107 protein-coding genes, 3 pseudogenes and 2 riboswitches (1 of these 112 running past the window's edge) are annotated in these 112,141 nt (G+C 72.7%); of the genes and pseudogenes, 44 read left to right on the top strand and 66 right to left on the bottom strand.

What is annotated here, in order from left to right:
• From ACFPM7_RS13210 to rpe, 13 genes are all read right to left on the bottom strand, one after another.
• Positions 1-116, bottom strand: the 5' end (the start) of a protein-coding gene (locus ACFPM7_RS13210) for a phosphoglycerate kinase (protein ID WP_378247543.1). Its footprint begins 1,072 nt before the window's first position; only the first 116 of its 1,188 coding nucleotides appear in the window; it begins with the start codon at positions 114-116; its stop codon lies beyond the left edge, outside the window.
• Entirely contained in the window at positions 116-1,120 is a 1,005-nt protein-coding gene (gap, locus tag ACFPM7_RS13205; protein ID WP_378247541.1) for a type I glyceraldehyde-3-phosphate dehydrogenase, read from the bottom strand. Before gap ends, ACFPM7_RS13210 begins: the two co-directional genes overlap by 1 nt.
• Before the next feature lie 507 nt (positions 1,121-1,627).
• The gene (gene whiA / locus ACFPM7_RS13200) at positions 1,628-2,614 is read right to left on the bottom strand and encodes a DNA-binding protein WhiA (RefSeq protein WP_378247539.1); all 987 of its coding nucleotides are present in this window, start codon (positions 2,612-2,614) and stop codon (positions 1,628-1,630) included.
• A gap of 75 nt (positions 2,615-2,689) precedes the next feature.
• Positions 2,690-3,634: a gluconeogenesis factor YvcK family protein gene (locus ACFPM7_RS13195; protein ID WP_378247996.1), complete on the bottom strand. Its 945-nt coding sequence runs from the start codon at positions 3,632-3,634 to the stop codon at positions 2,690-2,692.
• A gap of 5 nt (positions 3,635-3,639) precedes the next feature.
• A complete protein-coding gene (gene rapZ / locus ACFPM7_RS13190) occupies positions 3,640-4,542 on the bottom strand; it encodes an RNase adapter RapZ (protein ID WP_378247537.1) in 903 nt (300 codons plus the stop codon).
• A 2-nt stretch (positions 4,543-4,544) separates the two neighbouring features.
• Complete coding sequence (uvrC, locus tag ACFPM7_RS13185; protein ID WP_378247535.1) at positions 4,545-6,527, bottom strand: excinuclease ABC subunit UvrC; 1,983 nt, start codon at positions 6,525-6,527, stop codon at positions 4,545-4,547.
• Between the two features lie 78 nt (positions 6,528-6,605).
• Complete coding sequence (locus tag ACFPM7_RS13180) at positions 6,606-7,079, bottom strand: Rieske (2Fe-2S) protein (protein ID WP_378247533.1); 474 nt, start codon at positions 7,077-7,079, stop codon at positions 6,606-6,608.
• 93 nt (positions 7,080-7,172) lie between these two features.
• A complete protein-coding gene (locus ACFPM7_RS13175; protein ID WP_378247531.1) occupies positions 7,173-7,601 on the bottom strand; it encodes a PH domain-containing protein in 429 nt (142 codons plus the stop codon).
• A complete protein-coding gene (gene ribH, locus ACFPM7_RS13170; protein WP_378247529.1) occupies positions 7,598-8,095 on the bottom strand; it encodes a 6,7-dimethyl-8-ribityllumazine synthase in 498 nt (165 codons plus the stop codon). The genes ACFPM7_RS13175 and ribH overlap by 4 nt, the downstream gene beginning before the upstream one ends.
• A complete protein-coding gene (locus ACFPM7_RS13165) occupies positions 8,092-9,339 on the bottom strand; it encodes a bifunctional 3,4-dihydroxy-2-butanone-4-phosphate synthase/GTP cyclohydrolase II (protein ID WP_378247527.1) in 1,248 nt (415 codons plus the stop codon). Before ACFPM7_RS13165 ends, ribH begins: the two co-directional genes overlap by 4 nt.
• On the bottom strand, positions 9,332-9,955 hold the full coding sequence (locus tag ACFPM7_RS13160) for a riboflavin synthase (protein WP_378247525.1): 624 nt from the start codon (positions 9,953-9,955) through the stop codon (positions 9,332-9,334). Before ACFPM7_RS13160 ends, ACFPM7_RS13165 begins: the two co-directional genes overlap by 8 nt.
• Positions 9,956-9,967: 12 nt before the next feature.
• Positions 9,968-10,963, bottom strand: a complete 996-nt coding sequence (gene ribD / locus ACFPM7_RS13155; RefSeq protein WP_378247994.1) for a bifunctional diaminohydroxyphosphoribosylaminopyrimidine deaminase/5-amino-6-(5-phosphoribosylamino)uracil reductase RibD — start codon at positions 10,961-10,963, stop codon at positions 9,968-9,970.
• Positions 10,964-11,530: 567 nt separating this feature from the next.
• Positions 11,531-12,202, bottom strand: coding sequence for a ribulose-phosphate 3-epimerase (gene rpe / locus ACFPM7_RS13150; protein WP_378247523.1), 672 nt, complete (start codon positions 12,200-12,202; stop codon positions 11,531-11,533).
• A 104-nt stretch (positions 12,203-12,306) separates the two neighbouring features.
• Here rpe and ACFPM7_RS13145 point away from each other — a divergent pair, with 104 nt between their 5' ends.
• The 3 genes from ACFPM7_RS13145 to ACFPM7_RS13135 are packed head-to-tail and all read left to right on the top strand — an operon-like array spanning position 12,307 to position 14,050.
• Entirely contained in the window at positions 12,307-12,954 is a 648-nt protein-coding gene (locus ACFPM7_RS13145; protein WP_378247521.1) for an MOSC domain-containing protein, read from the top strand.
• Entirely contained in the window at positions 12,951-13,379 is a 429-nt protein-coding gene (locus tag ACFPM7_RS13140; RefSeq protein ID WP_378247519.1) for an NUDIX hydrolase, read from the top strand. Before ACFPM7_RS13145 ends, ACFPM7_RS13140 begins: the two co-directional genes overlap by 4 nt.
• Positions 13,376-14,050 carry a DNA alkylation repair protein gene (locus ACFPM7_RS13135; RefSeq protein WP_378247517.1) on the top strand — a complete coding sequence of 225 codons (675 nt, stop codon included), beginning with the start codon at positions 13,376-13,378 and terminating at the stop codon, positions 14,048-14,050. Before ACFPM7_RS13140 ends, ACFPM7_RS13135 begins: the two co-directional genes overlap by 4 nt.
• On the opposite strand, the gene ACFPM7_RS13130 is transcribed toward ACFPM7_RS13135, so the two are convergent.
• From ACFPM7_RS13130 to infC, 7 genes are all read right to left on the bottom strand, one after another.
• Positions 14,037-14,576: a hypothetical protein gene (locus ACFPM7_RS13130; RefSeq protein WP_378247515.1), complete on the bottom strand. Its 540-nt coding sequence runs from the start codon at positions 14,574-14,576 to the stop codon at positions 14,037-14,039. The genes ACFPM7_RS13135 and ACFPM7_RS13130 overlap by 14 nt on opposite strands.
• Before the next feature lie 117 nt (positions 14,577-14,693).
• A complete protein-coding gene (gene pheT, locus ACFPM7_RS13125; RefSeq protein WP_378247513.1) occupies positions 14,694-17,234 on the bottom strand; it encodes a phenylalanine--tRNA ligase subunit beta in 2,541 nt (846 codons plus the stop codon).
• The gene (pheS, locus tag ACFPM7_RS13120; protein WP_378247511.1) at positions 17,235-18,302 is read right to left on the bottom strand and encodes a phenylalanine--tRNA ligase subunit alpha; all 1,068 of its coding nucleotides are present in this window, start codon (positions 18,300-18,302) and stop codon (positions 17,235-17,237) included. It abuts the gene before it with no gap.
• 104 nt (positions 18,303-18,406) lie between these two features.
• Positions 18,407-19,207: a TrmH family RNA methyltransferase gene (locus ACFPM7_RS13115; RefSeq protein ID WP_378247509.1), complete on the bottom strand. Its 801-nt coding sequence runs from the start codon at positions 19,205-19,207 to the stop codon at positions 18,407-18,409.
• A gap of 23 nt (positions 19,208-19,230) precedes the next feature.
• Positions 19,231-19,608 (bottom strand): 50S ribosomal protein L20, encoded by a 378-nt coding sequence (rplT, locus tag ACFPM7_RS13110; RefSeq protein ID WP_378247507.1) that lies wholly within the window; start codon positions 19,606-19,608, stop codon positions 19,231-19,233.
• A 65-nt stretch (positions 19,609-19,673) separates the two neighbouring features.
• The gene (rpmI, locus tag ACFPM7_RS13105) at positions 19,674-19,868 is read right to left on the bottom strand and encodes a 50S ribosomal protein L35 (RefSeq protein WP_378247505.1); all 195 of its coding nucleotides are present in this window, start codon (positions 19,866-19,868) and stop codon (positions 19,674-19,676) included.
• Positions 19,869-19,953: 85 nt separating this feature from the next.
• A complete protein-coding gene (infC, locus tag ACFPM7_RS13100; RefSeq protein ID WP_378247992.1) occupies positions 19,954-20,646 on the bottom strand; it encodes a translation initiation factor IF-3 in 693 nt (230 codons plus the stop codon).
• Positions 20,647-20,818: 172 nt separating this feature from the next.
• Here infC and ACFPM7_RS13095 point away from each other — a divergent pair, with 172 nt between their 5' ends.
• A complete protein-coding gene (locus ACFPM7_RS13095; protein ID WP_378247503.1) occupies positions 20,819-21,181 on the top strand; it encodes a DUF1844 domain-containing protein in 363 nt (120 codons plus the stop codon).
• Here the strand turns inward: ACFPM7_RS13095 and ACFPM7_RS13090 are convergent.
• Together ACFPM7_RS13090 and ACFPM7_RS13085 are read right to left on the bottom strand one after the other, a co-directional pair.
• The gene (locus tag ACFPM7_RS13090; RefSeq protein WP_378247501.1) at positions 21,162-21,839 is read right to left on the bottom strand and encodes a response regulator; all 678 of its coding nucleotides are present in this window, start codon (positions 21,837-21,839) and stop codon (positions 21,162-21,164) included. The two genes, ACFPM7_RS13095 and ACFPM7_RS13090, sit on opposite strands and share 20 nt — an antisense overlap.
• Complete coding sequence (locus ACFPM7_RS13085) at positions 21,836-23,449, bottom strand: ATP-binding protein (RefSeq protein WP_378247499.1); 1,614 nt, start codon at positions 23,447-23,449, stop codon at positions 21,836-21,838. Before ACFPM7_RS13085 ends, ACFPM7_RS13090 begins: the two co-directional genes overlap by 4 nt.
• Before the next feature lie 137 nt (positions 23,450-23,586).
• On the opposite strand from ACFPM7_RS13085, the gene ACFPM7_RS13080 reads away from it, so the two are divergent.
• Entirely contained in the window at positions 23,587-24,945 is a 1,359-nt protein-coding gene (locus tag ACFPM7_RS13080; protein WP_378247990.1) for a cation:dicarboxylate symporter family transporter, read from the top strand.
• A gap of 186 nt (positions 24,946-25,131) precedes the next feature.
• On the opposite strand, the gene ACFPM7_RS13075 is transcribed toward ACFPM7_RS13080, so the two are convergent.
• The 3 genes from ACFPM7_RS13075 to uvrA all read right to left on the bottom strand — a co-directional run bounded on the left by ACFPM7_RS13075 (position 25,132) and on the right by uvrA (position 30,282).
• Entirely contained in the window at positions 25,132-27,153 is a 2,022-nt protein-coding gene (locus tag ACFPM7_RS13075) for a YcaO-like family protein (protein ID WP_378247497.1), read from the bottom strand.
• Positions 27,143-27,331: a hypothetical protein gene (locus tag ACFPM7_RS13070; RefSeq protein ID WP_378247495.1), complete on the bottom strand. Its 189-nt coding sequence runs from the start codon at positions 27,329-27,331 to the stop codon at positions 27,143-27,145. The genes ACFPM7_RS13075 and ACFPM7_RS13070 overlap by 11 nt, the downstream gene beginning before the upstream one ends.
• 98 nt (positions 27,332-27,429) lie before the next feature.
• A complete protein-coding gene (gene uvrA / locus ACFPM7_RS13065) occupies positions 27,430-30,282 on the bottom strand; it encodes an excinuclease ABC subunit UvrA (protein ID WP_378247493.1) in 2,853 nt (950 codons plus the stop codon).
• Positions 30,283-30,520: 238 nt separating this feature from the next.
• Between uvrA and ACFPM7_RS13060 the strand changes: the two are divergent.
• Positions 30,521-31,114, top strand: a pseudogene (locus ACFPM7_RS13060) (maleylpyruvate isomerase N-terminal domain-containing protein); the annotation flags it as partial.
• Here the strand turns inward: ACFPM7_RS13060 and ACFPM7_RS13055 are convergent.
• Positions 31,099-32,292 carry an acyltransferase family protein gene (locus ACFPM7_RS13055; protein WP_378247491.1) on the bottom strand — a complete coding sequence of 398 codons (1,194 nt, stop codon included), beginning with the start codon at positions 32,290-32,292 and terminating at the stop codon, positions 31,099-31,101. The pseudogene ACFPM7_RS13060 and the gene ACFPM7_RS13055 sit on opposite strands and share 16 nt — an antisense overlap.
• A 114-nt stretch (positions 32,293-32,406) precedes the next feature.
• Here ACFPM7_RS13055 and ACFPM7_RS13050 point away from each other — a divergent pair, with 114 nt between their 5' ends.
• The 3 genes from ACFPM7_RS13050 to rnhA are packed head-to-tail and all read left to right on the top strand — an operon-like array spanning position 32,407 to position 34,057.
• Positions 32,407-33,084 (top strand): MBL fold metallo-hydrolase, encoded by a 678-nt coding sequence (locus ACFPM7_RS13050; protein ID WP_378247489.1) that lies wholly within the window; start codon positions 32,407-32,409, stop codon positions 33,082-33,084.
• Between the two features lie 25 nt (positions 33,085-33,109).
• On the top strand, positions 33,110-33,583 hold the full coding sequence (locus ACFPM7_RS13045) for a 2'-5' RNA ligase family protein (protein ID WP_378247487.1): 474 nt from the start codon (positions 33,110-33,112) through the stop codon (positions 33,581-33,583).
• A 24-nt stretch (positions 33,584-33,607) separates the two neighbouring features.
• Entirely contained in the window at positions 33,608-34,057 is a 450-nt protein-coding gene (rnhA, locus tag ACFPM7_RS13040; RefSeq protein WP_378247485.1) for a ribonuclease HI, read from the top strand.
• Positions 34,058-34,066: 9 nt separating this feature from the next.
• Here rnhA and ACFPM7_RS13035 read toward each other — a convergent pair whose 3' ends face one another.
• Positions 34,067-34,633 (bottom strand): DUF7711 family protein, encoded by a 567-nt coding sequence (locus ACFPM7_RS13035; RefSeq protein WP_378247483.1) that lies wholly within the window; start codon positions 34,631-34,633, stop codon positions 34,067-34,069.
• A gap of 15 nt (positions 34,634-34,648) precedes the next feature.
• On the bottom strand, positions 34,649-35,563 hold the full coding sequence (locus tag ACFPM7_RS13030) for an HIRAN domain-containing protein (RefSeq protein ID WP_378247481.1): 915 nt from the start codon (positions 35,561-35,563) through the stop codon (positions 34,649-34,651).
• Between the two features lie 264 nt (positions 35,564-35,827).
• Here ACFPM7_RS13030 and ACFPM7_RS13025 point away from each other — a divergent pair, with 264 nt between their 5' ends.
• Positions 35,828-36,199: an FKBP-type peptidyl-prolyl cis-trans isomerase gene (locus ACFPM7_RS13025; RefSeq protein WP_378247479.1), complete on the top strand. Its 372-nt coding sequence runs from the start codon at positions 35,828-35,830 to the stop codon at positions 36,197-36,199.
• A gap of 147 nt (positions 36,200-36,346) precedes the next feature.
• Here the strand turns inward: ACFPM7_RS13025 and ACFPM7_RS13020 are convergent, their stop codons facing one another.
• The gene (locus tag ACFPM7_RS13020) at positions 36,347-37,063 is read right to left on the bottom strand and encodes an alpha/beta fold hydrolase (RefSeq protein WP_378247477.1); all 717 of its coding nucleotides are present in this window, start codon (positions 37,061-37,063) and stop codon (positions 36,347-36,349) included.
• A 9-nt stretch (positions 37,064-37,072) separates the two neighbouring features.
• On the opposite strand from ACFPM7_RS13020, the gene ACFPM7_RS13015 reads away from it, so the two are divergent.
• Positions 37,073-38,326 carry a cytochrome P450 gene (locus tag ACFPM7_RS13015; protein ID WP_378247988.1) on the top strand — a complete coding sequence of 418 codons (1,254 nt, stop codon included), beginning with the start codon at positions 37,073-37,075 and terminating at the stop codon, positions 38,324-38,326.
• A gap of 35 nt (positions 38,327-38,361) precedes the next feature.
• Positions 38,362-39,417, top strand: a complete 1,056-nt coding sequence (locus ACFPM7_RS13010) for an ATP-grasp domain-containing protein (protein WP_378247475.1) — start codon at positions 38,362-38,364, stop codon at positions 39,415-39,417.
• Between the two features lie 82 nt (positions 39,418-39,499).
• Here the strand turns inward: ACFPM7_RS13010 and ACFPM7_RS13005 are convergent, their stop codons facing one another.
• Together ACFPM7_RS13005 and ACFPM7_RS13000 are read right to left on the bottom strand one after the other, a co-directional pair.
• A complete protein-coding gene (locus ACFPM7_RS13005; protein ID WP_378247473.1) occupies positions 39,500-40,012 on the bottom strand; it encodes a hypothetical protein in 513 nt (170 codons plus the stop codon).
• Positions 40,013-40,111: 99 nt separating this feature from the next.
• Positions 40,112-41,101, bottom strand: coding sequence for a Gfo/Idh/MocA family protein (locus ACFPM7_RS13000; RefSeq protein ID WP_378247471.1), 990 nt, complete (start codon positions 41,099-41,101; stop codon positions 40,112-40,114).
• 182 nt (positions 41,102-41,283) lie between these two features.
• Here ACFPM7_RS13000 and ACFPM7_RS12995 point away from each other — a divergent pair, with 182 nt between their 5' ends.
• Together ACFPM7_RS12995 and ACFPM7_RS12990 are read left to right on the top strand one after the other, a co-directional pair.
• A complete protein-coding gene (locus tag ACFPM7_RS12995; protein ID WP_378247469.1) occupies positions 41,284-41,676 on the top strand; it encodes an SSI family serine proteinase inhibitor in 393 nt (130 codons plus the stop codon).
• A 157-nt stretch (positions 41,677-41,833) separates the two neighbouring features.
• On the top strand, positions 41,834-43,078 hold the full coding sequence (locus ACFPM7_RS12990) for a nitric oxide synthase oxygenase (protein ID WP_378247467.1): 1,245 nt from the start codon (positions 41,834-41,836) through the stop codon (positions 43,076-43,078).
• 475 nt (positions 43,079-43,553) lie between these two features.
• Here ACFPM7_RS12990 and ACFPM7_RS12985 read toward each other — a convergent pair whose 3' ends face one another.
• Complete coding sequence (locus ACFPM7_RS12985; protein WP_378247465.1) at positions 43,554-45,437, bottom strand: beta-propeller domain-containing protein; 1,884 nt, start codon at positions 45,435-45,437, stop codon at positions 43,554-43,556.
• A 155-nt stretch (positions 45,438-45,592) separates the two neighbouring features.
• Here ACFPM7_RS12985 and ACFPM7_RS12980 point away from each other — a divergent pair, with 155 nt between their 5' ends.
• Both ACFPM7_RS12980 and ACFPM7_RS12975 read left to right on the top strand, forming a co-directional pair.
• Entirely contained in the window at positions 45,593-46,177 is a 585-nt protein-coding gene (locus ACFPM7_RS12980) for a DNA-binding protein (RefSeq protein WP_378247463.1), read from the top strand.
• 38 nt (positions 46,178-46,215) lie between these two features.
• Complete coding sequence (locus tag ACFPM7_RS12975; protein ID WP_378247461.1) at positions 46,216-46,869, top strand: RES family NAD+ phosphorylase; 654 nt, start codon at positions 46,216-46,218, stop codon at positions 46,867-46,869.
• Between the two features lie 44 nt (positions 46,870-46,913).
• On the opposite strand, the gene ACFPM7_RS12970 is transcribed toward ACFPM7_RS12975, so the two are convergent.
• Both ACFPM7_RS12970 and ACFPM7_RS12965 read right to left on the bottom strand, forming a co-directional pair.
• Positions 46,914-48,830, bottom strand: coding sequence for a S9 family peptidase (locus ACFPM7_RS12970; protein ID WP_378247459.1), 1,917 nt, complete (start codon positions 48,828-48,830; stop codon positions 46,914-46,916).
• 81 nt (positions 48,831-48,911) lie between these two features.
• Positions 48,912-49,922 carry a TerC family protein gene (locus ACFPM7_RS12965; protein ID WP_378247457.1) on the bottom strand — a complete coding sequence of 337 codons (1,011 nt, stop codon included), beginning with the start codon at positions 49,920-49,922 and terminating at the stop codon, positions 48,912-48,914.
• A 345-nt stretch (positions 49,923-50,267) separates the two neighbouring features.
• Between ACFPM7_RS12965 and ACFPM7_RS12960 the strand changes: the two genes are divergently transcribed.
• Genes ACFPM7_RS12960 through ACFPM7_RS12945 form a run of 4 tightly spaced genes read left to right on the top strand, consistent with a single transcriptional unit; the run spans position 50,268 to position 56,039 of the window.
• On the top strand, positions 50,268-53,123 hold the full coding sequence (locus ACFPM7_RS12960) for an alpha/beta fold hydrolase (protein ID WP_378247455.1): 2,856 nt from the start codon (positions 50,268-50,270) through the stop codon (positions 53,121-53,123).
• Positions 53,120-54,124, top strand: a complete 1,005-nt coding sequence (locus ACFPM7_RS12955; RefSeq protein WP_378247453.1) for an ABC transporter permease — start codon at positions 53,120-53,122, stop codon at positions 54,122-54,124. The genes ACFPM7_RS12960 and ACFPM7_RS12955 overlap by 4 nt, the downstream gene beginning before the upstream one ends.
• Positions 54,125-54,143: 19 nt before the next feature.
• Positions 54,144-55,217 (top strand): J domain-containing protein, encoded by a 1,074-nt coding sequence (locus tag ACFPM7_RS12950; RefSeq protein ID WP_378247451.1) that lies wholly within the window; start codon positions 54,144-54,146, stop codon positions 55,215-55,217.
• Between the two features lie 24 nt (positions 55,218-55,241).
• A complete protein-coding gene (locus tag ACFPM7_RS12945; RefSeq protein ID WP_378247449.1) occupies positions 55,242-56,039 on the top strand; it encodes a TIR domain-containing protein in 798 nt (265 codons plus the stop codon).
• Between the two features lie 6 nt (positions 56,040-56,045).
• Here the strand turns inward: ACFPM7_RS12945 and ACFPM7_RS12940 are convergent, their stop codons facing one another.
• From ACFPM7_RS12940 to ACFPM7_RS12930, 3 genes are read right to left on the bottom strand one after another with little or no spacing between them, the layout of a single operon-like run.
• Positions 56,046-56,810, bottom strand: a complete 765-nt coding sequence (locus ACFPM7_RS12940) for a hypothetical protein (protein WP_378247447.1) — start codon at positions 56,808-56,810, stop codon at positions 56,046-56,048.
• Positions 56,807-57,040, bottom strand: coding sequence for a hypothetical protein (locus ACFPM7_RS12935; RefSeq protein WP_378247445.1), 234 nt, complete (start codon positions 57,038-57,040; stop codon positions 56,807-56,809). The genes ACFPM7_RS12940 and ACFPM7_RS12935 overlap by 4 nt, the downstream gene beginning before the upstream one ends.
• 4 nt (positions 57,041-57,044) lie before the next feature.
• Positions 57,045-57,470, bottom strand: coding sequence for a VOC family protein (locus ACFPM7_RS12930; RefSeq protein WP_378247443.1), 426 nt, complete (start codon positions 57,468-57,470; stop codon positions 57,045-57,047).
• Positions 57,471-57,619: 149 nt separating this feature from the next.
• On the opposite strand from ACFPM7_RS12930, the gene ACFPM7_RS12925 reads away from it, so the two are divergent.
• Both ACFPM7_RS12925 and ACFPM7_RS12920 read left to right on the top strand, forming a co-directional pair.
• The gene (locus ACFPM7_RS12925) at positions 57,620-58,855 is read left to right on the top strand and encodes an Rv0361 family membrane protein (RefSeq protein WP_378247441.1); all 1,236 of its coding nucleotides are present in this window, start codon (positions 57,620-57,622) and stop codon (positions 58,853-58,855) included.
• On the top strand, positions 58,822-60,057 hold the full coding sequence (locus ACFPM7_RS12920) for a toll/interleukin-1 receptor domain-containing protein (protein WP_378247439.1): 1,236 nt from the start codon (positions 58,822-58,824) through the stop codon (positions 60,055-60,057). Before ACFPM7_RS12925 ends, ACFPM7_RS12920 begins: the two co-directional genes overlap by 34 nt.
• Positions 60,058-60,126: 69 nt before the next feature.
• Here the strand turns inward: ACFPM7_RS12920 and ACFPM7_RS12915 are convergent, their stop codons facing one another.
• Genes ACFPM7_RS12915 through ACFPM7_RS12905 form a run of 3 tightly spaced genes read right to left on the bottom strand, consistent with a single transcriptional unit; the run spans position 60,127 to position 64,723 of the window.
• The gene (locus ACFPM7_RS12915; RefSeq protein ID WP_378247437.1) at positions 60,127-62,067 is read right to left on the bottom strand and encodes a vWA domain-containing protein; all 1,941 of its coding nucleotides are present in this window, start codon (positions 62,065-62,067) and stop codon (positions 60,127-60,129) included.
• Positions 62,064-63,458 carry an ATP-binding protein gene (locus tag ACFPM7_RS12910; protein WP_378247435.1) on the bottom strand — a complete coding sequence of 465 codons (1,395 nt, stop codon included), beginning with the start codon at positions 63,456-63,458 and terminating at the stop codon, positions 62,064-62,066. The genes ACFPM7_RS12915 and ACFPM7_RS12910 overlap by 4 nt, the downstream gene beginning before the upstream one ends.
• A 47-nt stretch (positions 63,459-63,505) precedes the next feature.
• A complete protein-coding gene (locus ACFPM7_RS12905) occupies positions 63,506-64,723 on the bottom strand; it encodes a low temperature requirement protein A (protein WP_378247433.1) in 1,218 nt (405 codons plus the stop codon).
• A gap of 18 nt (positions 64,724-64,741) precedes the next feature.
• On the opposite strand from ACFPM7_RS12905, the gene ACFPM7_RS12900 reads away from it, so the two are divergent.
• The 8 genes from ACFPM7_RS12900 (at position 64,742) to ACFPM7_RS12865 (ending at position 70,915) form a co-directional block, all read left to right on the top strand.
• Positions 64,742-65,212, top strand: coding sequence for a YcxB family protein (locus ACFPM7_RS12900; RefSeq protein WP_378247431.1), 471 nt, complete (start codon positions 64,742-64,744; stop codon positions 65,210-65,212).
• 11 nt (positions 65,213-65,223) lie between these two features.
• Positions 65,224-66,018 (top strand): hypothetical protein, encoded by a 795-nt coding sequence (locus ACFPM7_RS12895; RefSeq protein WP_378247429.1) that lies wholly within the window; start codon positions 65,224-65,226, stop codon positions 66,016-66,018.
• A gap of 91 nt (positions 66,019-66,109) precedes the next feature.
• On the top strand, positions 66,110-67,897 hold the full coding sequence (locus ACFPM7_RS12890; protein ID WP_378247427.1) for a vWA domain-containing protein: 1,788 nt from the start codon (positions 66,110-66,112) through the stop codon (positions 67,895-67,897).
• A complete protein-coding gene (locus ACFPM7_RS12885) occupies positions 67,897-68,403 on the top strand; it encodes a hypothetical protein (RefSeq protein ID WP_378247425.1) in 507 nt (168 codons plus the stop codon). The genes ACFPM7_RS12890 and ACFPM7_RS12885 overlap by 1 nt, the downstream gene beginning before the upstream one ends.
• Position 68,404: 1 nt before the next feature.
• Positions 68,405-68,977, top strand: a complete 573-nt coding sequence (locus ACFPM7_RS12880) for an ASCH domain-containing protein (protein WP_378247423.1) — start codon at positions 68,405-68,407, stop codon at positions 68,975-68,977.
• A 167-nt stretch (positions 68,978-69,144) separates the two neighbouring features.
• Positions 69,145-69,714, top strand: coding sequence for a hypothetical protein (locus ACFPM7_RS12875; protein WP_378247421.1), 570 nt, complete (start codon positions 69,145-69,147; stop codon positions 69,712-69,714).
• Between the two features lie 380 nt (positions 69,715-70,094).
• Positions 70,095-70,445, top strand: coding sequence for a metalloregulator ArsR/SmtB family transcription factor (locus ACFPM7_RS12870; protein WP_378247419.1), 351 nt, complete (start codon positions 70,095-70,097; stop codon positions 70,443-70,445).
• A complete protein-coding gene (locus ACFPM7_RS12865) occupies positions 70,442-70,915 on the top strand; it encodes an SRPBCC family protein (protein ID WP_378247417.1) in 474 nt (157 codons plus the stop codon). Before ACFPM7_RS12870 ends, ACFPM7_RS12865 begins: the two co-directional genes overlap by 4 nt.
• Positions 70,916-70,970: 55 nt before the next feature.
• Here the strand turns inward: ACFPM7_RS12865 and ACFPM7_RS12860 are convergent, their stop codons facing one another.
• From ACFPM7_RS12860 to ACFPM7_RS12810, 11 genes are all read right to left on the bottom strand, one after another.
• Entirely contained in the window at positions 70,971-71,999 is a 1,029-nt protein-coding gene (locus ACFPM7_RS12860) for a ferrochelatase (RefSeq protein WP_378247415.1), read from the bottom strand.
• Positions 71,996-72,763, bottom strand: coding sequence for an enoyl-ACP reductase FabI (fabI, locus tag ACFPM7_RS12855; RefSeq protein WP_378247413.1), 768 nt, complete (start codon positions 72,761-72,763; stop codon positions 71,996-71,998). Before fabI ends, ACFPM7_RS12860 begins: the two co-directional genes overlap by 4 nt.
• A gap of 23 nt (positions 72,764-72,786) precedes the next feature.
• Positions 72,787-73,491, bottom strand: coding sequence for a 3-oxoacyl-ACP reductase FabG (gene fabG, locus ACFPM7_RS12850; RefSeq protein WP_378247411.1), 705 nt, complete (start codon positions 73,489-73,491; stop codon positions 72,787-72,789).
• Between the two features lie 119 nt (positions 73,492-73,610).
• Positions 73,611-75,491 (bottom strand): UvrD-helicase domain-containing protein, encoded by a 1,881-nt coding sequence (locus ACFPM7_RS12845; RefSeq protein ID WP_378247409.1) that lies wholly within the window; start codon positions 75,489-75,491, stop codon positions 73,611-73,613.
• A gap of 64 nt (positions 75,492-75,555) precedes the next feature.
• On the bottom strand, positions 75,556-76,182 hold the full coding sequence (locus ACFPM7_RS12840; RefSeq protein ID WP_378247407.1) for a hypothetical protein: 627 nt from the start codon (positions 76,180-76,182) through the stop codon (positions 75,556-75,558).
• An 83-nt stretch (positions 76,183-76,265) separates the two neighbouring features.
• Positions 76,266-77,255 carry a VWA domain-containing protein gene (locus tag ACFPM7_RS12835; protein WP_378247405.1) on the bottom strand — a complete coding sequence of 330 codons (990 nt, stop codon included), beginning with the start codon at positions 77,253-77,255 and terminating at the stop codon, positions 76,266-76,268.
• The gene (locus ACFPM7_RS12830; RefSeq protein WP_378247986.1) at positions 77,252-78,133 is read right to left on the bottom strand and encodes a DUF58 domain-containing protein; all 882 of its coding nucleotides are present in this window, start codon (positions 78,131-78,133) and stop codon (positions 77,252-77,254) included. The genes ACFPM7_RS12835 and ACFPM7_RS12830 overlap by 4 nt, the downstream gene beginning before the upstream one ends.
• Positions 78,134-78,198: 65 nt before the next feature.
• Entirely contained in the window at positions 78,199-79,218 is a 1,020-nt protein-coding gene (locus ACFPM7_RS12825; RefSeq protein WP_378247403.1) for an AAA family ATPase, read from the bottom strand.
• Between the two features lie 70 nt (positions 79,219-79,288).
• Positions 79,289-79,825, bottom strand: a complete 537-nt coding sequence (locus ACFPM7_RS12820) for an NTP transferase domain-containing protein (protein ID WP_378247401.1) — start codon at positions 79,823-79,825, stop codon at positions 79,289-79,291.
• 10 nt (positions 79,826-79,835) lie between these two features.
• A complete protein-coding gene (locus ACFPM7_RS12815; protein ID WP_378247399.1) occupies positions 79,836-80,816 on the bottom strand; it encodes an LCP family protein in 981 nt (326 codons plus the stop codon).
• Entirely contained in the window at positions 80,813-81,349 is a 537-nt protein-coding gene (locus ACFPM7_RS12810) for a sigma-70 family RNA polymerase sigma factor (RefSeq protein WP_378247397.1), read from the bottom strand. Before ACFPM7_RS12810 ends, ACFPM7_RS12815 begins: the two co-directional genes overlap by 4 nt.
• A gap of 202 nt (positions 81,350-81,551) precedes the next feature.
• Between ACFPM7_RS12810 and ACFPM7_RS12805 the strand changes: the two genes are divergently transcribed.
• Positions 81,552-82,421 (top strand): alpha/beta hydrolase family protein, encoded by an 870-nt coding sequence (locus tag ACFPM7_RS12805; protein ID WP_378247395.1) that lies wholly within the window; start codon positions 81,552-81,554, stop codon positions 82,419-82,421.
• 19 nt (positions 82,422-82,440) lie between these two features.
• Here ACFPM7_RS12805 and ACFPM7_RS12800 read toward each other — a convergent pair whose 3' ends face one another.
• From ACFPM7_RS12800 to ACFPM7_RS12790, 3 genes and pseudogenes are all read right to left on the bottom strand, one after another.
• Entirely contained in the window at positions 82,441-83,346 is a 906-nt protein-coding gene (locus ACFPM7_RS12800) for a PEP-utilizing enzyme (protein WP_378247984.1), read from the bottom strand.
• Positions 83,347-83,994: 648 nt separating this feature from the next.
• Positions 83,995-84,497, bottom strand: a pseudogene (locus tag ACFPM7_RS12795) (PEP/pyruvate-binding domain-containing protein); the annotation flags it as partial.
• A 229-nt stretch (positions 84,498-84,726) separates the two neighbouring features.
• Positions 84,727-85,485, bottom strand: coding sequence for a pentapeptide repeat-containing protein (locus tag ACFPM7_RS12790; RefSeq protein ID WP_378247393.1), 759 nt, complete (start codon positions 85,483-85,485; stop codon positions 84,727-84,729).
• A gap of 58 nt (positions 85,486-85,543) precedes the next feature.
• Between ACFPM7_RS12790 and ACFPM7_RS12785 the strand changes: the two genes are divergently transcribed.
• Complete coding sequence (locus tag ACFPM7_RS12785; protein WP_378247982.1) at positions 85,544-85,876, top strand: MmcQ/YjbR family DNA-binding protein; 333 nt, start codon at positions 85,544-85,546, stop codon at positions 85,874-85,876.
• Between the two features lie 4 nt (positions 85,877-85,880).
• Here ACFPM7_RS12785 and ACFPM7_RS12780 read toward each other — a convergent pair whose 3' ends face one another.
• Positions 85,881-87,140: an NlpC/P60 family protein gene (locus ACFPM7_RS12780; protein WP_378247391.1), complete on the bottom strand. Its 1,260-nt coding sequence runs from the start codon at positions 87,138-87,140 to the stop codon at positions 85,881-85,883.
• A gap of 222 nt (positions 87,141-87,362) precedes the next feature.
• On the opposite strand from ACFPM7_RS12780, the gene ACFPM7_RS12775 reads away from it, so the two are divergent.
• The 3 genes from ACFPM7_RS12775 (at position 87,363) to ACFPM7_RS12765 (ending at position 92,299) form a co-directional block, all read left to right on the top strand.
• A complete protein-coding gene (locus ACFPM7_RS12775; RefSeq protein WP_378247390.1) occupies positions 87,363-87,824 on the top strand; it encodes a hypothetical protein in 462 nt (153 codons plus the stop codon).
• The gene (locus ACFPM7_RS12770) at positions 87,821-89,299 is read left to right on the top strand and encodes a flagellar basal body protein FliL (RefSeq protein WP_378247388.1); all 1,479 of its coding nucleotides are present in this window, start codon (positions 87,821-87,823) and stop codon (positions 89,297-89,299) included. The genes ACFPM7_RS12775 and ACFPM7_RS12770 overlap by 4 nt, the downstream gene beginning before the upstream one ends.
• A gap of 207 nt (positions 89,300-89,506) precedes the next feature.
• Entirely contained in the window at positions 89,507-92,299 is a 2,793-nt protein-coding gene (locus tag ACFPM7_RS12765; protein WP_378247386.1) for an aconitate hydratase, read from the top strand.
• Positions 92,300-92,354: 55 nt separating this feature from the next.
• Here the strand turns inward: ACFPM7_RS12765 and ACFPM7_RS12760 are convergent, their stop codons facing one another.
• Positions 92,355-93,146 (bottom strand): NAD(P)H-binding protein, encoded by a 792-nt coding sequence (locus tag ACFPM7_RS12760; RefSeq protein WP_378247384.1) that lies wholly within the window; start codon positions 93,144-93,146, stop codon positions 92,355-92,357.
• Between the two features lie 107 nt (positions 93,147-93,253).
• Between ACFPM7_RS12760 and ACFPM7_RS12755 the strand changes: the two genes are divergently transcribed.
• The gene (locus tag ACFPM7_RS12755) at positions 93,254-93,970 is read left to right on the top strand and encodes a sulfite exporter TauE/SafE family protein (protein ID WP_378247382.1); all 717 of its coding nucleotides are present in this window, start codon (positions 93,254-93,256) and stop codon (positions 93,968-93,970) included.
• A gap of 122 nt (positions 93,971-94,092) precedes the next feature.
• Positions 94,093-95,439 carry a glycoside hydrolase family 10 protein gene (locus ACFPM7_RS12750; RefSeq protein WP_378247380.1) on the top strand — a complete coding sequence of 449 codons (1,347 nt, stop codon included), beginning with the start codon at positions 94,093-94,095 and terminating at the stop codon, positions 95,437-95,439.
• A 49-nt stretch (positions 95,440-95,488) separates the two neighbouring features.
• Here the strand turns inward: ACFPM7_RS12750 and egtD are convergent, their stop codons facing one another.
• The 4 genes and pseudogenes from egtD to ACFPM7_RS12730 all read right to left on the bottom strand — a co-directional run bounded on the left by egtD (position 95,489) and on the right by ACFPM7_RS12730 (position 99,783).
• Entirely contained in the window at positions 95,489-96,457 is a 969-nt protein-coding gene (gene egtD, locus ACFPM7_RS12745) for an L-histidine N(alpha)-methyltransferase (RefSeq protein WP_378247980.1), read from the bottom strand.
• A 51-nt stretch (positions 96,458-96,508) separates the two neighbouring features.
• Positions 96,509-97,216, bottom strand: a pseudogene (gene egtC / locus ACFPM7_RS12740) (ergothioneine biosynthesis protein EgtC); the annotation flags it as partial.
• A 3-nt stretch (positions 97,217-97,219) separates the two neighbouring features.
• Complete coding sequence (gene egtB, locus ACFPM7_RS12735; RefSeq protein WP_378247378.1) at positions 97,220-98,554, bottom strand: ergothioneine biosynthesis protein EgtB; 1,335 nt, start codon at positions 98,552-98,554, stop codon at positions 97,220-97,222.
• Positions 98,551-99,783: a glutamate-cysteine ligase family protein gene (locus tag ACFPM7_RS12730; protein WP_378247376.1), complete on the bottom strand. Its 1,233-nt coding sequence runs from the start codon at positions 99,781-99,783 to the stop codon at positions 98,551-98,553. The genes egtB and ACFPM7_RS12730 overlap by 4 nt, the downstream gene beginning before the upstream one ends.
• A 152-nt stretch (positions 99,784-99,935) precedes the next feature.
• Between ACFPM7_RS12730 and ACFPM7_RS12725 the strand changes: the two genes are divergently transcribed.
• Complete coding sequence (locus ACFPM7_RS12725) at positions 99,936-100,526, top strand: TetR/AcrR family transcriptional regulator (protein ID WP_378247374.1); 591 nt, start codon at positions 99,936-99,938, stop codon at positions 100,524-100,526.
• On the top strand, positions 100,526-101,677 hold the full coding sequence (locus tag ACFPM7_RS12720; protein ID WP_378247372.1) for an MFS transporter: 1,152 nt from the start codon (positions 100,526-100,528) through the stop codon (positions 101,675-101,677). Before ACFPM7_RS12725 ends, ACFPM7_RS12720 begins: the two co-directional genes overlap by 1 nt.
• Here ACFPM7_RS12720 and ACFPM7_RS12715 read toward each other — a convergent pair.
• Both ACFPM7_RS12715 and ACFPM7_RS12710 read right to left on the bottom strand, forming a co-directional pair.
• On the bottom strand, positions 101,668-101,853 hold the full coding sequence (locus tag ACFPM7_RS12715; protein WP_378247370.1) for a phosphotransferase-like protein: 186 nt from the start codon (positions 101,851-101,853) through the stop codon (positions 101,668-101,670). The two genes, ACFPM7_RS12720 and ACFPM7_RS12715, sit on opposite strands and share 10 nt — an antisense overlap.
• Before the next feature lie 15 nt (positions 101,854-101,868).
• Entirely contained in the window at positions 101,869-102,306 is a 438-nt protein-coding gene (locus tag ACFPM7_RS12710) for a hypothetical protein (protein ID WP_378247368.1), read from the bottom strand.
• Between the two features lie 201 nt (positions 102,307-102,507).
• Here ACFPM7_RS12710 and ACFPM7_RS12705 point away from each other — a divergent pair, with 201 nt between their 5' ends.
• Genes ACFPM7_RS12705 through ACFPM7_RS12690 form a run of 4 tightly spaced genes read left to right on the top strand, consistent with a single transcriptional unit; the run spans position 102,508 to position 106,194 of the window.
• The gene (locus tag ACFPM7_RS12705) at positions 102,508-103,824 is read left to right on the top strand and encodes a hemolysin family protein (RefSeq protein ID WP_378247366.1); all 1,317 of its coding nucleotides are present in this window, start codon (positions 102,508-102,510) and stop codon (positions 103,822-103,824) included.
• The gene (locus ACFPM7_RS12700) at positions 103,821-104,855 is read left to right on the top strand and encodes a hemolysin family protein (protein ID WP_378247364.1); all 1,035 of its coding nucleotides are present in this window, start codon (positions 103,821-103,823) and stop codon (positions 104,853-104,855) included. The genes ACFPM7_RS12705 and ACFPM7_RS12700 overlap by 4 nt, the downstream gene beginning before the upstream one ends.
• A complete protein-coding gene (locus ACFPM7_RS12695; protein WP_378247362.1) occupies positions 104,839-105,711 on the top strand; it encodes a 3-methyladenine DNA glycosylase in 873 nt (290 codons plus the stop codon). The genes ACFPM7_RS12700 and ACFPM7_RS12695 overlap by 17 nt, the downstream gene beginning before the upstream one ends.
• A 9-nt stretch (positions 105,712-105,720) precedes the next feature.
• Complete coding sequence (locus tag ACFPM7_RS12690) at positions 105,721-106,194, top strand: SecDF P1 head subdomain-containing protein (protein ID WP_378247360.1); 474 nt, start codon at positions 105,721-105,723, stop codon at positions 106,192-106,194.
• A 54-nt stretch (positions 106,195-106,248) separates the two neighbouring features.
• Here ACFPM7_RS12690 and ACFPM7_RS12685 read toward each other — a convergent pair whose 3' ends face one another.
• Positions 106,249-107,070: an aldo/keto reductase gene (locus ACFPM7_RS12685; RefSeq protein ID WP_378247358.1), complete on the bottom strand. Its 822-nt coding sequence runs from the start codon at positions 107,068-107,070 to the stop codon at positions 106,249-106,251.
• A gap of 242 nt (positions 107,071-107,312) precedes the next feature.
• Here ACFPM7_RS12685 and ACFPM7_RS12680 point away from each other — a divergent pair, with 242 nt between their 5' ends.
• On the top strand, positions 107,313-107,504 hold the full coding sequence (locus ACFPM7_RS12680; RefSeq protein ID WP_378247356.1) for a S1 RNA-binding domain-containing protein: 192 nt from the start codon (positions 107,313-107,315) through the stop codon (positions 107,502-107,504).
• Between the two features lie 78 nt (positions 107,505-107,582).
• Here the strand turns inward: ACFPM7_RS12680 and ACFPM7_RS12675 are convergent, their stop codons facing one another.
• From ACFPM7_RS12675 to ACFPM7_RS12665, 3 genes are all read right to left on the bottom strand, one after another.
• Positions 107,583-107,951 carry a hypothetical protein gene (locus ACFPM7_RS12675; protein ID WP_378247354.1) on the bottom strand — a complete coding sequence of 123 codons (369 nt, stop codon included), beginning with the start codon at positions 107,949-107,951 and terminating at the stop codon, positions 107,583-107,585.
• 129 nt (positions 107,952-108,080) lie between these two features.
• Positions 108,081-110,960 (bottom strand): aminomethyl-transferring glycine dehydrogenase, encoded by a 2,880-nt coding sequence (gene gcvP, locus ACFPM7_RS12670; RefSeq protein ID WP_378247352.1) that lies wholly within the window; start codon positions 110,958-110,960, stop codon positions 108,081-108,083.
• Positions 110,961-111,020: 60 nt separating this feature from the next.
• A riboswitch (glycine riboswitch) is annotated at positions 111,021-111,135 on the bottom strand.
• A riboswitch (glycine riboswitch) is annotated at positions 111,136-111,239 on the bottom strand.
• Positions 111,240-111,360: 121 nt separating this feature from the next.
• Positions 111,361-111,924, bottom strand: a complete 564-nt coding sequence (locus tag ACFPM7_RS12665; RefSeq protein ID WP_378247978.1) for a MerR family transcriptional regulator — start codon at positions 111,922-111,924, stop codon at positions 111,361-111,363.
• Positions 111,925-112,141: the final 217 nt, after the last annotated feature.

Here is a 112,141-nt window from a genome sequence, read left to right as displayed (position 1 = left end):
CGGACGCGGCCGTCGTCGGTGATCGCCGTCCCGTCGATGGGGACGTTCAGGTCGGCGCGCACCAGCACGCGCCGACCGGCGACCCCCTCGGCGAGCAGGTCGTCGAGCGTCCGCATCAGAGCTTGGACGCCACGAGCGCGGTCAGGTCGACCAGGCGGTTGGAGTAGCCCCACTCGTTGTCGTACCAGCCGACGACCTTGACCTGGTTGCCGTTGACCTTGGTCAGCGGCGCGTCGTAGATGCAGGACGCCGGGTCGGTGACGATGTCGGAGGACACGATCGGCTCGTCGCTGTAGCGCAGGATGCCCGCCAGCGGGCCGTCGGAGGCGGCCTTGTAGGCGGCCTGGACCTCGTCCAGGGTGACGTCGCGGCCCAGGGTCACCGTCAGGTCGGTGGCCGAGCCGGTCGGCACCGGGACGCGCAGGGCGTAGCCGTCGAGCTTGCCGTTGAGCTCGGGCAGCACCAGGCCGATCGCCTTGGCGGCGCCGGTCGAGGTGGGCACGATGTTCAGCGCGGCGGCGCGGGCGCGGCGCAGGTCGCCGTGCGGGGCGTCCTGCAGGTTCTGGTCCTGGGTGTAGGCGTGGATCGTGGTCATCAGGCCGCGCTCGATGGTGAAGCTGTCGTGCAGGACCTTGGCCAGCGGCGCGAGGCAGTTGGTGGTGCAGGAGGCGTTGGAGATGACGGTCTGCGAGCCGTCGTACTTCTCCTCGTTGGCGCCGAGGACGATGGTCAGGTCCTCGCCCTTGGCGGGCGCGGAGATGATGACCTTCTTGGCGCCGCCCTCGTCGACGTGCTTGCGGGCGTCGGCGGCCTTGGTGAAGAAGCCGGTCGACTCGACCACGACGTCGACGCCGAGGTCCTTCCAGGGCAGCTTGCCCGGGTCGCGCTCGGCGAGGGCCTTGATGGTCTTGTCGCCGACCTTGATGCCGTCGGCGACCACCGACACGTCCTGCGGCAGGCGGCCGAGGATGCTGTCGTACTTGAGGAGGTGCGCCATCGTGGCCACGTCGCCGAGGTCGTTGAAGGCCACGATCTCGATGTCGTGGTCACCGGCCGCCACGGCCCGGAAGAAGTTGCGACCGATACGACCGAAACCGTTGACGCCTACTCGAACCGTCACCGTCTTGTCTCCTCAAAACTGGGGCTCTTTACCAACTCTGAACCCTAGCGGCCGCACGAGGGCGCCACAGGGTCCGGTCGGCAGTGTCTCTTTATCGAATCAGACTTGGGCGCTGATCGCCACACCCCCGCCCGAATCGTGGACACCGGGCCCGCTGTCACGATCGCGGCCCGCCGGGCGATGCGGGGCCGCTGGCCCCGACGCGGCGCCTGCCGACAACGGCGAGGCGTTCTGGGTGACGGGCGGGATGCTCGGCGTCGTGGCGCTCGACGGGATCGTCCTGAATGTCAGGGCCCGGCTCCCCGAGCCCGAGGCCTGGAAACGGGAACGAAGCGGAGTCCGCCTGCCCCCACGCCGGGCGGACTCCGCTTCGTTCATCCCCCCGCGGGTGCTCCTCCCCCAAGCAGCACCCGCGCTCCCGGCAGACAAGAGGACGGTCGACCGCCGGGAGATACCGACTGTAACCCAGATCACATCTCAGGTGATCGCCGGGAGGTCCAGACCAGCTCAGGCGTCCACTTCGAGCATCTCGGCGGTCACGACCGACTCGGTGTCGGGGATGCTCATGTCCTTGGCGCGCTTGTCGGCCATCGCCAGCAGCCGGCGGATGCGGCCCGCGACCGCGTCCTTGGTCATCGGCGGGTCGGCGAGCTGGCCCAGCTCCTCCAGGGACGCCTGCTTGTTCTTCAGCCGCAGCTCCCCCGCGGCGGCCAGGTGGTCGGGGGCGTCCGCGCCGAGGATCTCGATCGCCCGCTGCACGCGCGCGGCCGCGGCGACCGCGGCCCGCGCCGAGCGGCGGAGGTTGGCGTCGTCGAAGTTGGCCAGGCGGTTGGCCGTGGCGCGCACCTCGCGGCGCATCCGGCGCTCCTCCCAGGCCAGCACGCTGGAGTGCGCGCCGAGGCGGGTCAGCATCGCGCCGATGGCGTCGCCGTCGCGCACGACCACCCGGTCGGCGCCGCGCACCTCGCGGGACTTGGCCTGGATGCCCAGGCGCCGGGCCGCGCCGACGATGGCCAGCGCCGCCTCGGGGCCGGGGCAGGTGATCTCCAGCGACGAGGAGCGGCCGGGCTCGGTCAGCGAGCCGTGCGCCAGGAACGCCCCGCGCCACGCCGCCTCCGCGTCGCACATCCCGCCCGCGACCACCGGCGCGGGCAGCCCGCGCACCGGCCTGCCGCGCGGGTCGAGCAGCCCGGTCTGCCGGGCGAGGCCGTCGCCGTCCTTGACCACGCGCACCACGTACCTGGTGCCCTTGCGCAGACCGCCGGAGGTGATGACGTGGATGTCGGCCTGGTGGCCGTAGAGGTCGTGGATCTCCTTGCGCAGCCGCCTGGCCGCCGAGCCGGTGTCCAGCTCGGCCTCCACCACGACCCGGCCCGCGACGATGTGCAGCCCGCCCGCGAACCGCAGCAGCGCCGACACCTCGGCCCGCCTGCAACAGGTCTTCGACACCGCGAGCCTGCTCAGCTCGTCCTTCACGGCAGCGGTCATCGCCACGGCCGGTCTCCTTCCCACGCGCTCCCCGGCGTACATCCCACCACGGCGTGTCGGGCCCGGCGTGTCGGGTCCCGCTCAGCCGCCGCGGACCGCCGCGATCGCCCTGGCCAGCGTCGCACCGAGGGCGACCGGGTCGTGGCGCTCCGGCGCGGAGTCGGCGGTCACCGAGTCCAGCCAGGCCCGCGCGCCCATCGCCGCCGCGGAGCGCCGCAGCCGGTCGGGGGTGGTGACGGCGTCGGCGTCGGCGACCACCGCGTCCACGCGCAGCCCGGGGGCGTGCGCGCTGAGCACCTCCAAGTGCTGCTCCGGGGAGAAGCCCGCGGTCTCCCCCGCCTGGGGGACGAGGTTGAGCACGACGACCCGGGTGGCGCTGGTCCGCACGAGCGCGTCGTGCAGCTCGGGCACCAGCAGGTGCGGCAGGACGCTGGTGAACCACGAGCCGGGGCCCAGCAGCACCACGTCGGCGCCGAGAACGGCGGCGACCGCGTCCGGGCAGGCCGTCGGCGGCTCGCCGCGGCGGGTGGCGCTGCGCAGCCGGATGCGGTGCACCCGGCCCGGCGTGGTGGCGACGGCGACCTGGCCGCGGATGCGCCGCACCGTCGAGGGGTCCTCGTCCAGGCCGGTCACGTCGGCCTCGATGTCCAGCGGCTCGGTGGACATCGGCAGCACCCGGCCGGTGACGCCGAGCAGCCGCGCGGCCGCCGCGAGCGCCTCGACCGGGTCGCCGACGACCTCGATCAGCCCGGCGATCAGCAGGTTGCCGACGGCGTGCCCGGCGAGCGCGCCGGTGCCGCCGAAGCGGTGCTCGAACACCTCGCGCCACGCGTCGGGCCCGGCCAACGCGGTCAGCGCCTTGCGCAGGTCGCCCGGCGGGAGCAGGCCCAGCTCACGGCGCAGCCGCCCGGACGAGCCGCCGTCGTCGGCCACGGTGACGACGGCGGTCACGTCCTCGGTGATCGCGCGCAGGGCGCCGAGGGTGGCCTGCAGGCCGCGCCCGCCGCCCAGGGCGACCACCCGCAGAGCCGTCACTCGCGCCCCAGGTCCCGGTGGACCACCTTGACGGCCATGCCGTCCTCGTCGCTGAGCCTGCGCGCCAGCTCCTCGGAGATCGCGACGCTGCGGTGCTTGCCGCCGGTGCAGCCGACCGCCAGCGTCAGGTAGCGCTTGCCCTCGCGGCGGAAACCGGCGCCGATCAGGCGCAGCAGCTCGTGGTAGCGGTCGAGGAACTCCTCGGCGCCCTCCTGGCTGAGCACGTAGTTGCGGACGTCGCCGTCGCGGCCGGTCTGCTCCTTGAGCTCGGGAATCCAGAACGGGTTCGGCAGGAAGCGCACGTCCATCACCAGGTCGGCGTCCATCGGCAGGCCGTACTTGTAGCCGAAGCTGAGCACGGTGACCCGGGTGCCGACGTCGGAATCGGCGCCGAAGGCGTCCTCGATCTTGGCGCGCAGCTGGTGCACCGAGAGGGTGGAGGTGTCGAGGATGAGGTCGGCGTCGGTGCGCAGCGGCATCAGCACCTCGCGCTCGGCGGCGATGCCGTCGATCAGCCTGCCCTCGCCCTGCATCGGGTGGCCGCGGCGCACCTGCTCGAAGCGGCGCACCAGCACGTCGTCGGTGGCCTCCAGGAACAGCACCCGGGGCTTGTAGCCGCGGGCGTCGAGGTCCTTGATGATGGCGTCGAGGTCGTGGGTGAAGGCGCGGCTGCGCACGTCCATCACCACGGCGATGCGGGTGATGGCCCCGCGCGCCTGCGAGCCCAGCTCGACCATCGTGGAGATCAGCTCGGGCGGCAGGTTGTCCACCACGAACCAGCCGAGGTCCTCCAGGCACTTGGCCGCGGTGCTGCGGCCCGCGCCGGAGAGCCCGGTCACGACGGCGACGGCCATGCCCGCCCCACCGGGGTTGCCGCCGCCAGAAGTCGGGTCGCTCATGTCTACCCCTCGTCCACTGTGGTCTCAGCCGGTTCGACCGCCCGCTGCGTCGAGGGCGCACCGCGATTGTGCGCCAACGCCGCACGCACCGCTTCGGCGGTGGTCTTGCCGATGCCGGGCACGCCGCTGATCTCCTCGACGCTGGCCTCGCGCAGGCGCTTCACCGAGCCGAAGTGCTTGATGAGGACCTTGCGCCGGTGCTGGCCGAGGCCCGGGATGTCGTCCAGTGCGGACACCGTCATCCGCTTGGCGCGCTTCTGCCGGTGGTAGGCGACGGCGAAGCGGTGGGCCTCGTCGCGCACGCGCTGCAGCAGGTACAGCGCCTCGCTGGTGCGCGGCAGGATCGCCGGGTCGGGGTCGGCGGGCAGCCACACCTCTTCCAGGCGCTTGGCCAGGCCGATCACCGCGACGTCGGTGACGCCGAGGTCGGCGAGCACGTCGGCGGCGGCGTTGGCCTGCGGGCCCGCGCCGTCGACCACGAGCAGGTTGGGCGGGTAGGCGAAGCGGCGCGGGCGGCCGGTCTCCGGATCGATGCCCGGCGTCGAGTCCGGCCCGCCGCTGTCCCCCGCGTACTTGGCGAAGCGGCGGCGCACCACCTCGGCGATGGCGGCGACGTCGCCCTCGGTGGCGGCCTCGCGCAGCGCGAAGCGGCGGTACTCGGACTTGCGCGCCAGGCCGTCCTCGAAGACCACGAGCGAGGCGACGACGTCGCTGCCCTGGATGTGGCTGATGTCGACGCACTCGATGCGCAGCGGCGCGGTGTCCAGGCCGAGGTTGTCCTGCAGTTCCTGCAGAGCGGCCGAGCGCGCGGTGAGGTCGCCGGCGCGGCGCAGCTTGTGCTGGGTGAACGCCTCCTTGGCGTTGCGCTCCACGGTCTCCATCAGGGCCCGCTTGTCGCCGCGCTGGGGGACGCGCAGGCCGACCCTCGCGCCGCGCAGCCCGCTGAGCCACTCGGCGAGCGCGTCGGCGTCGGCGGGCAGCTCGGGGACCAGCACCTCGCGCGGCACGGGGCTGTCGACCTTCTCGCCCTCGGTGATGTCGTTCTGCTCGCCGTAGAAGCCGACGATGAACTGCTCGACCAGGTCGGCGACGGGCCGGTCGGTGTCCTCCACCCGGTCGACCACCCAGCCGCGCTGGCCGCGCACCCGGCCGCCGCGCACGTGGAAGACCTGCACGGAGGCTTCCAGCTCGTCGTGGGCGAAGGCGACGACGTCGGCGTCGGTGCCGTCGCCGAGCACCACGGCCTGCTTCTCCATGGCCCGCTTGAGCGCGCCGATGTCGTCGCGCAGCCGGGCGGCCCGCTCGAACTCCAGCTCGGCGGAGGCCGCGCCCATGTCGCGCTCCATGCGGCGGATCATCGAGTCGGTCTTGCCGGAGAGGAAGTCGCCGAAGTCCTGCACGATCGCCCGGTGCTGCTCGGCGTCGACCTTGCCGACGCACGGCGCCGAGCACTTGTCGATGTAGCCGAGCAGGCAGGGGCGGCCGATCTGCCCGTGCCGCTTGAACACCCCGGCCGAGCAGGTGCGCGCGGGGAAGACCCGCAGCAGCAGGTCCAGCGTCTCGCGGATGGCCCAGGCGTGGGCGTAGGGGCCGAAGTAGCGCACGCCCTTGCGCCGCGCGCCGCGGTAGACGTGCAGGCGCGGATACTCCTCGTTGAGGGTGACGGCGAGGACGGGATAGGACTTGTCGTCGCGGTAGCGGACGTTGAACCGCGGGTCGAACTCCTTGATCCAGTTGTACTCCAGCTGCAGCGCCTCGACCTCGGTCGCCACGACGGTCCACTCGACCGCGCCCGCCGTCGTCACCATCTGCCGCGTCCTGGGGTGCAGCGAGGCCACGTCGGCGAAGTAGGAGTTGAGCCGCGAGCGCAGGCTCTTGGCCTTCCCGACGTAGATCACCCGGGCGGTGGGATCGCGGAACTTGTACACACCGGGGGCGTCCGGGATGGACCCGGCTGACGGCCGGTAGGTGGACGGGTCGGGCACCGCTCAACCCTACGACTCACGACCGACAGCGCCACGACCGGTGGCCGGGCCCGGCGGCGCCGCCGGGCCCGCGCCGGGTCACGCGAGGGTGACGTTGCCGCCCTCGACCTTCACCGGGATCTCCTGCAGCCCGGCGGTGGCCGGGCCGCGGGTCACCGCGCCGGAGGCCGGGTCGAAGGTGCTGCCGTGGTTGGGGCAGAGGATCGCGCCGTCGGCGGGCGGGTTGACGATCGTGCCCTGGTGCGGGCAGGCCGGGTTGAACGCCTTGACCTCCTCACCCGTCCTGACCAGCAGGATCTGGGTGTCCGGGCCCTCGACGAGCACACCGCCGCCGTCGGGGATGTCGGCGACGGCGGCCAGCGCGCCGCCGGGCGCCGGGGTCGCGCCGCCGCCACCGCCGCCGGTGGTCGTCGGCGTGCCGCCGGGCGCGGGGGTCTCCGTCGAGCACGCGGCGAGCGCGCCCGGGGCGATCAGGGCGACCATCAGGCCGCACAGGACCTGCCTGCGGGAACGGGTGGTGGTGTCGGCAGTCGTGGTGGGATCTGCGGTCACGCGGGAGCCTCCTGGGAACCTGGTGTCAGCACTAGGGCTTACACTCACCCGTACGCGACCGCGCGCCGGGCTGTTCAGAACCTCAGGAACTTCTCAGCTCGCGCTCTGCGCCGCCCTGTGGAGTTTCCGCAGCTCACGGATGGCGGCGACGGCCCGGTCGCCGTCGATGGACTGGACCGCCATGAGCACCAGGTACTCGTCGTCGGGCAGTTCCAGGCGCGCGTAGGACGCGCCGTCGGGGAAGGTGATCGCGACGACGTCCGACCAGGGCACGAACTTGGCCGCGAGCATGTTGCGCACCAGCACGCCGGAGGCGTCCGCGCTGACCATCGGCCAGGTGAACCACAGCGCGCCGACGGCGAGCAGCACCCCGATCCCGATCATCGCGATCTGGTCGGAGGTCTGGAAGAACACCCCGGTCGGCGTGTTCTTCAGCAGCACGGCGACCAGTGTGAACACCCCGACGAACACCACCGCGAACCCCGCGGAGACGAACCGGACCTTGCGGGGCCGGGCGATCACCGGAAGCCCTGCTCCGTCCACGGCTGCCGAAGACCCCTCAGCACCAGCGCGGATTCCAACGCCGCCAGACACGCCTCGTACCCCTTGTCCTCCGCTGCCCCTGGCAGCCCGGCCCGGTCGAGGGCCTGCTTCTCGTCGTTCACCGTCAGCACGCCGTTGCCCACCGGCGTCGACTCGTCCAGCGACACCCTGGTCAGCCCGGCCGTCACCGCGTCGCACACGTACTCGAAGTGCGGAGTGCCGCCGCGGATGACCACGCCGAGCGCGACCACCGCGTCGTGGTGGCGGGCCAGCTCCTGGCAGATCAACGGCAGCTCGATCGCGCCCGGCACCCGCACCACCGTCGGCTCGACGATACCCGCGGCCCCGGCGGCCTCCAGCGCGCGGGCCAGCAGGGTGTCGGTGATCGTGGCGTGCCAGCGGGTGGCCGCGATGGCCAGCTGGATGCCCTCGCAGTTGGGGACGACCGCGGCCGGCCTGCCTTCGCCGCTCACGGGGTGCTCTCCGGGGTGGTGTCGAAGTGTTCGAGGTTGGCCAGGTCGTGGCCCATGCGGTCGCGCTTGGTGCGCAGGTAGTGCAGGTTCTCCGGGTTGGGCCACACCGAGAGCGGGACGCGGTCGACCACGGTGAGCCCGTAGCCGTCCAGGCCGACGCGCTTGGCCGGGTTGTTGGTCAGCAGGCGCATCGTCTTGACGCCGAGGTCGACCAGGATCTGCGCGCCGGTGCCGTAGTCGCGGGCGTCGGCGGGCACGCCGAGGGCGAGGTTCGCGTCGACGGTGTCGGCGCCGTTGTCCTGGAGCTGGTAGGCCTGCAGCTTGTGCATGAGGCCGATGCCGCGGCCCTCGTGGCCGCGCATGTAGAGCACGATGCCGCGGCCCTCGGTGGCCACCGCCTCCAGCGCCGCGTCCAGCTGCGGGCCGCAGTCGCAGCGCAGCGAGCCGAACACGTCGCCGGTCAGGCACTCCGAGTGCACCCGGACCAGCAGGTCGGTGCCGTCGCCGATCTCGCCGTAGACGAGGGCGACGTGCTCGATGCCGTCGAGCAGGCTGTCGTAGCCGACCGCGCGGAAGGTGCCGTGCGTGGTCGGGATGCGCGCCTCGGCGACCCTGGCGACCTGCTTCTCCGTGCGCCTGCGGTAGGCGATCAGGTCGGCGATGGTGATGATCTCCAGCTCGTGCTCGGCGGCGAAGACCTCCAGCTCGTCGCGCCGGGCCATGTCGCCGGTGTCCTTCTGCGACACGATCTCGCAGAGCACGCCCGCGGGCCGCAGCCCGGCCATGCGGGCCAGGTCGACCGAGGCCTCGGTGTGCCCGGGGCGGCGCAGCACGCCGCCCTCCTTGGCGCGCAGCGGCACCACGTGCCCGGGCCGGGTGAAGTCCTCGGCGGTGGACTTGTCGTCGGCGAGCAGGCGGATCGTGTGGGCGCGGTCGGAGGCGGAGATGCCCGTCGACACGCCCTCCTTGGCGTCCACGGTGACGGTGTAGGCGGTGCCGCGGCCGTCCTGGTTGGTGTGGAACATCGGCGGCAGGTTGAGCCGGTCGCAGTCGGACTCGGTCAGCGCGACGCAGACGTAGCCGGAGGTGTAGCGGACCATGAAGGCCAGCATCTCCGGCGTCGTCTTCTCGGCGGCGAAGATCAGGTCGCCCTCGTTCTCGCGGTCCTCGTCGTCGACGACGATGACGGCCTTGCCGTCGGCGACGGCGGCGACGGCGCGCTCGATGGCATCGAAGTCACTCACCGGCGACCTCCTTCGCTGCGGCGTGCAGATGCGGTGCCGCCAGTTTCTCCACGTACTTGGCGATGACGTCCACTTCCAGGTTGACCTTGTCGCCGACACCGCGCGTGCCGAGGGTCGTCGCCCGCAGCGTCTCGGGGATCAGGCTGACGGTGAACCAGTCGGGCCCGACCTCCACGACGGTCAGCGAGACCCCGTCGACGGTGATCGATCCCTTCTCCACGACATAACGCCCGAGCCGTTGCGGCATTCCGACCCGGACCAGTTCCCAGTGCTCGGAGGGCTCGCGCGCGGCGATCTCACCGGTGCCGTCGACGTGGCCCTGCACGATGTGCCCGCCGAAGCGCTCGCCCACCGCGGCGGCACGCTCCAGGTTGACCGCGTCGCCCGCGGCCACCTTGTCGAGGCTGCTGCGGGTCAGCGTCTCGCGCATGACGTCGGCGGTGAACGTGCCCTCTTCGACGGTGACGACGGTGAGGCAGACCCCGTTGACCGCGATCGAGTCCCCGATCCGCGCGTCGGAGGTGGCCAGCGGCCCCCGGATGGTCAGCCGCGCCGCGTCGGCGAGGTCGACCACCGCGACCACCTCGCCGCGCTCCTCCACGATCCCGGTGAACACCGGTGCCCTCCTTCAGTCCCGGACCGCAACGGCGCTGACGCGCACGTCCGGCCCACTCATGGTGACCTGTTCGACCACCATCCGGTGCGCCCCGGTGATGGTCGACACGCCGGATGCGCCCAACGCCACAGCCCCCTCGCCCAACAGCGAGGGCGCGATGTAGGCCAACACCCGGTCGATGAGCCCAGCGCAGGCGAACGCGCCCGCCAGCGTGGGACCGCCTTCCAGCAGCACGTCCACCACGCCGCGGCCCGCGAGGTCGGCGAGGACCGCACGCGGGTCGCGGGTGCGCAGGTGCGCGGTGGGCGCGCTGCCGTCGAGGACCTTGGCCCCGCTGGGCAACTCCCCCGTGCCGACGACGACGCGCAGCGGCTGCCTGCGGAGCGGGCGCCCTTCCGCGTCCCGGGCGGTGAGCGCCGGGTCGTCGGCCAGGACGGTGCCCCGCCCGACCACGATCGCGTCGATCCGCGTGCGCAGGCGGTGCACCTCAGCCCGCGACTCGGGCGAACTGATCCACCGACTGGTCCCATCGGCCGCCGCGACCCTGCCGTCGAGGGTGGCGGCGTACTTCCAGGTCACATGCGGCCTACCGGTCCGCTGCCAGTGCAGCCACGCCCGCAGCGCGCCCCGCTCGGCCTCCTCGGCGAGCAGCCCGCCGCGGACCTCCACCCCAGCCCCGGCGAGTCTGGACGCACCCCCGGCGGCCTGCGGATTCGGATCCGCGACCGCGTAGACGACCCGCGCCACCCCAGCGGCCACCAGCGCCTCGGTGCACGGCGGCGTGCGCCCGTGGTGCGAACACGGCTCCAGAGTCACCACCGCGGTTCCGCCCCGGGCCTTCTCCCCCGCGGCCGCCAACGCCACGACCTCCGCGTGCGGCCCCCCGGCCACCTGCGTTCCCCCCAGGCCCACCAGCTGCCCATCCGCGTCCAAGACGGCACACCCCACTGGCGGGTTGGGGCTGGTGGCCCCATGCACGCCATCCCCCTGCGCCAAAGCCGCCCGCATAGCGACGACCAGCAAGTCCTCCACCAACCCAGTCTTCCAGGTCCACCTGACGCCCCGCACCCGCCCACCTGCGCACCTGCCCGGACTTCCGCCACCCCGATCCCCGGCCTTCACCGACCCCACTTCCGGCAGCACCCCGCACCCCACCTGCCGCTCACACCAGCGGAAACACCTATCCGGGCCCGCCGCAGCCTTCGCCAGAGCGACCTCCTGCCCCCACCCACCGCGCTCCCAACTCGCCCCGGTCCACCGGTCTCTTACGCGAATAGGTGAGCAGACAGGCGAGATCTGGCTAGGGGGCGACGTCTCCGAGACCGGCAGCCCTGCTCAACGTTCGCCGGGCTGACCAGGGCCCGAACCCCTGAACCGAGCCGGCCAAGCCCAAGGAGGGAAGGCTGGCCGAACCGAGCGGCGAGAGAGCGGACGGACGAGCGAGCTGGACCGGGCCGAACCAGATCGGACCACGCCGGACCGGACCGGACAAGCCGAGCCTGAGCAGGCCGGGCCGGGCAGCACAGGGGCGAGCGAGCCCGGTGGGTAGGGAGTCGGGTGGGGTAGGGAGGCGGGCTAGTGGGGTTGGTGTTCGGTGGCGGTGGCGCGGAGGGCGGCTATGGCCTGGGCCGGGTCCTCGGTGTCGTAGACGGCCGAGCCTGCGACGAAGCAGTGGACTCCGGCTTCGGCGGCCTGGTGGATCGTCTCGTCGTTGATGCCGCCGTCGATCTCGATGACGACCTTCAGGTGTCCGGTGTCGACCAGGCGTCGGGCGGTGCGCACCTTGTCGAGGACCTCGGGCATGAACTTCTGGCCGCCGAAGCCCGGTTCCACCGACATGATCAGCAGCGTGTCGTAGTCCCGCAGGACCTCCAGCCACGGGTCCAGCGCGGTCCCCGGCTTCAGCGACAGGCCCGCCTTCGCCCCCGCCGCGCGCAGGTCCCTGGCCACCGCGCGCGGGTCCTTCACCGCCTCCGCGTGCACCGTCACGTTGTAGGCCCCCGCCTCGGCGTAGCCGACCGCCCACCGGTCCGGGTTCTCGATCATCAGGTGGCAGTCCAGCGGGATGTCGGTCGCTGCGAGCAGGGACTTCACGACCGGCAGGCCGAGGGTCAGGTTGGGCACGAAGTGGGCGTCCATGACGTCCACGTGCACCCAGTCCGCGCCGCGGATGGCGGCTACCTCGTCGGCGAGACGGGCGAAGTCGGCGGAGAGGATGCTGGGGGCGATCAGCGGTGCGGTCGACACGGTGCCGCAGCATAGGCAGGGTGGGCGGGGCGCGCGTGGTCGCGGGGCCGCGTGGGTGAGCCAGGTCTCGGAAAGCATTGGCGGGGACCACTAGGTTTACGGGTGTGGACAACGCTCGCGTGCTTTCTGTCAACGTCGCCGCCGTGCGTCCCATCGACGCCAAGGACGGTCGGACCGGTATCGACAAGCGGCCGGTCGACGGGCCGGTCGAGGTTCTCGCGCCCGGGGTCGGCGGGTCCGGGGTCGGGGGCGACACCATCTGTGACACCGCCAACCATGGCGGTCCCGACCAGGCCGTCTACGCCTATGCCAGGGAGGACCTGGACCGGTGGGCGACCGAGCTGGGCCGTGAGCTGCCCGGCGGGGTCTTCGGCGAGAACCTGACCACCGTGGGCCTCGACGTCAACGGCGCGGTCATCGGCGAGCGGTGGCGGGTGGGGTCGGCGGTGCTGGAGGTGTCGTGCCCGCGCATCCCATGCCGCACGTTCGCGGTGTGGCTGGAGCGCGACAGGTGGCAGCGCACCTTCACCGAGCGCGCGCTCCCCGGCGCGTACCTGCGGGTGATCACCCCCGGCCACATCGCCGCGGGCGACGGCGTGCTCGTGGAGCACCGGCCCGGGCACGGGGTGACCATCGCCGAGGTCTTCCGCGCGGTCACCCTGGAGCCGGAGCTGCTGCCCCGCCTGGTCGACGTCGCGGAGCTGCCCGATGACATCCGCGCCTCGGCGCGCAAGCGGGTGGGCGCGCGGTGAAGCTGACCGGGCCCAGGGTCGGCGCGTACGTGGTGTGCAGGCGCGGCGACGAGGTCCTGCTGAGCCGGATGGTGTTCGGCAGCCGCGGCTGGATGCTGCCCGGCGGCGGAATCGAGCACGGCGAGGACCCGGTCGACGCCGCGGTGCGGGAGGTGTTCGAGGAAACCGGCTACACCGTCGAGGTCGATCGGCTGCTCGGTGTGGACAGCTTCGTCAAGGAGGAGAAGCGGGTGCGCCACCACGCCGTCCGCATCATCTACTCAGGACTCATCACCGGCGGCACCCTGACCAGCGAGATCGGCGGCAGCTCCGACCTCGCCGCCTGGTTCTCCCCCGCCGAGGTCGCGGCCCTGCCGAGGGCGACCCTGGTCGACATCGCGCTGGCCATGGCCGAGGCCCCGCCACGCACCGGGCGCATCGCGTGAGCGAGCTGGTCGCCGCCGTCCGCGCGGGGCTGGCCGCGGCGGCCGACCCGGTGCGCGCCGAGGAGATGCGCCGCTACATGAAGTCGGAGATGCCGATGCTCGGCGTCCCGAAGCCCCAGCGCGCCGTCCTGGCCAAAGCCCTGTTCAAGGCGCACGTCTTCACCGAGCGCGACCCGTGGGTCGCCACCGCCGCCGAGCTGTGGCGGGACGCGACCCACCGCGAGGAGCGCTACCTCGCCCTCGACCTCATCGGCGAGCGCCGCTACGCCCGCTGGCAGGCCCCGGACCTGCTGCCGCTGTACGAGGAGTTCATCGTCACCGGCGCCTGGTGGGACTTCGTCGACGAGATCGCCACCCGCCGCGTCAACGACCTCATGGTCGACCACCGCGCCGAGCTGACCCCGACCATGCGCGCCTGGGCGGCCGACCCCGACCGCTGGAAGCGCAGGACCTCGGTGCTCTGCCAGCTGCACCACAAGTCCGACACCGACCTGGACCTGCTCACCCACGCCATCGACACCAACGCCGCCGACCCGGACTTCTTCCTGCGCAAGGCGATCGGCTGGGCCCTGCGCCAGCACGCCCGCGTCGACCCGGACTGGGTCCGCGCGTTCGTCGCCGCCCGCGAGCTGTCCCCGCTGTCGCGCCGGGAAGCGCTCAAGCACCTGTAGGCCGGACGGCCCTGCCCGCCAGGACCCCGGTGGCCACCAGCCCCAGGACCGGACCGGCCGCCACCACGCCGAGCCCCGTCGGACACTCGACGCCGAAGCGGATCAGGCCGAGCAGAGCAGGCACGAACACCACGGCCGCCCACCACCGCGACGCGAGGGCGTAGCGGCTCGCGGCCCCGAAGGCGGAGAACGCCACCAACAGGGCCGCCGCCTGCCAGTCGGGGACGCAATCGAACAGCGGCGCACCGCTCTGCCACACCGAGGGCACGACAGCGCCGACACCGATGCCCGCGCTGAGGGCGAGCACCTCACGAGGACCAGACCGCGCGTGCCGGGTCGCCACGTGGAGTCCCAGTGCGACAGCCGCCGCGGCCGCGACGGCGACGAACGGATTCGAGATCGGGAGAATGTACTCCTGCTCGGTGAATTCGCTGAAGGCGGACAGGCTGTCGGTGACCACATAGCCGCCGGTCAGACCGTCGATCGCCGCGTCGGATCCCGGGTGCGGCGGCATGAGCAGAGTCATCAGCACGACCGCCCACACAATGACCGCGACCGTGCCCGCAAGCCTGGCCAACCTCATCGGACCCCCATCCGACAGCCGGACGAGGGCCCCAGGAGGGCCCTCGTCCGGGTGTTCCGACTATCCCCGCAGTACCGCGCCGAAGCGCTCGGTGGCGACCGCGACCGCGGTGTCGCGGGCGGCGGTGGCCTCCTCGACGGTCAGCGTGCGGTCCTCGGCGCGGAAGCGCAAGGCGTAGGCCAGGGAGCGCTTGCCCTCGCCGACCTGCTCGCCGGAGTACACGTCGAACAGCGAGACGTCCTCCAGCAGCTCGCCGCCGCCGGCGCGCAGCGCACCGGCGACCTCGGCGGCCGGGACGTCCGCGCCGACCACCAGTGCCACGTCCAGCAGCACCGGCGGGTACGGCGACACGCGGGGAACCGGCCGACGCTCCACCAGCGGCAGCGCGTCCAGGTCCAGCTCCATCGCGCAGGTCCGCGCGGGCAGCCCCAGCGCCTCGACCACCTTCGGGTGAAGCTCGCCCGCGTGCCCGACCGGGAACCCGCCGACGCGCAGCTCCGCGCAGCGGCCGGGGTGCCAGGGCAGCAGGTCGGAGGCGTGGACGGTCAGCTCGACGCCCGCCGCCTCGGCCACCGTGCGCGCGGCCTGGACCGCGTCGGCCCAGCCTGCCGCTTCGCCCGCGCCCCACCAGCCCGGCCGGGTGCGGTTGCCCGCGAGGACGGCGGCGACGTGGACCGGCTGGTTCGGCAGAGCCGAGCCCAGGCTGATCAGTTCCTCCTCCGACGGCCGCCCCGCGACCCCCACCTCGGGCATCGGGGCCGACGCGTGCCGGGGCAGGACGACCTGTCCGATGTGGAACAGCGAGAGGTCGCGCGCGCCTCGGGAGACGTTGCGGACGACCGCGTCCAGCAGCCCCGGCAGCAGGGTCGTCGCCAGGGCGTGGCGGTCGGCCTCCAGCGGGTTCATGACCGACAGCGTCCGCCTGCGGGAGTCATCGGCGGGCAGGCCGAAGGCGTCGAACACCGACGGGTCGACGAACGGGAAGGGCAGGACCTCGACGTAGCCGTGCTCGGCCAGGGCGCGGCCGACGGCGCGCTTGCGGCGCTGGGACGCGGTCAGGCCGCGGCCGGGCGGGGCGCTGGGCAGCTCGGTCGGGATGGTGTCGTAGCCCTGCAGGCGCAGGACCTCCTCCACCAGGTCGGCGGGCTGCTGCAGGTCCGCGCGCCAGGACGGCGGGTGGGCCGTCACGATCGGGGTGCCGTCGGCGTCCGTGCCGACCTCGACGGTGCAGCCGACCTGCTGGAGCCTGGCCACCGTGACGCCGCGCGCGTAGCGGATGCCCGCCACGCGGTCGGGCAGGTCCATGGCCATGACGACCGGCGCGGGCATCGCGGGCGCGCCCTCGTCCGTGCGGCCGGGCAGGACGCGGCCCTCGCCGTTCTGGCGCAGCAGCCGCGCCGCGCGCTCCAGCGCCGACGGCGGCAGCGCCGGGTCCACGACCCGCTCGAAGCGCTTGGACGCCTCGCTGGGCAGCTTGTGCCTGCGGACCGCGCGCGCGATCGACGCCGGGTCCCAGACCGCGGCCTCCAGCAGGATGTCGGTGCTCTCCGGGGTGATCTCCGTCGAGGCGCCGCCCATCACCCCCGCCAGGGAGATCGGGCCGGACTCGTCGCACACGACGATGTCGTCGGGGTCGAGCGTGCGGGTCACGTCGTCCAGGGTGACCAGCTTCTCCCCCGCCGCCGCGCGCCGGATGGTGAAGCCGCCGCTGACCTTCGCGGTGTCGAAGGCGTGCATCGGCTGGCCGGTCTCCAGCATGACGTAGTTCGTCACGTCGACGGCCAGCGAGATCGACCGGATGCCCGCCAGCGCGAGCCTGCCGCGGATGAACCACGGCGTCGGCGCGGTCGGGTCGATGCCGGTGACGCGGCGCAGCACGAAGCGCGAGCAGCCGTCCGGGTCCTCGATCGACACCGGCACCACGTCGCCCTCGGCCACCGGCACCTCGACGGCGGCCGGGTCGATGACGCGCAGGTCCAGCGCGCACGCCAGCTCGCGGGCCAGGCCGCGCACCGAGAAGCAGTGCCCCATGTCCGGGGTCGGCGCCAGCTCGATGACGGTGTCGGTGAGCCCGAGCAGCTCCACGGCGTCGTCGCCGGGGTCGGCCTCGCCGCTGGGCAGCACGAGGATGCCGCTGTGGTCGTCGCCGATGCCCAGCTCCGACAGCGAGCAGATCATGCCCTTGGAGACGCGCCCGTAGGTCTTGCGCTGGCCGATGGCGAACCCGCCGGGCAGCACCGCGCCGGGCAGCGCCACCACGACCAGGTCGCCCTCGGCGAAGTTCCGCGCGCCGCAGATGACCTGCGTGGTCGCGGGCGCGTGCGGGTCGACCGGGTCGGGGTCGTCGTCCAGCGGGTCGGTGATCAGCGGGTCGCCGATCTCGACGGTGCAGAAGCGGATGGGCTTCTTGAACTCCGTCAGCTCCTCGATCTCGGCCACGCGGCCGACCACGAGCGGCCCGGTCACCGGACCGAGCGGGCGCAGTTCCTCGACCTCGATGCCGATGCGGGTGAACGCCTCGGCGACCTGCTCGGGGCTGAGGTCCTTGGTGTCATCGTCGAGTTCGAGCTGCTGGGTCAGCCAGCTCACCGGGAGCCTCAACTACGCCTCCACGCCGAAGGGAAGGGTGAACCGGACGTCGCCCTCGACCATGTCGCGCATGTCCGGGATGCCGTTGCGGAACTGCAGAGTCCGCTCGATGCCCATGCCGAAGGCGAAGCCGGAGTAGACGTCCGGGTCGACGCCGCAGGCGCGCAGGACGTTGGGGTGGACCATGCCGCAGCCGCCCCACTCGACCCAGCCCGCGCCGCCCTTCTTCTCCGGGAACCACACGTCCAGCTCGGCCGACGGCTCGGTGAAGGGGAAGAACGACGGGCGCAGCCGCACCCGCGACTCCTCGCCGAACATGGCCTTGGCGAAGGCGTCGAGCGTGCCCTTGAGGTGGGCCATCGTCAGGCCCTTGTCGACAGCGAGGCCCTCGACCTGGGCGAACACCGGGGTGTGGGTGGCGTCGAGTTCGTCGGTGCGGTACGTCCGCCCCGGGCACACGACGTAGACGGGCAGCTCGCGGTCGAGCAGCGAGCGGATCTGCACCGGCGAGGTGTGGGTGCGCAGGACCAGGCCGCTGCCCTCGGGCGCGACGTAGAAGGTGTCCTGCATGGACCGCGCCGGGTGGTCCTTCTTGAAGTTGAGGGCGTCGAAGTTGAACCACTCCCCCTCCAGCTCCGGGCCCTCGGCGACCTCGTAGCCCATGCCCACGAACACGTCCGCGATGCGCTCGGAGACAGTGGTGATCGGGTGCCGGGCGCCGCGCGGGACGCGGTCCCACGGGAGGGTGACGTCGACGCCCTCGTCGCGCAGGACGCGCTCGTCGCGCTCGGCGGCCAGGACCGCGCGGCGCTCGTCGAAGGCGGCCTTGATGGCGCTCTGCGCCTCGTTGACCCGCTTGCCCGCCTCCGAGCGCGCCTTCGGCGGCAGCGCGCCGATCTCGCGGCGGGCCAGCAGCAGCGGCGACCGGTCGCCGAGGTGGGCGGGCTTGACCGAGGCCAGCGCGTCGAGGTCGGCGGCGGCGGCGAATTCCGCGCGCGCCTTCTCGACGGCGGACTGGAGGGTCTCCGGCGCGAGCGCCGCGACCTCCTTCGGGTCGTACGGGTCGTTGGCTCCGGACATGGTTTGCAGACAGCTCCCGGTAGTCCACTTGGTGGCCGTGCGACACCCGAGCGCCGGGTGAGCAGCCCGATCCTAGGTGATCGGGCCCGCGCGGCCGCAGCGAGTTACTCCATGGCGCGGGCGCGCGCGGATTCGTACAGGCACAGCGCGGCGGCGGTGCCGAGGTTGAGGCTCTCCGCCGCGCCGTAGATCGGGATGCGCAGCGCGGTGTCGCACGCGGCGATGGTGGCCTCGTCCAGGCCGTGGGCCTCGTTGCCGAACACCCAGGCGGTGGGTCGGCGCAGGTCGCCCCCGTGTCGGGCGGAGCTGTGGATGTCGGCGTCGGCGTAGCCGTGCGCGGCCACCGGGGAGAGCCCGGCGGCGCGGCAGGCGGCGAGCGCGGCGGCGACGTCGCGGGTGCGCGCGACGGGCAGGTGGAAGACGCTCCCGGTGGAGGCGCGCACGCACTTGCCGTTGTGCGGGTCGACGGTGTCGCCCGCGAACACGACCGCGTCGGCCCCGGCCGCGTCGGCGACCCGGGTGACGGTGCCCGCGTTGCCGGGGTCGGCGATGCCGACGAGCACCGCGACCAGCGCGGGGCTGCCCGCGAGCGCGGTCTCCAGCGGCACGTCGAGCAGGTCGCACACGGCGACCAGGCCTTGCGGCGACACCGTCTCGGAGAGGCCGTCGGCGGCTTTGTCGGTGACTTCCGACACCCGCACCCCGGCCGCCGAGGCGGTGGCGAGCAGGTCGGGGTGGCGCTCGGCGGCCGCCGCGGTGGCGAACACGTCGTGCACGCGTCCGTGGGCCAGCGCCTCGCGGACGGCCTGGGCTCCCTCGGCGAGGAAGCGCCCGGCCTTCTCCCGGCCCGCCCTGCGCGTCAGCGCCCGAGCGGCGGCGACCCGGGGCGTGCGCTCTGTGCACACCCCGGGTCGCTGCGCTGTGCTGCTCAGGAAGCGGCCTTGCCCTGCGCGTCGGCGTTGGCCTTCGCGATCTCGGCGAGCGCGGTGAACGCGGCCGGGTCGCTGACGGCGAGCTCGGCGAGGATCTTGCGGTCCACCTCGACACCGGCGACGTTCAGGCCCTGGATGAACCGGTTGTAGGTGATGCCGTTGAGGCGGGCGGCGGCGTTGATCCGCTGGATCCACAGCTTCCGGAAGTCACCCTTGCGCGCGCGGCGGTCGCGGTAGGCGTAGTTGAGCGAGTGGAGCACCTGCTCCTTGGCCTTGCGGTACAGCCGGGAGCGCTGGCCGCGGTAGCCGCTGGCCAGCTCCAGGGTGGTGCGGCGCTTCTTCTGGGCGTTGACCGCCCGCTTCACGCGTGCCACGGTGGTTGTCCTGTCGATCTAGTGGGCGGGGATGTCCGCCCGGTGGGCATGTGCGAGTGGGGGGATCAGCGACCGAGCAGGCGCTTGACGCGGGAGACGTCGTTCTTGGCGATCTCCTCGGTGCCCGCGAGACGGCGGGTGAGCTTGCTCGACTTCTTCTCCAGCAGGTGGCGGGTGCCCGCCTTCTGCCTGCGCAGCTTGCCGCTGCCGGTGACCCGAACCCGCTTGCTGGTGCCGGAGTGCGTCTTCATCTTGGGCATGTTCGATCCTCGGTTCTCGCCGCCCGCGCCCCGGGTGGGGTGCGGGCGGCCATCGGGGTGGGTCCCGCCGGGAGTGTTCCCGGCGTCACTCCGCCGTGGTGCTGTTGGCCACCGGGGTGTCCTCGGCGACCGGGCCGGTCTCCGCGGTCTGCGCGTCGTCGACGTCGGAGTCGCTGTCGCGCTTGCCCGCCGGGCCCTTGGGCTTGGGCTTGATGTTCTTGTGCGGGGCCAGCACCATGATCATGTTGCGGCCGTCCTGCTTGGCCGACGACTCCACGAAGCCGAGCTCGCGCACGTCCTCGGCGAGGCGCTGGAGCAGTCGGAAGCCCAACTCGGGGCGGGACTGCTCGCGACCGCGGAACATGATGGTCACCTTGACCTTGTTCCCGCCTTCGAGGAAGCGAACGACGTTGCGCTTCTTGGTCTCGTAGTCGTGGGAATCGATCTTCGGCCGGAGCTTCTGCTCCTTGATGACCGTGAGCACCTGGTTCCTGCGGGACTCGCGGGCCTTCTGCGCGCTCTCGTACTTGAACTTCCCGAAGTCCATGAGCTTGCAGACCGGCGGGCGAGCCTGGGGCGCGACCTCGACGAGATCAAGGTCCGCTTCCTGCGCCAGGCGGAGCGCGTCTTCGATGCGCACGATCCCGACCTGTTCGCCGTTGGGTCCGACCAGTCGGACCTCCGGCACGCGGATGCGGTCGTTGATGCGTGTCTCCGTGCTGATGGGGCCTCCTCCGTACGGCTGCTGTGCGCGACCGCACCGAGGACCCCAACAGATCGAGCCCCGTCGCCGTGATGGCGCGGGGCCCGCTTCCGACCGAATGCAGCCCTCGCCGAGGAGAGCTGATGCGGAGACCCGGACACCAGGGGTGACGCGGGTGGGAGCGGGGGCTCCACTTTGCCGCCCCCGCAGGAGCGGGAGCTGGTCGCACGTGGAATGGTAGCAGACCGTGAACGACACCCCTGACGCCCACCGGTCCGCCGACGATGACAACGCCCGCGACCTCGCCGAGATTCCCAGCGTCGAGGTGATCAGCCGGGCCGCGGTCGTGCTGATGTCGGCCGCCGCCGAGCGGCTCGGGCTGTCCGAGGCCGACCCGTCGAGCAGCCCGCACCGCGACCTCGACGAGGCGCGCAGGCTCATCACCGCGCTGGCCGGCCTGGTGACCGCGTCGGTGGAGTACCTCGGCCCGCACGCCGCGCCGATCCGCGACGGGCTGCAGTCGCTGCAGAAGGCCTTCCGCGAGGAGTCGGCCTTCCCCGACGAGCCCGGTCAGGGCCCCGGGGAGAAGTTCACCGGCCCGGTGTACTGAGCTTGTAGAGCACCTCGGGCCGCCCGACCGCGCCGTAGCGGGGCTGGCGGGCGGCGAGGCCGTGGTCGGCGAGGTACTCCAGGTAGCGCCGCGCGGTGACCCGGGACACCCCGATCGCCTCGGCCGCCGCCGCGGCCGACAGCTCGCCCGTCGAGCGCACCGCGGCCACGACCGCCTCCAGCGTCTCGGCGCTCATCCCCTTGGGCAGCGCGGAGACCTCGGTGCTGCGCAGCGCCCCGAACGCCTCGTCCACTTCGGACTGGCCGACGGCGGCGCCGTCGCCGAGCCTGCTGCGGAAGCGGGCGTAGCCCTCCAGCTTGTCGCGCAGCGCGGCGAAGGTGAACGGCTTCAGCAGGTACTGCACGACGCCCACCGACACCGCCGAGCGCACCACGGCGAGGTCGCGCGCGGAGGTCACGGCGATGACGTCGGCCGAGCCGCCCGCGGCCCGCAGCGCGCGCACCACGTCGAGGCCGTGGGTGTCGGGCAGGTAGAAGTCCAGCAGCACCAGGTCGACCGGCGCGCCCTCCAGGAACCGCAGGGCGTCGCGCCCGGAGTGCACGACCCCGGAGACGGCGAAGCCGGGAACCCGCTCGACGTAGGTGCGGTGCGCCTCGGCGGCGACGGTGTTGTCCTCGACAACCAGCACGGAGATCACGCGCGCACCCCCATCGGCAGGCGGACGGTGAACACCGCGCCGCCATCGTCGCCGCCGCCGTCGCCGACCTCGATCTCCCCGCCGCAGCGCCGGACCGCCTGGCCGACCAGCGCCAGCCCGAGCCCGCGCCCGTCGTCCTTGGTCGACCAGCCGCGCCGGAACGCGGAGTCGACCGCGTCCGGGGGCAGGCCGCGGCCGTTGTCGGAGACCCTGAGCACCAGGTCGCCGCCGTCGCTCTCGGCGCGCACGCGCACCGTCGGCTTCGCGGCGGCGGCGCCCTCGGCGGCGGCGTCGATGGCCGCGTCGAGGGCGTTGTCGATGAGGTTGCCGAGGATGGTCACCAGGTCGCGGGCGGTCACCGGGCCGTCGTCGCCGAGCGCGATCGCCGAGTCGGCCTCCACCACCAGCTCCACCCCGCGCTCGGCGGCGTCGGCGGCCTTGCCGAGCAGCAGCGCGGCCAGGATCGGCTCGGACACCGCGCCGACGACCTGGTCGGTCAGCCGCTGGGCCAGCTCCAGCTCGCCGGTGGCGAACTCGACGGCCTCGGCGGTGCGGCCCAGCTCGACCAGCGAGACCACGGTGTGCAGGCGGTTCGCGGCCTCGTGGGCCTGGGCGCGCAGGGAGTCGGTGAACCCGCGCACGGTGTCCAGCTCGCCGGTCAGGGCCTGCAGGTCGGTGCGGTCGCGGATCGTGACGACGGTGCCGAGCGGGCGGTCGTCCACCCGGACGGTCGAGGAGTTGACGACCAGCACGCGGGTGCTGGTCAGGTGCAGCTCATCGTGCATCTCGACGCCGTCTACCAGGCGTTTCACCAGGGCGGGCGGCAGGCCGAGGTCGTCAACGCGCCTGCCGTCGGCGTCGGCGGGCAGGTCCAGGAGCGCGCGGACGCCGTCGTTGCAGAGGGTGACGCGGTTGTCCCGGTCGACCAGCACCAGGCCCTCGCGCACCGCGTGCAGGATCGACTCGTGGTAGCCGATCATGCGGCCCAGCTCGGCGGGGGCCAGGCCGCCGGTCTGCCTGCGCAGCCTGCGGCTGACCAGGTATGCCCCGACCGCCCCGACCACCAGCGCCCCCAGCGCGACGGCGACCAGCCCGATGACCCGGTCGCCGACGGTCGCGCTGATCGCCTCCAGCGTGATGCCCGCCGACACCAGCCCGACCACCCGGCGCTGCCCGTCGAACACCGGCACGACCGCGCGCACCGACGGGCCGAGCGTGCCGGTGTAGGTCTCGGTGAACGCGCGCCCGGCCAGCGCCTCGGCGGTGTTGCCGAGGAAGCGCAGGCCGATGTTCTCCGGGTTCGGGTGGGTGAAGCGCGTCCCGTCCGGGGCCATGATCGTGATGAAGTCGATCCCGGTGTCGAGCAGGACCTGCTCGGTGTAGGGCTGCAGGACGCGGCTGGGGTCCTCGCCCGCGAGCGCCTCGACCACCATCGGCGCGTCGGCGATGGTCCTGGCCAGCGCGGTCACCGTCGTCGCACTGGCGTCCTCGGCGCGCTCGGTGACGTCGACCCAGGCCAGCGCCGCTCCCCCGGCCACGATCAGCGCCACGATGACGCCCTGGAGCAGGAGCAGCTGGCGGGCGAGGCTCCACGGCTTGCGCTGGGTCATGCCGGTCAGTGTGGACCGGCGGCGGCGGATCCGGCGCTCCGGAGCAGTGATTTGTGAACCCCGGGTTTCGTGAACGCAATGAACGCAATCGTGACGGGGGACACAAGAGGGGCGAAGGTCTGCTCAACCCGAAGTCCCTGGAGGCAGAAGTGTCAGCCCAACGCCGCGACCGAACGCACTGGTTGTACATAGCCGTCATCGCCGCCGTGGCGGTGGGCATCACCGTCGGCCTCGTCGCGCCCGAGTTCGCCAAGGAGCTCAAGCCGATCGGCACGGGCTTCGTGGACCTGATCAAGATGATGATCAGCCCGATCATCTTCTGCACGATCGTGCTGGGCATCGGCTCGGTGGCCAAGGCGGCCAGCGTCGGCAGGGTCGGCGGGCTCGCGCTCGGCTACTTCATCGTCATGTCGACCGTCGCGCTGGTCATCGGCCTGCTCGTCGGCAACCTCCTGCACCCCGGCGACGGCCTGCAGCTGACCCCCGAGGTCGCCGAGAGCGGCGCGTCGCAGGTCAAGGAGTCGCAGACGACGACGGAGTTCATCCTCGGGATCATCCCGACGTCGCTGCTGTCCTCGCTGACCGAGGGCCAGGTCCTGCAGACCCTGCTGGTGGCGCTGCTGGTCGGCTTCGCCCTGCAGCGCATGGGCCGCACCGGCGAGCCGATCCTGCGCGGCATCGGGCACCTGCAGAAGCTGGTCTTCCGCATCCTGTCGATGATCATGTGGGTGGCCCCGATCGGCGCGTTCGGCGCCATCGCGGCTGTGGTCGGCGAGACCGGCGTGGACGCGATCAAGAGCCTCGCGGTGATCATGCTCGGCTTCTACGCGACGTGCCTGGTGTTCGTGGTCGTGATCCTGGGGGCGCTGCTGTGGCTGGTCGCCCGGATCAACCTGTTCTCGCTGCTGAAGTACCTGGGCCGGGAGTTCCTGCTGATCGTGTCGACGTCGTCGTCGGAGGTGGCGCTGCCGCGGCTGATCGCGAAGATGGAGCATCTGGGGGTCAGCAGGCCGGTCGTGGGGATCACGGTGCCTACGGGGTACTCGTTCAACCTTGACGGGACGGCGATCTACCTGACCATGGCGACGCTGTTCGTGGCCAACGCGACGGGGGCTCCGCTGTCGGCCGGGGAGCAGGTCTCGCTGCTGGTGTTCATGGTGATCGCGTCGAAGGGCGCCGCTGGGGTCACCGGGGCCGGGCTGGCGACACTGGCCGGTGGGTTGCAGTCGCATCGGCCGGATCTGGTGGACGGGGTCGGGTTGATCGTGGGGATTGACCGGTTCATGTCCGAGGCTCGGGCGCTGACGAACTTCGCTGGGAACGCGGTGGCTACCGTGCTCGTGGGGACGTGGACCAAGGAGTTTGACCGGGATCAGGCCCAGGCTGTTCTTACCGGGGAGTCACCGTTCGATGAGACGACGATGACTGATGACCATGGTGCTCCGGCCGATGCTCCTGAACCGAGGAAGGAACTCGCGCCTGCTGGGAAGGCGTAGCCTCCGCGGCGCTGAGTCGTTGCACTGATCGAACCGCCCGCCGCCCGATGCCCCCGGGCCCGACGGGCGGTTCGGTCGTTCGGAGGTCGGCGAGGGTTCAGCGGTGTGTGTGTGTGTGTGTGGGCGGCTCCGATGGGGTGACGTCGTGTCGGCGGGGCAGGTGGGGATCGGCAAGGCGGGCGGGGGTCACCAGATCGGGTGGACCGGCCTTCTGTGGGCTGGTAGGACCCGGTTTCTCAGGCGTGGCACGGGGGTTCGGTCGTTGCCGAAGCCGTAGCTCAGGGGTTGCAGTTGGGGGCTGACGGCGCGGACTACCCGGAACGGGCCGGTGGCTACGTCGGGACTGGTGACGTCTACCAGGGCCACTCGGATTCCGCTGGAGCCCAGGACGCCTGCCAGGTCGTCTGTGGAGGCTGGGGCGCCGGTTTCGGGGAGGTCGGCCAGGCGCGTGGTGCCGCCGCAGCGCAGGCGGTCGAAGGCGACGACCCGGTCGGGGCGGAAGTAGTAGGCGGCGTGGTCGAGCATGGCGCGGACGTCTTCCGGGCGGGCGGGGGTGGGGTGGGCCTTCTCGCGCAGGAGGGTCGTCAGGTGCGGGGCGCTCTGGGAGAGTTCGAGGATGGCCTGGCGGACGGCCTCGCGGGCGTCTCGGGCGGCGCCGATGCCGACGGCGGCGCCGGGGAGGCGTTTGCCGTCGCCCAGGGCCAGGGCGACGGCGGTGGCACCGTAGGTGCTGGTGGGGAGCAGGTGCACCTCGACCGTGTGGCCCTCGTCGGTGAGGGCGTCGACGGCGTCGGCCAGATCGGCGTCGAGGGTGTCGTCCAGGTCGATGAAGCGGCCGCGGGCGCCGGTGAGCCAGGCCGCCAGGACAGCGTCGCGTTCGACCAGTTCCAGGACGGCGTGGACGGCGGCGCGTTCGGCGTCCTGGCCGGCGGCCAGGCCGTTGGAGGTGCCCTGGCAGATGAGGTGTTCGGGCAGCAGGGACAGGCGCAGGTAGGCCAAGACCGCCGGGACCCACACCGGGCGGCCGTCGTCCAGCCACGTGCCGCGGACCCACGGGTGGTCGACGCGGCGGTCGAAGGGGACGGCGACGAAGCCGGGGCGGCCGTACTGCTCCGGCTCGTAGAGGGGCAGCTCGCGGGGGTCGAGGACGTCGCCGTCGAGGTCGGCGGGGCGGGCCCAGCGCAGGCGGGCCGGGTCGGGGAGGCTGGCGGCGTAGCGCTCGACCGCCTCGCCGACAGCCGAGCGGATCGCCGCGGCCGGGTCGACACCCTTGCCCCAGCCGATGGGCAGCGGGTGGGCCTGGCCGCGCTCGACGCGGTGCGGCGGGGCCGCGGTGGCGACGTACGGGCCGCCGGGCAGGGGCTGCTTCACCGAGATCCACGGGATGACCCCGGTCAGCGGGTCGATCCAGCCCGCCAGGGACTCGACCAGCTCGGCCGGGTCGTCGGTCTCGGGCAGCTTGACGGTGCCGATGCCGTCGGCGCCGCCGCAGACCGGGCAGGCGGGCAGCGGGATGACCCGGTGCCAGGTGATGTCGCCGCCGCGCACCTCCGCGACGTGGTCGCGCAGCTGCGTCGGGTCGCGCAGCAGCGCCACGACCGGGTGGTCGGCGATCAGCTCGCCGGGGACGCGGGTGGTCGGGCCGTCGAGACCGGCGATGAGGGCGCCGTCGACGCGGGTCGTCGCGCCGTCGATGACCTCGCCCGCGACCCGGGTGGTGGCCTCCGGGTCGCCGGTGGCCAGCAGGCCGGTCATCACCCCGCCGACCCAGGCCGTGGACTCGCTCGCCTGCTCGATCACTGCGGGGTCGACCCTGGTGGTGGCCTCGACGTCCTCGTGGTCGGGGTGGGCGCGGCGGTTCGGGAACGCGCCGGTCGCCGGCTGGCCGCCGGACGCGGCGGCGGCGGCCACGCGGCGCAGCCGGGCGCACTCGCCGCAGCCGGGCCTGCCCGGCTCCGACAGCGGACCGACGTAGGTGGTTCCGCCGTCGACCTCGACCACGACCGCCGGCAGCCGCACCCGGCGGGCCCAGCGGCCGAACGCCGAGGAGTCCAGCAGCGTGCCGGGCACCACTGACACCGCCAGCCGCGCCGCGGGGTGCGTGACCTGCTCGAACACCGCGGCAGGCCCCAGGGCGCCGCGCAGGCGCGCGATCAGCCCGGCCGCCCCCTGCGACCGGGCCGATGCGGACCCGCGCTCACCGGACACGCGTGGACATCTCCCGCGGCCACCTTCCCACCAGCGAGAACTCCGCGGTCGTGGTGTTGCCCCGGCCCCTGCCCCAGAAGCGGGTGCGCTCGTCGTCGCCGCTGAGCAGCGCCGTCGCCGCCGCGGTGGCGCGGCCGGGCGCGGTGACCCGCGCCTGCAGGTCGTGCGGGCTGATCATGGTGCCTCCTCGTGGTCTTCGTACACAGAGGAGCACCGCTGACCACTCCGGATACATCACGCCGCGGCAATAGTCGCCCGAAGAGGCCCGGCGGGCAACTACAGCACGCCGGAGAGGAACCTCCCGGTGTGGCTCTGCGCCACCTCGGCGACCTCCTCGGGTGTGCCCTCGGCCACCACGGTGCCGCCGCCGGAGCCACCCTCGGGGCCCAGATCGATGATCCAGTCCGAGGTCTTGATCACGTCGAGGTTGTGCTCGATGACGATCACCGAGTTGCCCTTGTCGACCAAGCCGTTGATCACGCCGAGGAGCTTGCGGATGTCCTCGAAGTGCAGGCCCGTCGTCGGTTCGTCCAGGATGTAGACCGTCTTGCCGGTGGAGCGCTTCTGCAGCTCGCTGGCGAGCTTGACGCGCTGCGCCTCGCCGCCGGAGAGCGTCGGCGCGGGCTGGCCGAGCCGGACGTAGCCGAGGCCGACGTCGACCAGGGTGCCCAGGTAGCGGTGGATGGACTTGATCGGCTCGAAGAAGTCCGCCGCCTCCTCGATGGGCATGTCCAGCACCTCGGCGATGGTCTTGCCCTTGTAGTGCACCTCCAAGGTCTCCCGGTTGTACCGGGCGCCCTTGCAGACCTCGCACGGGACGTACACGTCGGGCAGGAAGTTCATTTCGATCTTGATCGTGCCGTCGCCCGCGCACGCCTCGCAGCGTCCGCCCTTGACGTTGAAGGAGAAGCGGCCCGGCTGGTAGCCGCGCACCTTCGCCTCGGTGGTCTGGGCGAAGAGCTTGCGGATGTTGTCGAACACGCCGGTGTAGGTCGCCGGGTTGGAACGCGGGGTGCGCCCGATCGGCGACTGGTCGACCTGCACGAGCTTGTCCAGGTTGGCCAGGCCGTTGACCCTGGTGTGCCTGCCGGGCACCTGACGGGCGCCGTTGAGCTTGTTGGCCAGCACCGTGGCCAGGATGTCGTTGACCAAAGTGGACTTGCCGGAGCCGGAGACGCCGGTCACCGAGATCAGGCAGCCCAGCGGGAACGACACGTCGATGCCGCGCAGGTTGTGCTCGCGCGCGCCGACCACCGTCAGCTGGCGCTTGCGGTCGATCGGGCGGCGCATGGCGGGCGTGGGGATCTCCTCGCGGCGGGCCAGGTAGGCGCCCGTCAGCGACTTCTTGTTCTTCAGCAGCTCCTTGAAGGTGCCGCTGTGCACGACCTGCCCGCCGTGCTCGCCCGCGCCGGGGCCGATGTCGACCACCCAGTCCGACGAGCGGATGGTGTCCTCGTCGTGCTCCACGACGATCAGCGTGTTGCCCAGGTTGCGCAGCCGGGTCAGCGTCTCGATGAGGCGGTGGTTGTCGCGCTGGTGCAGGCCGATCGATGGCTCGTCCAGCACGTACAGCACGCCGACGAGGCCGGAGCCGATCTGCGTGGCCAGCCGGATGCGCTGCGCCTCGCCGCCGGAGAGCGTGCCGGAGGCGCGGTCCAGCGACAGGTAGTCGAGGCCGACGTCGAGCAGGAAGCGCAGGCGGGCCTGGATCTCCTTGAGCACCGCTCCGGCGATCATCGACTCGCGCTTGCCCAGCTTGAGGCCGTCGAGGAACTGCGAGCACTCGCTGATCGACATGCCCGACACCTCGGCGATCGAGCGGTCGCCCTGCTTGGCGTGGTGCAGGGTGACGGCCAGGATCTCCGGCTTGAGGCGGGTGCCCTGGCAGGCCGGGCACGGCACCTCCCGCATGTAGCCCTCGTACTTCTCGCGCATGTACTCGGACTCGGTCTGCTCCTGGCGGCGCTCCAGGAACGGGATCACGCCCTCGTAGTTGGCGTAGTACGAGCGCTCGCGGCCGTAGCGGTTCTTGTAGCGGACGTGCACCTGGTCGCCGGTGCCGTGCAGGACGGCCTTCTGCGCCTTGGCGGGCAGCCGCCGCCACGGGGTGTCCATCCGGAAGCCGACGGTCTCGGCGAGCGCGCCCAGCAGGCGGGTGAAGTACTCGGCGGTCTGCCCGCCCGCCCACGGGGCGATCGCGCCGTCGGCCAGCGACATCTCGTCGTCGGGGACGACCAGCTCGGGGTCGACCTCCTGCTTGACGCCGAGGCCGGTGCACTGCGGGCACGCGCCGTAGGGGGAGTTGAAGGAGAAGGAGCGCGGCTCCAGGTCCTCCACGCCGAGCGGGTGGCCGTTGGGGCAGGCCAGGTGCTCGGAGAAGCCTCGGCGGCGGCCGGGGTCGTTCTCGTCCAGGTCGACGAAGTCCAGCTCGACCAGGCCGTCGGCCAGGCGCAGCGCGGTCTCGACGGAGTCGGTGAGCCGCTGCTTGGAGCTCGCCTTCACCGTCAGGCGGTCGATGATGACCGCGATCTCGTGCTTCTCCTGCTTCTTCAGCTTCGGCGGGTCGCTGAGCTGGTGGACCACGCCGTCGACCAGGGCGCGGGCGTAGCCCTGCGTCTGGAGCTGGGCGAAGAGGTCGACGTACTCGCCCTTGCGGCCGCGGATGACCGGCGCGAGCACCTGGAAGCGGGTGCCCTCGGCCATCGTCAGGACCTGGTCCACGATCTGCTGGGGCGTCTGCTTGCTGATCGCCTCGCCGCAGGCCGGGCAGTGCGGCTTGCCCGCGCGGGCGAAGAGCAGGCGCAGGTAGTCGTAGACCTCGGTGATGGTGCCGACCGTGGAGCGCGGGTTGCGGCTGGTCGACTTCTGGTCGATGGAGACCGCGGGCGAGAGGCCCTCGATGAAGTCGACGTCGGGCTTGTCCATCTGCCCGAGGAACTGGCGCGCGTAGGCGGACAGCGACTCCACGTAGCGGCGCTGGCCCTCGGCGAAGATCGTGTCGAACGCCAGGCTGGACTTGCCGGAGCCGGACAGGCCGGTGAACACGATCAGGCTGTCCCGGGGCAGGTCGAGGTCGACGCCGCGCAGGTTGTGCTCCCGGGCGCCGCGAACGACAAGGCGGTCGGCCACTGAGGTCCCTTCGGTGGTGCGGTGTGGGGGCCCGTCACCTGCGGTCCGAGCGGACGCGCGACGGGGCGAGCGGCCACGGGGGTGGCCGTCGAGCATGCTAGGTGGGTGCACTGACAATTCTGACGGGAGAACCCCGGCGATGCACCCGCGGAGCGGTACCCGAGAGTAGCCCAGCGCGCCTACCCTGGGTGGCGGGCGCTGTTGCGCCGTTCATCCGACACCCCGGCGAGGACGTCCCATGACGCGATCGACCACGACCGAAGCTCCTCCGACCAGGGCGGCCGCCGCCCTCGCGCTGGTGGCCGAGGCCACCGGACCGCTGCTGGCCGCGGTCGGCGCCCTCGACCAGCGCGCGCTGGCCGGGCCGAGCCTGCTGCCGGGGTGGAGCAGAGGCCACGTGGTCACCCACCTCGCCCGCAACGCCGACGCCCTGGTGAACCTGCTCACCTCGGCCCGCACCGGCGTCGAGCGCGCCGCCTACCCCAGCCGCGCCGACCGCGACGCCGACATCGCCGAGGGCGCAGACCGGTTGGCCGCGGTGCAGCGCGAGGACCTGATCGCCGCGGGCGAGCGCTTCCTGCACGAGGCGGGGCGGCTGGAGGACGAGCACTGGGCGGTGCCGCTGGCGCATCCGGCGGGCAGGCCGATGATCGCCGCGGAGATCCCCGAGCTGCGGCTGTTCGAGATGTGGGTGCACCTGGTGGACCTGGACGCGGGGATCGGCTTCGGCGAGGTCGGGCACGTGGAGCTGCTGATCGATGTGGCGCTGCGCAACCGGCCCGAGGTGCGGGTGGTCGCCGAGCTGGCGGACGGCCGTCAGGTGGTGTCGGGGACCGGCGGCGCCGAGGTCGGCGGTCCGGCCGCCGCGGTCCTGGCCTGGCTGGCGGGCCGCGGTCCGGCGTCGGCGCTGAGCGGTGTGCCGCCGGAGCTGGACGCCTGGGGCTGAGCGGGGACGGTCGGCAGGTCGCCGAGGGTCCGCCACAGGCGGGCGGGTCCGCCGGTGGTGAGCCAGGTGTAGGCGGGGCCCTCAATGGTCCTGGTCAGCGCCCACCCGAGCAGGACTGCCATGGCCAGGCACAGGACCACCCGGCCGGTCTGCCCGACGCCGAGGCGCACCAGCACGCGGGCGAGGACGTAGCCCAGCTCTTGGTGCACGAGGTAGACGCCCAGCGAGATCCCGCCCAGCCAGGTCACCGGCTTGGCCAGCGGGCCGATGTTCCAGTCCGGCCCGCCCGCGGCGGCGACCACCATGGCCAGCGCGACGCCGAAGGCGATCGTGGAGGGGGTGTCGGTGTGCTCGGTGTGCCACTCGAGCGCGGCGACGGTCGCGAAGCAGTACCCGATCAGGTGACGGAATGAGACGCGGTCCTTCGTCCACAGGTAGATCACCGCGCCCGCGCCGAACAGGGCGGCGCGGTGCAGGGTCAGGCCGTCGAAGAGCACCCGCGAGAGCAGGGCGTCGGGGGTGGCGCGGTTGAACTGGGCGACGGCGATCGGGACGAGGATCAGCGACCAGAGCAGGACCGTCAGCGCGCGACCGCGCAGCCAGGCGCGCGGTACCAGGAGCGCGGCGGCGACGAAGGCGAGGACCTGCGCGGACATCGTCCAGTAGGAGCCGTCGACGTAGGCGAAGTCGGCGGAGAAGTTCTGGATCAGCAGCAGGTTGGCCCACAGGTCGCGCTCGGTCGGCTCGTACCAGCCGAAGTGCCCGGCGACGGTGTTGAGCACGAGGTAGGTGGCGATGAGGGCGGCGAAGTAGGCGGGCAGCAGCTTGGCCAGCTTGTGCCCCAGCCAGCGCCCCGTCGGGCCGCGCCGCACGGTGACGCAGATGAAGAAGGCGGAGACCACGAGCAGCGTGTTGGCGCCGAAGAGGACCGGGATGTACACGTCGATCGGGCCGAGTTCGGGGTGGCTGAGCGGTCCCTGCCGGGTGATGTGCCCCACCGCCACGCTCAGCACGGCGACGACGCGGACGACGTCCCAGCTGACCTTGCGGGTGGATTTCGGCACGGGCTCACAGGGTGTCGGCTGATCGGGGTCGCTCCGACCATAACCCGACCGCTCCGCTGGGTGACGGGCCGCCCTGTTGAGGCCACTGCCCGCAGCGCACTAGTTTCACCCATTGTGGACCTTGTCGAGGAGTACACCGGCCATGTCGAGCCCGGCGGCCCCGCCGCCCGCCGCACCCTGCCCGCCCTGACCATCACCAAGGTCTCGGTCGGCCCGATGGACAACAACGCCTATCTGCTCACCTGCCGGGAAACCCGCCAGTCGGTCCTCATCGACGCCGCCAACGACCCGGCCCGCCTCTCCGACCTCATCGGCCACGGCCCCGAGCGCCCCACCCTGCGCACGATCGTCACCACCCACCAGCACGCCGACCACTGGCAGGCCCTCGGCGCCACCGCGGGCGCCTTCGGCGCCGAGACCGTCGCCCACCCCCTCGACGCCGGCCCCCTCCCGATCCCCCCGGACCACCTGGTCGACCACGGCGACACGATCCCGGTGGGCAACGCGGTGCTCGAGGTCATCCACCTGCGCGGCCACACCCCGGGCTCCATCGCCCTGCTGTACCGCGACCCGGCGGGCCACCCGCACCTGTTCACCGGCGACTCGCTGTTCCCGGGCGGCGTCGGCAGGACCGGGTCGCCGGAGGACTTCGCGTCGCTGCTCGACGATGTCGAGGAGCGCCTGTTCGGCGCGCTGCCGGACGACACCTGGTTCTACCCGGGCCACGGCGACGACAGCACCCTGGGCGCGGAGCGGCCGAAGCTGGGTGAGTGGCGCGAACGGGGCTGGTGACGAGCCGCTGATCGTCTCCCTCCAGGTGGACGATCACGCTCAGCGGGCGTGGGACCTGCTGCGGCGCACCCACTTCCCGCCGGAGCGGCTGGTGGTCGGGGCGCACATCACGCTCTTCCACGCGCTGCCGCAAGACCGGGCCGATGTGCTCGCGGCCGTCACCGAGGTCGCCCGCAGGCCGCCGTTCGCGGTGCGCGCGGGGGCGTACCGGTCGTTGGGGCGCGGGGTCGCCTTCGCGGTCGAGTCGGTGGAGCTGCTGGAGGTTCGCGCCGAGCTGCGCGGGCGGTGGCGGGAGCGGCTCACGCGGCAGGACGCGCAGCCGTTCCGGCCGCACGTGACCGTGCAGAACAAGGTGGCCCCCGCCGTCGCCCGCGCCACCCTGGACGCGCTGCGGGGTCAGCCCGCGCCGCCCGACGCGACGGCCGTGGGGATCGCGGTGTGGCGCTACGCGGGTGGTCCGTGGGAGCACGTCGCCACCGTGCCCTTCGCCGGGGGCTGAGCGCGCTCACCGTACGATCGCCCGGTGTCCGACGGTGTGGTGGAGATCTTCACGGACGGGGCGTGCAGCGGGAACCCCGGTCCCGGTGGCTGGGGCGCGGTGCTGCGCTACGGCGAGCACGAGAAGGAGCTGTACGGCGGCGAGGCCGAGATGACCACCAACAACCGGATGGAGCTGACCGCGCCCATCCAGGCGCTGGAGTCGCTCAAGCGGCCCTCGACCGTGCGGATCTACACCGACAGCACCTATGTGCGCAACGGCGTCCTCTCCTGGATGGCGAACTGGAAGCGCAACGGGTGGATGACCAGCGCCAAGCAGCCGGTCAAGAACGTCGATCTCTGGAAGCGGCTGGACGACGCGGGCAAAGGGCACGACGTCGAGTGGCACTGGGTGAAGGGGCACAGCGGACACCCCGAGAACGAGCGGGCCGACCAGCTCGCCGTGCGCGGGTGCCACGAAGCGCAGGGACGCTGAGCTGTCGATCTAGCCGGCCGCGTCCAGCAGGTCCAGGTAGCCGGAAGTGGCCTCCCACAGCGCGTCGGCGCGGGGTTCGAGTTTGCCGGGCTGCCAGCGCTTCTCCGCGTACTCGGCGGTGCGGGACCGGACGGCGGCGAGGCTGGTGGCCAGCTCGGCGGTGAGACGGGCCGCCGCCTCGGCGGCGGAAGGCGCGGGCAGGCGGACGCGGTCGCCCTCGCCTGCCGCGATGGCCGCCAGCGTCTCGGCCTTCACCTCGCCGTCCCACACCAGGGCGGGTCGCGCGATGCGGTGGTTCCACACCGGATCGGTGCGCCAGTAGGCGGTGAAGGGGCCGCGGGCCAGGCGGGAGGCGGCGGACCAGTGGGCGCCGCCGGGCGGGGTGGTCATCCAGGGCACCGACGGAAGGTCCACGACCAGGGCCACCGTGACCGTCTCCAGGTCGCGCTCCGGGCCCAGGACCTCTCCCGCCGCCCACAGCTGGCGCACCTTCAGCGGCACGACGGGCGATCCCGCGAGGCGTCCGCAGGCTTCGGCGAGTTCGGTCAGGTGGTGTACGGCCCGGCTCCACTTCACGGGCCGCATCATGCCTCATGGGCCGGGGATGGACTCCGGGGCCGCGACCTTGAGGCGGGCTTCGACCTGCTGGGCGTCGCCGCTGAGGGCGACCTCGGCGTAGCAGGTCAGGCCCGCGTCGGCGAAGCGGCGGACCAGCGGGGCGAAGCGGGCCGAGGTGTTCTCCGGCAGCCGTCCGACCTCGCGGCCGTCCACGCGGACCGACACCTCGGCGCCGTCGGCGTGCAGGCTGCCGTAGACCAGGGCCCGTCCGGGGTAGTACGCCTTCGCCAGCACGGCGGTCAGGTTCTCCAGGTACGCGGTGCTCAGCTCGTAGCTGCGTCCGGTCGGCAGCGCGACGTGTGGGGACGTCTCGGGCTCGTTGAGGGGCAGGGCCTCGGCGGGGTCGGCGAGGTCGAGCGAGGCGCTGGCGATGAAGCCCAGTTCGCCGTGGTCGTGAGACCACCACAGCCGCACCCTGCTCAGCGCGGTGCCGACCTGGCGCAGCGCGGGCTGGTAGGCCGATGCGGCCTCGCGCGGCAGGTAGCCGACGGGCTGGTCCTCCACCAGCACGCGGACGGCGTCGGCGTCGTGCGGGTTGTCGGGCTCGGGGCGCAGCTCGGCGACCGTGGTCCGCTCACCGGTCCCGGCGCCGCAGAGCGCGCGCAGCTGGAGGAAGTGGTGGGACTCGCCGACGACGGGCTGGTCGTAGGAGCCGCGTCCGCGGAGCAGGACCGCGCCGGGGCGCAGGACGGCGGCGAGGTCGGCGAAGCCGGGCTGCTGGGCCTGGGAGAAGCGCAGGCGGTGGCGGGCGCCGTCGGCGAGGACGAGTTCCAGGCGGCCGGAGCGCAGCGCCGCGGCGTCGGTGAGGGTCGCGGCGACGACGTCACGGCGGTCGATGACCAGACGGGCGCCGAACAGCGCCTCGGCCACCGCGTTGGTCGACGTCACGACGACTGATCCCCCGTCGAAGTCGACCCGTATCCCGTTCCCGTCCACGGCACCCTCCCGGCTTGGGGGGAAGGTCGCCCCCGCCCGCGCCGCCGTTACAGCCCGGACACGAAAGAGCGGCCCCGCCGTCGGGGGGTGACGGGGCCGCTGACTGTCACGTCGTCCGAGGTCCCCTGAGTGTTACCGGTGGGTCGGCCAGCGGGCTGTCCCCGGGCAGGGAAGGATGGCCAGCGCAAACGCAGTCGAGGAGAACGAGGTGCGGGTATGGCCACGAAGCCCGAGGTCGAGCCGATCGATGGCGCGGCGCCGTCGGAGCTGGTGACCACCGACATCACCGTCGGGGACGGCCCCGAAGCGGTCGAAGGCCAGGTCGTGAGCGTCCACTACGTCGGTGTGGCGCACTCCACCGGCGCGGAGTTCGACGCGTCGTGGAACCGGGGGGAGACCTTCGAGTTCCCGCTGGGCGCGGGGCGGGTCATCGCGGGGTGGGACAAGGGTGTCGTCGGGATGAAGGTCGGGGGGCGGCGCAGGCTGGAGATTCCGCCGCACCTGGGGTACGGGGATCGCGGAGCGGGCGGTGTGATCAAGCCCGGGGAGACGCTGATCTTCATCGTCGATCTGCTCGCGGTTGGTTAGATCGCGGTTGGTGATATCGCGGTTTGCGAAGGGTCCGCTGGTTCGCTGGCGGGCCCTTTGCTCTTCGCCGGCCCCTTGCTGACGGCCTTTGCTGCGCCTGGTCCTGGGGGCGTTGGCGGGGTCGGTGTCCGATGGCCTGGGTCTTCGCTACGTGTGCAGGTGGGCCAGCAGTGGGTCCAGGGCGGCTGGGTCCTCGGCGTGGGCGCTGTGGCCCAGGCCCGGGAGGATCACCGGGGTGGGGACGAGGGTGCTCAGGTGGGTGGCGGGGCTCATCGGGTCGTTTTCGCCCGCTGCCAGGAGTACTCGGGATCGGGCGGCGGACAAGAGGCCGGGCAGGTCCGGGCGGCCGACGGCGAAGGCGGCGGGGTCCAGGGACAGGCGCCAGCCGTCCTCGGCGCGGATGACGAGGCGGTCGGTGGGGGCCTCTGGTGGTAGGCCTGCGACGAGGCGGGCGCGGTCGAGGGCGTCGGCCTCGGTGGCGAACACCTTCGGTGGGCGGGTGGACAGGGCGGCGGCTTTGGCCAGGTCGTCGGCCGACCAGCTCACCTTGACGCCCAGGGCGCAGACCGCTGTCACCGGGACGCCAAACCAGCCGCTGGCCAGGGTGAGGCCGACTACGCCGCCCAGGGAGTGGCCGAGGACGGCCACCGGACCGTCGACCACGCGGGCGACGGCGGCGGCCAGGGCGCCGAAGGTGTAGCGGGGCAGGGGGGCCGAGAGGCCGTGGCCGGGCAGGTCGACGGCGATCCAGGAGCCCGGCCACCGGTCGGTGACGCCGGACCAGGCCGCGGCCGAGCCGCCGAGGCCGTGCAGCAGGAGCAGGGCGGGGCCATCGCCGCCGCGTTCGACATGGAGTTCTTCCACTCCGCGATCATGCCGCACCAGAATGCTGTGGTGGACACCGCCGCGCTCATGGACCCCGACACCTACGTCGACGGCGTTCCGCACGCCCTGCTCGCCGAACTGCGCGAACAGGCGTCGGTGCACCGGGTCGGCGACTTCTGGGCCGTGCTGCGCCACGCCGAGGTCCGGCACGTGCTGCGCTCGCCCACGGTGTTCTCCTCGCACCTGGGCGGCACGCAGGTCCGCGACCCGGCGACGCCGGAGGCGCTGCGCTACGTGCGGCGCATGATGCTCAACCAGGACCCGCCCGAGCACACCCGCCTGCGCGGCCTGCTGACCAGGGCGTTCACCCCGCGTGCGGTGGCGCGGCTGACCGAGCGGATCGAAGGGTGGGCGCGTGAGATCGTCGGCAGGGCCGCGGCGAAGGGGGAGTTCGACTTCGCCAAGGAAGTCGCGGACCTGCCGCTGCTCACCCTGGCCGAGGTGTTCGGGGTGCCGGTGGAGGACCGAGGCCTGCTGTTCGACTGGAGCAACCGGGTGATCGGGTACGAGGACACCGACTACGCGGCCAGTTCGGCGTTCACCGGCGGCACCGACCTGGCCCGCGCGGCGCTCGCCCTGCGCCCCGCGCCCGGCCCCGACGGCCGCATGCCCGATCCGCGCACCCGCGATGGCATGCCCGACCTCTACGCCTACGCCCACGGCCTCGCCGAGCGCAAGCGCCGCTCCCCCGGCGACGACGTCATGAGCGCGCTGATGGCGGGCGATGTGTCCACTGAGGAGTTCGAGAACCTGTTCTGGCTGTTCTCGGTGGCGGGCAACGAGACCCTGCGCAACGGCATCCCCGGCGGCATGATCGCGCTGCTGTCCACCCCGGACGCACCGGTGGACGACCTCGGCACGGCGGTGGAGGAGATGCTGCGCTGGTGGACGCCGGTGATGAACTTCCGCAGGACGGCGGCGGTCGACACCGAGCTGGGCGGCCGGCGCATCCGGGCCGGGGAGAAGGTGGTGGTCTGGTTCTCCTCGGCCAACCGCGACCCGCGCGTGTTCGACCGCCCCGACGTGTTCGACCCGGCCCGCAGGCCCAACGACCACCTGTCCTTCGGCCACGGCCCGCATTTCTGCCTGGGCGCGCAGCTGGCCAGGGCGCAGATGCGGGCCGTGTTCGGCGCGGTGGCGGCGCTGCCGGGCAGGCTGGTCGCGGCCGGTCCGCCGCTGCGGCTGCGCTCGACGTTCCAGAACGGGGTGAAGAGTCTGCCGGTGCGGCTGGCCGCCCGGTAGCGTGACGAGCAGCCACTACCTTGGGGGAAGCGCCCATGAGGGATCTGCTGCTGCTGGCCGACGAGCCCGCCGAGTCCGCCGCCGAGTTCGGCGCGCTCGGACTCGCCCTGGGCTGGGTGCGGCACCGCGTGGCGGGCGACCCGGCCGCGGAGTTCGTCCTGGACGACCCCACCGGAACCCTGGAGCCGCTGGCCGAGCTGCGCGCGCTGTGCGCCGAGCGGGGTCTGCGCCCGGTCTACGCGGCGGGCACGACCGACGCTTCCGTGGTCTACGCGACGCTGTGGGCCGAGGCGCTGAACGTGCGCTGCGCCTGCCCGAGCGACTGCGTCGACTTCTTCTACGACCGGCTCGTGCAGCGCCGCGAGCTGGGAGCGCACCCGTGGAACATCCCGGCGGTGGCCGGTGACGAGCTGGACGCGCTGCCCGGCGACGGCCCGTGGGTGGTCAAGGCCCGCGGCGGCCCCGGGCGCACCCGCAAGTGCGCGACCAGGGCCGACGTCGCCGCCGCGGTGGGCGAGCTGGGCGCCGATCACCTTGTCGAGCCGTGGCTGCCCGGCTACGACATCGCCATGGACGCCTTCTACGTGCACGGCGCCATCCGGCTGATCGCGCTCGGAGAGTCCACTGTGGATAGCAAGGTGGCCGCCTGGCTGGCCGGGCCGGTGCTGCCCGAGGAGCTGGTGGCCGACCTGCTGGCCGACCTCTCCGACCTGCTGACGGCGCGCGGCTTCGAGGAGGGCCCGGTGCACGCGCGCTTCCGCCTGCGCGGCGCCAAGCCCGCCCTGGTCTCCCTGCGCCCCCGTCCCGGCGGCGACGGCCTCCCGTCGCTGGGCGCGGCCAGCGGCACGGCGGACCTGATGGACTGCTACCGCCGCATGCTCACCGGCGACGACCTGCCCCCGTACTCCTTCCCCAGCAGGTGGGCCTACCAGCTGCGGGCGGGCCAGGAGGTCCCCTACGCGGCCGCCCGCGCTGCGGTGCCGGACGCGGAGTTCACCGACCTCGGCGAGCGCGGCTGGTCTCTGCGCCTGCGCACGGCCGACGAGACGATCGCCAGGGCCGCGAAGGAGAGCATCGAGGCCCTGGTCTGACAGGCCGCCGCACAGCGCGGAGGCCGGGGCGAGGACCTCGCGTCGAACGTCGCGGTCCCCGCCCCGGTCCCCGTGGCCGAGGTCAGCAGCCGCCGCAGTTGTAGTAGGTCACGTCCCAGTGGTTGCCCTCTTTGTAGTAGACGTTGCCCGAGCCCGAGCGCCACTTGCTGCCGCCGATGGAGGTGAAGGTGCCCTGGATGTAGTTGTTCAGGCAGGTGCTCAGCGAGAAGTCGACCTTGTAGCCGTTCCAGTGGCTGTAGGTGCCGCTCGCGTGGCCGGTCTCGGTGCCGCCGGTGAGGTTGATGGCGCACCCGGTGGCCGACCTGAGCGTCTGCACGCCCTGGATGGTGGCCAGGTTGATCTGGTCGAACGAGGTGCAGTTGGAGCGGTTGCGGTCGCTGCACCCGCCGCTGGAGGACCAGGTGATCCCCGAGGAGCGCAGGCGCGAGGTGGCGTCGCTGTGGCTGATCTTGGTGACCTGGGCGACCACGTCGCCCGCGGGGGCCTGCGCCGCGCTCGCGGGGACGGCGAACGCGAAGGTGGCGGCGGCGGTGGCGAGGGTGATGACGGCCGCGCGTAAGTGGCTGGTGCGCAAGGCTTTCTCCTTCGTCGGCTCTCGGTCCAGCCACGCTAACCGCCGGGTACGGGCCACCCCCATACCCGGCACGGAGAATTTCCAACCAATTGTTCCCGTTTACCGATTGGGAACGACCAGGCGGCCTTCCGCCCGCGAGCGCAGCGCGGCGTCGATGGTCTCCGCGAGGGCGATCGAGTCCTCCGGCGGCACGGGGGCGGGGCCGTCGCCGCGCAGCCAGGCGGCGACGGCGGTGTAGAAGCCGAGGTAGTCGCCGTCGGCGATCGCCACCGGCTCGACGGCGCCGGTGACCAGCTCGCCCGGCGCGGGGTAGACGCCGAAGCCCTCGTCGACGGGCGCGGCGCCCGCCCGCGCCGCCGCCTCCTGCGGGTCGAGGCCCCAACAGCGGAAGCCCGCCTCGGAGCCCGCGACGGCGAAACGCGGCGCTACCGGGACGGTGGCGTCGCTCATCCTGAGCAGCGAGCGCTCTCCCCCGGCGTGGGCGAGCAGGACCGTGGCGTCGCGCGGGCCGGCCGACTCGGCGTAGACCGAGGTCGCGGGCCCGAAGAGCACCTGCGCCTGGTCCACGAGGTGGGTGCCGAGGTCGTAGATGATGTCGGTCAGGTCGGCGGGGTCGGTGCTGGCCTTCCACGTGGTGCGGCTGGACCGGGCGGCGCGCTCGAAGCGGGACTCGAACCGGGTGACCGCGCCCAGCCGACCCGCGTCGACGAGTTCGCGCACGGTGCGGAAGTCACCGTCCCAGCGGCGGTTCTGGAACACGGTCAGGCGCTCGCCCGCGATCGAGCGGACATCCTCGGCGGTGCCCGCCGCGGGCTTGTCGACCACGACGCGCGCGCCTACCGCCAGTGCTGCCCGGGCGTGCTCGACGTGGAACCGATTGGGTGACGCCACGACCACGAGATCCGGTCCGCCCGCCAGTAGTTCATCCACTGTGGACACCACGGTCGCGGCGGGGTGGGCGGCGCGGACGGCGTCCGCGTGCGAGGTCGTGACCACCGACGACAGCCGGAGACCGGGGACCGCGGCGATGTAGGGCGCGTGGAACGCGCTGCCCGCCAAGCCGTAGCCGATGAGGCCCACTGAGAACACGGTGCCGTCCCTTCGTCCGCCCACTCGTCGTGACCAAGCATGCCGCACGACCACTCGTTCGGCTGCAACAGCCATGCCGTCCTGGAATCGCCCGCCCGCGGTGGCCTATTCTTGGATAATTGCGCGCGGACACGCGCCGAACTGGGGAATTCCTTTATCTGGAACATTGGAGCATCATGCCCATGAAGAGAAAGACCGTCGCCGCGATCGCCGCGGTCGGCGCCGCGCTCGTCGCGGGCCCGGTCGCGATCGCCGCCCAGCACGACAGCGAGGACCGCGGCGTGCTCGCACTGACCGTGACCGGCCGCGACGGCGGCACGAAGGTCGGCACGCTGCACTGCGGCCCCGACGGCGGCACGCACCCCTCGGCCAGCTCGGCGTGCGACCAGTTGTCGCAGGTCAACGGCGAGATCAGCCAGCTCAACACCGACCCGACGATGATGTGCACGCTGGAGTACGACCCGGTGACCGCGACCGCCCGGGGCACCTGGGACGGCAAGGTCGTCGACTTCCGCGAGACCTTCCCGAACAAGTGCGCGATGTGGTCGTACACGGGCACGGTCTTCAACCTCTGAATCGGTGCGAAAAACGGGCCCGGAGTAACGGGCCCGTTTCACATTCCCTGACTGTGTAATCACCTGGTCGAGGGATGTCGATCACCCTCCGCGTCCACTTTCCGCCGAACGAGTGGAGTTTTCGCCCGGCCCGGCGATTCGGGGTAGGTTTTCGCGGGTGACCGGCCAGATATGGCAACTCCCCCATCACCCCCAACCGGAACCCAGCCGTGACGGCCTCGCCGACGCCGAGCAGGCAGCCGAGTTCATCGAGCGCTACCACGCCGAGAACCCGGAAGCGGGCCCGGCCGCCCAGCGCCTGCGCTGGGTGCGCACCGAGATCGACCTGACCGGCACCTACCGGCACACGACCGACGAGCTGACCTTCGGCGCGCGCATCGCCTGGCGCAACAGCGCGCGCTGCATCGGCAGGCTCTACTGGAAGAGCATGCGCGTCCGCGACCTGCGCGCCGTGCACCGCGCGGCCGAGGTCGCCGACCAGTGCGTCGAACACCTGCGCCAGGCCACCAACGGCGGCCGCATCCGCCCCACCATCACCGTCTTCGCCCCCGACGCCCCAGGCCGCCCCGGCCCCCGCATCTGGAACGAACAGCTGATCCGCTACGCGGGCCACCGCACGTCCGACGGCTCGGTCGTCGGCGATCCCCGCTACACCGAGTTCACCACCGCCGCCCGCGCCCTCGGCTGGTCCCCACCCCACCACCCCGGCCCGTTCGACGTCCTCCCACTACTCGTGTCCACACAGGACGATCCGGTGCACATGCGGGTCCTTCCGCCCGACGCCGTGGCCGAGGTGCCGCTGAGCCACCCGGAGCACCCCTGGTTCGCCGAACTCGGGCTCCGCTGGCACGCCGTCCCCGCGATCAGCGCGATGCGGATGTCCATCGGCGGCGTGGACTACCCGGCGGCGCCTTTCAACGGCTGGTACATGGGCTCGGAGATCGGCGCCCGAAACCTGGCCGACACCGACCGGTACAACCTGCTGCCGGTCGTCGCCGCCCACCTGGGCCTGGACACCCGGTCAACGACGTCGCTGTGGCGAGACCGAGCCCTGGTGGAGCTGAACATCGCCGTCCTCCACTCGTTCACCGAGGCCGGAATGACCATCAGCGACCACCACACGGAGTCGGACCGCTTTCTGAAGCACCTGGCGAAGGAGGAGAAGGCGGGACGACGCTGCCCGGCGGACTGGAGCTGGATCGTCCCACCGATGTCGGGATCGCTCACCCCGGTCTTCCACCGCTACTACGACACCGACCACCTACGCCCAGAGTTCGTCAGCGACCCCAGCAGCGAAGCCGCCGCACTACACGGCATCCCACCCGAGTTCCCCGTGCGCTCCCCCGCCGCCACCTCCTGGGCCTACCTGACCCCCACCGACCCGACACGGACGGCAAGCTGAGCATCCGGCCCCCCGCCGCCAGGTTATCGAGCGGCGGCTGAGAGGGGCCAGTCCTTCTTCTCCCCTGTGGACAACTTTGACGGGCACGCCAGCTCCCTGTCCCCCGCCAGCCAGCCTCCGCACCCACCACCCTTCCCACACCAGCCCCCCACCCAGCACCTCTTCCAACACCGGCCAACCTCCACAAGCGACACACCCTCACCCTCGACACGCCAGCCAACCGCCTACCGCGACATGACCCGCTCACCTGTCCGATGGGGTGGAGTCGTTTCGGTGGGGGAGAAGAATCGCCGCTAAACTGGCGTGCGTGAGACCGGCTTGCCGGCCTCACGCTTTGTCTCACGCCGCGGCGATTCTTCGTAGGGGCCCCGCCGAAACGACTCCACCCCATCGGACACAAGGCAGATGCGCGTGGCGTTCAGTGGGTGGCCGGCAGCCAAAGCCCGGAGCCTGGGCCAGGAAGGATTGCCGAGGGCTAGTTGGCGAACGGCAGCCAGGCCTGCTGGGTTCGGGTGGTCAGGTCGTTGGCCTGGATGCCGGAATAGCTGATCGTCCACAGCGAACCGCCGGCGATCAGGGCGCGGGTCATTTCGCCTTGGGGGCCGGGGGTGGAGATGCGGGCCAGTTCGGTTATCGAGGAGTCGGTGACGGTCAGGAGCAGGGCTGCGCTCTTGCCGTTGTAGTCCGAGACTGGCATGACGACCAGGTTCTCTTCCGCGTAGTACAGGAAGGCGTGTGGGTCGTGTTCCACCGCGGAGTAGGTGTTCTCCTGGTGGTATTGAGCCACTCGTGTCGGGGCGTCGCCGGTGACGTCGAACAGGGAGACCTGGACGCCGGTGGCGCGGCCGTCGGTGGTTGCCTCCTGGCCTACGCCCAGCAGTCTTCCGTTCGCCAGTGGGTGCAGGTAGGCGGAGAAGCCGGTGATCTTGAGTTCGCCCGTCACCTCGGGGTTGGTCGGGTCGGAGAGGTCGATCGTGTACAGGGGGTCCGTTCGGCGGAAGGTCACCACATAGGCGAGGTCTCCCATGTAGCGCACCGAGTAGATCTGTTCGTTCTTGCCGAGGCCGCCGACTCGGCCGATCTGGGTCAGCGCGCGGTCGCGGCGTTCGAGGACGCTGACGGCGCTCTCGGTGGGGGGTTGCGACGAGTCGGCTGGTCCGCAGCACGCCGGGGCGCCCGTTGTGGTCGCCACTCGGAGGTTGCCCTGGTGTTCGGAGAGGGAGTACTGGTTCAGCAGCCAGCCGTCCACCACGCCTGATGCCAGGTAGGCCGGTTTGCCCGGGGCCGACACGTCGAACTGGTGGATCTCGGTCTTCGCCGGGCCGCTGGGGACGGGCATGGCCGTGTCGGAGGTGAAGGCGACGCCCCAGCGGGGGGTGCGGTCGTCGGCCACATAGAGAGACGGGCCGTTGCCGTAGACGGTGTCGCCGTCGGCGGCGATCGAGAGGGAGTCCTTGGCGGTCAGGTCCGCGGTGAGGTCGACGGTCAGGATGCTCAGCAGGGAGGTGCCCGTGTAGCCCGACGGGCGGCTCAGGGACGTGCAGTCCAGGTGGCCCGATCCGCCGGGGGACAGCTCGTAGTTCGGCAGCCAGTCCTCGATCGTGGAGCGTTCGACGGCACGGCGGTTCTGGGACTTCGCCCTGGCCTCCCCCACACCGTCCGTCGGGTAGGTGAACTCCAGGCGGGGGGCCGAGCGCACGACGACCCGGGCGAGGGTGCCGACCATGCGGGCGTCCAGGTGCGAGCCGTCGACGGTCAGGGTGCGCAGAACGCGGGAGGTGGACAGGTCGATGAGGGCCAAGCCGCTCTTCTCGACCGGTTCACGGGTGTCCGTGCGCGGTTGCGGGCTGTAGGAGACCAGCGCGCGCTCGCCCGCGATCAGGACCGAGGAGGCGTGGCCGGGCAGCGTGAGGGGCGTGGCCATCGTCTTGGACTCGACGTCGACCACGCGCAGGACGCCGTCGACGACGCTGACGATGCGTTTGCCGTCCGTCTTGACCACGTCGGGTTCGTCGGCCGCCGCCTCGTGGTTGTTGGTCTTGCTGAAGCCCTGGTCGGCGCCCGCGCCCGCGGAGTCCTCCTGGGCCGACATCGCGCCCCTGGCGAACTGGGGACTGCCGTGCAGGCCCCACGGGCCGACCTTGGACAGCGCGGCGCGCTTGAGGTCGGCGAGGGCGGTGTCGCAGGAGTCGTAGGCGACCAGGCGCAGGGCGCCGCCGAGGGCGACGGGGGCGGTGGGCGTGGGGTCGGCGTCGGTCGCCCCCGCGTACCAGGCCGCCCCGATCACCACGGCGCCCAGCGCGGCGATGGCGGTGGTGGCGGTGCCGATGGAGGGCCACCGGCGGGGCTGCGTTCTCATGCCGCACAGACGGACACCCGATCGAGTGGGGTTGCATGGCCGGGGTCCGCTATCATTGAGGACGGAGCGTGTTCAATGATGTGCGATCCGTATTGTTTCGGGTGAGTTCTCCCACAAGGGCGCACGAACCCGCACATCCGCGCTACTCTAGGCGCATGACGATGGCGCTGGAGACCGTGCTCGCCAAGGCGGGCCTGCGGATCGACCCGGCCGAGTTCCTCGGCCTCGTGGAGGACGCCGCGCGGCGCCTGTCGCCCCCGGCCACCGACCCGGCCGACTACTTCTCCCCCGCCCAGCGCGACGTCCTCGCCGAGGTCGGCCTCGACCTGACCCCGCGCAGGCCCGACGAGGTCGACTCGCGCGCCCGCGCCGTGGCCGCCGACGCCGTCCTGCACGACTCCGCGCTGACCGTCGGCGACGCCGCGGGCGTCGTCGGGGTCGACACCAGCCGCATCCGGCACCGGCTCGCCGCGGGCCGCCTGGCCGGGTGGAAGGACAGGGGCGGCTGGCGCCTGCCCGCCTGGCAGTTCGTCAGCGGCGGGGTGCTGCCCGGCCTGGAGACCGTGCTCGCCGCCGTGCCCGATGACCAGCCGCCGCTGGTCGTGGCCGCGTTCATGACCACCCCGCAGGCCGACCTGCGCCTGGAGGAGCGCCCGGCGACCCCGCGCGAGTGGCTGCTCGCGGGCGGCTCCGCCGAGAAGGTCGCCGCCCTGGCCGCCACCCTCGGCACCCCCGCCTGAGGCCCCTGCACCCGCAAGAACAGGAACCGCCACCTTCGATGTCCCGGCTACCCCAGCCGCCGCCCCCTGCCGACCTGAAGTCGCTGCTGCGCATCGACGAGGACGTCGTCGCCGTGCACAGCGGGACGCACCTGGTGCGCGTCTTCGCCGCGGCGGGCGCGCACCGGCAGCGCTGGAACTCCTTCCGCTTCACCGGGCCGCTGCCGCACGCCCGCTTCGACCCGCACCCGCTCGGCCGCGACGCCGGTCCCGCGCACGACCCCGCCCACGGGGTCCTGTACTTCGGGCTGACGGTGCGCACGAGCGTCGCCGAGGTCTTCCAGCAGACGTCCGTGGTCGACCGCGGCACCCGGCGCCCGCACCTGGTGATCATCCGGCCGCGCCGCACGCTGCGCCTGCTCGACCTCGCCGGGCTGTGGCCCACCAGGGTCGGCGCGTCGCAGGAGATCAGCAGCGGCAACAAGACGATCACCCAGGCGTGGGCGCGGGCGATCCGGCAGGCGCACCCCGACCTCGACGGCGTCTGGTACCGCTCATCGATGGACAGCGGCGAGCCCGCCGTCTGCCTCTGGGACCCGCCCGCGGGCGGATCGATGCCCGCCGCGCCCGATCTGCTGCTCCCGCTGGACTACCCGGGCCTGGACCTGCCGCTGGCCCGCATCTGCGACGAGCTGAACTACACGCTGCTGTAGAAGCGCCGAACGGCCCCCGGGAGCGGGGGCCGTTCGCGCGGGGCTCACTTCACCGGCAGGTGCCGCGACCACCAGTCCAGGACGGCGTCGAAGCGCTGCTTGCGGTGCACCGGGCTGCCCGAGCGGGTCAGCTCGTGGCCCTCGTCCGGGAACAGCAGCAGCTCGGTCTCCACGCCGTTGCGCTTGAGCGCGACGTACATGCGCTGGGCCTGCTCGACCGGGCAGCGCCAGTCGTGCTCGGAGTGCACGACCGCGAACGGCATCGAGATCTTGTGCGCGTGGGTCAGCGGGCTCTGGTGGGCCAGCGCCGCCGGGTCAGTGCCGCAGTACGCCTCGGCGAACCACCAGCCGATGTCGGAGGTGCCGATGAAGGAGTCCCACGCGTTGACCGCGCGCTCGCTCCACGCCGCGGTGAACCGCTCCCCGTGGTGGGCGGCAAGCCAGCCGGTCATCCAGCCGCCGTAGGAGCCGCCCATCACTCCGACCCGCGTCGAGTCGAGGTCGGAGCGCTCCAGGGCGGCGTCGAGGACCGACAGCACGTCATCGGCGTCGACGGTGCCCATCGCACCCAGGATGGCGCGGCCGTGCGACTCGCCGTACCCGGCGGAGCCGCGCGGGTTGGGCAGCACGACCGCGTACCCGGCCGCGGCGTAGACCTGGGCCTCGTCGAAGAAGTTGGGGCCGTAGTACATGAACGGGCCGCCGTGCACCGAGAGCAGCACCGGGTGCGGGCCATCGCCCTCGGGCAGCACGACCCAGCCGTGCGTCTCGTAGCCGTCCGGGGCCGCGCCCTTGATCTCGACTGGCTGGCGGATGCCCGCCTCGCGCAGCGCGGCCGAGCAGTCGGTCAGCCGGACCGCCTCGTCGCCGGTGACCAACACGACGTCGCCGTAGGAGTCCCAGGTCGCCACCGTGCACACGACGCGGTCGCCGTCGGCGTCGAAGCCGCGCACCACGCCCTGCTCGCCCGCGACGAGCGCCAGCTCCGAGAGCGCGGCGGCGTCGGCGTCCGGGGACACCCGGCGCAGTTCCACCGCGCCCCGGTTGCGCACGGCCACCAGCACGCCGTCGGCGGTGGCGACGGGTTTGCCCGCGGCGCGCTCGCAGTCGACGGTCTCGCGGTCGGTGAGCCTGCGCGGCGCGCCCCCGGACAGCGGCGCGGCCCACAGGCCGGTGTTGCGGGCGACGGACTGCGTCCCCGGGTAGGCCTCACCCAGGTAGAACACGGTTCCATCGGCGGTCACGACCGGGTGGCTCGCCTCGCCCTCGGTGCGCACGACCAGCTCCGGCGCCCCACCTGCGGCGGGAATCGCGTAGAGGTCGAGGTTGAGGGTGTCCGCCGCGCCCCAGTCGCGCTTGGCCGCGACGATGATCCGCTCGCCGTCCGGCGTCCAGGCCGGGCCCTCCGGTTCGCCGTGGCCGCTGGTGAGGGCCTTCGCCGGGGCGGTGCCCGCGGCGTCCACGGCGAACAGCTGCTGGGGCCGGTCGACGAGGAAGCCGACGTCGTCGAAGCGGAAGTCCAATGTGGTGATCCGGCGCGGCGCGTTGGCCGCCTCGGCGGCCCCGGCGGAGCCGTAGCGGCCGGGCTCGGGGACGCGCGCGACGAAGGCGATGCGCGTGGAGTCCGGCGACCACACCGGGGTGCCCGCGCCGAGCGGCAGGTCGGTCAGCCGCCGCGCCTCGCCGCCCGCGGCCGGGATCACCCAGAGCTGCGGGGTGCCGCCCTTCTCCGCGACCCGAAGGAACGCGACAGACGCCCCGTCCGGTGAGGTGGAAGGGGCGTAGTCACGGTAGCCGCGGGTGAACTCCTCCGCGGCCCCGCCGGCGAGCGGGACCCGGTGCAGACCGCCGCGGTAGGTGTCCTCCGCCAGGTCGGGCGTCGAGAGCCCGACCAGGAGGAGGTCGCCGTGCAGGGCGGGCGCACCGGGCGCCGTCAGCAGTGGGATGTCCTCTGGGCGCACCCTGCCGACCGTACCCGACAGTTAGCAAACCTCAGGAACTCCGGTTATTACCATTCGTCCACAGTTGTCGGCGAACCCGAACTACCGTGTCTCTTTGACCGCGTCGGGAATCGAGGCCGCCTTCGCGTCGCGCTTTACCTTCATCAGGCTGGCGACCGTGGTGATGGCCAGGACACCGACGATGAAGCTGAGCGAGAACGCGATGCTCGGCGTCCACACCGGCAGCGGCTCACCGCCGTTGAGGAACGGCAGCGAATTGGTGTGCAGCGCCTCCAGCACCAGCTTGATGCCGATGAAGCCGAGGATGACCGCGAGACCGGCCGAGAGGTAGACGAGCTTGGTGAGCAGGCCGCCCAGCAGGAAGTACAGCTGGCGCAGGCCCATCAGCGCGAACGCGTTCGCCGCGAAGACCAGGAACGGTTCCTTGGTCAGGCCGAAGATCGCCGGGATGGAGTCGACGGCGAAAAGCAGGTCGGCGGTGCCGATCGCGATCATCACGATGAACATCGGGGTGACGAAGCGCCTGCCGTCGATGCGCACGAACGACTTGGAGCCGTGGTACTCGTCGGTGACCGGGAAGATCTTGCGGGCGAATCGGGTCAGCGCGTTCTCCGAGTACTCCTCCTCGTCGTGCCCGATGCCCTGGCGGGCCAGGCCCCACGCCGTGTAGATCAGGAACGCGCCGAAGAGGTAGAACACCCAGCTGAACTTGGCGATCACGACGGCGCCCAAGGCGATGAAGATCCCGCGCATGACGAGCGCGAGCACGATGCCGATGAGCAGCACCCGGTGCTGGTGGATCTTCGGCACCTTGAACGCCGACATGATGATCAGGAAGATGAAGAGGTTGTCCACCGAGAGCGAGTACTCGGTGATGTAACCGGCGAAGTACTCGCCCGCGTAGGTGCCGCCCGAGAACACCCAGATGGCGATGCCGAAGGCCACGGCGCAGGCGATGTAGAACGCGACCCACCGGCCGGCCTCACCCACGGTGACCTCGTGCGGCTTGCGGTCGACGATGAACAGGTCGATCGCCAGCAGCAGGACGAGACCGCCGATCGTGGCAATCCACGCCCAGGCAGGAACTAGCATCAGGTGTACCTCCGGTGTTCGGGCACATGCGAACGACCGGAGGTCTCTTCCGCCGGGCGCTGGACGCCCGACCGCCGGCCCCGGAGCCCGATTACGGCCCGTGTTGACGAGATCGGCGCGAAGGAATACTCCCCTCCGACTGCCCCTGGAACGGGGCCTCGGCAATTGTTGCTTGTCCCACGACAACGCACCAGTCGGGTCCAGTCCTTCCCAAGTTGTCCTTGGTCACACGCGCCGCGGCTCAGGGTGGCCCACCCGGGGTGCGGAATCGCCGCTGGTCACCCGATGGTGAGCGCGGCGGACCCGCTGGGAAGTCTCTCAGCGAACTTCGCATAACGTCGCGCCGTGCCCTCACTTCCACGTCCACGACCCCGCCAGGTGGTCGCAGGCGCGCTGGCGGTCGCGATCGCGGCCGCAGGCGTCGTCTGGCTGAACACCGGCGACGAACCACCGCCGGTCGCGACCTCCGACCAGGTCATCGAGGTCCCCGGCGGGCCCGGCGAGCAGTCATCGGTCGCCCTCGACACCCGGCTCTACCTGCCGGAGACCACCCCCGCGCCCGCCGTGCTCGTCGCGCACGGCTTCGGCGGCAGCAAGGAGAGCGTCGACGACGACGCCACGGAGCTGGCCCAGCGCGGGTTCACCGTGCTGACCTGGTCGGCGCGCGGCTTCGGCCGCAGCACCGGCGAGATCGGGCTGAACTCCCCCGACCACGAGGTCGCCGACGCGCGCGCCCTGGTCGACTGGCTGGCCGCGCGCCCCGAGGTCGTCACCGACGGCCCCGGCGACCCGCGCGTCGGGGTGACCGGCGGCTCCTACGGCGGCGCGCTGTCGCTGCTGCTCGCCGGGACCGACCAGCGCGTCGACGCGCTGGTGCCGGTGATCACCTACAACGACCTCGGCCAGGCGCTGGTGCCGAACTCGGCGAGCACGGGCGAGGTCCCCGCCGGCACGCCCGCGCCGAACGCCTTCGCCGAGGACGGCGTGTTCAAGCGGTCGTGGGCGGGCATCTTCTTCGCCGCCGGGATGGGCGGCGCCGGCCTGGCCGACCCGGCCGGGGACGCGATCGAGGAGAGCACCGAGGACGACGACGCCGCCGAGGCCGCCGCGGCCGCGGCCCTCAACGGGACCGGAGCGCCCGGGATGGGCGGCGGGCCCCCGGGCGCGGCCGACCCGTGCGGTCGGTTCACCGACGCGGTGTGCGCCGCCTACGCCCAGATCGCGCAGACCGGTCAGGCCGGCCCGGAGACGATGGCGCTGCTGCGCTCGGTCTCCCCGGTCACGGTCACCGCGAACATCACCCAGCCGACGATGCTGGTGCAGGGCGAGCAGGACACGCTCTTCGGCCTCGACCAGGCCGACGCCACCGCCCGGCAGGTCAAGGGCCCGGTGAAGGTCGTCTGGTACACCGGCGGCCACGACGGCGGCGGTCCCGGCCCGGACCTGCGCGCCGAGATGGGCGAGTGGTTCGACTTCCACCTGCGCGGCATCGGCGCGGACCCGGGCACCGGGTTCGAGTACGCGGTGCAGGGCGCGCTGCGGGCCCAGGGCTCGCCGTCGGTGCGCACCGTCACGGCCCCGGCCTATCCGGGCGTCGGCGGGGCGGGCCCGGTCGAGCGCCGGTCGCTGGCGCTCACCGGCGATGAGCAGGTCATCGTCAACCCGCCGGGTGGCAACCCGGCATCGATCAGCAGCATGCCCGGCCTCGGGTCGGTCATCGGCAGCTCCTCGCGCCTGGCCGGGCGCCTGGCCATCGATCTGCCGGGGCAGTCGGCGCGCTTCCGCAGCGAGGCGATGACGCAGCAGCTGCTGGTCGCCGGCTCCTCGACGGTGCGGCTGCGGATCTCGGCGGTGCCCGGCACGCCCCCGCCGGAGGGCGGGGCGGTCATGTTCGCCAAGCTCTACGACCTCGACGCCAACGGTGTGAAGACACTGCCGGGCTCGGCGGTCTCGCCGTTCCGGGTGCCCGAGCTGCCCGCCGACGGCTCGCCCGTCGAGGTGAGCGTGGCGCTGCCCGGCATCGTGCGGCCCGTGGAGACCGACCACACCGTCGAACTGGTCGTCTCCGCCACTGACCAGGCGTACCAGATGCCCGCCGAGCCAGCGGCCTACCGCGTCGCGCTGGCCGACGCCGACCTCGCGGTGCCGCTGGTGCCGGGTGTCGGGTCGAGCACCGCGCCGCCCGCCGGTCCGCTGATCGGCATCGGCGTGGTCGTCGGGCTGGTGATCGTCGCCGGGGCCGTGGCCTACGTGCGGCGCAGGCGCTCGGACACGTTCGATCCCGAGCTGGCCGAGGTGCCGCTGGTCATCGAGAACCTGGCCAAGGAATACCCGGGCGGACTCAAGGCGGTCAGCAACCTGTCCTTCCGCGTGGAGACCGGCCAGGTGCTGGGCCTGCTCGGCCCCAACGGCGCGGGCAAGACCACCACGCTGCGCATGCTGATGGGCCTGATCCAGCCGACCGAGGGCACCATCCGCGTGTTCGGCCACAGCATCCGCCCCGGCGCGCCGGTGCTGAGCCGGATCGGCTCGTTCGTGGAGGGCTCCGGCTTCCTGCCGCACCTGACCGGGCGGCAGAACATGGAGCTGTACTGGGCGGCCACCGGCCGTCCGCTGGAGGAGGCGCACTTCGCCGAGGCGCTGGAGATCGCCGGACTCGGCGGCGCGGTCGACCGCCGGGTGCGCACCTACAGCCAGGGCATGCGCCAGCGCCTGGCCATCGCCCAGGCGATGCTCGGCTTCCCGGACCTGATGGTCCTGGACGAGCCCACCAACGGGCTCGACCCGCCGCAGATCCACCAGATGCGCGAGGTGCTGCGCCGCTACGCCTCCACCGGGCGCACGGTGCTGGTGTCCTCGCACCTGCTCGCCGAGGTCGAGCAGACCTGCGACCACGTCGTGGTGATGCACCGCGGCAAGCTGGTCGCCGCGGGCACGGTGGAGGACATCGTGGCCGGTGGCGGCGAGGCCACCTTCCGGGTGGACGACCCGGAGACCGCCGCCGAGGCGCTGCGCGGCGTCGGCGGGGTCGGCGGAGTCACCGTCGACGGTCCGCTGGTGCACGCCGACCTGGACGGCATGCCGCGCTCGCAGGCGCTGAAGGTGCTGGTGAACGCGGGCGTCGCGGTCGAGCAGGCCGGGCCGCGCCGCCGCCTGGAGGACGCGTTCCTCCAGCTCGTGGGAGAGGACCCGCAGGGATGAGCGACAACAACGGGCGGGCCGACTGGGGCGTGCCGAAGGCCGCGGGCACCGAGGGCCAGCGCTCCGGCCGGGAGACGCTGACCACGGTGCACACCGACCCCGGGGCCATCAACGACATGGTGGCCTCGGCGTCCCGGGAGCACATCGGGCACACCAGCAGCGACGGATCGATCGACGGCTTCGTCTCCGGCAAGACGCTGCCGCTGCGGGTGGAGCTGCTGCGCCAGCTGCGGCGGCGGCGCACCCAGGCGCTGCTGGGCTTCCTGGTGCTGCTGCCGTTCATCCTGTGGGCGGCCTTCGAGTTCGGCGACGACGGCGGCAACCGGCGCTCCGGCGGGTTCGTCGACCTGGCGACGGCGAGCGCGCCGAACTTCGTGGTGTTCGTGCTGTTCGCGGCGGGCAGCTTCCTGCTGCCGATGATCGTGGCGCTGTTCTTCGGCGACACGATCGCCTCGGAGTCCTCGTGGTCGTCGCTGAAGTACCTGCTGTCCATGCCGATCCCGAGGATGCGGCTGCTGAAGCAGAAGGCGATCACCTCGGGGCTGCTGTCGCTGCTGGCGCTGGTGCTGCTGCCGCTGGTGGCGCTGCTGGTCGGGGTGATCTTCTACGGCACCGGCGAGGCGGTCAGCCCGACCGGCGACGCGGTGCCGTTCTCCGACTCGCTGCTGGCGATGGCGTTCGCGGTGCTGTACCTGGCCGTGCACCTGATGTGGGTGGCCGCGGTGGCGCTGTTCCTGTCGGTGAGCACGGACGCGCCGCTGGGCGCGGTGGGCGGCGCGGTGCTGGTGTCGATCCTGTCCCAGATCCTCGACCAGATCACCGCACTGGGTGATCTGCGGGACTACCTGCCGACGCATTACGCGTTCGCGTGGTCGGACCTGATCTCCACCGACATCGACTGGTCGGCGATGACGGAGGGCGCCTTCTCCGCCGTCTGCTACGCGGCGGTGTTCGGCCTGCTGGCGGCACGTCGGTTCGCCCGCAAGGACATCACCTCGTAGCCAGTGGGATGATCTCGCCGTGGAAGACGTCGACTACTACGAACTCCTCGGCGTGCGGCGGGACTCCTCCCCCGCGGAGATCAAGTCGGCCTACCGGGCGCTCGCCAAGGTGATGCACCCGGACGCGGGCGGGACGGCGGGCACGTTCCGCATGCTCACGACCGCCTTCGACACGCTGTCGCGGGCGGACCGGCGGGCGGCCTACGACGCGGGGCGGGTGGTGCAGACGCCGCCCGCCCCGGCCCGCCGCAGGCGGATGTTCCGCGACGAGCCCGCGTTCACCCCACAGGCCTGCCGGGTGGCCACCACGGCACTGCCCTGGTGGCACCTGACGAAGCACCAGCCGCGCATCGGCTATGTCCGCACCCCTGGCCACGCGCCCGCCGCGCTGGCGGTGGCCGGGGTGTGCGTCCTGGCGGTCGTGCCGGTGCTGGTGTCCTTCCCGACGCCGCTGCTGGTGGTGTGGCTGGCGCTCGCGGCGGCGGCCGCCATCGCGGCGGTGCGCCTGGCCGGGGAGTACGCGGCGGCGGCCCGCGGCCACCGGGCCGCGCTGGCCGAGTTCGGCGAGCGCACGGTCTTCGGCGTCGCCGACCAGGAGCCCGACGGCGAGCGCCTGACCGCCGACCTGCTCGCGCGCTACCTGGCCCCGTTACCGGGTTCCCGTGTGTTCCACGGCCTTTCGCGCCCGGGTTCGGTGTTCGCCGACGTCGAGCACGCGGTGCTGTGCGGTTCGCGCTTGGTGCTGATCGAGTCGAAGCTGTGGCTCCCCGGGCACTACGAGTTCGACGACGACGCCGCTCTGTGGCGCAACGACCACCCGTTCCGCGGCGGCGAGACGACCCTGCCGGAGGCGGTGGCGGCCTTCCAGGACCTGCTGCCGGGGGTACAGGTCCGCGGCGCGCTCATCCTGTACCCGAACCGCAGGGGCGAGCTGACCACCGACGCCACGCCGGCGCTCGGTGTGTCCCCTGTGGACCCGGATACCTTCGTGCACACCTTCGGCTCCTGGCTGGCCGCCGACTGCGGCCACGTCGACCACCACACCCTGCGGGCCGTCCGCGCCCGGGTGGTCACCACTTCTGACGCGGCCTGACCCGCCGTCGCCCGGGGAGACGATGTGAAGATCTTCATCAGCTGGTCGAAGCCGCAGAGCATGGGGCTCGCCCTCGCTCTGCGCGATTGGCTCCCCGAGGTCATCCAGTCGGTCGAGCCGTGGATGTCGAGCGAGGACATCGACAAGGGGCAGCGCTGGGCGGCGGAGATCGGCGCGAAGCTCAGCGGTGCTGATCAAGGTGTGCTGTGCGTGACCAGGGAGAACATGGCTGAGCCGTGGCTGAACTTCGAGGCGGGGGCGATCGCCAAGGCCTTGGATGACAGCAGGGTGCGCCCGGTGCTCTTCGGCGTCACGCCCACGGACCTCACCGGCCCGCTGTCGCAGTTCCAGGCCACGGTGGTCAACGACCGCGAGGACATGCTCAAGCTGGTCGAATCAATCAACAAGGGATGTACGGCACCGCTGAGTCTGGACCGGCTCCGACGAGCCTTCGACCGCTCGTGGCCCGATCTCACCAAACAGATCCTTCGCCTCTCCTCGCTGGAGGACAATCCGTGGCCCCCGTCGAGCCCTCAGCGGTCGAACGAAGAGCTTCTCGGAGAACTTCTTGAGCATGTCCGAGCGATCCACCGCACGGTGGTGCGCCCCACGGGGCCGAGAACGCCCGCAGTCCAGGCTTGGCCTGTCGACAAGAACGGCGTAACCCTGCAGATCGGCGAAATGGTTCAGTTCGGCAAAACGCGCATGACCATCCGGGCGATGGTCCACTCAGGCGACGGCTGGCGCATCGAGCTGGAGGACCGTTCCGGCCAGCGCTGGTCCGAGTCAGACAGCTCCGTGTTGGAGTGGGTTCCATTCTAGCGTTCGTCAGACGAAGTCGGTCATGCCCACGGCCGCGGCTCGGGTGGCGATCGTTGAGCGGTCCTCTTCGGACAGTTTGTCGACCTCTTCCGCGAGGCGGGCGCGGCCAGCCGCATCCAGGTGGGTGAGGACGGTGAAGACGTCGGTGGCGAAGGGGTCTTCGGCGGTGGCGGCGAACTGCACCACCTCGGCGACCTTGGTATCCGGGACCATGGCGAAGATCTCCGGGAAGCGGGAGTCGTCGTCGCTGAAGACGGCTGTGTGGAGCATGTCCTCGGCGGAGAGTTCGGCGACCAGGGCGCGCAGGGCCGGGGTGGGAAGTTCGCCGATGAAGCTGCCCATGGTGACGTAGTCGCCGCGGCGGATCAGGACTGTGGCGACGGCGCGCATCCTGGTCACCGGTAGGGCGGTCAGGATGGGGGCGATGCGGCGGGGGTCGATCTCGGCGGCGACGTCGGCGAGGAAGTCGACGGAGACGCGGGCGGCCAGGTCGACGGCGCGGTCGGGTTCCAGGGCGGCGGCGACCCTGGCGCACAGCAGGGGGCCGAAGGCGCGTTCGGCGATCGCGGCGGTGATGGCCGATGGGACGAGTTTGCTCGCCGCGGCGATGCGGGCGAAGACGTCGGCGTTGGCGTCGAAGAGGACGTCGGTGGCGGCGATCCGGACCGCGCGGACGTCGGCGGGGGGCAGGTCGGCGAGGTAGTCGAAGCGGGCCGGGTCCTCGGCCAGCAGGCGGGCCAGCTTGACGATCTCGGCGCGGGTGCCGCTCACAGGCCGATCACCTTCCTGACCAGCGGGCGGATCAGCCGCGGCACCTGTTTCAGCGACTCCTCGGTGGACTCGCGCAGCTGCCGCGTCTGCCCCCGCCGGGCCTCGCGCAGCGCGGCGGCGAGGTCGCCCGCCTCCGGGAGGACCTCGACCGACGCGGGCAGGGCGGTGCGGAACTGCTTGCGCAGCTCGGCCGTGGCGGCGTCGGTCGAGTCGTCCGTCGGATCGTGCATCGGATCACTGTACGCAGAACTCGTTGCCCTCCGGGTCGAGCATCACCATCCACCTGCTGGTCTCGTCCTGGCGCGGTTCCACGACCGTCGCGCCCGCCTTGACCAGCACCCCGACGTGCTCCTCGACCCTGGCCCAGCGGCCGTCGTCGTACTCGCCGCCGACGCTGACGTCCAGGTGCAGCCGGTTCTTGGCGGTCTTGCCCTCGGGCACCCGCAGGAACAGCATCCTCGGCCCCTCCCCCGCCGGGTCGATCACGGCGGAGACGTCGTTCCACTTCTCCCGCGGGATGCCCACCTTGACGGCGAAGTCCTCCCACGAGTCGAATCCGTCCGGAGGCGGTTGCACTGCGTAGTCGAGTGCAACCGCCCAGAACTCGGCCAGCGCGCCCGGATCGGCCGCGTCGAACGTGACCTGAAACTTCTTCGGCATCGGTCAACCACCTCCGGCCTGCGACCTTACGGCGGATGGCCGACAGTCTGGGAACAGACCAGGGCCATTGGTCCCTTCCGGCTACCGCCGCGTTTACATACCGTCCCGGGCACCTCGATATGTACGGCCAGTGAACGTGAGTCGCCCCTATGCACGTCTTCATCAGTTATGCCCGGAGGGACCAGTCGTCGATCACCCAGTTGCGCGCCGACTTCGAGCGGTTCGGGCACCCGGTGTGGTTCGACCAGGAGCACAACGGCGGCCAGGACTGGTGGGACCAGGTCCTGCGCCGCGTTCGGGACTGCCAGGCGCTGGTCTTCGCGCTGTCCCCGGACTCCGTCCGCTCGGCGGCCTGCGTCGCCGAGCTGCGGTACGCCATCGCGCTGCGCAGGCCGATCCTCGCCGTGCGTGTCCGTCCCGTTGACAACGACGTCATCCCCGTCGAGCTGCGCGGCGCGGTGGTCGAGTACGCCGACCGCACGCCGGAGTCGGTGATCGCGCTGCTCAAGGCGTTCAACGCGCTGCCGGTGGCCAAGCCGGTGTCCGGGCGGCTGCCCGCGCCACCGGACATCCCGACCGCCTACCTCAACGCCTACCTGGCCCGCATCGACGCCGACGACCTGTCCGACCTTGAGCAGGACGAGCTGCTCCAGCAGCTCACCGAGCGCCTCGGCGACGCCCAGGAGCGCCCGGCCGTGTGGGACCTGCTGGTCAGGCTGCGCGGCCGTCCCGGGCTGAACCCGCTGGTGGCGGCCAGGATGGAGCGGCTGCTGGCCCCTGGCTGGCAGCCCGACCCGCGCGGGCGCTTCGACCTGCGGCACTGGGACGGGCAGAGCTGGACCACGCTCGTGCGCCACGGCGGGCGCGAGTTCAACGACCGCAACTCCCCGCCGCGGACCTCCGCGCACCTGCCCACGGTGCTGGAGGAGTCGAGCACCGACGAACTGCCCGTCGCGGGCGGCAAGCACGCCGTCGCCGCGCCGCGCACACGCAAGAGCCTGCCCTGGCTGGTGGGAGTGGGCGTTTTGGCACTGGCGGGCGGGGTCACCGGGGGTGTTCTATGGGCGGGTGCAGGCCCCGACCAGGAGTCGGCCAACCAGGTCGCCAGGAACTTCGTCGACGCGGTCAACACCCGCGACGAGGCCGCCCTCCAGCGGTTCGTGTGCGACCGAGACGGAGTCGAGAACGCCCACCTGTACCGGGGGTTCCTCGAAACCGCGAACGTCACGCTGGAGAGCGTGGAGGTCACCGGGACCGATCCCCGGTTCACCGTCCTCGCCGCGCGCACCGCGGGCAACTCGTCGGTAAAGTTGCGTATTCCGCTCGCTGAGGAGAACGGCGAATGGAGGGTGTGCGACATCAGCAGGGCGCTGTCCGGACGCTGATCGCGGAGTTGGGTCCATTGCACGTGTTCGTCTGCCACGCGGCCCCCGACCGGGAGGCCGCGGTCCGGCTGCGCGCCGACCTCGCGCAGGTCGGCAGGCAGGTCGCGCTCGACAGGGGCGAGCCGAACGGCGCCCAGTGGTGGGACACCGTCCTCGCCCGCCTCCGCCGCTGCTCGGTGTTCGTGCTGCTGCTCTCCCCGGAGTCGGCGCGCTCGCCGGGCTGCATGGCGGAGCTGCGCTACGCCGCCGCGCTGGGCAAGCCGCTCGCGGTCGTCCGGCTGCGGGCCGTGCCGGTGCCCGGCGAGCTGGCGGGCGCCGCGGTGATCGACCTCACCGGCGGCACGGCCGAGCGCGTCCCCCGGCTGCGCCAGCTGCTCGACACCTTCCCGGCAGCCGGGCCGCTGCCCCAGCCGCTGCCGCCCGAGCCGCCGGTGCCGTACCTGGACGTCTTCCGCCAGCAGATCGATGAGCCGGTCCTCGACCAGCGGACGCAGCTGTCGATCACCGCCGAGCTGCGCGGCAGGCTGAGCGACCCGGCGCAGCGGGCCGGGGCGTGGGCGCTGCTGGTGCGCATGCGCAACCGCCAGGACATCGCCGCGCCGGTCGCGGCGGTGCTGGAGGTGGTGCTGGCCCCCGCCTGGCAGCCCGACCCCGAACGCCGCGTCGAGCGGCGCTACTGGGACGGCCAGGCGTGGACGACACTGGTGCGCCACGAGGGCCGCGAGTTCAACGAGCGCCGGGTGCCACCGCCGGAGGCGACGTGGTCGGGCGACGTGCCGAGCGCGGCCCCGCCACCGCGCCAGCCCAGAGCCCGCAAGCGGACGTCCCGGGAGGGATCGCGGCAGTGGGTGGTGCTCGGCGTCGCGGTGGCCCTGGTGCTGGCCGCGGGCGTGGTGTTCGCCTTCCTGCTCCCCGCCCTGACCGCCGCCGACGACGACCCGGTCAAGACGGCGCGCACCTTCGTGGACGCGGTCAACGTCGGCGACGCGGCGGCGGTGGAGGCGGTCACCTGCGAGCGCGACCGCCCGCAGGCCGAGGAACTGTTCCTCGCCCCGGACTACCGGCTGACCCTGGAGCGGGTCACCGACTCCGAGCCGCAGAGCCTGACGGTGCTGGCGACGGACCCCCGCAGCGGGGTCACGGCGCGGCGGATCTACCCGCTGGTGCGCGAGTCCGGACAGTGGCTGGTCTGCGCCCGCTAGGCCGTGTTTCCGATGTGGGGTGCGGGCAACCTGGCGCGGCTATCGCGTGCCCCACATCGGAAACACGGCCTAGCGCCGTGAGCGCAGGTAGTCGCTGACCACGGCTGGGCCGAGGCCGTCGAGGTCGGGGGTGACCACCCGGCCGCCGCCGCGCCGGGCGACGATGTCCACGAACCGGGCCAGGCGCTCGTCGTCGCCCAGGCGGAAGACGGACAAGGACGCGCCCAGGCGGGCGAGGCGGTCGACCTCGCCGAGGGTCTTCCGCAGGGTCCGCGGCCTGGTCGGGTAGGCGAAGACGGCCTCGCCGTCGGGTTCCAGGTGGGCTGTGGGTTCGCCGTCGGTCACGACCAGGACCACTGGGCGGGCGTCGGGGTTGGCGCGCAGGTGCCTGCCTGCCAGCAGCAGGGCGTGGTGCAGGTTCGTGCCCTGCTCCCACACGCCTTCCATGGCGGTCAGCTCGCCGATGTCGACCGCCGCCGCGTGTCTGCCGAAGGTGATCAGCTGCAGGTCGTCACCGCGGAAACGGGTGCGCACCAGGTGGTGCAGGGCCAGGGCCGTGCGCTTCATCGGTATCCAGCGGTTGTCCTGCACCATCGACCACGACGTGTCGACGCACAGGGCGACCGCCGCGCGGGAGCGCTGTTCGGTCTCCACGACCTCCACATCGGACACATCGATGCGCACGCGGCCCGGCCCGGCGCGCCGGACGGCGTTGCCGACGGTGCGCGGGACGTCCCAGGCCTCGGTGTCGCCGAAGGTCCACGGGCGGGAGGCGCCGGTGGGCTCGCCCGCCGGGCCCGCGGTCCTGGTCTCGCGCGAGCCGCGCTTGGCGCGCAGCCCGGAGACCACGTCGCTCAGCGCCGTCTCCCCCAGGCGCCGCAACGCTTTCGGAGACAGCCGCAGGGTGCCGTCGGCGGCGCGCTCCAGCAGCCCCTGGGAGCGCAGCTCGCGCTCCAGCGCGGCCAGCGCCCTGGCGTCGACCACGGCGTCGTCGCCCAGCTGGCGGGCCAGCGCCTCCAGGTCGATGTCCTCAAGGCGCGCGCCGGGGTAGCTCTGCGCCAGCTGCTCGGCGAGCGCGTCCAGCTCGGCGAGGTCGGCCATGGCCTGGGCGCCCTCGCCGAGGCCGAGCGGGTCCTGGCCGCGGAAGCGCGCCGAGGACGTCCAGTCCTCGCCCGGCCGCAGCGCGCGCAGGTTGGCGTCGAGGGTGGAGACCTGCTCGGCGAGCCTCGGGTCGCCGAAGGCGCCGGACATCAGGCCCTGCAGCTCGGCGCGCTGGGACTCGCTCATCGAGTTCATCATCCGCTGCGCGGCGGCGGCGCGGGCGGCGAGCGCGTCGATGAGTTCCTCGACGGTGCGCGGGTTCTCGGGGAAGAACTCGCCGTGCCTGCGCATGAACTCGGCGAAGCGCTCGTCGGTGTTCTCGCCGCGCAGGTGGGCCAGCAGCAGGTCGTTGAGGTCGGTCATCATCGCCCTGATCCGGGCGACGTCTTCGGGGCGCACCTCGCTGAGGGCCTGCTTCATACCCTGGAACCGCGACTCCATCAGCTCCTGGCCGAGCAGGTCGCGGATGCGCTGGTAGTCCGCGCGCGCATCCGGGGAGCGCCAGTCGTAGGCCGCCAGGTCGCCCACGGCGGCCGCGGTGCCGGGGGGCAGCGCGTCGAGCTGGGCCTCGCGGAAGCGGGCGTCGTCGTCGGGGTCGGGGAACAGCGCCTTGCGCTCGGCGGCCAGCGCGCGCTCGAGCAGCTCCTTGACCTCGCCGAGGGTGCCGTCGAGGTTGTTGCGGCGCTGGATGCGCGCGCGGCGCTCCCAGAGCCTGCGGGTCAGCTCGTCCAGGCCCGAGGTGGCGTCGGTGCCGCGGCGCAGCAGCTCGTCGAGCGCCGAGCGCGGCGACGAGCCGTCCATGATGTCGCGGCCGAGCCGCTCCAGCGCCGCCCGCAGGTCGACCGGCGGGGCGAGCGGGTCGGGCCCGTCGTCCCAGGGGGCGTACTGGAACCACTCGCGCGACGTCACGGCCCGTACACCGCTTCGGCGCCGTCGTCGGTCTCCTTGGCGACCTTGCGGGTCAGGTACAGGTACTCCAGGGCCAGCTCGACGGCGGCGGCGATGCGGCCGGGCGGGTCGGTCGCGGCGACGCCGACGCGGGCGGCGACCTCGTGCAGCACCGGCAGCTCGGGCAGCGCGCCCAGCACCTCGGCGGCGGGCACGCGCTCGCCGGTGGCGACGAGATTGCCGTCGGCGACCGCGTCGGCCAGCGGGCCGAGGTCGAGCCCGGCGAGGCGGTCGCGGGCGGTCTCGGCGACCGCGCGGCGCAGCAGGTGGGTCAGGTGCTCGCTCTCGCGGCCCTCCTCCCCCGCCTCGAACTCCAGCTTGCCGCGCAGCACCGCGGGCACGGCCCCGAGGTCGACGGGCCGGGCGACGGGCGGCTCCTCGCCGGTGATCGCCGAGCGGCGCAGCGCGGCGGCGGCGACGGTCTCGGCGGCGGCGACGGCGAAGCGGGCCGACACCCCCGAGCGCTGGTCGACGGCGCTGGACTCGCGCAGGGCGCGCACGAAGCGGCCCAGCGCCTCCAGCAGCGGGTCGCCGACCTCGGCGACCAGCTCGGCCTCCTGGCGGACCAGGGCGACCTCGGCGGCCAGGGTCGTCGGGTAGTGGGTGCGCACCTCGGCGCCGAAGCGGTCCTTGAGCGGGGTGATGATGCGGCCGCGGTTGGTGTAGTCCTCGGGGTTGGCGGTGGCCACGAGCAGCACGTCCAGCGGCAGGCGCAGCGTGTAGCCGCGGATCTGGATGTCGCGCTCCTCCATCACGTTGAGCAGCGAGACCTGGATGCGCTCGGCGAGGTCGGGCAGCTCGTTGATGGCGACGACGCCGCGGTGGGCGCGCGGGACAAGTCCGAAGTGGATGGTCTCGGGGTCGCCCAGGGTGCGGCCCTCGGCCACCTTGACCGGGTCGACGTCGCCGATCAGGTCGCCGACAGAGGTGTCGGGGGTGGCCAGCTTCTCGGCATAGCGCTCGTCGCGGTGGCGCCACTCGACGGGCAGCTCGTCGCCCAGCTCGGCGGCGCGGGCGATCGAGCGCGGCGTGATCGGGTCGAGCGGGTGCTCGCCCAGCTCGCTGCCCGCGATGACCGGCGTCCACTCGTCGAGCAGGCCCGCCAGGGTGCGCAGGAGCCGGGTCTTGCCCTGGCCGCGCTCGCCGAGCAGCACCACGTCGTGCCCGGCGATCAGGGCGCGCTCCAGCTGCGGCAGCACCGTCTGGCCGAACCCGACGATGCCCGGCCACGGGGTGCGGCCCGCGCGCAGGGCGGCCAGCAGGTTGTCGCGGATCTCGACCTTCACCGGCTTGGGCAGGTGTCCGGCGGCGCGCAGCTCGCCGGCGGTGCGGGGCAGGGACTGGGGCTTCACCCCTACGACGCTACGCAGATCGGGCGGGCGGTGCGACGTAAAGCGCGCTACAGGTGTGACTCCAGCTCGTGCTCGGCGTGCACGCGGGCGCGGTGCTCGCGGTAGTGGACCCACTCGCCCGCGTTCAGCGCCACCATCAGCACCGCGACCACCGCCAGCGCGGCCAGCGCGGGCAGCAGGGCCAGCAGCGGGGTGAGCCCGAGCAGCAGCAGGCCCAGTCCGACGCGCTGCGGCTTGCGGGCCCGGTCGCAGCGCCAGGAGATGGCGGCCGCGGCGAACAGGCACAGCGCCAGGCCGCCGGTCAGCGACCACAGCGGCGGGCCGTGGAGCGGGTCGGCCAGGGTGTGCCCGTCGGTGCCGCCGACGTAGTTGAGCACCTTCTTGAGCCCGAGGGCGAGCAGCACCACCCCGGCGACCAGCGGCAGGTGCAGGAAGGTGAACGCCGAGCGGGCCAGCGCCGCGCGCTCGGCCCCCCGCGCCCTGGCCAGCGCCCGCTCGCTGATGATCTGCTGGGTGTCGAAGTAGGCCCACCACAGCGACGCGCTGACGCTCAGCCCCAGCAGCGCGGCGAGCAGGATCGGCCAGGACAGCGCGACCTGGTTGACGCCGACGCCGATGGAGATGATCGACTCGCCGAGGGCGATGATCAGGATGAGCCCGTGCCGCTCGGCGAAGTGCCTGGCCGAGTTCAGCCGCCAGCCGCTCGCCCCGATCACCAGGGTGCCGCCGTAGTCGGCCAGCACCGCCGCCGCCCACAGCAGCGTCTGCGTCGTGCCGCTGGTCTGGCCCGCGATCAGCAGCAGCGCCGTCCCGCCGACCACCGACGGCGCCCACCGCACGAGCTGGCGGCGCAGACCCGGGTCGTCCCGGGCGACGACGAAGAACAGCAGCAGGTGCACCGCGCGGACCAGCAGGTAGGCGAAGGCGAGGACCGTCGGGCCGTGCAGGCCCCCGGGCAGGTCGTCGAAGGCCTCGGGGATGGCCAGCGCCAGGGTGAACATCGCCGCCATCGCCAGCAGCACGGCCACCCTGCCCAGGCCGACATCGGCCCTGACCAGGTTCGACAGCCAGGAGTACCCGACCCAGCACCACCAGAGGACCGCGACCAGCAGCAGCCCGCGCACGACGCGGTGCCAGGACGGGTCCTCGGCGACCAGGGCGGTGACCTGGATCATCGCGAAGACGAAGACGAGGTCGAAGAACAGCTCCAGGGTGGTGGCGGTGGAGCTCTCCCGGATGCGCGCGAGCCGCGGCGGCCTGCTCATGGTCGGGATAATGCACCCATGCGACTCCAATGGCGTCCCGAACCCGCCGACTGGGCCGACGCGGTGCGCACGATGGTGCCGTTCACCCGCTGGACCCCGTGGTTCGCCGCCGCGCTCGGCGTGTTCTCGGTGGTGCTGATCGCGCTGGGCCAACCGCTGCCCGGCGTGTTCGGCGCGGCGTGCGCGGTGCTGATCTTCGCGCTGCCCGGGGTGGGGGCGCGGTGGGCCTTCCGGCGCAACCCGGTCGCGGGTCGGACGGTGACGGCCGAGGTGGTCGGCGGGCGCATCTCGATGATGACCGTCGACGGGACCGCGCACAGCGAGTTCGCCGTCGCCGAGCTGGCCGGATGGGCCGAGACCGAGCGCAACTTCGTGCTGCGCACCGCCGGTGGCGGCGTGCATCCGGTGCCCGGTCGCGCCTTCGACAGCACAGCGGACATCGACGCGTTCCGCGACCTGTTGTCCGAGGCGCTCGGGCGACCGGCGTAGGCTCACCCACCGTGTCAACTCCGAGTGCGACTTTCGCCGTCTGGGTCTCGGCGTGGCTGCCCGGGTCGGCCGCGTCCGACGACGTGCTCGACGCCCTGGGCCACTGGTCGGAAATGCACGACGCCGTCGCCGTCGATGACGCCACCGCCGATGAGCTGGAGATCCCCGTGCGCGGCGAGGCGGGCGCCCCCGCCGTCGCGCTGCTGGCGGCCGTGCGCCGCATGGGCGCCACCAGCGCCAGACTCGTGCTGCCGGTGCCCGGCGACGTGCGCGGCCTGGGCACGCGCAGCGAGTTCGCGGGCACCGCGCTGCACTCCGGCGAGGCCGTGGTCCTCGACGGCACCGGCTACGGCCTGGTGCCCGAGCCGATCGCCGACGGCGTGCTGCGCTGGACGGTGTTCCCCACCGGGGAGACCGCCGGCGTCGAGCACCTGCCGCTCGGCGAGGCCGAGCACGAACTCTCCGGTGCGATGCGGGTGGCCGCGGGCGCGCTGACCGAGCTGGGCGTGGCCAAGCAGCGGGCGGGGGTGCGCGAGGAGATCACCGAGCGCATCGCCCACCGCGCGGCCGCGCCGTGGCCGGAGGGCACCCCGCCGCGCTCGCTGCGGGTGCTGCAGCGGGCCAACGAGGTCTCGGCGATCCTGGACCTAGCCGCCGAGGACGCCCCCGGCGGCGCGGTGTCCTCATCGGCCGCCCGCAAGCGCGCCGACGTCCTGCGCCCGCTCAACGACGCCGTGCGGCTGGCCAGGCTGGCCGCCGTGCAGGAGGCCGTCCGCGTGTTCACCGACCACGCGGAGCAGTGCTGAGAGCCGCTCGCGACCGGTAGATGCCGGGAACGCCCCACTCCTGATCAGCCGCTCTGCCACACTGGCGGTTCCTTGATCACTCGGAGGGGCTGTGTCGGAGTCTGGCCCGCGGCGGCGCACCTGGTGGCCGCTGATCATGGCGGTCGTGGTGGGTCTCGTCGCCAGTCTGCTGCTCTACGAGCTGCTGGACGAGGACGGCTCCGCCGCCGCGTGCGTCCCGCTGGAGATCAGCGTCTCGACCGAGAAGGACGAGCTGCTGGCCGACCTCGCCGCCGACTACAACGCCGCCGCCGAGGACTCCGACGGCCCGTGCGCCAAGGTCACCGTGCACGGCCTGACCTCGGGCGCGGCGATGGAGGCGCTGATCGGCGGCTGGGGTGCGGCCAAGACCGGCACGCCGGAGCCGCAGGTCTGGCTGCCCAGCACGTCGCTGTGGCTGGCCAGGATGGCCGCGCGCGGCAGCTCGGACATCGTCGTGACCCAGGAGAACCCGTCGGTCGCGGCCAGCCCGCTGGTCATCGCCATGCCTGAGGAGATGGCCGCGCAGGTGCGCACCCGCACCCCCGACCCGGGGTGGGCCGACATCCTGTCGCTGGCGACGGCGCCCGGCGGCTGGGCCTCGCTCGGCAAGCCGGAGTGGGGCGAGTTCACCCTCGCCCGCGACAACCCGCTGCTGTCCTCCTCCGGCCTCGGGGCGTCCGTGGCGACCTTCCACGCGGGCGCGACCTCGGCCAAGGTGCGCCTGGACGGCGACGCCGTCGGCAACGCCGAGGTGCTCAAGTTCGTGCGCGGCGTGGAGTCCTCGGTGACCCGCTACGGCAACGACGCGGCCCTCTTCGTGGAGCAGCTGGCCGAGGACGACCGCCTGGGCACGCCGCCGATCAGCGCGATCGTCATGCAGGAGGAGCTGGCCTACCTCTACAACCGGGGGGTGGCGGGCAAGGGCCCCGCCGAGGCCGAGCGCGGCGGCACCCCGCCGAACCGGCCGTTCGCGGTGATCCACCCGCGGGAGGGCACGCTGGTCTTCGACCACCCCTTCGTCGTCCTCGCCTCGGCGTCCCCCGAGCAGCGGGAGGCCGCCGCGGACTTCCTGGCCTTCCTGGGCGAGCCGGAGCAGCGGGACCGGTTCCGCACGCTGGGCTTCCGCGACGCCGACGCCGTGGACAGGCCGACACCGCAGTTGCAGGAGGCCCTCGGCCTCAGCGCCGACGGCGGGCTGGCGGTGATCCAGCCGCCCGCGGGCCGGGTGGTCGAGTCCCTGGTGGACGCCTGGGGCGCGACCCGCAGGCACGCCAGGGTCCTGCTCGTGCTCGACGTGTCCGGGTCGATGGCCCAGATCGCCAACCCCGACAGCGTCGACGCCGAGATCGCGGGCCGCACGAAGGTCTCGCTGCTGCCCGGCGCGGTCGCCAGGGCGCTGGAGCTGCTGAGCCCCGTCGACGAGGTGGGCCTGTGGACCTTCTCCACCGGCCGGACCGAGGCGGTGCCGGTCCAGTCGCTGTCGAAGAACCGCGACGCGCTGCTCGACACCGTCGGCGCACTGCGCGCCCGGGGCGAGACCGACCTCTACCAGACCGTCTCGGCCGCGCACGCCAAGATGATCGGCGAGCTGGACGGCGACCGGATCAACGCCGTCGTCGTCCTCTCCGACGGCGCCAACACCCCCGCCGACGCCACGGCGCGGCAGCGGCTGCTGGACGCGGTGAGCACCGACAACAGCGAGGTCCCGCTGCCGGTGTACACGATCTCCTTCGGCGCCGACGCCGACCGCACGACCATGGCCGCGATCGCCAAGCAGTCCGGCGCGCTGCACTATGCGGCGGTGGACGACCCGGAGAACATCGACGAGGTGTTCGCGGCCGTCTTCAGCCACTTCTGATGCGCGGCCCCGACCCGGTGGCGGTGGCCGCCGCCGTCGTGATCGCCTCGCTGGCCGCCGCGGCGACCGCGGCGCGGGGCCCGTCGCCGTGGTGGGCGGTCCCGGTCTTCCTGGGAATGGTCCTGCTGGTCCTGGGAGTGCACGCACTGCTGTCCTGGCGGACGCGCCCGGCGCCGCCACGGGAAGGCGAGGAGATCCGCCGCCTGGTGCGGGCGCTGTCGGCGGCGGCCGGGGAGCTGCGGGCGCGCTCGCTCGGGGTGCGCGCGGCCGACTCGGTGGCGGGGATGGCGGCCGGGGTGGTCGAGGCGGGCTATCAGCTGGCCTGGCTGGCCGTGGAGCGGGAGTCGACCTCGGCGGCGGCCGCGCTGGCGAAGGCGGTGGCGAAGCTGGAGGATGTGGCCGGTCGGGTGGACGACCCGGCGGTGCGGCTCAACGTGCTCATCGAGGAGCTGATCATCGTGCAGAGCGGCCTGGAGAGCGCGACAAGGGGTCTGCGGGGGTACTGACGTGCTGATCCAGGCCAGGTGGGCCGAGCCCATCCGCTCGGGGCGGGTCACCGTGCTGTTCCGGCGCTGGACGTCGCCGAGGGTCGTCGCGGGCCGGGTGTACCGCACGGCGGTCGGGCGCGTCGCGGTCGACGCGGTGGACCTGGTCAAGCGGGTCACGGTCAAGGACGCCAAGGCGGCAGGCTACCGCGATCCCGCCGCGCTCGCCGCCGATCTGCGCGGCGGGGAGGACCGGGCGCTGTACCGCATCCGCATCCGCCCGGTGGACGAGCCGGACCCGCGCGCCGAGCTGGCCGCGGCGGGCGCGCTGTCCGCCGACGACGTCGCCGCCATCACCGCGCGCCTGGACCGGCTGGACCGCGCGTCCTCGGCGGGCGCGTGGACGCGGCCGACGCTGCGGCTGATCGCCGAGCGGCCCGGAGTGCGCGCGGGCGACCTGGCGGCGTCGGTCGGTCGGGAGATGGCGCCGTTCAAGCTCCACGTGCGCAAGCTGAAGAACCTCGGCCTGACGCTGTCGCTGGAAATCGGCTACCGCTTGTCGCCGCGCGGCGAGGCGTACCTCAATTCTCTTTAACCCTCAACGGAACCGGTACCGCGCTGGGCGTTCCCGAGTGGACCCAGCGCATGATCATCCGCCGGATGGGGCATAGCGCGGTGCTATGGGTCATTGGGATGAGCGGATGGCGCGCCGCTCCCCGATAGTGGTCACACCGAACCACCCGCTGTAACCGGAGTCACACCATGACCGCTGAGCTCGTCGACACCCGGCCCGGGGCGCCGCGTCCGCCCGCGCTGGACGGCGCGCACCTGGGCGCGCTGCAGATGGTCGCCCGCGGCGAAGTCGGCGGCTACGGCGCGACCGCGGTCCTGGCGCACCGGACCGACGACCTGTCGGCCCTGATGATCGGCGTGCTGTTCACCCTGAGGAGGGACGGCTTCATCACCTGCGGCGCGTCGGCCGACCCGCGCGACGGATGGGTCACTGCCGAGCTGACGTCGGCGGGCACCCGCCTGCTGGAGCTGTGGCTGCGCCGCGGGCGGCGCTCCCCCGACGAGGTGGCCCGCGCCCGCGACTGGTTCGTCCTGCTGCGCTGCGCGCACCGGGGCGAGCTGGGCCTGACCGAGCGCAACGAGATCACCGGCCGCGGCCTCCCGCCGCGCACGGACCTGACCGCCCGCGCCCGCGAGCTGGTCAGCGCCGGTCATCTCGTGGTGGGCTCCACGAAGCTGCGCGACTGCCGCCTGATCACCCTGAGCGAGACCGGGCGCCAGCTGCACAGCAGGCTCGACCTGTCCGAGCCGAGAGGATGACCGCCGTGGTCGCCCTCCGGCACGTTCCACCCGATCCACGCGGAGAGGTGTGCTGGGGAACCAGCGCCGCGTACCGCGAACGGGCACACCTTGTCCCAACTCACCGCGCGGCCAGTCTGTGCGGAACGTCGGTGGACGAGCGCTGCGTACAGCGCCCCGCCGGCCGAGTGGTGTGCCCTGAGTGCGCTATCGCGTACGTCGCGGCGGTGTTTCCCGCACCAGCGCCGGGCCTACGGCACGAGGCCCGGTTGCGCGCCTAACCGCCAGATGGGTGGCGGGGCGGTTCCCTGCACCGCTCCGCCACCCCCCTTTCTCCGAAGAGAACCCCTCCCGGCCCACCGGCCTGGCTAACGCGTAACCGATGAGTTACGCTTCCTGTCGTGGACCTCGTCGCCGCCGCCATCGCCGATCCGGTGCGCCGGGACATCCTGGAGATGCTGCGCCCCGGGCCGCTGCCCGCGGGCACGATCGCCGAGCGCTTCGCGATCAGCAGGCCCGCGGTGTCCCGGCACCTGCGGGTGCTGCGCGAGGCGGGCCTCGTGCACGACGACGCCGTGGGCCGCCAGCGGCTCTACCGGCTCGACCCGGAGCGCTTCACCGAGCTGTCGGACTGGATCGCCCGCTTCCTGCGCCCGTCGGCCTGGGAACAGCGCCTGGACGCCCTGGAGACCGAGGTCCACCGCACCCGGCGCGACCGCCGGAACGCCTACCCCGAGGAGAACACCGCATGACCCCGACCGGCAAGCTCGTCGGCTCCGACCTGACCCTCACCCGCTTCTTCCGCGCGTCGGCGGACGACGTCTGGGCCAGCGTCACCGAACCCGAGCGCACCGCCCGCTGGTTCGGCACCTGGAAGGGCGAGGGCGGCGCGGGCAGCACCATCCAGGTCCAGATGGGCTTCGAGGACGGCACCCCGTGGATGGACGCCACCGTCAACGCCTGCGAGCCGCCCCGGCGCCTCGACCTGACCGCCGTGGACGCCGAGGGCCGCTGGCACCTGGAGCTGCTGCTGACCGAAGTAGACGGTGGCACCGAGCTGGCGCTGGTCCACCACCTGGAGAGCACCGACGTCGTGGAGAACACCGGCCCCGGCTGGGAGTACTACCTCGACCAGCTCGTCGCCTCCCGCGACGGCACCCCACTGCCGGACTTCAACGACTACTACCCGTCGATGAAGGCCTACTACGAGGGCCTGCGCTAGGCCGTGTTCTCGGTGTGGGGCGCGGCTACCGCGTGCCCCACACCGAGAACATGGCCTAGCGGCCCGGCCTGCGGGCCGGTTCGCAGCAGGAGATGGCGCAGGGGGCGCCGTTGAGGGAGCAGCCCGCCGAGGGGACGGCCGAGAGCTTGCGGGGCGAGGCGCCCGCCGTGTGCTCGCGGACCAGTTCGACCACCAGTTCGGCGAAGCGGGGGTCGGCGCCGGGGGTGGCGGCGCGGGCGAAGGACATGCCCAGGGCGTCGGCCTTCTCCCTGGCCTCGGTGTCGAGGTCCCAGACGACCTCCAGGTGGTCGCTGACGAAGCCGATCGGGCACACCACGACCGCGGTGACGCCGTCGGCGTGCAGGGCCTCGATGTGGTCGACGATGTCGGGCTCCAGCCACGGCACCTGCGGCGGGCCGGAGCGGGACTGCCAGACCACGTCGTGGGCGGGCGCGCCGACGGCGTCGGCGACGAGGCGGGACGCCTCGACCACCTGGCGGGAGTAGCGGTGGCCGCCCTCCTCCGGCGGGCCCGCGGCCTTGTCGGCGGACTCGGGGATCGAGTGCGCGGTGAAGACCAGGCGGTAGTCGCCGTCGGGGGCGACGGCGCGCACGGCGTCGGCGGCGGCGGCGATGAACAGCGGGTGGTCGAAGAAATGCCGCAGCTTCAGCAGGTCCGGCGCGTCGGGCACCGCCTCGCGGGCGCGGGCGATGTCCTCGTCGTACTGGCGGCAGGCCGAGTAGCCGCCGTAGGCGCTGGTCGGGAAGACCAGGGCGTCGCGCACGCCGTCCGCGGCCATGCGGGCGACGGTGTCCTCCACCATCGGGTGCCAGTTGCGGTTGCCGAAGTACACCGGCAGATCGATGCCCTCGGCCTTCAGCGCCGCCTCGACGGCCGCGATCGCCGCCTTGTTGAGCGCGTTGATCGGCGACACGCCGCCGAAGTGCTGGTAGTGCGCCTCGACCTCATCGAGGCGCTCCGGGGGCACCCCCCGGCCGCGCGTGACGTTTTCCAGGAACGGCCGCACGTCGGCTGGGGACTCGGGCCCGCCGAAGGACAGCCACAGCAGCGCGTCCGCCATCACATGCCCAACGCGTGGACACCGCCGTCGACCCACACCATGGAGCCGGTGGTGGCGGGCAGCCAGTCCGACAGCAGGGCGCACACCGACTTGGCGACCGGCTCGGCGTCGTTGACGTCCCAGCCCAGCGGCGCGCGCTGGCCCCAGGCCTCCTCCAGCTCGCCGAAGCCGGGAATCGACTTGGCGGCCATGGTGCGCACCGGGCCCGCGGCGACGAGGTTGACCCGCACGCCCTTCGGACCCAGCTCGCGCGCCAGGTAGCGGTTGGTGGACTCGAAGGCGGCCTTGGCCACGCCCATCCAGTTGTAGGCGGGCCACGCCACACGCGCGTCGAAGTCCAGTCCGACGATCGAGGAGCCCGGCCCCAGCAGCGGCAGGGTCGCCGTCGCCAGCGACTTCAGCGAGTACGCCGAGACCTCCACCGCCACGGACACGTCCGACCACGGCGCGTCCAGGAACGGCGCGCCGAGGCAGGACTGCGGGGCGAAGCCGATGGCGTGCACGACGCCGTCGAGCCCGTCGACGTGCTCGGAGACCCGCTCGGCGAGGGTGTCCAGGTGCTCGGAGTTCTGCACGTCCAGCTCGACCAGCGGCGCGGGCTTCGGCAGCCTGCGCGCGATCCGCTCGACCAGGCTGAGCCTGCCGTACCCGGTCAGGACGACGGTCGCGCCCTGCTCCTGGGCGACGCGGGCGACGTGGAACGCGATGGACGAGTCGGTGATCACGCCGGTGACCAGCAGCCGCTTGCCCTCGAGCAATCCGCTCATGTGTGGGGTGTTCTCCTACTTGATCAGTGACCCATGCCGAGTCCGCCGTCGACCGGCAGCACGGCGCCGTTGATGTAGCCGGCCGCGTCGGAGGCGAGGAACGTGACCGCGGCGGCGATCTCGTCGGTGGTGCCGTAGCGGCCCGTGGGGACCGAGGCGAGGATCTTGGCGCGCCGGTCCTCGGTCACCTGCTCGGTCATGTCGGTGGTGATGAACCCGGGGGCGACGACGTTGGCGGTGATGCCGCGCCCGCCCATCTCCCGGGTGATGGAGCGCGCCATGCCGATCATCCCGGACTTGCTGGCGGCGTAGTTGACCTGCCCGGGCGAGCCGAGCATGCCGACGACCGAGGAGATGTAGACGATGCGCCCGAACCGCGCCTTGAGCATGTTGCGCGTGGCCCGCTTGGTGACCCGGAACGCCCCGGTCAGGTTGGCGTCGACGACCTTGGTGAACTGGTCCTCGTCCATGCGCATGAGGAGCGTGTCGTCGGTGATGCCCGCGTTGGCGATGAGCACCTCGACCGGCCCGTGCGCGTCCTCGACCTCGGTGAAGGCGGCATCGACGGAGGCCATGTCGGTCACGTCGCAGCGCACCCCGAACAGCCCTTCCGGCACCCCGGAACCACGGTGCGTGACGGCCACCTTGTCGCCCTGCTCCGCGAACGCGCGGGCGATCGCCAGCCCGATGCCGCGATTGCCGCCGGTGACCAGTACCGACCGTCCCATCAGTCTCCCCGTCCAGATGCCCGCCAGGTCCGCGGATGAGGCTATCGGCTACCCCTGCGTAACCGCTGACACCCCCGGCGACGCCTTGGTCACACTCGGGATCACAGTCGGGATCACGGTCACCCCCGGACGGCGAACCACCACAGCTCGTCCCTGGCCCGGGTGGCGGCGACCATGAGCTGCCGGGCCCGCAGCTCCCGCCCCTCCTGGTCGGCCCCGGCGCCGTCGGACTCGAAGTGCACGGCGATGACGGCCTGGAACTCCAGGCCCTTGGCCCGGTGGACGGTGCCGACCTTGACCGAGTCGTCGGGAAGGCCCGCGTACTCCTTGAGCGGCGTGCTCGCCACCCCTGCCCCGCGCAGGGCGCCGACGACGTCACTGACTCGGCCCAGGACGATGATCGCGGTCGAGCCGCTCGGCGCGGCTGTCCCGCGCAGCGCCTCGAGCAGCGCCTGCCCGAGGTCCGCGCGATCGCCCCGCCACATCCGCACGACACCGCCCTCGCTGACCACCTCGGCGTCGCGCAGGGACACCCCCGCACCACCGTCGAGGTCATCCACGGCGTCGACCGCGCCCAAGCCGTCGGCGAAGCGCACGATGTCGGCCCGGTTGCGGTAGTTGACCTTCAGCACGGCTCCGCGCCCCCGCACGGAGATCCCCGCCTCCGAGAGCTTCCAGCCACCGGGGTAGACCTGCTGCTGACCGTCGCCCACCAGCAGGAGGCCGTCCGGGCCGTCGCCCGCGAGCCGGTGCAGCAGGCGCAGACCCATCAGCGAGATGTCCTGCACCTCGTCGGCCACCACGGCGGCGTAGGGCGGGTCTTCGCCGTCCAGTTCCTCCCAGGCCCGCTGGACGAGGTCGTTGAAGTCCAGCAGGCCCCGCTCCGCCAGCTTGGCCTGGTAGGTCTCGTAGAGCGCCCACACGGCTTCCTTCTGCGCCGCGCTGAGCTTGCGGACGCGCCCTTTCCGCGGGACCAGGGTGTACTCGTCAAAGGTGCGGATACCCCGTCCTTTGACGACGGTGTCGATCTCGGTCCACCAGTACTCGCGGGGTTCCACCGGTTCCAACGCCGATCGGTGCGCCAGCCAGGCCAGGTTGAACACGCTCCCCACAGAACCGTGCTGGGAGACGGTGACGCCCCGTTCCCTCAGCAGTCGGTGCGCCCAGGCGTGCAGACCGGTGAACTCCACCCGGTCGGCCAGTTCGGGTGCCAAGCGCAGGAATGACTCCCGGTGCACCGTGGGCAGGGTGCGCACGAACGTGGTGAAGAGAAGAGGCCCGGTGGTGCGGCGCGCGATGGCGCGCAGGCGGTGCAGGGCCACCACCGTCTTGCCGGTGCCCGCGGGTCCGCCGATCCTGGCCGGGCCGGAGTAGCGGCGGGTCACGATGCCCGACTGGGACGGGTGCAGGAAGGTCAGCCAGCTCTGGAAGGACCCCGACATCGCCGATGCCACCTGGTCCTCGCGCAGTTCGTCGGCGTCGAGGAGGCCGGGCGCGGACTCCGGTGCTGTTCGCTCGGCCACGGTGAGCAGGGCGAAACCGGGCAGCCGGACGGCGTCGGTGATCGCGCGGACGTGGGTCTTGGTGAGGTGGGCCGCGGTCGAGGCGAAGAACTTCTCCAGGTCCGCCTCGCGCACGGCCTGGTAGAGGCCGTCCGCTCGCGATCTGGCCTCCGCGGACCCGGGCCGGATGGCCACCAGCCGGGGTGCGGCCACCACCCGCCCGGACACCCGCACCCCGGCGAAGGCGTGCTCGGCCTCGGCGAGCAGTGCCCGCGCGGTGTCGTGGTCGGGCAGGTGCTCGCCGATGACGATGGCGAGCACGCCGCCCTTGCCGACCGCGAACACGTCCACCCCGCCCCGTCCCCTGCGGACCAGGCAGCGCCAGCCCGCGCGGGCGACCAGCGCCGACAGCACCCGGCGGAAGTCCCCCTCCGCGTCCGGGAAGTGCCGGGTGACCAGTTCCGTGGCCAAGCGCGCGCGGCGCGCGACATCCCCCATGATCGACACGTTACGTGGTCACTCGGTCGCTATCCGCTCAATCAGCGCCCACCACCCGGATGGATCAACGCTTTCCCGGCCTCGGGAACGCGGCCGCCACCTCGGCGATCGTGTCCAAAGTCGCCGCGTCCGGCGTGCCGGAGACCGGCTCGGTCTCGGCGAAGACGACGGTGGCGCCGTCGCGGCGGGAGTCGTAGTTGAGGGCGGTGAAGTGGACGTCCCGGGTGATCGGGAGGACGTCGCCGTTGCCGTGGATGCGGTGCAGGGCCTGGAATCCCGCCGCCTGGTTCGCGGTGCTGAAGCCGACCCAGACGACCGACACGGCGACCACCGCGCCGGACTCCAGGGTCACCGGGTAGGCGGCGCGGGTCAGGGTGCGGCACGGGAGGCGGGTGAAGAAGGCGCGGATCTGGTCGGTGGACAGGGCCGCGCAGTCCCCACCCGTGCGCACGGCCTGCTTGCCCGCGCGCATGCCCATCCGAGACCACGCCGACGGCTTGCCCGCGCGCGCCAGGTCCTTGGCCGCGGCCTTGTTGGCGATCCCCTGGGGAGCCGAGGGCGGCGTGGCGCTGGTGCCGCCCGCCGAGAACGCCATGCCCACCGCGACGATCGCGCCGACGACCACCGCGCCCACCGAGCTCGGAGCCCTCTGCGAGCCGCCGCCCGCCCCACCGATCTGTCGCCTGGCCATGGCATCCCTCTCGCGGGCGGATGCTCTGGTTTAGCCGATGGCGCGCCGTTTGGGAACGGTTTCGGCGCAACGGGATACGTCGCTCAGGGCAGCCGCTGGCCCACCAGGAGTGACGCACCGGCCGCGATCAGCGCCAACACCGTCCCCATGATCAGCCAGGGTCTGCTCGCATCGCTGAACTTGATCTCGTAGCCGATCTGTTCGCCGAGGGTGTCGTAGACGCTGCGGAGCTGTTCGGCGGTGGCGGCGGTGTAGAAGTCGCCGCCGGAGAGGCCCGCGATCTCGCGCATGGCGTCGTCGTCCACTTCGACCGACTGGACGCGGCCCTCGATCTCGACGGTGCCCTGCAGCGTTCCGAAGGAGATCGTGGTGATGGGGATGCCGCGTTCCTTCGCGGCGCGGGCGGCGGTGAAGGAGCCGCGCGGGTCGTCCTCGAACTCCGTCGGGATCGTCTGCTTGCCGTCGGACATCAGCACGATGCGCGCGGGCGGCGGACCGTCCGGCCCGCCCACGACCGAGGAGAAGCTGTCGATCGACTGCAGCGCCGCGAAGATCGCCTCACCGGTCGCTGTGGACTGGGCCAGCTTGAGGTTCTCGATCGAGTTGACCACGCCCGCGCGGTCGGTCGTCGGCGCGACGAGGACGGTGGCCGTGCCGGCGAAGCTGATCAGGCCGAGGTTGACCCCGGGGGTCAGGCCCTGGGCGAAGGACTTCGCCGCCTCCTGCGCCGCCTCCAGCCGCGAGGGCTGGACGTCGGTGGCCTCCATCGACAGCGACACGTCGACCACCAGCACCACGGTCGCCCGGTTGCGCGGCACGCGCTGCTCGGCCGTCGGCCCGGCCATGGCCGTGGTGAGCAGCATCAGCGCGATGACCAGCAGCACCGGGGGCACGTGCCGCACCCAGCCCTGCCGCTTCGGCGCGACCCGCTCCAGCAGCTCCAGGTTGGTGAACCGCAGCGTCCTGCGCCTGCGCGCCTTCTGCACCAGCACGTAGCCCACGACCAGCGCGACGACGGCGAGCAGCAGCAGGAACCACCACGGCGCGGTGAACCCGCTCAGGCTGAGTGTCACGCCGCACCACCCGACCAGCGGCGCTTGCGGGAGACGATGAAGCGCACGGTGTCGGCGATCCAGTCGGAGTCGGTGCGCAGCGTCAGGTGCGCCGCGCCGGAGCGGCGCAGCGCGGCGGCGACGGTGGCGCGGTGCTCGGCGGCCGCCGCGGCGAACTCCTTGCGCAGCAGCGCCGTCGCGGTGACCTCGCGCTGGCGGCCGGTCTCGGGGTCGGCGAGCACCACGGTGCCGACGTCGGGCAGTTCGGTGTCGCGCGGGTCGACGATCTCGACGGCGACCAGTTCGTGGCGCAGCGACAGCGCGCGCAGCGGTCGCTGCCAGCCGGTGTCGCCGAGGAAGTCCGAGACCACCACGGCCAGGCCGCGGCGGCGCGGCGGCCTGCGCAGCGCGTCGACGGCGTCGGCGAGGTCGCCGCGCACGCCCTCGCCTGCCCTCGGCGTCTCGGCGACCCGCTTGACCAGGCCGCGCGCGTGGGCGAGCCCGCCGCGCGCAGGCACCCGGACGGTCTTCTCGCCGGTGGCGATGAGCGCCCCGACGCGGTTGCCGCCGCCGCGGGTCAGGTGGGTGATCGCGGCGACCGCGGCGACGGCCAGGTCCCGCTTCTCGCAGGCGGCGGTGCCGAAGTCCAGCGACGCGGACAGGTCGACCACCAGCCAGGTCTCCAGCTCGCGGTCGGCGACGGTCTCGCGGATGTGCGGGGTCGTGGTGCGGGCGGTGACGGCCCAGTCCATCCGGCGCACGTCGTCACCGGGCTGGTAGGGGCGGGCCTCGCCGGGCTCGGAGCCGGGCCCGGGGACCAGACCGAGGTGGTTGCCCTGGAGCAGCCCGTCGAGCCTGCGCCGGACGTCGATCTCCAGCAGCCGCAGTCCGGCTTCCATCCGGTCGCCGCGCAGAACCGGCGGCGCCCAGGCCGGCCGGTCGCCGGTGCTCTGGCGCCGCTCGCTCACGGCCTGCCCGCGGGAACCTGCGGCCGGGCCGAGACCTGCGGCAGCGGCACGGTCTGCAGCACGCGGGTCACCATGTGGTCGACGGGGACGCCGTCGGCCAGGGCGTCGTAGCTGAGCACGAGCCGGTGGCGCAGCACGTCGGGAACGACGTCCACGACATCCTGGGGCAGCACGTAGTCGCGGCCGCGGACCAGCGCGAGCGCGCGGGCGGCGGCGACGATGCCGAGGCTGGCGCGCGGCGAGGCGCCGTAGGCGATCCAGCCCGCGACGTCGGCGAGGCCGTGCTCGGCGGGCGTGCGCGTGGCGAGCACGAGGCGCACGGTGTAGTCGACCAGCGCGTGGTGGACGAAGACCCGCGAGGCCACGCCCTGCAGGCGCACCAGCTCCTCCGGGCTGAGCACCTGGTCGGGCACCGGAGCCTCGACGCCCATCCGGTAGACGATCTCGCGCTCCTCCTCGGCCGTCGGGTACTCGACGATGATCTTGAAGAGGAACCGGTCGCGCTGGGCCTCGGGCAGCGGGTAGACGCCCTCGTTCTCGATCGGGTTCTGGGTGGCCAGCACCAGGAACGGGTCGGGCATCGGGAAGGTCGTGCCGCCGATGGAGACGTGCTTCTCGGCCATCACCTCCAGCATCGCCGACTGCACCTTCGCCGGGGCGCGGTTGATCTCGTCGGCGAGCACGAAGTTGGCCACGACCGGGCCGAGTTCGACGTCGAAGCGCTCGGTGCCCTGGCGGTAGATGCGGGTGCCGAGGATGTCGGCGGGCACCAGGTCGGGGGTGAACTGCACGCGGGAGAACGAGCCGCCGACGACCTTGGCGAAGGTCTCCACGGCGAGGGTCTTGGCGACCCCGGGCACGCCCTCGATCAGCAGGTGGCCCTTGGCCAGCAGCCCGACGAGCATCCGCTCCACCAGCCGGTCTTGCCCGACGATCACGCGCTTGACCTCGAACACCGTGCGTTCGAGCACCTGGGCGTCGTGGGCGGGCGTGCTGGTCGGCTCGGTCACCGGCATTCCTCCTGTGGCGGGATACCCCCACAGCAAAGCGGACGTCCGGTATGAGTGCTGTGAAAACGCCCGGGGATCACCGCCAGCGGGCGAGGTCCTCGGGGGTGTCCACATCGGCGGACGCGCCCGCCACATCGGCCACCCTGGCGGGCCCCAGCGGGCCGAGCGTGGCGTGGAGGCCGCGGCCGGGAGCGGCGAAGGCGGCACGGAGCGCGGCGGCGGGCCAGGCGCTCAGCAGCCACTGGTCCCGGCCGTCGCCGTCGACCAGGACGGCGCCCGCGGGCAGGGCCGCAGCGCGCACGAGCGCGACCGCGTCCGAGGTCACCGCGGGGAGGTCGGCGGCCAGCAGCACCACGACCTCCACCGCGCCGACCACGGCGAGCCCGGCGGCGACGGCGGCCACCGGCCCCGAGCCGGGCTCGGCCTCCCTGGTCCAGGTGACGGGCCGCGAGCACGGCCGCTCAGGGCCGACCACGACCACCCGGCCGGCCCCGGCCGCGGCTTCCACGGCCCGGTCCAGCAGCGTCGCGCCGCCGATGGCCAGGGCGGGCTTGTCGAGGCCGCCGAGCCTGCTCCCCCGGCCCCCGGCCAGCACGATCGCCGCCCACGTCATGCGGGCGACCCTAGTTGACGCAGCCGTCCCCACCTGGCCCCGGCGACGGCGACGTTCCAGACCTGCCACCGGTCGGGGGCGCGAAGTGCCCGGCGGTGAACCGGCGCACCTCGGCGAGGTCGAGCGCGACCACGGGGCGGCCGTCGACGATCTTGTCCACCTGTTCGATCGGGACGGTGGCCAGGCGCGCGGGTCCGGTCGCGGTGGCGGCCACGGCGACCGGGTTCCAGCCGGGGTCGGTGCGCACGAGTTCGCGCACCAGACGGGACAGCTCGTCCTTGCGCCCCGGGTCGGTGAGGACGGTGGTGACGAGCTTGTCCGCCAGGGCGCGCAGGAAGACCTGCTGGCGCACCATGCGGTCGAGGTCGCCGTTGGGCAGGCCGTGCCGCTGCCGGATGAACGCCAGCGCCGACGGGCCCCGCACCACGACATCGCCCGCCGGGAAGTCGGCGCCGGAGTACGGGTCGGACACCGGGTTGCGCAGGCACACCTCGACTCCGCCGACGGCGGCCGACAGCTCCTCGAACCCGGCCATGTCGATCTCGGCCCAGTGGTCGACGGGCTGACCGGTGATCTCGCCGACGACCTCGGCGACAACGGCGGGCCCGTCGGTCTTGAGCACGGAGTTGAGCTTCGCGGGCGCGCGGCCGGGCAGGTCGACCCAGGTGTCCCTGGGCAGCGACACCGCGCTCGTCCGGCCACCGTCCACCCTGACCAGCATGACCGTGTCGGCCAGTTCACCGGCCTCGCCGATCACCACGATGTTCTTCGGCCCGGCCTGCACCGGCGCGGCGGGCGGGGCGGCGGGCTCGCGGCCGGCGGCCAGCGGCACGACCACCGCTCCCACGACCGCGATCACGCCCGCGGCGACGAGCGCCACCACCCCGCCGCGGCGCCTGCGCGGGGCGCGCAGGCGGTCGATCACCACCGAGCCCGGGACGGCGTTGGCCGCCTCGTCGGCGAGCACGGCGCGGATGTCGTCTTCGGTCACCTGGTCACCTCACGGGCGGGGGCGGCGGCACGCAGAGCGGCCAGCGCGCGGGAGATCTGGGAGCGGACGGTCACCTCGGCGCAGCTCAGCACCCGGGCGATCTCGGCGTCGGAGCAGTCCTCGTAGTAGCGCAGCACCAGCGCGGCGCGCTGCTTGCGCGGCAGCACGGCGATGCGGGCGCGCATGGCGTCGCGCTCGGCGTGCGCGGCGGCGCCGTCGGCGACGGCGGGCGCGAGTACGGTCAGCACCTCGGGCGCGGCGGCGACGTCGCGGGCGGCCCGCCTGCGCCGCCAGGACAGGTACTCGTTGGTGACCATGCGCTTGACGTACAGGTAGGGCGCGTCGGTGGCGGCTATGCGGGACCACCTCCGCTGCGCGCGCAGCAGCACTTCCTGGACGATGTCTTGCGCCAGGTACCTGTCACAGCACAGAGCGGTGGCGTAGCGCAGCAGCCTGTCCACGCGTTCGACCACGAACTCCTCGAACCCCTCGGGGTACCCATCGGGCACTGTCCCTCCAATGCGGGCGGTCATTCCGGTCGGGAAACGCGCCCACCGCGGCCGACTGTTGCACGCCGCCACCGGTGGTGACACCCGTCACAGGCAGCTATACGGCCGCGTGCAATTCCCTCTTTTCTCGACTACCTCGCGACCTCTTGACATGTTCAGTCGGCGACTTAACAATCAACCTACTCGCGAGTTGTGAACGCTCCCAATTCCTCCAGGAAGAGCCCTCATGTCCCGATCTCGCCTGTTCACGCGCGTTCTCGCGCCCTTGGCCCTCGTGGCCGGCCTGACCGCGGAGACTACCGCGGCGCTCGCCGCCGAGAACCCGTACGAGCGCGGTCCCGCGCCGTCGAACAGCAGCATCGAGGCCGTCCGCGGCCCGTTCACCACCACGTCGACCACGGTGTCCAGCCTCGCCGCCCGCGGCTTCGGCGGCGGCACCATCTACTACCCGACCTCCACCGCGTCGGGCACCTTCGGCGCCATCGCCATCTCGCCGGGCTACACCGGCACGCAGTCCAGCATCTCCTGGCTGGGCCCGCGCATCGCCTCGCAGGGCTTCGTGGTCATCACCATCGACACCACCAGCCGCTACGACCAGCCCGGCAGCCGCGCCGACCAACTGCTCGCAGCGCTGGACCACCTCACCGGCACCAGTGCGGTGCGCTCGCGCATCGACCCCACCCGACTGGGCGTCATGGGCCACTCCATGGGCGGCGGCGGCGCGATCGAGGCGTCCAACGACCGGCCCGCCCTGCAGGCCTCCATCCCCCTGACCCCGTGGCACACCACCAAGAGCTGGTCGCGGACGTCGGTGCCGACGTTGATCATCGGCGCGGAGAACGACTCGGTGGCCTCGGTGGCCTCGCACTCCGAGCGCTTCCACACCAGCATGCCGTCCACACTGGACAAGGCTTACCTGGAGCTGAACGGGGCCGGCCACTTCGCGCCGAACTCGTCCAACACCACCATCGCCAAGTACAGCATCGCCTGGCTCAAGCGGTTCATCGACAACGACACCCGCTACGAGCAGTTCCTGTGCCCGGCGCCCAGCGGCTCGGCGATCGAGGAGTACCGCGACACCTGCCCGCACTCCTGACGGGGCAGGCTCGGGACGGTCATCCCCGCCCCACGGGGGTGACCGTCCCGCGCGCGCCGTCCACGACCACCCGGTCGCCGGTGGTCAGCCGCGCGGTCGCGTCGCCGCAGCCCACGACCGCCGGGATGCCCAGCTCGCGGGCCACGATCGCGGCGTGCGACAGGGGCGCGCCGACGTCGGTCACCACGGCGGCGGCCCGGGGGAACAGCGGTGTCCAGCCGACATTGGTCGAGCGCGCCACCAGGATCTCGCCCTGCCGCAGCGCCGCGCCGTCGGCCGGGGTGGCCACCACCCGCACGACGCCCTCCACCACCCTGGGCACGCCGGGGAAGCCGGTGATCGCGCCGTCGCGGGCAGGCGGCTGGTCGAACGGGTCGAAGCGGCCGCGGATCAGCGACGGGTACGGGGGCAGCGCCCGGTAGCGGTCGTAGGCGGCGCGGCGGGCCGGGATGGCCGAGGTCGCCGAGTCATCGCCCGCGAGCAGCGCGGCCACCTCGGCGAAGGTCAGGAAGAAGGCGTCGTGCCCGGTCAGCTCGCGCACCCGCAGCAGGAAGGCGCGCAGCACGCCGACGACGCGGATCAGCTCGGAGCGGGCCAGCTCGCGGAGTCTGCCCGCCGCGGCGGCCTCGCCGAGCAGCGCGCCGACCTTGCGCGCCCTGCGCGGGTGGCGCTGTTCGAGCCGCCGCCACGCGGCGTCGCGGGCCTGGGCCTGCCGGGCGAGCAGCGCGCCCGGGTCACCGGGGTCGGGGGCGTTCTCCGGCCACCCCGGGTCCTCGGCGGGCCGAGGCGCGGCCAGCTCGAACTCCTCCGGGCAGCGGTGCCCCCACGCGGCGGTGTACTCGTCGCGGCCGATCTCCCCGGCTCGCAGCCTGGCCAACCCGACCAGCGGTCCCAGGCTCGCCAGCTCGCCCCCGCCGCCGTGCATCCCGGTGAGCAGCGTGGTGGCGTCCTGTTCCCCCGCGAGCCTGCGCAGCACCTTGCGGACCCGTCCCGGCCCGCCCATGCGCGCGCCCGCGTCGAGCGTCGGCGCGCTGAGCGCGAGCAGGTCCGCCAGTTCGCGAGTCCACAGTGTACGGATTTCGGCCAGGTCGGCCCCGGCGATCCGCGCGTGCAGGTCGGCGCACCGGGCCGGGGCTTGAGCGACCGTGGCGGCCATGCGCCTCTTGTGCGCGGCGCCCTCTCTGGCGAAACGCGCGACCGCCCGCAGCACCGCCGTGCGCGACAGCCGCACCGATGGCACCTCCACCCCGTCGGGCACCCGCCCGAACACCTCGGCCGCCTTCCGCGCGACCACCCCGCGCAGCCCGAACGCCGCGCCGACGGCGTGGTAGAGGCTGAGGTTGAGGTAGAAGCGCCCGCCGATGTTGCCCGCCATGGGGTGCCCGTCGATCGGCGGCATGGCCAGCGCCGACACCAGCGACCACGTCGCGGGCGTGGTCACGCTGGGCACCGCCTCGCCGACGTTGCCGTCGGTCCAGAGGTAGTCGCCCAGCAGGGAGTCGTTCCACACCTCCCCGAGCCCGGTGATCGGCCGCGCCTGCAGCAGCGCGAACCGGCCCCCTGCCCGAGCCCACTCGACGTCGACCGGCTCGCCGATCACCTCCTGGGCCCGGCGGCCGAGCGCGGCCAGCTCGGCGAGGTCCTCCGCGCTGAGCACGGGCACCCGGCGGCGCTCCGGCGGCACGGGCGCGAGCGCGGTGCCGCCGCCGGCCCGCACGGTCATGACCGCCTTGTCGGCGACGTGCCCGCCGACTTCGCGGCCCTCGGCGTCGAGCACGTGGAAGTCGGCGGTGACCTGCCCGCCCACCACCGCCTCCCCCAGTCCCAGGCGGCGTTGACGACGGTCTGCGCGCGGTCACCGGTCAGCGGGTTGGCGGTGAACAGCACGCCGGCGGCGTCCGCGTCCACCATCCGCTGCACCACGACACCGATCCGCGCTCCCCGCACACCGTGGCGCTCCCGATAGGCCACCGCCCGGTCGGTGTCCAACGACGCCCGGCACGCCCGGATCGCGTCCACCACCGCATCCGCGCCCCGCACCCACAGGAACGAGTCGTGCTGGCCCGCGGCCGACATCCCGGCCAGGTCCTCGCTCGTCGCCGACGAGCGCACAGCCACCGGCCCGCCCCGGTAGGCCCGCCGAACCGCGTCGACCGCGTCCTGCTCCGCGAGCACGACAAACCCCGGCGGCACCGGCAACCCCGCCCGGACCAACCGGCTGAGCGAAGCCGCCTTCCCTCCCGCGGTGGCGATATCGACCCTGTCATCCTCCAGCGAAAGCACGTCCCCCATGCGCCGAGCCTAGTCAGCTCCAATGCGCCGGACGGTCCTTTTCCGGGGAGAGCAGCGTTGTGCGGTCCCCCACGGCGGCGGTGAGCTGTGGCTGGGTGAGGAACAGCGCCCGCCGCAGGTCGGCCCCCCGCAGGTCGGCTCCCCGCAGATCGGCGCCCGTCAGGTCGGCCCGCCCCAGATCGACGCCGCGCAGATCGGCCCCCACCAGCACCGCGCCCCGCAGCGACGCACCCCGCAGCTTCCGGCTCCGCAGGTCCCGCCCGATCAGCTGGGCCCCACCCAGGTCCGGCCCCTTCCCCCTGGCCAACCCGCTCGCCGCCCGCAGCGGCCCCAGCGCCAGCTGCCGCAAGGACCCGACATCGCAGCCGGGGTCCTCGGCGGCGGCGTCGACGGTGTCCCGGACGCGGATGAGGTCGCCGCGCACCGCCGCCGCCTCCGGCAGCGCGAGCGCCTCCTCGATGTGCCACAGCACCTCGTGCAGCTCCCGGACCTTGCCGAACCACGCGAACTGCCGCTCGGCGTCGGCGGCGGAGGCCCGCCAGCCGCTCCCCCGGGAGACCCGCTGCCCGGCCCCGAAGCACTCGAAGACGGTGCACCCCCGGTACCCGCTCTCCCGGAGCCGGTCGTGGATTCCGCAGCGGTAGTCCGCCCGCAGGTTCCCGCACGGCTTCCCGGCCTGCTTGTCCACCGCGAAGTCGGCCGACTTGGGGAACGGCAGCGCGACGCAGCACAGCCCGTGGCACCGGGAGCAGTCGGCACGCAACTCGGTCACCCGCCCACCGTACTTTGTCGCCCACCGGGTCTAACCTGGCGCGGTGCCCGCGACCACCATCGACTTCCACGCCACCGTCGACGCCCTCCCCGGCGTCGAGCGCGGTGAGGGCGGCGACTACACCTGGTTCAGCGTCCTGGGGAAGCGCTTCGGCTACTACTGGCCGAGGACGCAGACGGTCGGCCTGAAGCAGACCCTGTCCGAGCAGGAGGCCCTGGTCGCCGAGCGCCCCGAGGTCTTCGAGGTCCAGTTCACGATGGGCGGCTTCGGCTGGGTCGTCGTGCACCTGTCGGGCATCGAGTCCGACGAACTGCGCGAGCTGGTCTTCGAGGCGTGGCGCCTCTCCGCTCCGGCCGAGCTGGGCGCGACCACCGCCCTCCCGTGGGGCTAGTCCGTCACAGCAATCGGACGGCGTAGGGGACGAGTCCGCCCCAGCGGACCGATGTCACCCGCACCCGGGACCCGCTGAACGGCGCTTCGACCATCTGCCCGTTCCCGATGTACATGGCCACGTGGTGGATGCGGCCCCTGGTCGCCCAGAACAGCATGTCCCCCGGGCGCATGCTGTTCAGCGACACCTTGCGCCCGTAGGTCGCCTGGTAGCCGGAATAGTGCGGTAGTCGGATGCCCACACCGGCGAAGGCGTAGATCATCAGGCCCGAGCAGTCGAACCCGATCTTGTTGTAGTCGCCGTAGGAGTCGGCCACGCCGCCGTCGCGGATGCCGCGGGTGGGGCCGTAGGCGTTGCCGCCGCCCCAGGCGTACGGCAGGCCGATCTGCGAGAGCGCCCGGTCGATCACCACGCGGACCGATCCGCCCGCGGGCGGGCGCGCCGACGGCCGCTGCGGACGCGGGGTGCTGGCGGCGGCCTCCTCGCGCCGCTTGTCCGCCAGCCACTGGTTGTAGCGGGACCGCTGGGCCTCCAGGCCTCCGACCCGGCGCTGGGCCGCCGCCAGCTGCCGCTCGTAGTCCGCCCGGGCGGCCTCCAGCTCGGCGGTCTTGGACTCCGCGTCCCGCCGGGCGGCCGACGCGGTCGCCATCGCCGAGTCGGCGTCGCGCTTGGCCTCCTCGGCCTTGTCCTCCGCCTGCTCGGCCTGGGTCAGCGCCTGCCGGGCCAGCGAGTCCTTGTTCGCCTTCTGGGTGCGCGCGCGCTCCATCCTGGCGAGCGCGTCCAGGTGGCTGCCGCCGACCGCGTCGAGGAGCTGGGCGCGGGCCAGCAGGTCCTCCGGGCTGGCGGCCCCCACGTACGCCGAGATCGACCCGACGGTGCTGCCCTGCTTGTAGCTGCCCGCCGCGAACTCGTCCAGTTCGGCGCGGGCGTCGTCCACGACCCGGGCCGCGCCGTCGGCTTCCCGGGACGCGGCGGCGGCGTCGGCGCGGGCCTTCTTGGCGACCTCGCGCGCGGACTCCAGGTCGACCAGCGCCTGGTTGGCCTCCTCCATCCGCAGCTCGACCTCGGCGTGCAGGTCCATCAGGCGGGCCTCGGCCTGGGCGAGCTGGTTGGTCAGCCTGCCGACCTCGCCCGCCTTGTTCTTGGCGGCGCGCTTGCCCGCGTCGATTTCGGACTGGCTCGGATTCGGCGGGGGCGGGGGAACCGCGACGGCCGACCCTGCGGTCGCGACCACGAACAGCAGCGCGAGCAGCACGCTCCGCACAACGACCGCCTCCCCGTATTGGCGTGTCCTGGATGGACCCGGTCCTCACCGGACGCCCGGTCGACTGTGCCACTTCGGACACATCATGACCAGTCGTAACAGGGACAACAGCGACAACTCTGACCACATTCACGACGAATGACACTCTGAGTATTAGCGATCACCCGCCGACATCACCCGGTAGTGCCAACAGGCGCGGGTCGGACCTGCGACGATGACCGCGTGCCCACCCGCTCCTGGATCGCGCTGGCCGCCGGCCTGATCGGCCTCATCACGGCCGTGACCGGCATGTTCCTGCCGTGGCTGCGCTCGGGATCGGTGATGCGGGACAGCTTCGAGGTCGTCGGCGTCATCCAGACGTTGGGTTTCCTGCGCGGCGACGCGCTGGAGGCCCTGATCTACGTCTGGTTCGCGCTCATCCCGGTGATCACGCTGAGCATCGCGGCGTACGCGCTCGGCGCACGGCGGGTGGGCGCAACGTTCGCGCTGCTCCCGACGATAATCATCGGAACCATCGCGGGTGGTGCGCGCGTCGAAGCCGACAGCGGGACAGGTTCTGTCGGGATCACCGCGACCGGCCCGACGGTCTGCCTCATCGGCGCCGCCTTGGCGCTGGTGGCAGCGCTGGGGACGCTCATCGGCGAGCGCGGGCGCACACGCGAGAACGCAGGAGGGGAACGGTGACGTATCCAGGTCAGGGCGGTCAGTGGCCGCCGAACGACCCGTACGGACAGGGTCAGCCGCAGGGCTACCCGCAGCAGGGCGGGTACCCGCAGCAGGGGGGCTACCAGCAGGGACAGCCCCAGCAGGGTTATCCGCAGCAGGGCTTCCCGCAGACGGGTCCGCAGCAGCAGGCGTTCCCCCAGACCGGGCCGCAGCCCGCCCAGCCCAACTACGGGCAGACACAGTACGGGGGCCAGTACGGCTACCCGGCCCCCGAGCCGCCGAAGAAGGGCCGCAAGGGCCTGGTCATCGGTGTCGTGGCCGCGGTGATCGCGGTGGCGGCAGGCGTCGGCGCGACGGTCTTCTTCATCAACCGCAACAACACCGTGGCCGCGGGCGCGGAGACGCCGACCACGGCGGCGACGAACCTGGTCACGGCCATCGGCCAGGGTGACATCGCGGGCGTGCTGACCGGGCTGGCCCCGGCCGAGCGCGACCTGATGTCGACGCTGAACAGCGAGACCACCAAGGAGCTGGTGCGCCTGGAGGTCTACAAGCCCGACGCCGACCCGAACCAGATCACCGGCTTCGAGATGAAGGCCGAGAACCTGACCTTCGACGACGCCAAGGCCGAGAAGGTCAACGACCGGATCACGATCACCAAGCTGACCGGCGGCACGCTCACCATCACCTCGGACATGAGCAAGCTGCCGTACACGCAGGAGTTCATCGACGCCGCGTTCCCGCGCGGGGTGGCCGAGCGCCCGCAGACCGAGACGGTGGACATCGCCGAGGAGGTCGCCAAGAACGGCGGCGAGCCGATCAACATCGCCACCGTGAACGTCGACGGCGAGTGGTACCCGTCGCTGTTCTACACGCTGGCCGACTACGCGCTGGCCGAGGCGAAGCTGGAGTGGCCGAAGGAGGCCATCCCGGCCAACGGCGCCAACAGCCCGGAGGAGGCCGTCCGCGGTCTCGCCGACGCCGCGCTGGACGCCGACCTGCGCCGGGTGATCGAGCTGCTGCCGCCGGACGAGATGGGCGTGCTGCACGACGTGGGCCCGGTGCTGATCGAGCAGGCGGGCCGCATCGAGGCCGCCCCGGCGCGGATCATCGAGCTGGAGACCGAGACCACCGACGTCGAGGACGGCACGAAGGTGCTGCTCAAGAAGCTGGTGCTGGAGGTCGAGGGCGAGACGGGCACGATCACCAAGGACGGCGAGTGCTATTCCGCCGAGGTGCAGGGCCAGCCCGCGCAGCGCATGTGCGCCGACGACCTGGCCCGCGAGTTCGCCGGGACGGGCATGCCGCCCGCCGTGGAGAAGGCGCTGACCGGCCTGGTCAAGGGCATGATCGAGAACACCGGCGTGGTGACGGTCGAGGTTGACGGCAAGTGGTACGTCAGCCCGATCCGCTCGCTGACCGACGTCATGGTGACCGCGCTCAAGAGCCTGGAGGCCGAGGACGTGCGGGCGCTGCTGGAGATGGCGAACTAAGCACGGCGCTTGTCGCGGAGGCCCCCGGGACCACGGTCCCGGGGGCCTCCGCGCGTCGTGGATCACACCCCGGCGCGCCGACTTGAAACCTAATACAGGACAAGCGTACTGTTTGCGGTGAGCAGGGGGTTGCTGCGGGCCGCGGCCGGGTACGCGAGACTCACCCCCGTCGATCCGAACCGACATGCGCCGCCACTGGAGTTGGACGTGACCACACCGAGCAAGGACAGCTTCGGCGCCCGCGCCACGCTGAAAGTCGGAGACGCCTCCTACGAGGTCTTCCGCCTGGATGCCGTGCAGGGTGCCGAGCGCCTGCCGTACAGCCTGAAGATCCTGCTGGAGAACCTCCTGCGCACCGAGGACGGCGCGAACATCACCGCCGACCACGTCCGCGCCCTCGCCGAGTGGGACCCCGCCGCCGAGCCGTCGACGGAGATCCAGTTCACCCCCGGCCGGGTGGTCATGCAGGACTTCACCGGCGTGCCCTGCATCGTCGACCTGGCGACCATGCGCGAGGCCGTGACCCAGCTGGGCGGCGACCCCGCCAGGGTCAACCCGCTGGCCCCGGCCGAGCTGGTCATCGACCACTCCGTCATCGCCGACATCTTCGGCCGCCCGGACGCCTTCGAGCTGAACGTCGACCTGGAGTACGAGCGCAACAAGGAGCGCTACCAGTTCCTGCGCTGGGGCCAGAGCGCCTTCGACGAGTTCAAGGTCGTCCCGCCCGGCACCGGCATCGTGCACCAGGTCAACATCGAGCACCTGGCCCGCGTGGTGATGGTCCGCAACGGGCAGGCCTACCCCGACACCCTCGTCGGCACCGACTCGCACACCACGATGGTCAACGGCCTGGGCGTGCTGGGCTGGGGCGTCGGCGGCATCGAGGCCGAGGCCGCCATGCTCGGCCAGCCGGTGTCGATGCTGATCCCGCGCGTGGTCGGCTTCAAGCTGCACGGCGAGCTGCCCGCGGGCGCCACCGCCACCGACCTGGTGCTGACGATCACCGAGATGCTGCGCAAGCAGGGCGTCGTCGGCAAGTTCGTGGAGTTCTACGGCTCCGGCGTCACCGCCGTCCCACTGGCCAACCGCGCCACCATCGGCAACATGTCGCCGGAGTTCGGCTCCACCGCGGCGATGTTCCCGGTCGACGCCGAGACGATCGAGTACCTGCGCTTCACCGGCCGCTCCGAGGAGCAGGTGGCGCTGGTCGAGGCCTACGCCAAGGAGCAGGGCCTCTGGCACGACCCGGCCGCCGAGCCGGTGTTCTCCGAGACGCTGGAGCTGGACCTGGCGACGGTCGTGCCGTCCATCGCCGGCCCGAAGCGCCCGCAGGACCGCATCGAGCTGACCGACGCCAAGTCCGCCTTCCGCGCGGCGCTGGGCAGCTACGCCACCCCGCACTCGGCGGTGGACGAGGCGGGCGAGGAGTCCTTCCCGGCCAGCGACGCCCCCGCGGTGTCCGGCGGCAACGGCGAGGGCAAGCCCGTCGACTACCACTCGGCGGCCAAGAACGCGAGCGGCCGCACCAGCAAGCCCACCAAGGTGACCGTGGACGGCGCGGAGTTCGAGCTGGACCACGGCGCGGTGGCGATCGCGGCGATCACCTCCTGCACCAACACGTCCAACCCGTCGGTCATGATCGGCGCGGCGCTGCTGGCGAAGAAGGCCGTCGAGCGCGGCCTGGAGCGCAAGCCGTGGGTGAAGACCACCCTGGCGCCGGGCTCCAAGGTCGTCATGGACTACTACGAGCGCGCGGGCCTCATGCCGTACCTGGAGAAGCTGGGCTTCCACCTGGTCGGCTACGGCTGCACCACGTGCATCGGCAACTCCGGCCCGCTGCAGGAGGAGATCTCCGCCGCGGTGCAGGAGGCCGACCTGGCGGTCGTGTCCGTGCTCTCGGGCAACCGCAACTTCGAGGGCCGGATCAACCCGGACGTGAAGATGAACTACCTGGCCTCGCCGCCGCTGGTGGTGGCCTACGCGCTGGCCGGGTCGATGGACATCGACATCGCCACCGAGCCGCTGGGCACCGGGTCCGACGGGCAGCCGGTGCACCTGAGCGACATCTGGCCGTCGCCGCAGGAGATCGCCGAGACCATCTCCTCGGCGCTGTCGGCGGAGGGCTTCTCCTCCAGCTACGCCGACGTGTTCGCCGGTGACCAGCGCTGGCAGTCGCTGCCGACGCCGACCGGCAACACCTTCGAGTGGGACACCGAGTCGACCTACGTGCGCAAGCCCCCGTACTTCGAGGGCATGGAGATGCAGCCCGCGCCGGTGACCGACATCGAGGGCGCGCGCGTGCTGGCCCTGCTGGGCGACTCGGTCACCACCGACCACATCTCCCCGGCGGGCGCCATCAAGCAGGACACCCCGGCGGGCAAGTACCTCACCGAGCACGGCGTCGAGCGCAGGGACTTCAACTCCTACGGCTCGCGCCGCGGCAACCACGAGGTCATGATCCGCGGCACGTTCGCCAACATCCGGCTGCGCAACCTGCTGCTCGACGACGTGCAGGGCGGCTACACCCGCGACTTCACCAAGGACGGCGAGCAGGCGTTCATCTACGACGCCGCGCAGAACTACGCCGCCGAGGGCACGCCGCTGATGGTGCTGGCGGGCAAGGAGTACGGCTCCGGGTCCTCCCGCGACTGGGCGGCCAAGGGCACCTCGCTGCTGGGCGTGCGCGCCGTCATCGCCGAGTCCTTCGAGCGCATCCACCGCTCGAACCTCATCGGCATGGGCGTGCTGCCGCTGCAGTTCCCGCAGGGCGAGACGGCCGAGTCGCTGGGCCTGGACGGCACCGAGACCTTCGCGATCGCGGGCATCACCGAGCTGAACGACGGCTCGACCCCGCGCACCGTCAAGGTCACCGCCACCAAGACCGACGGCGGCACCGCGGAGTTCGACGCGGTCGTGCGCATCGACACCCCCGGTGAGGCCGACTACTACCGCAACGGCGGCATCATGCAGTACGTGCTGCGGAAGATGGTTTCCCAGTAAGGGTTCCCGCGTGACGGCGGGGCCGCTCCCTCGATGGGGCGGCCCCGCTGCCGTCTCACCAGGACTCGGCGACGTAGGTGGCGAAGTCCTTGGGCGGGCGGCCGGTGACCCGCTCGACGGTGTCGGTCGGCGCGGCGTCGCCCTGCTCGGCCAGCGCCCGGAACGCCGCGATGGCGCCCTCGATCTCGGCGTCGTCCTGGAAGGACATCGCGGCGCGGTAGTCGTCGGGTTCCCCGGCGAAGCGGATCTCGCGCCCGGTGGCCCGCCCGATCTCGCCGAGGGCCTCGCCGAAGGAGAGCGCCCGCGGCCCGGAGATGACCAGCGTCTCCCCCGCGTGCCCGTCCTCCAGGAGCCCGGCCACGGCGACGGCCGCGATGTCGTCGGCGTCGATGAACGCCTGCCGCACGTCCCCCACCGGCAGCGCCACCACCCCCGCGTCCACGGCGGGCCGCAGAAACCCGGCGTCGAAGTTCTGGTTGAACCAGTCCGGCCGCACGACGACCCACTCCGCCCCGGCGGCCTCCACCACCCGCTCGGCCTCCAGCAACCGCTGGTCCCCCATGACCTCGATCCCCTGGCTGGACAGCAGCACCACCCTGCGCACCCCGCTGTCCACGGCCAGCCGGACGAAGTCCTCCGCCACCGCCTGCCCGTCCGGCGCCATCAGGTACAGCCGCCGCGCGCCTTCCACCGCCTGCTCCCAGGTCGACGGCTCGTCCCAGTCAAACCGCACCTCCCCGGACCGCGACGCCGCCCGCACACCCGCACCGCGCTCCCGCAGCTGGGCGACGACCCGCCGTCCGGTGGTTCCGGTCGCGCCGAGGACGAGGATGTCGTTGTTCGCCATGCCCCCAGCACAACACGCGCCACCGACAGCCGCAGAGCGCGAGTAATGCGCCACATTAAGCGCCGTGCCGTTCGCGACCGGGCGTAGGTTGGGTCGGGAGGTCGCGCATGTCCTGGACAGTCCTGCTGGCGGCAGGCGGAATCGTCCTCATCGGTGCCGTGGTCCAAGGTGCTGTCGGCTACGGGCTCAACCTCATCGCCGGACCGTTGCTGGCGTTGCTGGACCCGGTGTTCGTGCCGGTGCCCATCCTGCTCATCGCGTGCTTCCTGGCGGGCGCCTACGCACTGCGGGAGCTGCGGGCGGTGCAGTGGCACGGGGTCGGGTGGGCGATGGTGGGGCGGGTGCCGGGGAACCTGCTCGGGGTGCTGGCGCTGGCGCTGCTGCCGGTCTCCGGGTTCAACCTGGTCATCGGGGCGACCGTGCTGCTGTGCGTGGTGCTGTCGGTCCTGACGTGGCGGCCGAGGGTGACGCGGCCGGGGCTGGTGGTGGCGGGGACGGCCTCTGGGGCGTTCGGGACGGTGTCGGCGATCGGGGGGCCGCCGATGGCGTTGCTGTACCAGAACGAGTCGGGGCCGGCGGTGCGGGCGACGTTGAACGCGTTCTTCCTGGTGGCTTCGGTGTCGTCGGTGGTGACGTTGGCGGTGGCCGGGCAGGTGCGCGGTGAGCACCTGGTGGCGGGGGCGATGCTGCTGCCGTTCATCGCGGTCGGGTACCTGGTGTCAGGCCCGCTGCGGGACCTGCTGGCCGGGCCGCGGCTGCGGGTCGCGGTGCTCGGGGTGGCGGGGGCCAGCGCGCTGGTGCTTATCGGCCGCAGCATTCTTTAATCCATTTCGGACTCAGTTTCGATAATCCGCGCGCAGATCGAAACTATTCGGAACCGGAAAGGTTTGAAGTTTCGTTGATTTCCACCGCATACTCCCTTTCGCCAACGGAAAGGGGCGCAACGATGCGCACAGTATCCAGCCCTCGGGCGAAAGTCTTTCGGAACGCGGTGGTGGCGGGAGCGGTGACCGCGGTGGCTTCCACCGCGGTGGCGCTGCTGACGGCGCCCGCGGCGCAGGCGGCCACCACGCTGGCCGGGGCCGCCCAGGAGAAGGGACGCTACTTCGGGACGGCGGTGGCGGCGAACAGGCTGTCCGACTCGACCTACGTGGGCATCCTGAACCGCGAGTTCGACTCGGTGACCGCCGAGAACGAGATGAAGATCGACGCGCTGGAGCCGAACCAGAACCAGTTCGTCTACACCAATGCCGACCGGATCGTGAACCACGCGATCAACCAGGGGAAGAAGGTGCGCGGGCACACCCTGGCCTGGCATTCCCAGCAGCCGGGCTGGATGCAGAACATGAGCGGCAGCACGCTGCGCAACGCCATGCTCAACCACGTCACCAGGGTCGCCACCTACTACCGCGGCAAGATCCACTCCTGGGATGTGGTCAACGAGGCGTTCGCCGACGGCAGCTCCGGCGCGCGCCGCGACTCCAACCTCCAGCGCACCGGCAACGACTGGATCGAGGCCGCCTTCCGCGCCGCCCGCGCGGCCGACCCGGGCGCCAAGCTCTGCTACAACGACTACAACACCGACAACTGGCAGCACGCCAAGACCCAGGCCGTCTACCGCATGGTGCAGGACTTCAAGTCCCGCGGCGTGCCCATCGACTGCGTCGGCTTCCAGGCCCACTTCAACAGCGGCAACCCGGTGCCCAACAACTACCACACGACGCTGCAGAACTTCGCCGACCTCGGCGTCGACGTCCAGATCACCGAGCTGGACATCGAGGGCTCGGGCACTTCGCAGGCCGAGCAGTACCGCGGCGTCACCCAGGCCTGCCTGGCCGTGGCCCGCTGCACCGGTATCACCGTGTGGGGCATCCGCGACACCGACTCCTGGCGCGCCTCCGGCACCCCGCTGCTCTTCGACGGCGGCGGCAACAAGAAGGCCGCCTACCACGCGGTCCTCGCCGCGCTGGGCGGCAGCTCGACCAACCCGCCGACCACCACCACGACGCCCCCGCCCGGCGGTGGCGGCTGCACCGCGACCTACTCCCCCGCCGAGAGCTGGCCCGACCGCTTCAACGGTCGGGTCGCGGTGACGGGCTCGAACAACTGGATCGTCACGGTGACGCTGAGCAGTCCGCAGCGCATGAGCGCGACCTGGAGCGCCCAGTTCAGCTGGGACTCCTCCGGGATGGTCGCGACCGTGCGGCCCAACGGCAGCGGCAACAACTTCGGGTTCACCGTCATGCACGGCGGGAACACCTCGACGCCCCGGGTCAGCTGCCGGGTCGCCTAGTCAGCGCGGACGGGGTCGCCGCAGTGTCGCGGCGGCCCCGTCCGCGTGCTCACTCCGCGCGGGCCAGGGAGAGGGCGAAGCGGTTCTCCGGGTCGGTCCACCAGCGGTGCACGGTGAAGCCCGCGGCTGTCAGCTCCTCGGTGACGCCGTCGCGGCGGAACTTCGCCGAGACCTCGGTGCGCATCTCCTCGCCCTCGGCGAACTCGACCGCCAGGCCCAGCGCGGGGACGCTCACCCGCTGGGCGCTCCTCGCGCGCAGCCGCATCTCGATCCACTCCCGCTCGGCGTCCCACACCGCGACGTGCTCGAAGGCCTCGACGTCGAAGTCCGCGCCCAGCTCGCGGTTGATGACGTGCAGGACATTGCGGTTGAACTCGGCGGTGACGCCCGCTGCGTCGTCGTAGGCGCGGACCAGGGTCTCCTCGTCCTTGACCAGGTCGGTGCCCATCAGCAGCCACTCCCCCGGCATCAGCGTGCCGCGCAGCGAGCCGAGGAACTTGGCGCGCTCCTCGGGCAGCAGGTTGCCGATGGTGCCGCCGAGGAAGGCCACCATGCGCGGCGGCTCGCCGGGCACCAGCGACAGGTGCTCGGTGAAGTCGCCGACCACCCCGTGCACCTGGGCGAGCGGGTACTCCTCGCCGAGCGCGGCCGTCGCCTCGCGCAGCGCCGACTCCGAGACGTCCAGCGCCACGATCCGCTTGAGCAGCCCGCCGTCGCGCAGCGCGTCCAGCAGCAGCCGCGTCTTCTCCGAGGAGCCCGACCCCAGCTCGACCAGGGTGTGCGCGCCGCTGGCCTCGGCGATCTCGGCGGCCCGCTCGCGCAGGATCGCCGCCTCGGCGCGGGTGGGGTAGTACTCGGGCAGGCGGGTGATGGCGTCGAACAGCTCGCTGCCCCTGGCGTCGTAGAACCACTTGGGCGGCAGGGACTTCGGGGATGCCGTGAGACCGGCGCGCACGTCGGCGGCGAGGCCGCGGGCGGCGTGGTCGGCGGGCAGGTGGATGTCCACGGTGGGGCGCACGGGGGTGCCTTCCGGGGTCAGCGCGCGGACGCGCACGTCGGGATGGGGGTCGAGGGTGGCGGTCACCAGCAGGCGGTCGCCCAGCGGCTCCCACCCGGGCGCGTCGTCCCACGGTTCCGAGGCCAGCACGACGGAGTCGTCGGTGCGCAGCGCGGACAGGGAGTGCCACCAGGTCGTCGCGGCCAGCGTGCGGCCGTCGCTGAGCAGGAGGGTGAGGCGGGAGTCGGGCGCGCGGGCCACGACGTCGGCGACGACGGCGGCCAGCGCCTCGTCCAGGCCGGCGCCCGCGCGCAGCCGCCCGCGCACCAGCAGCCAGAGGAACGCGCTGTCGGTGGGGGCGTCGATGGTCATCAGGTCGGCGGCGGGCAGCCCGGCGGCGAGGTCGGCGACGCTGTGCGGCCAGCCGGTGACGACGCCGTTGTGGCTGAACAGCCAATCGCCCTCGGTGAAAGGCGCGCAGGCGGTCTCCACGACGGGCATGCCGACCGTCGCCGAGCGCACGGCGGCCAGCACCGACCCGCTCTCGGTCGCCGCGGCCACCGAGGCGAACGACGCGTCCGTCCACATCGGAACCGCGCGGCGGTAGCGGACCACGCCCGACGGGCAGTGCCAGCCGACGCCGAAGCCGTCGGCGTTGACCGTGCCGCCCTGACGCATGTCGACCGGCGCCCAGGACTGCCGGAGCAGCCCGGACGGCGGGTCGAGCAGCAGCCGGGACAAGGGCACGGCGGGGCCCAGGTACCCCAGGTGGCGGCACACGGGTCAGGACCCGTCCGCGTCGCGGGCGCAGCGGAACCCGGCGAAGATCTGCCGCCGGATCGGGTGATCCCAGTTGCGGAAGGTGCCGCGCACGGCCGAGGCGTCGGTGCCGAAGGAGCCGCCGCGCAGCATCTTGTAGTCGCCGCGGAAGAACACCTCCGAGTACTCGCGGTACGGGAACGCGGCGAACCCGGGGTAGGGCAGGAAGTCCGAGTCGCACCACTCCCACACCTCGCCCATCAGCTGCCGCACGCCCAGCGGCGACTCGCCGTCGGGGTACGCGCCGACCGGGGCCGGGCGCAGGTGGCGCTGACCGAGGTTGGCGTGCAGCGGGCCGGGATCGTCGTCGCCCCAGGGAAAGCGGCGCGAGCGCCCGCTCGCCGGGTCCCAGCGGGCGGCCTTCTCCCACTCGGCCTCGGTCGGCAAGCGTTTGCCCGCCCACCTCGCGTAGGCGGCCGCCTCGTGGAAGCAGACGTGCACCACCGGCTCGTCCGGCGGGACCGGCTCCACGACGCCGAAGCGGGTGCGCAGCCAGCGGTCGCCGTCGCGCTCCCAGAACCGCGGCGCGCGCAGCGAGGCGGCGGTGCGGTGCGCCCAGCCCGCTTCCGACCACCAGCGCTGGTCGTCGTAGCCGCCCGCGTCGATGAAGGCGAGGTAGTCGCCGTTGCTGACCGGGACCGCGTCGATCCAGTACGGCGCGAGGTCGACGGCGAAGGCGGGGCCCTCGTTGTCCAGCGCCCACGGCTCGGTCGAGGTGCCCATGGTGAACGGCCCGCCGGGGACGAGGACCTCGCGCGCGGGCAGCGGCGCGGCGGGCGGCGGCTCCGGCGCGTGCAGCACCGGTCCGCCCGTGCGCAGCTGGTGGGTGGCCAGCATGGTCTCGGCGTGCTGCTGCTCGTGCTGCACGATCATGCCGAAGGCGAAGGCGTTCTCCACCAGCCTGCGCCCGCTCAGCTCGGTCGACTCCAGCACGTCGAGCACCTTCTCGCGCACCTGGCTGACGTAGCCGCGCGCCTCGGCGGGCTTGAGCAGCGGCAGCGACGGGCGACTGGCCCGGGAGTGCTGGAAGGCGTCGTAGAGCTCATCGATGTCGCTGCGGACAGGCTCGCGCCCGCCGACGTCGCGCACCAGCCACAGCTCCTCCTGGTTGCCGATGTGGGCGAGGTCCCACACCAGCGGCGACATGAGCTTGGAGTGCTGGCGCACCAGGTCGTCGTCGTCCACGGCGTCGGTGAGCGCGGTGCTGCGCTCCCGCGAGCGGCGCAGCTCCGCCGCGACGCGGGAGCGCAGGCGGTTGGCTTCGGTGCTTTCCGATCCGGTCAGGTCCAGGCTGGTCATGCCGGCCTCCCAGTGGTGGTGAGTCGATCGGCGGTGCGGGACAGGCGCGCGGTCACGGCCGCGGCGGCGCCCGGGGGCAGGCCGAGCGCGGGCAGCGCGCCGAGGCCGAGGTCGATGACGGTGCGCGCGGCGGCCGCGGTGGGGGCGTCGGCCAGGCCGAACTCGGCCGCGGCCAACCAGCGGTCGGCCACGTCCGCGCACGCGTCCACCACGGATCGCACCGTGGTGCGCGCGGACATCAGCGCGGCCAGCAGCGCGGCCGGGGTGACCCAGTCGCCCTGCTGGGCGTCGAGGTAGCGCACCTCCAGGTAGCCGTGCGGGCGCACGGGCGGGAAGAGGGTGCTGATGTGGTAGTCGAGGTCGTCGGCCGTCGGGGGCCCGGGCAGGGCTCCGTCGACCCAGTCGGCGAAGGTGACGCCCGGTGGGGCGTCCCAGCAGTCGCCCGCGCCGCGCACGCACAGCAGCGGAGCGGCCATGACGTAGTCGACCCAGGCGCCCACCGGATCGCCGGTGATGGGCACCGGTCTGCTGCGGACCGGGTCGACGCCCAGCACCGCCCGCGTCCTGGCCGACGCCCAGCCGGTGTCCGCCCCGGCCAGCACCGGGGAGTTGGCGAACAGGGCGACGAAGACCGGGCCGAGGGAGTTGATCGCCGCCCAGCGCGGGGCGACGTCGTCGGCCTCGCCGACGTCGAGGCAGACCTGCAGGCCCGCCGTGGCGGCCATCATCGTGATGCCGTGGGGTCCGACCGGGGTGAACGCCCGCTCCATCGCCGCGTAGCGGGGGGTGTGGAGCAGCCGGGCCGGGGTGCGGAACGGGTCGGCGCCTCGGTCTCCGAGGGCGAGCCCGACCTCGTCGAGGAGGTGGACGAGGGTGCGGTGGTCGGCGGTGACCGCATCGATCAGCGTGCCGAAGTCCGCTGCGGGCTGGGAGGAGATCTCGACCTGGCCACCCGGTTCCAGGGTGACCATCGAGCCCGCGGGAAGGCTGTTGTGGGGGCTGTCGGGGCGAAGGGTCGGCGGGGAGTGGTCGCCCAGCGCGGCGGCCAGGGTGGCCAGGTCGAGCCGTCGCCGGGGATCGTCGCGGTGGTGGACGGTCCATTCCAGCTCGACGCCGGTGAGCCGCGGCGGCCCGTGCTTGAAGCAGACGGAGGCCACGTAGGCCTCGGCTTCGACTCGGGCCCGCAGCCGCTGCCCGTCCGGTTCGACGGATTTGCGGAGTGCGGTCACGTGCAAGTCCTCTCGTGCCGTAGCATCACCGCTTCGCGGTCGTTCTCGAAGCTACACGCGAGATCTGACAGCCGCAGGAAGCGCGAGCGGGGGTGACCCGCAATACGTACGTACGGATTGCTTCTTTCCCAGTGGGCTGCCACGATCGCCCCATGCCACGGGTGAGCCAGGACCATCTCGACGCGCGCCGCCGCCAGATCCTCGACGGGGCCCGCTCCTGCTTCGCCCGCCACGGCTACGAAGGAGCGACCGTGCGCAGGCTGGAGGAGGCCACGAAGCTCTCCCGCGGCGCGATCTTCCACCACTTCCGCGACAAGGAGTCGCTGTTCCTGGCCCTCGCCGAGGACGACGTCCTGCGGATGACCGACGTGGTCGCCGAACAGGGCCTGGTGCAGGTGATGCGCGACCTGCTCGCGGCTCCCCCCGGCAACGGCGACGGCCCCGCGGACTGGCTGGGCACCCGGCTGGAGGTGTCGCGGCGGCTGCGCACCGACCCGGAGTTCCGCTCCCGCTGGGCCGAGCGCTCCAACCAGCTGACCGTCGCCACCCGCGAGCGCCTGCTGCGCCAGCGCGAGGCGGGCAACCTGCGCGACGACATCGACGTCGCGGTGCTGACCGCGTTCCTGGAACTGGTCTTGGAGGGCCTGGTCTCGCACCTGGCCATGGGCCTTCCCGCCGACGATCTCGGCCCGGTCCTGGACCTGGTCGAGGAGTCGGTGCGGAGGCATCGCCGGGCAGGCTGATGCGCGCGTTCGTGGCGGCGGCGGGCTGCGCGCGGGTCGCCGACGAGATGGTCGGCGTGGCGGTCGTGCTGCTGGTGCTGGACCGGACCGGCTCGCCCGCGATGGCGGGCGCGATGGTGACGGCGTACACGCTGCCGTCGGTGCTGTCGGGCCCACTGCTGGGCGCGTGGCTGGACCGCTCGCGCTACCGGCGATCGGTGCTGGCCTTCGGCGGGGTCCTGCTGGCGGGCGCGTGCGCGGGAATCCTGGCGACCGCGGGCACGTGGGTGGCGTTCGCGCTGGCGGCGCTGACCGGCGTGGCCCTGCCGCTGACCTCGGGCGGCTACTCCAGCCTGGTGCCGCACCTGGCCTCCGCCGACGCCCTGCCCAAGGCCAACGCCCTGGACGCCTCGGTGTTCAACTTCGCCGCGATCGCCGGTCCGGCGGCGGCGGGCGCGGTGGCGGCGGTCTCCCCGGACGCGGCCGTCCTGGTGATCGTCGGCCTGGCGCTGGCGGGCGCGGCGCTGACCGGCCTGCTGCCGCCGGTGCCTCCGGTCGAGCGCGAGCGGGAGGGGCTGCTGGCGACCGTGCGCGCCGGCCTGCGCCACCTGGCCCGCACTCCCCCGCTGCGCGGCGCGACCCTGACCTCGGTGCTGAGCCTGGGCTCGGTGGGCATCCTGGCGACGGCGCTGCCGCTGCGCACCGCGGAGCTGGGCGCGGGCACGAGCGCGGCGGGCCTGGTGTGGGCGGCCCTGGAGGTCGGCTGCCTGGCGGCGACGCTGCTGCTGGGGCGACGGCTCGGCGGGCGCCGGGTGGAACTCGTCGTGTACGGGTGCACCGCCGCCTACGGGGTGGCGATGCTGACCTGGCCGCTGGCCGGGTCGCTGGTGGTGCTGCTCGGGTTGGCGCTGGTGGCAGGGACGGTCGAAGGCCTCGCGCTGCCGGGCATCATGGCGACCCGGCAGCGCCACAGCCCGCCGGAACTGCTGGCCCAGGTGGCGACGACGGGGGCGAGTCTGAAGGTCGGCGGGTTCGCCGTCGGCGCGGCTGTCGGCGGGTGGCTGGTGCCTTCGGCCGGGCCGGCGGCGGCGATCGCCGTGGTGGCGGGGACACAGCTGGCGGCGGCGGGACTGGGCTGGCTGGCAGGGCGAGATCGGACCAATCAGTCGTAGAAGAGGCCGTCGCGGCTGAGCGGTCCGTCGCGGCCACCGCCCCACTTCGCCGGGCCGGTCGCGAACAGCGCGTCGATGCCCCAGTAGAGCAACGGGGTGGCGCTCTCCTCCTGGATCGCCCTGGCCAGCGTGGTCTTGCCCACGCTCGACGTGCCGTTGAGGAACGCCACCGCCATGTCAGCTCGCCGCCGTCAATCCGACGCCGAGCCGATGAGGTCCGTGCGGCCCGCCCAGTAGGCGTCCAACGGGACGAGGCGGTAGTCCAGGCACTCGGCGAGGCCGTGGCCGCTGACGCGGACCCGGCAGCCGCCGCGCTCCAGCGGCAGCCCGGTCAGCACCAGCGCCCACTCCCACTCGCCGTGCTCGTCGTGCCTGCCGCCCAGCGCGGTCGCCGGGAACGGGGCCTCCTCCACGTGCGCGGTCAGCTCGCCCGCCACGTGGACCGGCGTCGAGCACTGGGCGATCTCGACCAGCAGGCGGGCGGCGGGCGCCGGGTGCAGGACGGTGACGAGGTGCAGGAGGTGGCTGCCCAGGTCCGGGGCGGGTTCGGCGAGGCGGTGGGTCCGGTGCTCCAGCACCGCCCGTCGAGCGTCGTCCGGAGCGTCGACCGGTTCGAGGGTCAGGCGCATGTAAACCGTTTACCACTCCTGGCGGCGGACTGCCGGGAAGACGACACCGCGTCACCCGTACGCCTTAGGATGTGCGGGCTAGTCCCCATCCCTGCGAGGAGTGACCCCCGACATGGGCGAGGCGCAGTCCCCCGGTCGCAGTAGCGAGCCGGGAGAGAGTCCCGGCTGCCATACCAGCCCGGAAGCCGAGCGTGGTGCTCGGTGACCGGAGTCCTGCTCAGCGTGCTCGGCCTGCTGGCGGTGACCGTCCTCACCGCGGGCACGGCGCTGTTCGTCGCCGCCGAGTTCTCGCTGACCACACTGGAGCGCTCGCAGGTCGACCAGCACGCCGCCGTCGTGGGCGACCGGCGGGCGCTGGCGATCCACAAGGCGCACCGCACGCTGTCCTTCCAGCTCTCCGGCGCGCAGCTGGGGATCACGATCACCACGCTGGTGACCGGCTACATCGCCGAGCCCGCGATCGCCGAGTTGATCGAGCCGCTGTTCACCGCGGTGGGCCTGGCCGAGTCGGTGGCGAGCCCGGTGGCGCTGATCGTGGCGCTGACGCTGGCGACGTCGCTGTCGATGGTCTTCGGCGAACTGGTGCCGAAGAACCTGGCGATCGCCCGCCCGCTGCCGACCGCGCGGGCGGTCACCATCCCGCAGATGGCGTTCACCGCGGTGTTCCGGCCGCTGATCCACGTCCTCAACAGCGCCGCCAACTGGACGGTGCGCAGGCTCGGCGTCGAGCCGCAGGAGGAACTGCGCTCGGCGCGCTCGGCGCAGGAGCTGGGCGGCCTCGTCCGCTCCAGCGCCGCGCTCGGCACCCTCGACACCGAGACCGCGGCGCTGCTGAGCCGGTCGCTGGACTTCGGCGACCGGGTGGCGGGCGAGCTGATGACGCCGAGGGTGCGGGTGCGGGCGCTGCGCGCCGACGCCTCGGTGCCCGAGCTGATCGAGCTCTCCCGCGCCTCCGGGCACTCCCGCTTCCCGGTGCACGGCGGCGACCTGGACGAGGTTCGCGGCATCGTGCACGTCAAGCAGGTGTTCGCCGTGCCCGCCGGGCAGCGGGCCACCACCAGGGTCGGGTCGCTGGCGCGGCCGGTGCTGACCGTGCCGGAGACCCTCGACGGCGACGCGCTGATGGAGCGGCTGCGCGGCACCGGGCTGCAGGTGGCGATCGTCGTCGACGAGTACGGCGGCACCGCGGGCCTGGTGACGCTGGAGGACCTGGTCGAGGAGATCGTCGGCGACGTGCGCGACGAGCACGACCGCGGCGAGGTCGCGCCGGTGCGCAGGCTGGGCCGGGAGAGCTGGCTGGTCTCGGGCCTGCTGCGCGACGACGAGCTGGCCGAGGCGACCGGTTTCGCGATGCCCGAGGGCGAGTACGAGACGGTCGCGGGCATGGTGGTCACCCGCCTCGGCCGCATCCCCGCGGTCAACGACGAGGTCAGCGTCGACGGCTGGCTGGTCACGGTGCTGCGCATGGACCGCCACCGCGTCGCCGAGCTGCGCCTGGCCAAGGCGGTGCAGGCGTGACCGACGTCCTGGCCCTCGCCGCGACCCTGCTCCTGCTGCTGGGCAACGGCTTCTTCGTCGGCGCCGAGTTCGCCATCATCACCGCCCGCCACGACCGGCTGGCGGCGCTGGCCCGCGACGGCCACCGCAGGGCGGCGTCGGTCATCGAGGCGGGCAAGCGGCTGCCGCTGCTGATCGCGGGCGCGCAGCTGGGCATCACGGTCTGCTCGCTGGGCCTGGGCGCGCTGTCCGAGCCGGTGATCGCACACCTGCTGGAGGGCCCGCTGGGCGCGCTCGGCATGCCCACGGCCGTCGTGCACGGCGTCGCGTTCGCGGTGGCGCTGGGCATCGTCGTCACCCTGCACACGGTGATCGGCGAGATGGTGCCGAAGAACCTGGCCATCGCCGGCCCGGAACGCGCGGCGATGGCGATGGTGCCCGCGCACTACGCGTTCTGCCGCATGGTGGGCCCGCTGCTGGCGCTGTTCACCGCGATCTCCACCTGGCTGCTGCGCCGGGGCGGCGTGGAGCCCAAGGACGAGGTCGAGAACGCCTACACCCACGAGGAACTGGCGACCCTCATCGCCGAGTCCCGCCGCGAGGGCCTGCTGGACGACTCCGAGCACCGCAGGCTCACCCAGACCCTGTCCTCGGCGCGGCGCACGGTGGCCGAGGTGATGGTCCCGACGGGGCGGTTGACGATGGTTCCGCACCCGGCGACCGTCGGCGACATCGCCGCCGCGGTCGCCGAGACCGGCTTCTCCCGGTTCCCGGTGCGGCGCGCGGACGGTTCCCTTGATGGGTACGTGCACGTCAAGGATGTGCTGGACCACGTTGACGCGGACCCCGCCACCGAGGTGCGGGTGCGTGATCTGCCTGAAGTCGCCTCCGGCGCCCGGTTGGAGGACGCGCTGGCGGTGTTGCGGCGCGCGCACAGCCATGTGGGGAAGGTGGTCGGCGAGCGGGGGGTCGTGGGGGTGGTGGCGTTGGAGGACCTGGTTGAGGAGTACGTCGGGCGGGTGCGGGACGGGACGCATGTCCGCGGTGACTGAGGTGCTGGGCGAGGAGGTCTGGCACGCGCGGCGGGACGCCCACGTGGCGTTCGTGCGGCGGTGGACCGAGCCGCACGTGCGGCGGCGGCGGCTCGGGGAGAAGCACCCCGTGCTGGACTTCCTGTTCACCTACTACTCGCACCGGCCCGCGCGGCTGGAGCGGTGGCACCCCGGGCCGGGGGTGGTGCTGGCCGGGGAGTCGGCGCGGGAGTACCTGGGCTGGTCGGGGTACGTGGCGGTGGACGGCGGGGTGGCGGTGTCGCCGGCGGTGCCGGACGGGCGGCTGCGCACGGCCGCGTTCGTCCGCTCCCTGCTGTCGGCCACGCTGTCCCGACCGCCTCGGCTGAGCTGCTTCGGCCTGCACGAGTGGGCGATGGTGTACCGCGACCGGGAGACCAGGCACGCCCTGCCGCTGCGACTGGGTCCGGAAGGGACGGACGCCGTGGTGGAGTCCCGACCGATCCAGTGCGGCCACTTCGACGCGTTCCGGTTCTTCACGGCGGACGCGGTTCCGCTGAACACGCTCTCGCCCACGCGTGAGTCCCAGGTGGAGGTTGAGCAGCCGGGGTGCCTGCACGCGAACATGGATCTGTTCAAGTGGGCCTACAAGTTGGAGCCGTACACACCCTCGGAGCTGACCGCCGAGTGCTTCGCCTTGGCCGCCGACGTGCGGGAGCTGGACATGCGGGCGAGTCCGTACGACCTGGCGGGGCTGGGGTACTCGCCGGTGCGGATCGAGACCGAGCGGGGACGGGCGGACTACGTGCGGGCCCAGGCCGGGTTCGCCCGGCGGGCCGAGCCGCTGCGGCGGGGGATCATCGCGCTGTGCGACTCGTTGCTCGCCGCGGGCTCGTAGACTGCGGTCATGATCCGAGCGGTTGTGCTGCTGGTCTTGGCCTTGAGCGCGTGCACGGTGCCGGGAGAGCCCGTCCCGGGGAGTGGGCCGGTGACCGCTCGGGTGGATGTGCAGTTCCGGCCGGTGGAGGAGGTTGTTCCCGGCGGACGGGCGTCACCGCCGGATGTGCTGGTGGACGGGGATGGGGTCGCTTACCGGCTCGCGGCGGGGATCGGGGATTTCACCCGGTTCGACGATGTCCGGGCGGAGGTGGACCCGCAGGGGACGTGGGTCGTCACGATCGATCTGACCGCCGAGGACGCGGCGGTGTTCGAGCGGTGGACGGCCGAGAACACCGGGTCGCAACTGGCGATCGTGGTCGACGGCGAGGTGGTGACCGCGCCCGTCATCCAGTCGGCCATCACCGGCGGGACCGTGCAGATCGCGGGCAACCACACCCGCGAAGAAGCCGAGGAGCTGGCCGAGGCGATCGCCGGCGGGTGAGGTGCGAGCACGGGAGCGGTGGTGACGGCGCGAGCTGCCACCACCGTCCCCTGTCTAGATGAACGTGTCCGGGTTGGGGCCGGTGCGCTTGCCGTTCTCCAGAGTGGACAGCTGGGTGATGTCGTCGTCGGACAGGGTGAAGTCGGTGACGGCGAAGTTGGACCTGATGCGGTCCGGGGTCACCGACTTGGGGATGACGATGGCGCCCAGCTGCAGGTGCCAGCGCAGGATCACCTGGGCGGGGGTGCGCTCCAGGCGGGTGGCGATCTCGGCCACGGCGGGGTTGGTGAGCAGGCCGCCGCTGGCCAGGGGGGACCAGGCTTGGGTGGCGATGTCGTGGGTGGCGTTGAAGGCGCGCAGGTCCGACTGGGGCAGGTTGGGGTGCAGTTCGATCTGGTTGACCGCCGGGACGACGTCGGTTTCGGCGAGGAGGTGTTCCAGGTGGGACTGGTGGAAGTTGGAGACGCCGATCGAGCGGGCTCGGCCGTCGGCGCGGAGTTTCTCGAAAGCGCGCCAGGTGTCGACGTACAGGGCGCGCTTCGGGGTGGGCCAGTGGATCAGGTACAGGTCGACGTAGTCCATGCCCAGGCGGTCGAGGCTGGCGTCGAAGGCGCGCAGGGTGGTGTCGTAGCCCTGGTCGCTGTTCCACAGCTTGGTGGTGACGTGGACGTCGGCGCGGGGGATGCCGGACTCGGCGATGGCGCGGCCGGTGCCCACCTCGTTCTGGTACGCCGCCGCCGTGTCGATGGCGCGGTAGCCCGCCTCCAGGGCGGTGCCGACGGCGGCGCCGACCTCCGCGTCCGGGATCTGCCAGGTGCCGAAGCCCAGTTGGGGGATGGTGCTGCCGTCGTTGAGGGTGACGTTCGGAACAGGCATGGTCGTCCTTCGCGGGGTGGGTGGCCTTCCGTCTTCGGGTACCAACAGGGGCAGGCGGCGAAACGTTCCCCACGAAGGCGGGATTGCGCCGCGCACCGGCCGTCCGATACGGTTCCGGCCATGACTGCCGGGTTGGCCTGTGGCCGCGCACGGAACGGTTTCCCGGCCCTGACGTGATCAGGGCCCCTCCCGCCCACGGTGAGTGTCGTCATCGGACACCACGGGGAAGGGAGGTGAAACACATGATCCCCCACGAAGGCGATGTCTTCGTCGGCACCGCCGTCCAGGTGGAGCCGTTCGGCACCTTCATCGAGCACCCGCAGGGCGCGCACGGTCTGCTGCACGGCGAGACCGTCGAGGTCGGCGCGCGGGTCGAGGTGCGGGTGCTGCACTCCGACGCGGAGACTCGGCGCTTCAGCCTGACCACGGTGTGAGAGGACCCGGGTCTCCGGCAGCCGTACACTGCCGGAGGCCCGGGCTCGTCCAACCCTAGGCGCAGAACGGTTTCCCGGCTAGGCGAGGCCGTCGGAGATGGCCTCGACGAGCGGCTCGATCGCGGCCAGCCCCGCCATCGTGCGCGCCAGCTCCGACAGGCGCGGGCCCAGCTCGGACCACAGTTCGCCGACCTCGGCGTGGTCGTCGTCGTCGGCGGCGTCGGCGAGGCTGTCCAGGGCCAGGCCGACCATGCGCCTGCCGGGCACCGACCCGGGGTGCGCGTCGAGCAGGGCTTTGATCTTCCTCGCCGACGCGCCGATGTCCGGACCGCTGCGGGCACGACCACCTGAGACGTCGCCGTGGACGGTGATCCTCCCGCCCGCCATCAGCACGGGCCCGTGGATCGAGCCCGGCGTCGAGAGCTGGTTGTGCACGCGTTTGCCCATGGTCGCGGTCCTCTCACCGGGCGGGGTGCTCTGCTCGCGGACCGCGACCGTAGCGCGGGATCACACTGTTGATCACCGACGACGGCGATCTGTCACCTCTTTGTCCTAATCCGGGTCAGCGCTCCCGGCTCACGCGTAGGCGTCGAGCGGGGGGCAGGAGCAGACCAGGTTGCGGTCTCCCTTGGCCCCATCGATGCGGCGCACCGGGACCCACACCTTGCCCGCCGACGAGCCGGTCGGGAAGGCCGCCTCCTCGCGGGTGTAGACGTGCTCCCACTTGGCCGCGATGCACGCCGCGGTGTGCGGGGCGTTGACCAGCGGGTTGTCGTCCTTGGGCCAGACCCCGGCCGCGACCTTGTCCACTTCGGACTTGATGGAGATCATCGCGGCGCAGAAGCGGTCCAGCTCGGCCAGGTCCTCGCTCTCGGTGGGCTCGACCATCAGCGTGCCCGCGACCGGGAAGCTCATCGTGGGCGCGTGGATGCCGTAGTCGGCCAGCCGCTTGGCGACGTCGTCCACGGTGATGCCGGTGGCCTTCGTCATCGGGCGCAGGTCGAGGATGCACTCGTGGGCGACGAAGCCGCCCTCGCCGGTGTAGAGCACCGGGAAGTGCTCGTCCAGCCTGCGGGCGACGTAGTTGGCCGCGGCGACCGCGGTCATGGTGGCCCGCTTGAGGCCCTCCGGGCCCATCATCCGCACGTACGCCCAGGAGATCGGCAGGATCGACGCGCTGCCCCACGGGGCGGCGCTGATCGGGCCGACACCGGTCTCCGGGCCCGCGGTGGGCTGCAGCGGGTGGTTGGGCAGGAACGGCGCCAGGTGCGCGCGGACACCGATCGGGCCGACGCCGGGGCCGCCGCCGCCGTGCGGGATGCAGAAGGTCTTGTGCAGGTTCAGGTGCGAGACATCCGAGCCGAACTTGCCGTAGCGGGCCAGGCCGATCAGCGCGTTGAGGTTGGCGCCGTCGACGTAGACCTGGCCGCCCGCGTCGTGCACCAGCCCGCACACCTCGCGGACGGTGTCCTCGTACACCCCGTGCGTCGACGGATAGGTGATCATGATGGCCGCGAGGTCGTCGCGGTGGGCCTCGACTGTGGACCGCAGGTGGGCCATGTCGATGTTGCCCCGGTCGTCGCACTTGACCACGACGACCCGCATGCCCGCCATCACCGCGCTGGCGGCGTTGGTCCCGTGCGCGCTCGACGGGATCAGGCAGACGTCGCGCTCGCCGTGGCCCTGCGAGCGGTGGTAGGCGCGGATCGCCAGCAGCCCGGCGAACTCGCCCTGGCTGCCCGCGTTCGGCTGGATGCTGACCGCGTCGTAGCCGGTGACGGTCGCCAGCCAGTCCTCCAGGTCGTGGATGACGCGCAGCATCCCGGGCGCGTCCGCCACGGGCGCGAACGGGTGCAGCTCGGCGAAGCCCGGCCAGGTGATGGGCTCCATCTCGGCGGTCGCGTTGAGCTTCATCGTGCAGGAGCCCAGCGGGATCATGCTGCGGTCCAGCGCGACGTCCTTGTCCGACAGCGCGCGCAGGTAGCGCATCAGCGCCGTCTCCGAGCGGTGCGCGGTGAACACGGGGTGGGTCAGGTAGGCGCTGGTGCGCACCAGGGACGCGGGAACGGCGTCGCCGGTGGCGGTGTCCAGGGCGGTGACGTCGTAGCCCTCGGCGTCGAGCCCGAAGGCCGCCCACACCGCGCGCAGGTGGGCGATGGTGGTGGTCTCGCCCGCGGCGATGCCGACGTGGTCGGCGTCGACCAGGCGCAGGTTGACCTCCAGCTCGCGGGCGCGGGCCACCACGTCGGCGGCGCGGCCGGGGACGCGGGCGGTCACGGTGTCGAAGAAGCGCTCGTGCACGACCTCGACGTCACCGGCGCGCAGCCCGCCCGCCAGCACCGCGGCCATGCGGTGCACGCGGGTCGCGATGCCCTTGAGGCCCTCGGGGCCGTGGTAGACGGCGTACATGGAGGCGACGACGGCCAGCAGCACCTGCGCGGTGCAGATGTTGGAGGTGGCCTTCTCGCGGCGGATGTGCTGCTCGCGGGTCTGCAGCGCGAGGCGGTAGGCCAGGTTGCCGTCGGCGTCGGTGGACACCCCGACGAGGCGGCCGGGCAGCTGGCGCTCCAGCCCGGCGGCGACGGCCATGTAGCCGGCGTGCGGGCCGCCGAAGCCCATCGGCACGCCGAAGCGCTGGGTGGTGCCGACGACGACGTCCGCACCGATCTCGCCCGGCGGGCGCAGCAGCGTCAGGGCGAGCAGGTCGGCGGTGACGGCGACCTTCGCGCCGCGGGACTTGGCCTCGGCGATCAGCGGCTCGTGGTCGACCACCGCGCCGGACGCGCCGGGGTAGGACAGCAGGACGCCGAAGAACTCGCCGTCCGGCAGGCCGTCGGTCAGGTCGGCGACGACGAGGTCGATGCCCAGCGGCTCGGCGCGGGTGGCGATGACCGCGAGCGTCTGCGGGAAGGTGTCGGCGTCCACGACGAACCGGTTCGACGTGGACCGCCCGCCGCGGCGCAGCAGCGTCATCGCCTCGGCGGCGGCGGTGGCTTCGTCCAGCATGGACGCGTTGGCCGTCGGCAGGCCGACCAGCTCGGCGACCATGGTCTGGAAGTTGATGAGCGCTTCGAGGCGGCCCTGGCTGATCTCGGGCTGGTACGGCGTGTAGGCGGTGTACCAGGCCGGGCTCTCCAGCACGTTGCGGCGGATGACCGGCGGGGTGACGGTGCCGTAGTAGCCGAGCCCGATCATCGGCGCGAGCGAGCGGTTGCTCTCGGCGAGGGCGCGCAGCTCGGCGAGCGCCTCGGTCTCGGTGGCCGGGTCGGGCAGGTCCAGGCGCAGGCCGTCCTCGCGGATGGCGGCCGGGATGGCGCGGGCGGCCAGTTCGTCCAGCGACCCGACGCCGACGGTGTCGAGGATGCGGACGAGCTCGGCGGGCCGGGGGCCGATGTGCCGGTCGGCGAACGGGGTCCCGCGCTCCAGCGCGGCGAGGGGGATGCGGTCGCTCGTCATGGCGTGCTCCTCAGGGACAGTCCGGGGCGGGCCTGCTGGACGGGGCTCGTCCAGCGTTGGCCCTCCCCCTCTGTCCGTGCCCGTGCGGGCGCCTGAGAGCTTCGTCCGCCGCGGCGGACTTGCACCTTCGGCGGGGCGGACCGGGGGTGCCCGGCTGCCCGCTTTCCAGAGGTGTCTCCCCCGCGCGGTCCTGGGTGCCTGAGAGGTTCCGGGGAGGATTTGCTCCTTCGGCGCCGACCTGACCTGGTTGGGCCGGTCGGACTCTCCCGCGCGGGATTAAGCGACAGGACGAGTCTAGCCCCTCACGTCTGGCCTGCAAGCCCAGCTTATTCGGTGTTTGGGGACACAGTCCCGTTCCAGGATGCGCCGTCGATCAGCGCTTCGAGGTCAGAGTGGACCTTCAGCCCGCCGTGCGGGCCTTGCGGCGGGCGGTCAGCTCGTCGTCGGAGATGGGCGCGCCGTCGGCGCGCTCGGCGGGGAACTCGTGGATCGTGCCGGTGATCTCCCGGATGGCCCCGCTGACGGCGATGCCGAACACGCCCTGCCCGCCCTGCAGCAGGTCGACCACCTCTTCCGGCGAGGTGCACTCGTAGACGGTGGTGCCGTCGGAGAACAGGGTGATCCTGGCGAGGTCGCGCACGCCGCGCTTGCGCAGGTGGTCGACGGCGACGCGGATGTTCTGCAGGGACACGCCGGTGTCCAGCAGCCGCTTGACGACCTTGAGGACCAGCACGTCCTTGAACGAGTACAGCCGCTGCGAGCCCGACCCGTGGGCGCTGCGGATGGTGGGGACGACCAGGTCAGTCCTGGCCCAGTAGTCGAGCTGGCGGTAGGTGATGCCGGCGATCTGGCAGGCCGCCGGGCCCCGGTAGCCGACGAGCTCGTCGGGCAGCGAGGCGTCTGGGAAGAGTTCGCCCTGCTCCGCACCGCCCCGACCAGCGCCGTCGTCGGCATGTTCCCCCAAGGCGGAACGGTGCTCCAACACGCCTGCCTCCCTTCGACCGGTCGGGCGACCGGCGAACGAGACCGCCCGTTCCGCTCGGTCGGAACGCCTCGGCCGCGCCAACCGCGCCGGTGGGCTCGCCTACCGGCGCGATTCGGCTCGTCTCCGACGGTAAATCGCCCTCGCCCGGGGGTCAACGCGACGCGCGGGACACACCCGAACCGCAAGCTCGGAGAGC

Origin of the sequence: Actinokineospora guangxiensis, assembly GCF_042657845.1 — a bacterium.
Classification (GTDB): Bacteria; Actinomycetota; Actinomycetes; order Mycobacteriales; family Pseudonocardiaceae; genus Actinokineospora; species Actinokineospora guangxiensis.
The sequence above is the reverse complement of the archived record's forward strand: the minus strand, read 5'-3'. Positions and strand labels throughout refer to the sequence as shown.

Excerpts from the sequence above, each read along its gene's own strand:
- rapZ (WP_378247537.1), bottom strand. The coding sequence starts at position 4,542 with ATGAGCGACCCGACTTCTGGCGGCGGCAACCCCGGTGGGGCGGGCATG.
- ribD (WP_378247994.1), bottom strand. The coding sequence starts at position 10,963 with ATGCGGGCGGCTTTGGCGCAGGGGGATGGCGTGCATGGGGCCACCAGC.
- ACFPM7_RS13130 (WP_378247515.1), bottom strand. The coding sequence starts at position 14,576 with ATGACTCTGCTCATGCCGCCGCACCCGGGATCCGACGCGGCGATCGAC.
- pheS (WP_378247511.1), bottom strand. The coding sequence starts at position 18,302 with ATGTCCGGAGCCAACGACCCGTACGACCCGAAGGAGGTCGCGGCGCTC.
- rpmI (WP_378247505.1), bottom strand. The coding sequence starts at position 19,868 with ATGCCCAAGATGAAGACGCACTCCGGCACCAGCAAGCGGGTTCGGGTC.
- ACFPM7_RS13085 (WP_378247499.1), bottom strand. The coding sequence starts at position 23,449 with ATGACCCAGCGCAAGCCGTGGAGCCTCGCCCGCCAGCTGCTCCTGCTC.
- ACFPM7_RS13070 (WP_378247495.1), bottom strand. The coding sequence starts at position 27,331 with ATGATCAGCCCGCACGACCTGCAGGCGCGGGTCACCGCGCCCGGCCGC.
- ACFPM7_RS13025 (WP_378247479.1), top strand. The coding sequence starts at position 35,828 with ATGGCCACGAAGCCCGAGGTCGAGCCGATCGATGGCGCGGCGCCGTCG.
- ACFPM7_RS13015 (WP_378247988.1), top strand. The coding sequence starts at position 37,073 with ATGCCGCACCAGAATGCTGTGGTGGACACCGCCGCGCTCATGGACCCC.
- ACFPM7_RS13010 (WP_378247475.1), top strand. The coding sequence starts at position 38,362 with ATGAGGGATCTGCTGCTGCTGGCCGACGAGCCCGCCGAGTCCGCCGCC.
- ACFPM7_RS12995 (WP_378247469.1), top strand. The coding sequence starts at position 41,284 with ATGAAGAGAAAGACCGTCGCCGCGATCGCCGCGGTCGGCGCCGCGCTC.
- ACFPM7_RS12985 (WP_378247465.1), bottom strand. The coding sequence starts at position 45,437 with ATGAGAACGCAGCCCCGCCGGTGGCCCTCCATCGGCACCGCCACCACC.
- ACFPM7_RS12980 (WP_378247463.1), top strand. The coding sequence starts at position 45,593 with ATGACGATGGCGCTGGAGACCGTGCTCGCCAAGGCGGGCCTGCGGATC.
- ACFPM7_RS12975 (WP_378247461.1), top strand. The coding sequence starts at position 46,216 with ATGTCCCGGCTACCCCAGCCGCCGCCCCCTGCCGACCTGAAGTCGCTG.
- ACFPM7_RS12965 (WP_378247457.1), bottom strand. The coding sequence starts at position 49,922 with ATGCTAGTTCCTGCCTGGGCGTGGATTGCCACGATCGGCGGTCTCGTC.
- ACFPM7_RS12955 (WP_378247453.1), top strand. The coding sequence starts at position 53,120 with ATGAGCGACAACAACGGGCGGGCCGACTGGGGCGTGCCGAAGGCCGCG.
- ACFPM7_RS12935 (WP_378247445.1), bottom strand. The coding sequence starts at position 57,040 with ATGCACGATCCGACGGACGACTCGACCGACGCCGCCACGGCCGAGCTG.
- ACFPM7_RS12930 (WP_378247443.1), bottom strand. The coding sequence starts at position 57,470 with ATGCCGAAGAAGTTTCAGGTCACGTTCGACGCGGCCGATCCGGGCGCG.
- ACFPM7_RS12925 (WP_378247441.1), top strand. The coding sequence starts at position 57,620 with ATGCACGTCTTCATCAGTTATGCCCGGAGGGACCAGTCGTCGATCACC.
- ACFPM7_RS12905 (WP_378247433.1), bottom strand. The coding sequence starts at position 64,723 with ATGAGCAGGCCGCCGCGGCTCGCGCGCATCCGGGAGAGCTCCACCGCC.
- ACFPM7_RS12900 (WP_378247431.1), top strand. The coding sequence starts at position 64,742 with ATGCGACTCCAATGGCGTCCCGAACCCGCCGACTGGGCCGACGCGGTG.
- ACFPM7_RS12885 (WP_378247425.1), top strand. The coding sequence starts at position 67,897 with ATGCGCGGCCCCGACCCGGTGGCGGTGGCCGCCGCCGTCGTGATCGCC.
- ACFPM7_RS12875 (WP_378247421.1), top strand. The coding sequence starts at position 69,145 with ATGACCGCTGAGCTCGTCGACACCCGGCCCGGGGCGCCGCGTCCGCCC.
- ACFPM7_RS12865 (WP_378247417.1), top strand. The coding sequence starts at position 70,442 with ATGACCCCGACCGGCAAGCTCGTCGGCTCCGACCTGACCCTCACCCGC.
- fabI (WP_378247413.1), bottom strand. The coding sequence starts at position 72,763 with ATGAGCGGATTGCTCGAGGGCAAGCGGCTGCTGGTCACCGGCGTGATC.
- fabG (WP_378247411.1), bottom strand. The coding sequence starts at position 73,491 with ATGGGACGGTCGGTACTGGTCACCGGCGGCAATCGCGGCATCGGGCTG.
- ACFPM7_RS12845 (WP_378247409.1), bottom strand. The coding sequence starts at position 75,491 with ATGGGGGATGTCGCGCGCCGCGCGCGCTTGGCCACGGAACTGGTCACC.
- ACFPM7_RS12840 (WP_378247407.1), bottom strand. The coding sequence starts at position 76,182 with ATGGCCAGGCGACAGATCGGTGGGGCGGGCGGCGGCTCGCAGAGGGCT.
- ACFPM7_RS12830 (WP_378247986.1), bottom strand. The coding sequence starts at position 78,133 with ATGGAAGCCGGACTGCGGCTGCTGGAGATCGACGTCCGGCGCAGGCTC.
- ACFPM7_RS12825 (WP_378247403.1), bottom strand. The coding sequence starts at position 79,218 with ATGCCGGTGACCGAGCCGACCAGCACGCCCGCCCACGACGCCCAGGTG.
- ACFPM7_RS12820 (WP_378247401.1), bottom strand. The coding sequence starts at position 79,825 with ATGACGTGGGCGGCGATCGTGCTGGCCGGGGGCCGGGGGAGCAGGCTC.
- ACFPM7_RS12810 (WP_378247397.1), bottom strand. The coding sequence starts at position 81,349 with ATGACCGCCCGCATTGGAGGGACAGTGCCCGATGGGTACCCCGAGGGG.
- ACFPM7_RS12805 (WP_378247395.1), top strand. The coding sequence starts at position 81,552 with ATGTCCCGATCTCGCCTGTTCACGCGCGTTCTCGCGCCCTTGGCCCTC.
- ACFPM7_RS12800 (WP_378247984.1), bottom strand. The coding sequence starts at position 83,346 with ATGCACGGCGGCGGGGGCGAGCTGGCGAGCCTGGGACCGCTGGTCGGG.
- ACFPM7_RS12760 (WP_378247384.1), bottom strand. The coding sequence starts at position 93,146 with ATGGCGAACAACGACATCCTCGTCCTCGGCGCGACCGGAACCACCGGA.
- ACFPM7_RS12755 (WP_378247382.1), top strand. The coding sequence starts at position 93,254 with ATGTCCTGGACAGTCCTGCTGGCGGCAGGCGGAATCGTCCTCATCGGT.
- ACFPM7_RS12750 (WP_378247380.1), top strand. The coding sequence starts at position 94,093 with ATGCGCACAGTATCCAGCCCTCGGGCGAAAGTCTTTCGGAACGCGGTG.
- egtB (WP_378247378.1), bottom strand. The coding sequence starts at position 98,554 with ATGACCAGCCTGGACCTGACCGGATCGGAAAGCACCGAAGCCAACCGC.
- ACFPM7_RS12725 (WP_378247374.1), top strand. The coding sequence starts at position 99,936 with ATGCCACGGGTGAGCCAGGACCATCTCGACGCGCGCCGCCGCCAGATC.
- ACFPM7_RS12720 (WP_378247372.1), top strand. The coding sequence starts at position 100,526 with ATGCGCGCGTTCGTGGCGGCGGCGGGCTGCGCGCGGGTCGCCGACGAG.
- ACFPM7_RS12715 (WP_378247370.1), bottom strand. The coding sequence starts at position 101,853 with ATGGCGGTGGCGTTCCTCAACGGCACGTCGAGCGTGGGCAAGACCACG.
- ACFPM7_RS12710 (WP_378247368.1), bottom strand. The coding sequence starts at position 102,306 with ATGCGCCTGACCCTCGAACCGGTCGACGCTCCGGACGACGCTCGACGG.
- ACFPM7_RS12695 (WP_378247362.1), top strand. The coding sequence starts at position 104,839 with ATGTCCGCGGTGACTGAGGTGCTGGGCGAGGAGGTCTGGCACGCGCGG.
- ACFPM7_RS12690 (WP_378247360.1), top strand. The coding sequence starts at position 105,721 with ATGATCCGAGCGGTTGTGCTGCTGGTCTTGGCCTTGAGCGCGTGCACG.
- ACFPM7_RS12685 (WP_378247358.1), bottom strand. The coding sequence starts at position 107,070 with ATGCCTGTTCCGAACGTCACCCTCAACGACGGCAGCACCATCCCCCAA.
- ACFPM7_RS12680 (WP_378247356.1), top strand. The coding sequence starts at position 107,313 with ATGATCCCCCACGAAGGCGATGTCTTCGTCGGCACCGCCGTCCAGGTG.
- ACFPM7_RS12675 (WP_378247354.1), bottom strand. The coding sequence starts at position 107,951 with ATGGGCAAACGCGTGCACAACCAGCTCTCGACGCCGGGCTCGATCCAC.
- gcvP (WP_378247352.1), bottom strand. The coding sequence starts at position 110,960 with ATGACGAGCGACCGCATCCCCCTCGCCGCGCTGGAGCGCGGGACCCCG.